This is a genomic window from Leifsonia sp. 563 (assembly GCF_040545055.1).
GTDB lineage: Bacteria > Actinomycetota > Actinomycetes > Actinomycetales > Microbacteriaceae > Leifsonia.
Genome location: NZ_JBEPLE010000005.1, coordinates 173,015 through 280,281 on the forward strand (window position 1 = coordinate 173,015; position 107,267 = coordinate 280,281).

At 70.0% G+C, this 107,267-nt stretch carries 111 protein-coding genes, 5 tRNA genes and 1 riboswitch (1 of these 117 cut by a window edge); of the genes, 41 read left to right on the forward strand and 75 right to left on the reverse strand.

What is annotated here, in order from left to right:
• The 3 genes in view from ABIC47_RS14890 to ABIC47_RS14900 are tightly spaced (at most 44 nt apart) and all read left to right on the forward strand, a layout consistent with a single transcriptional unit that may run on beyond the window.
• Window positions 1-285, forward strand: partial view of an epoxide hydrolase family protein gene (locus ABIC47_RS14890; protein ID WP_354481499.1) — the 3' portion only. Its footprint begins 933 nt before the window's first position; 285 of the gene's 1,218 nt are visible here — the last part of the coding sequence; the start codon falls outside the window, past its left edge; the stop codon is at window positions 283-285.
• 44 nt (window positions 286-329) lie between these two features.
• On the forward strand, window positions 330-1,301 hold the full coding sequence (locus ABIC47_RS14895; RefSeq protein ID WP_354481502.1) for an alpha/beta fold hydrolase: 972 nt from the start codon (window positions 330-332) through the stop codon (window positions 1,299-1,301).
• Entirely contained in the window at window positions 1,291-2,334 is a 1,044-nt protein-coding gene (locus ABIC47_RS14900) for a redoxin domain-containing protein (protein WP_354481505.1), read from the forward strand. The genes ABIC47_RS14895 and ABIC47_RS14900 overlap by 11 nt, the downstream gene beginning before the upstream one ends.
• A gap of 22 nt (window positions 2,335-2,356) precedes the next feature.
• On the opposite strand, the gene ABIC47_RS14905 is transcribed toward ABIC47_RS14900, so the two are convergent.
• The 3 genes from ABIC47_RS14905 to ABIC47_RS14915 form a co-directional block, all read right to left on the reverse strand.
• Window positions 2,357-3,379, reverse strand: a complete 1,023-nt coding sequence (locus tag ABIC47_RS14905) for a helix-turn-helix transcriptional regulator (protein WP_354481508.1) — start codon at window positions 3,377-3,379, stop codon at window positions 2,357-2,359.
• Window positions 3,372-3,998: an MEDS domain-containing protein gene (locus ABIC47_RS14910; RefSeq protein WP_354481510.1), complete on the reverse strand. Its 627-nt coding sequence runs from the start codon at window positions 3,996-3,998 to the stop codon at window positions 3,372-3,374. Before ABIC47_RS14910 ends, ABIC47_RS14905 begins: the two co-directional genes overlap by 8 nt.
• Before the next feature lie 209 nt (window positions 3,999-4,207).
• Window positions 4,208-4,831 carry a GNAT family N-acetyltransferase gene (locus ABIC47_RS14915; RefSeq protein ID WP_354481513.1) on the reverse strand — a complete coding sequence of 208 codons (624 nt, stop codon included), beginning with the start codon at window positions 4,829-4,831 and terminating at the stop codon, window positions 4,208-4,210.
• A 34-nt stretch (window positions 4,832-4,865) separates the two neighbouring features.
• Here ABIC47_RS14915 and ABIC47_RS14920 point away from each other — a divergent pair, with 34 nt between their 5' ends.
• Entirely contained in the window at window positions 4,866-5,012 is a 147-nt protein-coding gene (locus ABIC47_RS14920) for a hypothetical protein (protein WP_020074891.1), read from the forward strand.
• A 118-nt stretch (window positions 5,013-5,130) separates the two neighbouring features.
• Window positions 5,131-6,306, forward strand: coding sequence for an RtcB family protein (locus tag ABIC47_RS14925; protein WP_354481516.1), 1,176 nt, complete (start codon window positions 5,131-5,133; stop codon window positions 6,304-6,306).
• Between the two features lie 74 nt (window positions 6,307-6,380).
• Here ABIC47_RS14925 and ABIC47_RS14930 read toward each other — a convergent pair.
• From ABIC47_RS14930 to rplU, 11 genes are all read right to left on the reverse strand, one after another.
• Window positions 6,381-6,453 (reverse strand) — tRNA-Ala (locus ABIC47_RS14930).
• A 94-nt stretch (window positions 6,454-6,547) separates the two neighbouring features.
• The gene (locus ABIC47_RS14935) at window positions 6,548-6,883 is read right to left on the reverse strand and encodes a TFIIB-type zinc ribbon-containing protein (protein ID WP_354481518.1); all 336 of its coding nucleotides are present in this window, start codon (window positions 6,881-6,883) and stop codon (window positions 6,548-6,550) included.
• Between the two features lie 78 nt (window positions 6,884-6,961).
• On the reverse strand, window positions 6,962-7,339 hold the full coding sequence (gene rsfS, locus ABIC47_RS14940) for a ribosome silencing factor (protein WP_018190821.1): 378 nt from the start codon (window positions 7,337-7,339) through the stop codon (window positions 6,962-6,964).
• Window positions 7,340-7,400: 61 nt separating this feature from the next.
• Window positions 7,401-8,843 (reverse strand): hypothetical protein, encoded by a 1,443-nt coding sequence (locus ABIC47_RS14945; protein WP_354481521.1) that lies wholly within the window; start codon window positions 8,841-8,843, stop codon window positions 7,401-7,403.
• A complete protein-coding gene (nadD, locus tag ABIC47_RS14950; RefSeq protein ID WP_354481523.1) occupies window positions 8,840-9,442 on the reverse strand; it encodes a nicotinate-nucleotide adenylyltransferase in 603 nt (200 codons plus the stop codon). Before nadD ends, ABIC47_RS14945 begins: the two co-directional genes overlap by 4 nt.
• 12 nt (window positions 9,443-9,454) lie before the next feature.
• Entirely contained in the window at window positions 9,455-9,691 is a 237-nt protein-coding gene (locus ABIC47_RS14955; protein ID WP_018190819.1) for a hypothetical protein, read from the reverse strand.
• Window positions 9,692-9,744: 53 nt separating this feature from the next.
• A complete protein-coding gene (locus ABIC47_RS14960; protein ID WP_089875556.1) occupies window positions 9,745-11,025 on the reverse strand; it encodes a glutamate-5-semialdehyde dehydrogenase in 1,281 nt (426 codons plus the stop codon).
• A 9-nt stretch (window positions 11,026-11,034) separates the two neighbouring features.
• The gene (proB, locus tag ABIC47_RS14965; protein ID WP_354481527.1) at window positions 11,035-11,904 is read right to left on the reverse strand and encodes a glutamate 5-kinase; all 870 of its coding nucleotides are present in this window, start codon (window positions 11,902-11,904) and stop codon (window positions 11,035-11,037) included.
• Window positions 11,901-13,472: a GTPase ObgE gene (obgE, locus tag ABIC47_RS14970; RefSeq protein ID WP_354481530.1), complete on the reverse strand. Its 1,572-nt coding sequence runs from the start codon at window positions 13,470-13,472 to the stop codon at window positions 11,901-11,903. The genes proB and obgE overlap by 4 nt, the downstream gene beginning before the upstream one ends.
• An 88-nt stretch (window positions 13,473-13,560) precedes the next feature.
• Window positions 13,561-13,818, reverse strand: a complete 258-nt coding sequence (gene rpmA / locus ABIC47_RS14975) for a 50S ribosomal protein L27 (RefSeq protein ID WP_018190815.1) — start codon at window positions 13,816-13,818, stop codon at window positions 13,561-13,563.
• A 26-nt stretch (window positions 13,819-13,844) separates the two neighbouring features.
• On the reverse strand, window positions 13,845-14,153 hold the full coding sequence (rplU, locus tag ABIC47_RS14980; RefSeq protein ID WP_029042780.1) for a 50S ribosomal protein L21: 309 nt from the start codon (window positions 14,151-14,153) through the stop codon (window positions 13,845-13,847).
• A 288-nt stretch (window positions 14,154-14,441) separates the two neighbouring features.
• Between rplU and ABIC47_RS14985 the strand changes: the two genes are divergently transcribed.
• Window positions 14,442-14,720, forward strand: coding sequence for a DUF4031 domain-containing protein (locus ABIC47_RS14985; RefSeq protein ID WP_018190813.1), 279 nt, complete (start codon window positions 14,442-14,444; stop codon window positions 14,718-14,720).
• Window positions 14,721-14,754: 34 nt separating this feature from the next.
• Here ABIC47_RS14985 and ABIC47_RS14990 read toward each other — a convergent pair whose 3' ends face one another.
• Window positions 14,755-17,358, reverse strand: a complete 2,604-nt coding sequence (locus tag ABIC47_RS14990; protein ID WP_354481533.1) for an Rne/Rng family ribonuclease — start codon at window positions 17,356-17,358, stop codon at window positions 14,755-14,757.
• 309 nt (window positions 17,359-17,667) lie between these two features.
• Here ABIC47_RS14990 and ABIC47_RS14995 point away from each other — a divergent pair, with 309 nt between their 5' ends.
• Complete coding sequence (locus tag ABIC47_RS14995; protein ID WP_089875552.1) at window positions 17,668-18,285, forward strand: vitamin K epoxide reductase family protein; 618 nt, start codon at window positions 17,668-17,670, stop codon at window positions 18,283-18,285.
• A gap of 317 nt (window positions 18,286-18,602) precedes the next feature.
• Here the strand turns inward: ABIC47_RS14995 and ndk are convergent, their stop codons facing one another.
• The 5 genes from ndk to ABIC47_RS15020 all read right to left on the reverse strand — a co-directional run bounded on the left by ndk (window position 18,603) and on the right by ABIC47_RS15020 (window position 25,132).
• Entirely contained in the window at window positions 18,603-19,025 is a 423-nt protein-coding gene (gene ndk / locus ABIC47_RS15000) for a nucleoside-diphosphate kinase (protein ID WP_018190810.1), read from the reverse strand.
• Complete coding sequence (locus tag ABIC47_RS15005; RefSeq protein WP_354481537.1) at window positions 19,022-19,456, reverse strand: DUF4233 domain-containing protein; 435 nt, start codon at window positions 19,454-19,456, stop codon at window positions 19,022-19,024. The genes ndk and ABIC47_RS15005 overlap by 4 nt, the downstream gene beginning before the upstream one ends.
• A complete protein-coding gene (locus ABIC47_RS15010) occupies window positions 19,453-20,820 on the reverse strand; it encodes a bifunctional folylpolyglutamate synthase/dihydrofolate synthase (protein ID WP_354481540.1) in 1,368 nt (455 codons plus the stop codon). The genes ABIC47_RS15005 and ABIC47_RS15010 overlap by 4 nt, the downstream gene beginning before the upstream one ends.
• Entirely contained in the window at window positions 20,817-24,164 is a 3,348-nt protein-coding gene (ileS, locus tag ABIC47_RS15015) for an isoleucine--tRNA ligase (RefSeq protein ID WP_354481543.1), read from the reverse strand. Before ileS ends, ABIC47_RS15010 begins: the two co-directional genes overlap by 4 nt.
• 350 nt (window positions 24,165-24,514) lie before the next feature.
• Window positions 24,515-25,132, reverse strand: coding sequence for a TetR/AcrR family transcriptional regulator (locus tag ABIC47_RS15020; RefSeq protein ID WP_354481546.1), 618 nt, complete (start codon window positions 25,130-25,132; stop codon window positions 24,515-24,517).
• A 66-nt stretch (window positions 25,133-25,198) separates the two neighbouring features.
• Here ABIC47_RS15020 and ABIC47_RS15025 point away from each other — a divergent pair, with 66 nt between their 5' ends.
• The 5 genes from ABIC47_RS15025 (at window position 25,199) to ABIC47_RS15045 (ending at window position 30,534) form a co-directional block, all read left to right on the forward strand.
• Entirely contained in the window at window positions 25,199-26,521 is a 1,323-nt protein-coding gene (locus tag ABIC47_RS15025; protein WP_018190805.1) for an MFS transporter, read from the forward strand.
• 141 nt (window positions 26,522-26,662) lie between these two features.
• Window positions 26,663-29,281 (forward strand): valine--tRNA ligase, encoded by a 2,619-nt coding sequence (valS, locus tag ABIC47_RS15030; protein WP_354481550.1) that lies wholly within the window; start codon window positions 26,663-26,665, stop codon window positions 29,279-29,281.
• Complete coding sequence (locus tag ABIC47_RS15035; RefSeq protein ID WP_354481553.1) at window positions 29,278-29,724, forward strand: GNAT family N-acetyltransferase; 447 nt, start codon at window positions 29,278-29,280, stop codon at window positions 29,722-29,724. Before valS ends, ABIC47_RS15035 begins: the two co-directional genes overlap by 4 nt.
• A gap of 13 nt (window positions 29,725-29,737) precedes the next feature.
• Window positions 29,738-30,268: a GNAT family N-acetyltransferase gene (locus tag ABIC47_RS15040; protein WP_354481556.1), complete on the forward strand. Its 531-nt coding sequence runs from the start codon at window positions 29,738-29,740 to the stop codon at window positions 30,266-30,268.
• Window positions 30,268-30,534, forward strand: a complete 267-nt coding sequence (locus ABIC47_RS15045) for a hypothetical protein (RefSeq protein WP_018190801.1) — start codon at window positions 30,268-30,270, stop codon at window positions 30,532-30,534. The genes ABIC47_RS15040 and ABIC47_RS15045 overlap by 1 nt, the downstream gene beginning before the upstream one ends.
• Before the next feature lie 21 nt (window positions 30,535-30,555).
• On the opposite strand, the gene ABIC47_RS15050 is transcribed toward ABIC47_RS15045, so the two are convergent.
• Genes ABIC47_RS15050 through ABIC47_RS15060 form a run of 3 tightly spaced genes read right to left on the reverse strand, consistent with a single transcriptional unit; the run spans window position 30,556 to window position 32,674 of the window.
• A complete protein-coding gene (locus tag ABIC47_RS15050) occupies window positions 30,556-30,741 on the reverse strand; it encodes a hypothetical protein (protein WP_354481558.1) in 186 nt (61 codons plus the stop codon).
• The gene (locus ABIC47_RS15055) at window positions 30,738-32,009 is read right to left on the reverse strand and encodes an MFS transporter (RefSeq protein WP_354481561.1); all 1,272 of its coding nucleotides are present in this window, start codon (window positions 32,007-32,009) and stop codon (window positions 30,738-30,740) included. The genes ABIC47_RS15050 and ABIC47_RS15055 overlap by 4 nt, the downstream gene beginning before the upstream one ends.
• Window positions 32,009-32,674 (reverse strand): helix-turn-helix domain-containing protein, encoded by a 666-nt coding sequence (locus ABIC47_RS15060; protein ID WP_354481564.1) that lies wholly within the window; start codon window positions 32,672-32,674, stop codon window positions 32,009-32,011. The genes ABIC47_RS15055 and ABIC47_RS15060 overlap by 1 nt, the downstream gene beginning before the upstream one ends.
• A gap of 105 nt (window positions 32,675-32,779) precedes the next feature.
• Here ABIC47_RS15060 and ABIC47_RS15065 point away from each other — a divergent pair, with 105 nt between their 5' ends.
• Together ABIC47_RS15065 and ABIC47_RS15070 are read left to right on the forward strand one after the other, a co-directional pair.
• The gene (locus tag ABIC47_RS15065; protein WP_354481567.1) at window positions 32,780-34,819 is read left to right on the forward strand and encodes a M3 family metallopeptidase; all 2,040 of its coding nucleotides are present in this window, start codon (window positions 32,780-32,782) and stop codon (window positions 34,817-34,819) included.
• A 74-nt stretch (window positions 34,820-34,893) separates the two neighbouring features.
• A complete protein-coding gene (locus ABIC47_RS15070) occupies window positions 34,894-36,195 on the forward strand; it encodes an ion channel protein (protein WP_354481569.1) in 1,302 nt (433 codons plus the stop codon).
• Here ABIC47_RS15070 and clpX read toward each other — a convergent pair.
• From clpX to ABIC47_RS15100, 6 genes are all read right to left on the reverse strand, one after another.
• Window positions 36,152-37,426, reverse strand: a complete 1,275-nt coding sequence (clpX, locus tag ABIC47_RS15075; RefSeq protein ID WP_018190795.1) for an ATP-dependent Clp protease ATP-binding subunit ClpX — start codon at window positions 37,424-37,426, stop codon at window positions 36,152-36,154. The two genes, ABIC47_RS15070 and clpX, sit on opposite strands and share 44 nt — an antisense overlap.
• 178 nt (window positions 37,427-37,604) lie before the next feature.
• Entirely contained in the window at window positions 37,605-38,273 is a 669-nt protein-coding gene (locus ABIC47_RS15080; RefSeq protein ID WP_018190794.1) for an ATP-dependent Clp protease proteolytic subunit, read from the reverse strand.
• Window positions 38,274-38,303: 30 nt separating this feature from the next.
• On the reverse strand, window positions 38,304-38,897 hold the full coding sequence (locus ABIC47_RS15085) for an ATP-dependent Clp protease proteolytic subunit (protein ID WP_026307152.1): 594 nt from the start codon (window positions 38,895-38,897) through the stop codon (window positions 38,304-38,306).
• 113 nt (window positions 38,898-39,010) lie between these two features.
• Window positions 39,011-39,496, reverse strand: coding sequence for a tetratricopeptide repeat protein (locus ABIC47_RS15090; protein WP_018190792.1), 486 nt, complete (start codon window positions 39,494-39,496; stop codon window positions 39,011-39,013).
• Window positions 39,497-39,634: 138 nt separating this feature from the next.
• The gene (tig, locus tag ABIC47_RS15095) at window positions 39,635-41,050 is read right to left on the reverse strand and encodes a trigger factor (protein WP_354481574.1); all 1,416 of its coding nucleotides are present in this window, start codon (window positions 41,048-41,050) and stop codon (window positions 39,635-39,637) included.
• 60 nt (window positions 41,051-41,110) lie between these two features.
• A tRNA-Pro gene (locus tag ABIC47_RS15100) sits at window positions 41,111-41,185 on the reverse strand.
• Window positions 41,186-41,307: 122 nt separating this feature from the next.
• Here ABIC47_RS15100 and ABIC47_RS15105 point away from each other — a divergent pair.
• Both ABIC47_RS15105 and ABIC47_RS19465 read left to right on the forward strand, forming a co-directional pair.
• A tRNA-Gly gene (locus ABIC47_RS15105) sits at window positions 41,308-41,378 on the forward strand.
• 114 nt (window positions 41,379-41,492) lie between these two features.
• The gene (locus ABIC47_RS19465) at window positions 41,493-41,756 is read left to right on the forward strand and encodes a hypothetical protein (protein ID WP_502910257.1); all 264 of its coding nucleotides are present in this window, start codon (window positions 41,493-41,495) and stop codon (window positions 41,754-41,756) included.
• A gap of 113 nt (window positions 41,757-41,869) precedes the next feature.
• Here ABIC47_RS19465 and ABIC47_RS15110 read toward each other — a convergent pair whose 3' ends face one another.
• On the reverse strand, window positions 41,870-43,495 hold the full coding sequence (locus ABIC47_RS15110; protein WP_354481576.1) for an ATP-dependent nuclease: 1,626 nt from the start codon (window positions 43,493-43,495) through the stop codon (window positions 41,870-41,872).
• 265 nt (window positions 43,496-43,760) lie between these two features.
• On the reverse strand, window positions 43,761-43,895 hold the full coding sequence (locus tag ABIC47_RS19470; protein WP_502910259.1) for a hypothetical protein: 135 nt from the start codon (window positions 43,893-43,895) through the stop codon (window positions 43,761-43,763).
• On the opposite strand from ABIC47_RS19470, the gene ABIC47_RS15115 reads away from it, so the two are divergent.
• Window positions 43,877-44,548, forward strand: a complete 672-nt coding sequence (locus ABIC47_RS15115; RefSeq protein ID WP_354481579.1) for a hypothetical protein — start codon at window positions 43,877-43,879, stop codon at window positions 44,546-44,548. The genes ABIC47_RS19470 and ABIC47_RS15115 overlap by 19 nt on opposite strands.
• 65 nt (window positions 44,549-44,613) lie before the next feature.
• Here the strand turns inward: ABIC47_RS15115 and ABIC47_RS15120 are convergent, their stop codons facing one another.
• The 5 genes from ABIC47_RS15120 to ABIC47_RS15140 all read right to left on the reverse strand — a co-directional run bounded on the left by ABIC47_RS15120 (window position 44,614) and on the right by ABIC47_RS15140 (window position 48,974).
• Window positions 44,614-44,979, reverse strand: a complete 366-nt coding sequence (locus ABIC47_RS15120; RefSeq protein ID WP_354481582.1) for a cupin domain-containing protein — start codon at window positions 44,977-44,979, stop codon at window positions 44,614-44,616.
• A gap of 35 nt (window positions 44,980-45,014) precedes the next feature.
• Entirely contained in the window at window positions 45,015-45,227 is a 213-nt protein-coding gene (locus ABIC47_RS15125; RefSeq protein WP_354481585.1) for an Rv0909 family putative TA system antitoxin, read from the reverse strand.
• Window positions 45,228-45,243: 16 nt separating this feature from the next.
• Window positions 45,244-45,903 (reverse strand): response regulator transcription factor, encoded by a 660-nt coding sequence (locus tag ABIC47_RS15130; protein ID WP_354481587.1) that lies wholly within the window; start codon window positions 45,901-45,903, stop codon window positions 45,244-45,246.
• 112 nt (window positions 45,904-46,015) lie between these two features.
• Entirely contained in the window at window positions 46,016-47,416 is a 1,401-nt protein-coding gene (locus tag ABIC47_RS15135) for a sensor histidine kinase (RefSeq protein ID WP_354481590.1), read from the reverse strand.
• Window positions 47,406-48,974, reverse strand: a complete 1,569-nt coding sequence (locus ABIC47_RS15140; RefSeq protein WP_354481592.1) for a multicopper oxidase family protein — start codon at window positions 48,972-48,974, stop codon at window positions 47,406-47,408. The genes ABIC47_RS15135 and ABIC47_RS15140 overlap by 11 nt, the downstream gene beginning before the upstream one ends.
• 177 nt (window positions 48,975-49,151) lie before the next feature.
• Between ABIC47_RS15140 and ABIC47_RS15145 the strand changes: the two genes are divergently transcribed.
• Window positions 49,152-49,634 (forward strand): Dps family protein, encoded by a 483-nt coding sequence (locus ABIC47_RS15145; RefSeq protein WP_020074922.1) that lies wholly within the window; start codon window positions 49,152-49,154, stop codon window positions 49,632-49,634.
• A gap of 194 nt (window positions 49,635-49,828) precedes the next feature.
• Here the strand turns inward: ABIC47_RS15145 and ABIC47_RS15150 are convergent, their stop codons facing one another.
• From ABIC47_RS15150 to ABIC47_RS15165, 4 genes are read right to left on the reverse strand one after another with little or no spacing between them, the layout of a single operon-like run.
• Window positions 49,829-51,310, reverse strand: coding sequence for an amidohydrolase (locus ABIC47_RS15150; RefSeq protein ID WP_354481595.1), 1,482 nt, complete (start codon window positions 51,308-51,310; stop codon window positions 49,829-49,831).
• Entirely contained in the window at window positions 51,307-51,945 is a 639-nt protein-coding gene (locus tag ABIC47_RS15155; protein ID WP_354481598.1) for an FMN-binding negative transcriptional regulator, read from the reverse strand. The genes ABIC47_RS15150 and ABIC47_RS15155 overlap by 4 nt, the downstream gene beginning before the upstream one ends.
• Before the next feature lie 9 nt (window positions 51,946-51,954).
• On the reverse strand, window positions 51,955-52,941 hold the full coding sequence (locus ABIC47_RS15160; protein ID WP_354481601.1) for an Fpg/Nei family DNA glycosylase: 987 nt from the start codon (window positions 52,939-52,941) through the stop codon (window positions 51,955-51,957).
• Window positions 52,941-53,429 carry a ribose-5-phosphate isomerase gene (locus ABIC47_RS15165; RefSeq protein ID WP_018190781.1) on the reverse strand — a complete coding sequence of 163 codons (489 nt, stop codon included), beginning with the start codon at window positions 53,427-53,429 and terminating at the stop codon, window positions 52,941-52,943. Before ABIC47_RS15165 ends, ABIC47_RS15160 begins: the two co-directional genes overlap by 1 nt.
• Window positions 53,430-53,529: 100 nt before the next feature.
• On the opposite strand from ABIC47_RS15165, the gene pepN reads away from it, so the two are divergent.
• The 8 genes from pepN to ABIC47_RS15205 all read left to right on the forward strand — a co-directional run bounded on the left by pepN (window position 53,530) and on the right by ABIC47_RS15205 (window position 63,442).
• Window positions 53,530-56,073 carry an aminopeptidase N gene (gene pepN / locus ABIC47_RS15170; protein WP_354481603.1) on the forward strand — a complete coding sequence of 848 codons (2,544 nt, stop codon included), beginning with the start codon at window positions 53,530-53,532 and terminating at the stop codon, window positions 56,071-56,073.
• A 146-nt stretch (window positions 56,074-56,219) separates the two neighbouring features.
• Complete coding sequence (locus tag ABIC47_RS15175; RefSeq protein WP_018190779.1) at window positions 56,220-57,131, forward strand: ATP-binding cassette domain-containing protein; 912 nt, start codon at window positions 56,220-56,222, stop codon at window positions 57,129-57,131.
• A complete protein-coding gene (locus ABIC47_RS15180; protein ID WP_354481607.1) occupies window positions 57,128-57,994 on the forward strand; it encodes an ABC-2 transporter permease in 867 nt (288 codons plus the stop codon). The genes ABIC47_RS15175 and ABIC47_RS15180 overlap by 4 nt, the downstream gene beginning before the upstream one ends.
• Before the next feature lie 8 nt (window positions 57,995-58,002).
• Window positions 58,003-59,379: a sensor histidine kinase gene (locus ABIC47_RS15185; RefSeq protein ID WP_354481610.1), complete on the forward strand. Its 1,377-nt coding sequence runs from the start codon at window positions 58,003-58,005 to the stop codon at window positions 59,377-59,379.
• Window positions 59,376-60,050, forward strand: coding sequence for a response regulator (locus ABIC47_RS15190; protein ID WP_018190776.1), 675 nt, complete (start codon window positions 59,376-59,378; stop codon window positions 60,048-60,050). Before ABIC47_RS15185 ends, ABIC47_RS15190 begins: the two co-directional genes overlap by 4 nt.
• A 59-nt stretch (window positions 60,051-60,109) precedes the next feature.
• Window positions 60,110-61,363 carry a mechanosensitive ion channel family protein gene (locus tag ABIC47_RS15195; RefSeq protein ID WP_354481612.1) on the forward strand — a complete coding sequence of 418 codons (1,254 nt, stop codon included), beginning with the start codon at window positions 60,110-60,112 and terminating at the stop codon, window positions 61,361-61,363.
• Entirely contained in the window at window positions 61,360-61,758 is a 399-nt protein-coding gene (locus ABIC47_RS15200; RefSeq protein ID WP_020074931.1) for a globin, read from the forward strand. The genes ABIC47_RS15195 and ABIC47_RS15200 overlap by 4 nt, the downstream gene beginning before the upstream one ends.
• Window positions 61,759-61,795: 37 nt before the next feature.
• Complete coding sequence (locus tag ABIC47_RS15205) at window positions 61,796-63,442, forward strand: FAD-binding dehydrogenase (protein WP_354481616.1); 1,647 nt, start codon at window positions 61,796-61,798, stop codon at window positions 63,440-63,442.
• Between the two features lie 125 nt (window positions 63,443-63,567).
• Here ABIC47_RS15205 and ABIC47_RS15210 read toward each other — a convergent pair whose 3' ends face one another.
• Window positions 63,568-64,275, reverse strand: coding sequence for a DUF8185 domain-containing protein (locus tag ABIC47_RS15210; RefSeq protein WP_354481618.1), 708 nt, complete (start codon window positions 64,273-64,275; stop codon window positions 63,568-63,570).
• Window positions 64,276-64,317: 42 nt separating this feature from the next.
• Here ABIC47_RS15210 and ABIC47_RS15215 point away from each other — a divergent pair, with 42 nt between their 5' ends.
• Window positions 64,318-65,193 carry an acyl-CoA thioesterase gene (locus ABIC47_RS15215; protein WP_020074934.1) on the forward strand — a complete coding sequence of 292 codons (876 nt, stop codon included), beginning with the start codon at window positions 64,318-64,320 and terminating at the stop codon, window positions 65,191-65,193.
• Here the strand turns inward: ABIC47_RS15215 and ABIC47_RS15220 are convergent.
• Window positions 65,190-65,909 (reverse strand): anti-sigma factor family protein, encoded by a 720-nt coding sequence (locus ABIC47_RS15220; protein WP_354481622.1) that lies wholly within the window; start codon window positions 65,907-65,909, stop codon window positions 65,190-65,192. The genes ABIC47_RS15215 and ABIC47_RS15220 overlap by 4 nt on opposite strands.
• Window positions 65,906-66,463 (reverse strand): sigma-70 family RNA polymerase sigma factor, encoded by a 558-nt coding sequence (locus ABIC47_RS15225; protein WP_020074936.1) that lies wholly within the window; start codon window positions 66,461-66,463, stop codon window positions 65,906-65,908. The genes ABIC47_RS15220 and ABIC47_RS15225 overlap by 4 nt, the downstream gene beginning before the upstream one ends.
• Window positions 66,464-66,540: 77 nt before the next feature.
• Between ABIC47_RS15225 and ABIC47_RS15230 the strand changes: the two genes are divergently transcribed.
• Both ABIC47_RS15230 and ABIC47_RS15235 read left to right on the forward strand, forming a co-directional pair.
• Window positions 66,541-66,993 (forward strand): QcrA and Rieske domain-containing protein, encoded by a 453-nt coding sequence (locus tag ABIC47_RS15230; protein WP_354481625.1) that lies wholly within the window; start codon window positions 66,541-66,543, stop codon window positions 66,991-66,993.
• Window positions 66,994-67,001: 8 nt separating this feature from the next.
• Window positions 67,002-67,523: a hypothetical protein gene (locus ABIC47_RS15235; protein ID WP_354481628.1), complete on the forward strand. Its 522-nt coding sequence runs from the start codon at window positions 67,002-67,004 to the stop codon at window positions 67,521-67,523.
• A gap of 19 nt (window positions 67,524-67,542) precedes the next feature.
• On the opposite strand, the gene ABIC47_RS15240 is transcribed toward ABIC47_RS15235, so the two are convergent.
• From ABIC47_RS15240 to msrA, 5 genes are all read right to left on the reverse strand, one after another.
• Complete coding sequence (locus ABIC47_RS15240) at window positions 67,543-68,052, reverse strand: acyl-CoA thioesterase (protein WP_354481630.1); 510 nt, start codon at window positions 68,050-68,052, stop codon at window positions 67,543-67,545.
• A gap of 11 nt (window positions 68,053-68,063) precedes the next feature.
• The gene (ettA, locus tag ABIC47_RS15245; RefSeq protein WP_026307150.1) at window positions 68,064-69,746 is read right to left on the reverse strand and encodes an energy-dependent translational throttle protein EttA; all 1,683 of its coding nucleotides are present in this window, start codon (window positions 69,744-69,746) and stop codon (window positions 68,064-68,066) included.
• A gap of 83 nt (window positions 69,747-69,829) precedes the next feature.
• The gene (locus ABIC47_RS15250) at window positions 69,830-70,336 is read right to left on the reverse strand and encodes a DUF6993 domain-containing protein (protein WP_331272602.1); all 507 of its coding nucleotides are present in this window, start codon (window positions 70,334-70,336) and stop codon (window positions 69,830-69,832) included.
• Window positions 70,337-70,346: 10 nt separating this feature from the next.
• On the reverse strand, window positions 70,347-70,763 hold the full coding sequence (locus ABIC47_RS15255) for a single-stranded DNA-binding protein (RefSeq protein ID WP_354481634.1): 417 nt from the start codon (window positions 70,761-70,763) through the stop codon (window positions 70,347-70,349).
• 124 nt (window positions 70,764-70,887) lie between these two features.
• Entirely contained in the window at window positions 70,888-71,412 is a 525-nt protein-coding gene (msrA, locus tag ABIC47_RS15260) for a peptide-methionine (S)-S-oxide reductase MsrA (RefSeq protein WP_354481636.1), read from the reverse strand.
• Between the two features lie 133 nt (window positions 71,413-71,545).
• Between msrA and ABIC47_RS15265 the strand changes: the two genes are divergently transcribed.
• Complete coding sequence (locus ABIC47_RS15265) at window positions 71,546-72,256, forward strand: hypothetical protein (RefSeq protein ID WP_354481639.1); 711 nt, start codon at window positions 71,546-71,548, stop codon at window positions 72,254-72,256.
• An 86-nt stretch (window positions 72,257-72,342) separates the two neighbouring features.
• On the opposite strand, the gene nadE is transcribed toward ABIC47_RS15265, so the two are convergent.
• The gene (gene nadE, locus ABIC47_RS15270) at window positions 72,343-73,182 is read right to left on the reverse strand and encodes an NAD(+) synthase (RefSeq protein WP_020074941.1); all 840 of its coding nucleotides are present in this window, start codon (window positions 73,180-73,182) and stop codon (window positions 72,343-72,345) included.
• A gap of 99 nt (window positions 73,183-73,281) precedes the next feature.
• Here nadE and ABIC47_RS15275 point away from each other — a divergent pair, with 99 nt between their 5' ends.
• A complete protein-coding gene (locus ABIC47_RS15275) occupies window positions 73,282-74,499 on the forward strand; it encodes a cation:proton antiporter (RefSeq protein WP_354481642.1) in 1,218 nt (405 codons plus the stop codon).
• Between the two features lie 6 nt (window positions 74,500-74,505).
• Here the strand turns inward: ABIC47_RS15275 and ABIC47_RS15280 are convergent, their stop codons facing one another.
• Window positions 74,506-75,360 carry a LysR substrate-binding domain-containing protein gene (locus ABIC47_RS15280; RefSeq protein ID WP_354481645.1) on the reverse strand — a complete coding sequence of 285 codons (855 nt, stop codon included), beginning with the start codon at window positions 75,358-75,360 and terminating at the stop codon, window positions 74,506-74,508.
• A gap of 162 nt (window positions 75,361-75,522) precedes the next feature.
• Between ABIC47_RS15280 and ABIC47_RS15285 the strand changes: the two genes are divergently transcribed.
• Together ABIC47_RS15285 and ABIC47_RS15290 are read left to right on the forward strand one after the other, a co-directional pair.
• On the forward strand, window positions 75,523-76,827 hold the full coding sequence (locus ABIC47_RS15285; protein WP_354481712.1) for an MFS transporter: 1,305 nt from the start codon (window positions 75,523-75,525) through the stop codon (window positions 76,825-76,827).
• A gap of 39 nt (window positions 76,828-76,866) precedes the next feature.
• Window positions 76,867-76,939: transfer RNA gene (locus ABIC47_RS15290), tRNA-Arg, on the forward strand.
• A gap of 196 nt (window positions 76,940-77,135) precedes the next feature.
• Here the strand turns inward: ABIC47_RS15290 and ABIC47_RS15295 are convergent.
• The 3 genes from ABIC47_RS15295 to ABIC47_RS15305 form a co-directional block, all read right to left on the reverse strand.
• A tRNA-His gene (locus ABIC47_RS15295) sits at window positions 77,136-77,211 on the reverse strand.
• A gap of 48 nt (window positions 77,212-77,259) precedes the next feature.
• Entirely contained in the window at window positions 77,260-77,883 is a 624-nt protein-coding gene (gene orn / locus ABIC47_RS15300; RefSeq protein ID WP_029042786.1) for an oligoribonuclease, read from the reverse strand.
• A 9-nt stretch (window positions 77,884-77,892) separates the two neighbouring features.
• Entirely contained in the window at window positions 77,893-78,738 is an 846-nt protein-coding gene (locus ABIC47_RS15305; RefSeq protein ID WP_354481648.1) for an SGNH/GDSL hydrolase family protein, read from the reverse strand.
• A 95-nt stretch (window positions 78,739-78,833) separates the two neighbouring features.
• On the opposite strand from ABIC47_RS15305, the gene ABIC47_RS15310 reads away from it, so the two are divergent.
• Window positions 78,834-79,136: a thioredoxin family protein gene (locus tag ABIC47_RS15310; protein WP_020074947.1), complete on the forward strand. Its 303-nt coding sequence runs from the start codon at window positions 78,834-78,836 to the stop codon at window positions 79,134-79,136.
• Here ABIC47_RS15310 and ABIC47_RS15315 read toward each other — a convergent pair.
• Window positions 79,133-79,720 (reverse strand): ArsR/SmtB family transcription factor, encoded by a 588-nt coding sequence (locus ABIC47_RS15315; RefSeq protein WP_354481651.1) that lies wholly within the window; start codon window positions 79,718-79,720, stop codon window positions 79,133-79,135. The two genes, ABIC47_RS15310 and ABIC47_RS15315, sit on opposite strands and share 4 nt — an antisense overlap.
• Window positions 79,721-79,793: 73 nt before the next feature.
• Here ABIC47_RS15315 and ABIC47_RS15320 point away from each other — a divergent pair, with 73 nt between their 5' ends.
• The 4 genes from ABIC47_RS15320 (at window position 79,794) to ABIC47_RS15335 (ending at window position 83,662) form a co-directional block, all read left to right on the forward strand.
• The gene (locus tag ABIC47_RS15320) at window positions 79,794-81,062 is read left to right on the forward strand and encodes an MFS transporter (protein WP_354481654.1); all 1,269 of its coding nucleotides are present in this window, start codon (window positions 79,794-79,796) and stop codon (window positions 81,060-81,062) included.
• A 353-nt stretch (window positions 81,063-81,415) separates the two neighbouring features.
• A complete protein-coding gene (locus ABIC47_RS15325; RefSeq protein WP_018190751.1) occupies window positions 81,416-82,195 on the forward strand; it encodes an aggregation-promoting factor C-terminal-like domain-containing protein in 780 nt (259 codons plus the stop codon).
• A 47-nt stretch (window positions 82,196-82,242) separates the two neighbouring features.
• On the forward strand, window positions 82,243-83,301 hold the full coding sequence (locus tag ABIC47_RS15330) for a hypothetical protein (protein ID WP_354481657.1): 1,059 nt from the start codon (window positions 82,243-82,245) through the stop codon (window positions 83,299-83,301).
• A gap of 43 nt (window positions 83,302-83,344) precedes the next feature.
• Window positions 83,345-83,662 (forward strand): metallopeptidase family protein, encoded by a 318-nt coding sequence (locus ABIC47_RS15335; protein WP_354481715.1) that lies wholly within the window; start codon window positions 83,345-83,347, stop codon window positions 83,660-83,662.
• A 39-nt stretch (window positions 83,663-83,701) separates the two neighbouring features.
• Here ABIC47_RS15335 and ABIC47_RS15340 read toward each other — a convergent pair whose 3' ends face one another.
• The 7 genes from ABIC47_RS15340 to ABIC47_RS15370 form a co-directional block, all read right to left on the reverse strand.
• Window positions 83,702-83,980 (reverse strand): hypothetical protein, encoded by a 279-nt coding sequence (locus ABIC47_RS15340; RefSeq protein WP_018190748.1) that lies wholly within the window; start codon window positions 83,978-83,980, stop codon window positions 83,702-83,704.
• Entirely contained in the window at window positions 83,977-84,609 is a 633-nt protein-coding gene (locus ABIC47_RS15345; protein ID WP_354481660.1) for a nucleoside/nucleotide kinase family protein, read from the reverse strand. The genes ABIC47_RS15340 and ABIC47_RS15345 overlap by 4 nt, the downstream gene beginning before the upstream one ends.
• Window positions 84,593-85,372, reverse strand: a complete 780-nt coding sequence (locus tag ABIC47_RS15350; protein WP_089875508.1) for an energy-coupling factor transporter transmembrane component T family protein — start codon at window positions 85,370-85,372, stop codon at window positions 84,593-84,595. Before ABIC47_RS15350 ends, ABIC47_RS15345 begins: the two co-directional genes overlap by 17 nt.
• A complete protein-coding gene (locus tag ABIC47_RS15355) occupies window positions 85,369-86,871 on the reverse strand; it encodes an ABC transporter ATP-binding protein (protein WP_354481663.1) in 1,503 nt (500 codons plus the stop codon). The genes ABIC47_RS15350 and ABIC47_RS15355 overlap by 4 nt, the downstream gene beginning before the upstream one ends.
• A 5-nt stretch (window positions 86,872-86,876) precedes the next feature.
• Window positions 86,877-87,506 (reverse strand): ECF transporter S component, encoded by a 630-nt coding sequence (locus ABIC47_RS15360; RefSeq protein WP_354481666.1) that lies wholly within the window; start codon window positions 87,504-87,506, stop codon window positions 86,877-86,879.
• A gap of 33 nt (window positions 87,507-87,539) precedes the next feature.
• Window positions 87,540-87,650, reverse strand: a riboswitch (TPP riboswitch).
• A 26-nt stretch (window positions 87,651-87,676) separates the two neighbouring features.
• Window positions 87,677-88,009, reverse strand: a complete 333-nt coding sequence (locus ABIC47_RS15365) for a spore germination protein GerW family protein (protein WP_018190743.1) — start codon at window positions 88,007-88,009, stop codon at window positions 87,677-87,679.
• Between the two features lie 43 nt (window positions 88,010-88,052).
• A complete protein-coding gene (locus ABIC47_RS15370; protein ID WP_231371043.1) occupies window positions 88,053-89,327 on the reverse strand; it encodes a DNA polymerase IV in 1,275 nt (424 codons plus the stop codon).
• 129 nt (window positions 89,328-89,456) lie between these two features.
• On the opposite strand from ABIC47_RS15370, the gene ABIC47_RS15375 reads away from it, so the two are divergent.
• Complete coding sequence (locus ABIC47_RS15375) at window positions 89,457-90,461, forward strand: aldo/keto reductase family protein (RefSeq protein WP_354481669.1); 1,005 nt, start codon at window positions 89,457-89,459, stop codon at window positions 90,459-90,461.
• 15 nt (window positions 90,462-90,476) lie between these two features.
• Here ABIC47_RS15375 and ABIC47_RS15380 read toward each other — a convergent pair whose 3' ends face one another.
• From ABIC47_RS15380 to ABIC47_RS15395, 4 genes are all read right to left on the reverse strand, one after another.
• Window positions 90,477-91,205 (reverse strand): hypothetical protein, encoded by a 729-nt coding sequence (locus ABIC47_RS15380; RefSeq protein WP_354481672.1) that lies wholly within the window; start codon window positions 91,203-91,205, stop codon window positions 90,477-90,479.
• 78 nt (window positions 91,206-91,283) lie between these two features.
• On the reverse strand, window positions 91,284-91,514 hold the full coding sequence (locus ABIC47_RS15385; RefSeq protein WP_231374395.1) for a hypothetical protein: 231 nt from the start codon (window positions 91,512-91,514) through the stop codon (window positions 91,284-91,286).
• Window positions 91,515-91,662: 148 nt separating this feature from the next.
• Window positions 91,663-92,436, reverse strand: coding sequence for a YidC/Oxa1 family membrane protein insertase (locus ABIC47_RS15390; protein WP_354481675.1), 774 nt, complete (start codon window positions 92,434-92,436; stop codon window positions 91,663-91,665).
• A gap of 90 nt (window positions 92,437-92,526) precedes the next feature.
• On the reverse strand, window positions 92,527-92,829 hold the full coding sequence (locus ABIC47_RS15395) for a DUF6412 domain-containing protein (RefSeq protein WP_354481678.1): 303 nt from the start codon (window positions 92,827-92,829) through the stop codon (window positions 92,527-92,529).
• Between the two features lie 98 nt (window positions 92,830-92,927).
• Between ABIC47_RS15395 and ABIC47_RS15400 the strand changes: the two genes are divergently transcribed.
• Complete coding sequence (locus ABIC47_RS15400; RefSeq protein WP_354481680.1) at window positions 92,928-93,590, forward strand: SDR family oxidoreductase; 663 nt, start codon at window positions 92,928-92,930, stop codon at window positions 93,588-93,590.
• A gap of 10 nt (window positions 93,591-93,600) precedes the next feature.
• Complete coding sequence (locus tag ABIC47_RS15405) at window positions 93,601-95,346, forward strand: long-chain-fatty-acid--CoA ligase (RefSeq protein ID WP_354481683.1); 1,746 nt, start codon at window positions 93,601-93,603, stop codon at window positions 95,344-95,346.
• Window positions 95,347-95,361: 15 nt separating this feature from the next.
• Here the strand turns inward: ABIC47_RS15405 and ABIC47_RS15410 are convergent, their stop codons facing one another.
• From ABIC47_RS15410 to ligA, 10 genes are all read right to left on the reverse strand, one after another.
• Window positions 95,362-95,904: a PaaI family thioesterase gene (locus ABIC47_RS15410; RefSeq protein ID WP_354481686.1), complete on the reverse strand. Its 543-nt coding sequence runs from the start codon at window positions 95,902-95,904 to the stop codon at window positions 95,362-95,364.
• A 60-nt stretch (window positions 95,905-95,964) separates the two neighbouring features.
• Window positions 95,965-96,885 carry an oxygenase MpaB family protein gene (locus tag ABIC47_RS15415; RefSeq protein ID WP_354481688.1) on the reverse strand — a complete coding sequence of 307 codons (921 nt, stop codon included), beginning with the start codon at window positions 96,883-96,885 and terminating at the stop codon, window positions 95,965-95,967.
• 10 nt (window positions 96,886-96,895) lie between these two features.
• Complete coding sequence (locus ABIC47_RS15420) at window positions 96,896-97,450, reverse strand: YbaK/EbsC family protein (RefSeq protein WP_089875498.1); 555 nt, start codon at window positions 97,448-97,450, stop codon at window positions 96,896-96,898.
• A 4-nt stretch (window positions 97,451-97,454) separates the two neighbouring features.
• A complete protein-coding gene (locus tag ABIC47_RS15425) occupies window positions 97,455-98,027 on the reverse strand; it encodes a GNAT family N-acetyltransferase (protein WP_354481690.1) in 573 nt (190 codons plus the stop codon).
• An 8-nt stretch (window positions 98,028-98,035) separates the two neighbouring features.
• Entirely contained in the window at window positions 98,036-99,556 is a 1,521-nt protein-coding gene (gene gatB / locus ABIC47_RS15430) for an Asp-tRNA(Asn)/Glu-tRNA(Gln) amidotransferase subunit GatB (protein WP_018190730.1), read from the reverse strand.
• The gene (gatA, locus tag ABIC47_RS15435; protein WP_018190729.1) at window positions 99,556-101,103 is read right to left on the reverse strand and encodes an Asp-tRNA(Asn)/Glu-tRNA(Gln) amidotransferase subunit GatA; all 1,548 of its coding nucleotides are present in this window, start codon (window positions 101,101-101,103) and stop codon (window positions 99,556-99,558) included. Before gatA ends, gatB begins: the two co-directional genes overlap by 1 nt.
• Before the next feature lie 6 nt (window positions 101,104-101,109).
• Window positions 101,110-101,421, reverse strand: a complete 312-nt coding sequence (gene gatC, locus ABIC47_RS15440) for an Asp-tRNA(Asn)/Glu-tRNA(Gln) amidotransferase subunit GatC (RefSeq protein ID WP_018190728.1) — start codon at window positions 101,419-101,421, stop codon at window positions 101,110-101,112.
• Window positions 101,422-101,486: 65 nt separating this feature from the next.
• Complete coding sequence (locus ABIC47_RS15445; protein ID WP_354481693.1) at window positions 101,487-103,244, reverse strand: alkaline phosphatase family protein; 1,758 nt, start codon at window positions 103,242-103,244, stop codon at window positions 101,487-101,489.
• Between the two features lie 53 nt (window positions 103,245-103,297).
• On the reverse strand, window positions 103,298-104,599 hold the full coding sequence (locus ABIC47_RS15450) for an alpha/beta hydrolase (RefSeq protein ID WP_354481696.1): 1,302 nt from the start codon (window positions 104,597-104,599) through the stop codon (window positions 103,298-103,300).
• Window positions 104,600-104,834: 235 nt separating this feature from the next.
• Complete coding sequence (gene ligA, locus ABIC47_RS15455) at window positions 104,835-107,093, reverse strand: NAD-dependent DNA ligase LigA (protein ID WP_354481699.1); 2,259 nt, start codon at window positions 107,091-107,093, stop codon at window positions 104,835-104,837.
• Window positions 107,094-107,267: the final 174 nt, after the last annotated feature.

Sequence of the window (107,267 nt, forward strand, 5' to 3'; positions counted from 1 at the left end):
CTCGACAACGTCACGCTGTACTGGCTGACGAACACCGCGGTGTCCTCAGCCCGGCTCTACTGGGAGAGCAAGCTCGCGTTCTTCGCGCCGAAGGGGGTCACCCTCCCGGTCGGCGTGAGCGTGTTCCCGGATGAGATCTACGCCGCACCACGGAGCTGGGCGACCGCCGCCTACCCGAACCTCATCCACTTCAACCGCCTCGACCGCGGCGGGCACTTCGCCGCATGGGAGCAGCCGGAGCTGTTCTCGCAGGAGCTGCGCGCCACATTCCGGTCTCTCCGCTGAGCACCGTCGGGGGCAGGATCGGATCAGCCGACGGGAGCGCGACGATGGCGGGAATCGACGGGACATCCGAAACCGACGGGATGGACGCGGTGCGGCAGGTGGACGCCGGCGAGCTGAACATCGGGTACACCGACAGCGGGCCGGCCGACGGACCACCGGTGCTGCTGCTGCACGGCTGGCCGTACGACATCCACAGCTTCGAGGGGGTCGTGCCCGCACTCGCGGGCGCCGGCTTCCGCGTCGTCGTGCCGTTCCTCCGCGGCTACGGCACGACGGCCTTCCGCGACCCCGGCGCCCTGCGGAGCGGTCAGCCGGCCGCGCTCGCCGCCGACGCGATCGCCCTGCTGGATGCGCTGGGCATCGAACAGGCGCTGGTCGGCGGCTGCGACTGGGGCGCCCGGACGACGAACATCCTCGCCGCCCTGTGGCCGGAGCGTGTGCGCGGGCAGGTGACCGCGAGCGGGTATCTCGTCGCAGGACAGGCCGCCAACGCGAACCCGCTGCACCCGGTGGACGAGCTGACGTGGTGGTACCAGTTCTACTTCGCCACCGAGCGCGGCCGGGCCGGCTACGACCGGTACCGCGACGAGTTCGCGCGCCTGATCTGGCGCACGGCGTCCCCGCGCTGGGACTTCGACGACGCCACCTTCGAGCGCAGCAGGCCGGCGTTCGACAATCCCGATCACGTCGACATCGTCATCCACAACTACCGGTGGAGGCTGGGGCTGGCCGACGGCGACCCCCGCCTCGACGAGGTGGAGGCCCGCATCGCGGCGCGTCCGGCGATCCCGGTCCCAGCGATCACTCTGGAGGGCGACGCGAACGGCGCCTTCCACCTCGATCCAGCCGCCTATCGCGACCGCTTCACCGGACCGTACGAGCATCGGCTCATCACCGGCGGTGTCGGGCACAACCTGGCGCAGGAGGCGCCGCGCGCGTTCGCCGACGCCGTCCTGGACGTCGCGCGGATGGCCGACGAGGCCGCCACCCGAGCGGAGAACGACCGTGTCGGCTGACGACGACCGCGAGCGCGGCCTGTTCCGCACCATCGCGCACCGGCTCGCGGGCGACGAGGAGCCGCTCCCCGACGAGGGCCGGCTCCCACCGTTCGCCCGCGCCACCGGCTGGCTCAACTCCGAGCCGCTGACGCCCGAAGGCCTGCGCGGCCGCGTCGTCCTCGTCGGCTTCTGGACCTACACCTGTGTCAACTGGCTCCGCACGCTCCCGTACCTGCGCGCCTGGCACGAGAAGTACGCCGCCGACGGGCTCACCGTCATCGGAGTCCACACGCCCGAGTTCGGGTTCGAGCACGACCGCGCCAACGTGATCGAACGCACCCGTGCCCTCGGCGTCGAGTATCCGGTCGCGGTGGACGACGACTACGGCGTCTGGGACGACTTCGCCAACCACTACTGGCCGGCCGTCTACCTGGCCGACGCCGACGGGCGGCTGCGGTTCCACCACTTCGGCGAGGGCGAGTACCAGCGCACCGAGATGATGATCCAGCGGCTTCTGACGGCGGCCGGCGCCCGCGACCTGGATCTGAACCTCGTGATGGTCGAGCCGCACGGACTGGAGGTGGCGGCGGACTGGCGCGACCTCCGCTCGCCCGAGACCTACCTCGGCTACGGCCAGAGCAGTGGCTTCGTCTCCGAGTCGGCCGACCGCTACGACCGGAGCGAGTCCTACGACGGCACCCGCGCTCTGCCCCTGAACGGCTGGGACCTGACGGGCCGGTGGACGCATGCACGGCACGCGGCCGTGCTCGACGAGCCCGGCGGCAGCGTCGCGTTCGCCTTCCACGCACGTGACGCGAATCTCGTGATGGGACCGACCCCGGCCGGCACCCACATCCCGTTCCGTGTGCTTCTCGACGGCCGGCCGCCCGGCGACGCGCACGGCACGGATGTCGACGCCGACGGTCGCGGCGTGGTCGACCGCCAGGACACCTTCCAGCTGATCCGGCAGCAGGGCCGCGTACAGGATGCGGTGCTCCAGCTGGAGTTCGACCGCCCGGGGCTCGAAGCGTACTGCTTCACCTTCGGGTGATCCGCGCTCGGCTGACTCCCGGTCAGACGACCCCGTGCCGGAGCGCGAACGCCGTCGCCTCGCTGCGCCGACCGACCCCGATCTTGCGGTACAGACTCGTGATGTGGCGCTCGACCGTCCGGTCGCTCAGCCACATCACACCGGCGATCTCCTTGTTGCTCAACCCCTGCGCGAGAAGGCCGAGCACCTCGAGTTCGCGGCGGGTCAGCGTCTCGTCGAGCGGTGCCGTGTCGTCGGCCGCCGAGCCGCGCACAGGAGCCGGATCCAGAGGTGAGCCGCGCAACGCTACGACCGCCCGCTCCCCCGCATCCGGTGCCGAGAGAGGATGCGTCCCAGCGGCACCGAGCGACACGTTCGGGTCGTCCGCCTCCTTCGCCGCCTGACGGACCCGGCGCGTCGCCTCCGTCAGTGCCGGGCCCAGGTCGTCGAGGAGCGCGTGCAGGGCCTGCGTCTGACGATCGCGCTCCCGCTCGGCCGCCCGGCGGGCATCCTGCTCAGCCGCCAGGCGCCGTGCCGTGTGGAGGGCGATCGCCGCCTGCCCGACCGCGACCCGCAGCAGGTGCGTCTCCCGCTCGGTCGGGAAGTCGGCCCGGGATGCCGCCACCAGCACGCGCGCCGACTCCCACGGCAGCGCCAGGCTGAGCCCGGCGACCCGGGTGATCCGTCCGGTCGTCGCCCCACCCACTTCGGCCGTCCGCACGGCGGCTGTCGCGAAACCGGTCGGACCCGGCTCCGTGCCGCCGGAGTCCGGGAACGCGCGACCGGACCGCAGCGCCTCCACCAGGGAGTCCGGCGCAGGCGCCCCGGACGGACGCCAGGCCTCGAGCCGCTCCTCACCGCCGGGGATCTCGAACCGGGCGAAACCCGCCTCCAGCCGCAGGACCCCGGCCAGGACGCTCAGCAGGCCGTCCGCGATCTCGGCGGGACTGTGATCCACCCACAGCGACGGCAGCGCGAGCATCGCCCCGAGATCACGCATCCACCCCCGATCGTCGGGTTCGAGGGCGGGTGCGAGAGCGGGCTCGGGGGCGGGGCCGTCAGCCACGGGCGCTCCGTTCCTGCAAGAACTCCTCCGGCGGTACGAAGAACGGATTCTCCTGCAGCAACCCGCCGATGAGGACCATCGGATGCGTGCGCAGGATGTCGATGATGAAGGCGCCGTCGAAGCGGGACGTGTCGTAGGCGCAGATGACCACGTGCTGGTGGCGGGAGTGCAGGAAGTTCGCCCGCGCCTCGAACTCGATCAGGTCGTCCGCGACCCCGTCCCGGTCGACCGCCCACCCCATGTCGGCGAGCAGCCGGATGCGCGGGCGGGGCGACCTGCCGAGCATCGCATCCAACTGGTCCAGCATGTCTGCCTGGTCGAAGTCCCCGCTGCGCAGGTAGGTCTCGGCCCAGGTCCGCACCTCGCAACGCCTCTCCTCGAGGAGCGCGCCCGTGTCGAACCCCAGGCGACGGAGACGGCGGAGCGGAGCACCGGGCGTCGCGGTGTCCACCAGGTACAGGAGGCGGTCGCCCGCATCCACGCCGTCCTGGAGGAACGGATCGAGCACGGCGTCGGCCTCCGCCTGCCCGTTCACGAAGGCGCAGACATGGCGGTAGCGGTCGAGCACCCCGCCGGCGAAGGTGACAGGGCCCGTTGCGCCTGGGATCTCGGCTGCCATCCACGACTCCCGTTCCGTGCGGGAGGATAGCCCAGCGATGACGCGACGCACAACGGGCACCGACCGTTCCGCGCACCCCGCCTTGCGGCTACGCTCGCCTCATGACGAACAAGACCCCGCGCGAAGAAGAGATCCAGAAGGAGCAGGAGGCGAAGGACGCCGAGAAGGAGCGTCTGGAGCAGGAGGAGGAGCGCCGCCTGCACTGAGGCTCAGCCTCCTTCTGCAGGGTTGCGCGCATCCCGCCACATCGTGGTGACGGCGGCCCCGTCGATGACGGACGTGAAGCCGCCGACCGTCCGGAAGCCCGCGCGCTCATACCGGTGGTCGTTGGCCGGATTCGTCGATTCGAGGTACGCCGGCAGCCCGTCCGCATCGAATCGGGCGAGATCCTCGGCGAGAAGCCGCTGACCGATCCCGCGCCCGCGATGAGCGGGATGCGTGGCCAGCAGGCTCAGGTACATGTGCGGTTCGCCGTGCGGGTGCGTCTCGTCGAACCGCTGCCACAGCCGCCGGTACGCCTCGAAGCGCTCGGGCGTGAGCGTGCGCGCCATCAGGGCGTCCACCTCCGCCTCCTGCTGCTCGGTGAGTTCGTCGACCCCGGGCGGTAGCCAGACGGCGACGGTCGCTGCCTCGCCCGAGGGGCCCTGCTGCATGGACACCGTTCGATGGCCGATGGCGCCCTCGACGAAGTACCGCCAGAACCGCTCCAGGTGCGCGGTTCCGCCGTCCGGCGCCGCAAGAGCTGGCCCCCACACCGGGTCGTCACGGAAAGCCAGGGCGATCGTCGTCGTGATGGCGTCCGCGTCGGCCGGGCCGGCGATCCGAGTGTCCATGGATGCGACTGTACTTCCCAGAATCACTGTTGGCATGTATAGTCGTGAATCCTGCGCCGACCGGCGCAGGCAGCCCACGCTGAAGAACGCCGAACGGAAGGACACCGGGATGCTCAGCCTGCAGTACCCGAAGCGCGAACAGCGCACCTTCCGCGCGCTCGAGCGCCCGCGGGGTCTGTAGCACCGCACCTTCCGGTGTGTCGCAGCCCCGCCGTTCGAGGTCCGGGGCTGACCTCCTCCTTCGCATCTCATCGGGGAACGGCCGTCCCGGCCGCACCCCGATGAGAAACGAAAGGATCATGGAAAGAATCTCGAACCGCCTGCTGAGCTGGGCCTCCCTGCTGGAGGACTCCACGCGCGAGCAGGCGGTCACCACCTCGCGGATGCCGTTCATCCACCCGCACCTCGCCCTCATGCCGGACGCCCACCTGGGCCTCGGCGCCACGGTCGGGTCGGTCATCCCGACCCTCGGCGCCGTCATGCCCGCGGCCGTCGGCGTGGACATCGGATGCGGGATGATCGCCGTGCGGACGCAGTTCACCCGCGACGACGTGGCGGCCTCCTCTGCTCCGCTCTCGGAGCTGCGCACCCAGATCGAGCGCGCCATCCCGCTGTCCGCCGGCGCCCGCAACCGGAAGATCGTCGCGACCGCGGAGCCGCGCATCCAGGAGCTGACAGAGCTGGCCGAGCAGGCCGGCTTCGATCCGTCGACGCACCTGCGCGACTGGGAGCGCCAGCTGGGGTCGCTCGGCTCCGGCAACCACTTCATCGAGGTCAGCCTCGACGAAGAGGACGTGGTGTGGCTGTTCCTGCACTCCGGCTCCCGTGGCGTCGGCAACCGGATCGCCGGTCACCACATCAAGGTCGCGCAGGCGCTGATGGAGAAGTGGTGGATCGAACTGCCCGACAAGGACCTCGCCTACCTGGTCGAGGGCACGCCGGAGTTCGACGAGTACATCGCGCAGCTGCGGTGGGCCCAGCACTTCGCGCTGCTGAACCGTGAGGAGATGATGGACCGTGTGGTGCGTCAGACGTCGGAGTGGTTCGGCGTGGACGTGATCGAGTCGGAGCGCATCAACTGCCACCACAACTTCACACAGAAGGAGAACCACTTCGGCAAGGACGTCTGGGTGTCGCGGAAGGGCGCCATCTCGGCGCGCGTCGGCCAGGCGGGCCTGATCCCCGGTTCGATGGGGACGGCGTCGTACGTGGTCTCCGGGCTCGGCAACCCGCTCGCGCTGCACTCCTCGCCGCACGGCGCCGGACGCCAGTTCTCACGGACGGCCGCGCGCAAGCGGTTCACCATCGAGGAGCTGCGTGAGGCGATGACCGGGATCGAGTTCCGTGACACGGAGGCGTTCCTGGACGAGATCCCGCAGGCGTACAAGCCGATCGACCAGGTGATGGCCGACGCGGCCGACCTCGTCGAGATCCGCCACACGCTTCACCAGCTCGTCAACGTGAAGGGCGACTGACCGCCAGCGGCCAGACGCCGACCATAACAGCGCAGAAGGCCGGCCCTTTCGGGCCGGCCTTCTGTCATCTTCGGTGGATCTGAGGGGACTCGAACCCCTGACCCCCTGCATGCCATGCAGGTGCGCTACCAGCTGCGCCACAGACCCAGAGTGTGCGCCGTTCGGGCCTTTCGGACCTCCCGGAACAACTCATTCAGACTACTACATCGCGCCCGCCAGAAAAAACTGAGCGCCGCTCGTGTCAGTCGAACAGCTCGCTGAGCCAGTTCTCCTTCTTCTTCTTGTAGGGGCGCTGGCCCTGCTGGTCGTAGCGCGGGTCGCTGTAGCGCTGGTCGCCGTACCGGGGCTCGCGGTACTGCGGCTCCGCGTACGGCTGCGGCGCGGCGTACTGCGGCGGCACTGGCCGCGGGGCGGCCTGGGGGCCGGGCGCGGCCGGAGCCGAGGTCCCGGCGCGGTCGATGATCTTGTCGAGCTCTCCACGATCGAGCCAGACTCCCCGGCACTCCGGGCAGTAGTCGATCTCGATGCCGTGGCGTTCGCTCATGACCAGGGTCGCGTTGTCGTTGGGACACTTCATGTGCCCATCCAAGCGGCCCTTCATGAGAGGCCTCTCAGGTGAACCCGACAGAACGCTGGGAGCCGGGTGCGCGGCGCTCTACTCGGCGTTCTCGTGGACGGGCAGCTCGATCGGGATCGTCGGGCAGTCCTTCCAGAGGCGCTCGAGCGCGTAGTACATGCGGTCCTCTTCGTGGAAGACGTGCACGACGAGGTCGCCGAAGTCGAGGAGCACCCAGCGGCCCTCCCCCTTGCCCTCACGGCGCAGCGTCTTCACTCCGGCCTCGTTGAGGCGGTCCTCCACCTCGGAGGCGATGGCGACGACGTTGCGCTCGACGCGTCCGCTGACCAGCAGGAACGCATCCGTCAGCGGCAGCGGGCCCGACACGTCGAGGGCCACGAGGTCCTGTCCGCCCTTCGAGTCGGCGGCGGCGGCAGCTACCTGCAGAATCTCCCGGGCGTGCTGGGATGCGGTCACGGAAGGTCCTCCGGTCGTGGGGTCGCGGTCGGTGCGAGAAGAGTGGCGCAGGTGCGGATGATCAGAACACCTTCAGCACGTAGGCGGCCACGAGCAGCGCGGTGACGCTCACCGCCAAGACGCCGGCCGTGACCATGAGGATCACCGGCAGCGTGTTGCCGCGCTTCTTCGGCGGGGCGATGACGCCCCGGGTGGAGGTGTGGGTGCTGATGGCGCGCGACGCGCGGACCGGCTGCACCTCCGAGGTGTTGAACTCGTTCTCCTCGCCGTCGAGCAGACGGTCGAGGTCCGAGGAGTCGATGCGGTCGGGGTGGGCGCCGGTGGCTCCCATCCCGCGCGGCAGGTCGATCGAGCCGGTGACCAGGATCTCCCCCGTGCTCGTCAGCGGCGCGCGGGTATCCGGCTGCGGGATGACGGGCAGGATGAGCGCATTGGTCGTCGTCGCGGCGGTCGACTGGGCGACGTTGCGCGAGATGATCGGCTGGTTCTGGTCGTCCAGTTCGGCGGCCGTCGACCAGTGCCCGGTCGGCGGGGTGAACGGCCGGCGCTCCTGTGCGGCGGTCTCGCCGGGCTCCTCATTCTTCGCCGGGGCGGGCGCGGACGGGGCCTCGACAGCCGGGGCGTCGACCTTCGGCTCCGCAGTGCCGAAGGCGGCGAAGGGAGAGGTGGAGCTCTGGGTGACCGTGGTCTCGGACTGGCCGGAACGGGATGCGGTCGGCGCTGACGATGGAGTCAGCGGGGCGAACGGCCAGGCCGACTTCTCGCTGGTCGGGGCGGGCGTCGCGGGATCGGCTGCGAGCGGATCGGCGGCGGGAGCAGCAGCAGCGGCCTGCGGAGCCGACGAGCCGGACTCCGCTGCCCCTTCCTTGGCGCCGGACTCTTCGGGACCGGACGTGAAGGACACGGGGAAGACCTGCTCCCCCGCGGCCGGCGCGTGATTGGCCTGGGCGTTGGCCTCCTGCGCCTGCAGCATCGCGCGGAGCTCGCGGCGCGTCAGAGTGCGCTCCGACCCGGCGTTCGCTGAAGCCGGCGGGGTGGACGCGGGCGCCGCGGACGCCGTGGTCGGCTGAAGGATGGCCATCGGCTGCGTGACGGGCTCGGGCTGCGAGGTGTCCGGACCCTGACGGAACAGGTCGAAGGCGTCACGCGAGGGCGACGAGACGCCGGGCTCGGCGAACGCGCTGGCCGGAATGGCCGGACGCTCCGGCTGGGCCGGCGCCTGCTCGGCCTTCGCGGCGGCGGGCTCGGCCTGCTTCGACTCGGCCTGCGGCTTCTCGGCGGCCTGCGCCTCAGCCTGCGGCTTCTCGCCCTGCTGCGCCGTGTCGGCCGCGGCAGCATCCTCTTCGGGCGCGCGCGGGGGCACGGTGGTGGTCATCTCGGGGATCTGTCCGCCGGGGGTCGGCTCAGCGGTTCCGGCACGTCGGGAGGCGGAGCGCTCGAACTCCCTCGCCTGTCGCCGCGTCTGCGGCTGGCCCGTCGGCGGCTGTTCAGGCCACGATGTCATGCCACGCTCCGATACAGATGGTGTTTGGAGATGTATTGAACAACCCCGTCCGGTACCAGGTACCACACCGGGAATCCCCTGCTCACCCGGCTCCGGCAATCGGTCGACGAGATCGCCAGGGCCGGAACTTCCAACAAGCTTACGTCTTGCTCCGGCAATCCAGAAATACTCAAGTCATGTCCCGGGCGACTCACAGCCACGAAGTGCGCGAGCTCCCAGAGCTCCGCGACGTCGCGCCAGCTGAGGATCTGCGCGATGGCGTCGGCGCCCGTGATGAAGAACAGCTCGGCGTCCGGCCGCTCCTCGTGGAGGTCACGCAGGGTGTCGATGGTGTAGGTCGGACCGACCCGGTCGATGTCGACCCGGCTCACGGTGAACCGCGGATTGGATGCGGTCGCGATGACCGTCATCAGGTAACGGTGCTCCGGCGGGGTGACGGCGCCCTTCTGCCAGGGCTGACCGGTCGGGACGAAGATGACCTCGTCGAGGTCGAACGACTGGGCCACTTCGCTGGCGGCCACCAGGTGGCCGTGGTGGATGGGGTCGAAAGTGCCGCCCATCACACCGATCCGCGGCCGGCCCGTCTCCTTCAGCTCCATGCCCGGATCGGCTCAGTGCCCCTGGGTCGGGTGGCCGGTGCCGTGGTGCGTGGCACCCGGAGCGCCCGCGTGGGCGGCGGCGTCGGGGGCGGAGCGGTGGCTGTGCCGGTTGGCGACATCCTTGAAGCTCCAGGCGACGAAGGCGAGGGCGATGAAGAGGACGATGGCGATAGCGCCGAACGCCCAGGTGGGCATCGGCAGTTCGACGTGGGTCTCCGCCTCGGCGAGGACGGTCGTCAGGAATGACATCGTGCGTGATCCTTTCTCGGGGCCTTCGGCCCGCCGTCAAGTCTAGCGGTCGGTCACGCCCGGACCTGGCCGGACCCGCGGACGATCCACTTGGTGCTGGTGAGCTCCGGGAGTCCCATCGGCCCGCGCGCGTGCAGCTTCTGCGTCGAGATGCCGACCTCGGCGCCGAACCCGAACTCTCCGCCGTCGGTGAAGCGCGTCGAAGCGTTCACCATCACGACCGCGGAGTCGACCTCGGCCAGGAAGCGCTCGGCGTTCTGCAGGTCGTTCGTGATGATCGACTCCGTGTGCTGGGTGGAGTACCGGCGGATGTGCTCGATCGCCTCGTCGAGGTCGTCGACCACCTTCACGGAGATGTCGAGGCTCATGTGCTCGGTGGCGTAGTCCTCGTCCGTCACCGGCACCGCATCCGGCGCGAAGGGCAGAGCGCGGTCATCGGCGTGAATGGTGACGCCCTCGGCGCGCAGCGCCGAGAGCACGGGGGGCAGCAGCCGCTCGGCGGCGGCGCGGTGCACGAGCAGCGTCTCGACGGCGTTGCACACGCTCGGCCGCTGGACCTTGGCGTTCCGGACGATGTCGACGGCCCAGTCCTCACGGGCCGACTCGTCGAGCACCACGTGAACGACACCCGCGCCGGTCTCGATCACCGGCACCGTCGACTGGGTCACCACGGCCTGGATCAGGTCGGCGCTCCCCCGCGGGATGAGCACGTCCACGAAGCCGCGCGCCGTCATCAGCTCGGCGGCGCCCTCGCGGCCGAAGTCGTCGATCGTCTGCACGGCATCCGACGGAAGGCCGGCGCTCGCCAGCGCCTGCTGGATGACGTGCACGAGCACGCGGTTGGTCTCGATGGCCGCGCTGCCGCCGCGCAGCACCGCGGCGTTGCCGCTCTTGATCGCGAGCGCGGCGATGTCGATCGTGACGTTGGGGCGGGCCTCGTAGATCGCGCCGACGACGCCGAAGGGGACGCGCACCTGCGTGATCTTCACACCGTTCGGCAGCGAGCTGCCGCGCACGGCCTGCCCGACCGGGTCGGTCAGGCCGACGATCTCGAGGACGGCGTCGGCGAGACCCTGCAGGCGCGCCGGGCTCAGCGTCAGGCGGTCGAGCAGGCCGGTGGAGAGGCCGTTCTCACGGCCGTTGGCCAGGTCGAGCTCGTTGGCGGAGAGGATGTCGGCCGACGCGGCGAGCACACCGTCGGCGATGGCGCGCAGCGCGCGGTTCTTACGATCCGTATCGGCGATCGCGAGGTCGCGCGACGCGGTCTTGGCGGCGGCGAGCCGTTCGTGCAGGGAGAGCGCGGCCGTGGGCAGCGCACCGGTCAACGAGGACATGCGTCGATTCTAGGACGCCGCGGCATCGGAGGTGACGGCTGCGGTCGAACCGGTGGAGAGCCCGGACCTGGGGACGGAAGCGTCGGCTGCGTGCGTGTCGGGCGCGGGCGCGAACCACGTGCCGACCTGCTCGCCGCGCAACGCCTGCGATACCAGCGACGTGGCGGTGAGCACCACGGCGGTGCCGCGCTCGGCGGCCTGGCGGGCGGCCGAGACCTTCGTGACCGCTCCCCCGCTGCCCACACCGGAGAGACCGGTCGACCCGATCTCGACGCCCTCCAGCTCGTCGTCCCAGCCGACGACCTCGATGCGCTCCGCACCGGGCTCGTGCGGCGGACGCGTGTAGAGCGCATCCACGTCGGACAGCAACACCAGGAGGTCGGCGTCGACGAGCAGCGCGACCAGCGCAGCCAGACGGTCGTTGTCGCCGAACCGGATCTCGTGCGTCGCGACGGTGTCGTTCTCGTTCACGATGGGCAGGATGCGGAGGTCGAGCAGCCGCTCCATCGCACGCTTGGCGTTGCTGCGGTGGGTCGGGTTCTCCATATCGCCCGCGGTCAGGAGCACCTGCCCCGCGACGATGTCGTAGCGATCGAAGCTGTCCTGGTAGCGGTAGATGAGCACGGTCTGACCGACCGCAGCCGCCGCCTGCTGCGTCGCGAGGTCGGTGGGGCGCTCCGAGAGCGACAGGAAAGGCGCGCCGGTCGCGATGGCGCCGGACGAGACGAGGATGACCTGCGTTCCGCGGCCGTGGGCCTCGGCGAGGGCGTCGACCAGCGGCACGATCTGCCCCGCGTTCTCGCCGCTGATGGACGACGAGCCCACCTTGACGACGATGCGTCGGGCGGAGGGGATCTGGCTGCGGTCGTCGATGGTCATTCCTCTGCGGTCTCCTCGTCTCCACGGCTGCCCTCAGCCGCGCTGCGCACCACGTTGTCGTCGTAGCTGTCGTCCTGCCACAGCCCGGCTTCGCGCTCACGCAGGAGTTCTTCGCGGGCCTCGGCCTTCGCATCCATCCGCTCGAAGTAGTCGTCGCGGCGCTGAGCGCGGGTCGGACGCGCGTTGGTGTCCAGACGCACATCGCTTCCGCGGGGCGAGGTGATGAGCTCCGCGGTGGAGGTGAGCGTGGGCTCCCAGTCGAACACCACGCCGTTGTCGCGGCCGATGACGACGGTGGAGCCGGCGATGGCGCCCGCGCGGACCAGCTGGTCCTCGACGCCGAGCTTCGCGAGGCGGTCGGCCAGGAAGCCGACGGCCTCGTCGTTGGCGAAGTCGGTTTGGGCGACCCAGCGCTCCGGCTTCGCGCCCAGGATGCGGTACACCGGGCCGTCCGTGCCGCCCTCGACCTTGACGACGAATCCGGAGTCGTCGACGGCCTTCGGGCGGATGACGATGCGGGGTCGTGCCTGCTCGAGTGCGGCCTGCTCGGCGCGCGCCTGCTCCACGATCTCGGCCAGGGCGAACGACAGCGGGCGGAGGCCTTCATGGCTGACCGTCGAGATCTCGAAGACGCGGTAGCCGCGCTGCTCGAGCTCCGGGCGGACGAAGTCGGCCAGTTCGCGGGCGTCCGGGACGTCGATCTTGTTCAGAGCGATCAGCTGCGGCCGCTCCAGGAGCGGCGTCTGCCCCTCGGGGACCGGGTAGGCGGCCAGCTCGCCGAGGATGACGTCCAGGTCGCTCAGCGGGTCGCGACCGGGCTCCAGCGTCGCGCAGTCGAGCACGTGCAGGAGCGCCGAGCAGCGCTCGACGTGACGGAGGAACTCCAGGCCCAGCCCGCGTCCCTCGCTCGCGCCCTCGATGAGACCGGGGACGTCGGCGACGGTGTAGCGGACGTCGCCCGCCTGCACGACGCCGAGGTTCGGGTGGAGCGTGGTGAAGGGGTAATCGGCGATCTTCGGCTTCGCGGCCGACATTGCGGCGATGAGGCTCGACTTGCCCGCCGAGGGGTATCCGACCAGGGCGATGTCGGCGACCGTCTTCAGCTCGAGCTGGACGTCGCCCTCCCACCCGGGGGTGCCCAGCAGCGCGAAGCCCGGCGCCTTGCGCTTCGGGTTCGCCAGCGCGGCATTGCCGAGGCCGCCGACGCCGCCGGGAGCGACGACGTAGCGCATCCCGGGCTCCGACAGATCGACGAGCTCGTCGCCGTCGGCGCTCTTGACGACCGTGCCGACCGGGACGGGCAGTTCGAGGGTCTCGCCGGTGTGGCCGCTACGGTGGTCGCCCATGCCGAAGCCGCCGTTGTCGCTCGAACGGTGCGGGTGGCGGTGGTAGCCGAGCAGCGTGGTGACCTGCGGGTCGGCGACGAGGACGATGTCGCCGCCGTTGCCGCCGTTCCCTCCGTCGGGACCGGCCAGCGGCTTGAACTTCTCGCGCCGGACCGAGACGCACCCGTTGCCGCCGTTGCCGGCGCGCAAGTGCAACGTCACGCGATCAACGAACGTCGCCATGGTGCTCTCCTACTGCTTGTGGTGCTGAAACGGCGGATGGGCGGGCCGAAGCCCGCCCATCCGGAAGAGTGGTGCTCGTGGTCGAGGCTCAGGCCTCGGCCGCCACGATGTTGACGACCTTGCGGCCGCCCTTGGTGCCGAACTCGACCGCGCCGGCGGCGAGGGCGAACAGCGTGTCGTCACCGCCACGACCGACGTTCACGCCGGGGTGGAAGTGGGTGCCGCGCTGGCGGACCAGGATCTCGCCCGCGTTGACGGTCTGGCCGCCGAAGCGCTTCACGCCGAGGCGCTGCGCGTTGGAGTCGCGGCCGTTGCGAGTGGAGCTCGCTCCCTTTTTGTGTGCCATGGTGTCTTCTCCTCGAGAGCCGTCGGCTACTTGATGCCGGTGATCTTGACGCGCGTGAGCTCCTGACGGTGGCCCTGGCGCTTCTTGTAGCCGGTCTTGTTCTTGAACTTCTGGATGACGATCTTCGGGCCGCGGAGGTCGCCGAGGACCTCGGCGGTCACGGTGACCTTCGCGAGGGACTTGGCGTCGGAGGTGATCTTGTCACCGTCGACCAGCAGCACCGGCGCGAGCTCGATCTTGCCGTCCTTGTCGGCCTTGACGCGGTCCATCGTCACGATGGTGCCGACCTCGACCTTCTCCTGCCGGCCACCGGCGCGCACAACTGCGTAAACCACTTTCACGTACCTTTTCGTCGGGGAACAGTTCCCGGCGCTGCCGCGGACCTGGTCCTGCTTCTTCAACTGTTTGGAAGTCACTGGCGAGTCCCGCCGGTAGCGACATGCTCCCGGCTGCTCTCAGAAAACCATGATGGCTGCGCGGGTCACACCCGGCACACACCAACGGTCAACTTTACCCGACGCCCGACAGGCCGTCAATTCAGCGGCCGTCGTCACGGTGGCGACACCGTTCCGGCTTCGGGACCGTCCGGCTCAGACTTCGGAACCGGTTCCTAGAATCATTCTATGACGGTCCTGATCGATCCCCCGGCATGGCCGGCCCACGGCATGTTGTGGTCGCATCTGGTCAGCGACGCGTCGCTCGATGAGCTGCACGCCTTCGCCGAGGCGAACGACATCCAGCGCCGCGCCTTCGACATCGACCATTACGACGTGCCCGACCGGCGCTACGACGAGCTCGTGGCGGCCGGAGCGCATCCCGTCTCCGGCAAGGAGCTCGTGTCGCGGCTCATCGCCAGCGGGTTGCGGGTGCGGGCGCGCGACCGGGTCCGCCGCCGACACTGACGGCGTCCCGGTCGCTCCAGCCCGGTGGTGGAGGCTACTCGCCCTTCGGCGCCAGCTCACCGCCGGCGATGACCGCCGTGCTCGCACGTCGGCTCCGGTTGCGGCCCTGACCCGGCTCCTTCGGCGCGGGCAGCGCCTCGAGGACGGAGTCGAGCAGGAGCTCGGCCTCCTCCGGCGACGGGCGCGTCGCGGGCGGGCGCACCTCCGCCGGCTCCGGAAGATCGAGGAGGGGGAGGATCGGCTCGGCCGACGGCTCCGAAGCCCCAGCCTCGGGCGCAGCCTCCGCCGAGACCTCGGTCGGCTGCTCCGACGCGGGCTCGCTGACCGTGTCCTCGGACGGCGTGGTCTCGGCCTGCTGCCGGTCGGCACCGCCCTTGCCCTTGCGGCGGCGCTTCTTCGTGGCGGTGACCTCGGTCAGCGTCACCTCGGTCACGCTGATCTGCTCGACGTCGGCCGACGCGGCGCTCTCCTGCGCCTTCGCCTCCTCGTCGTGGTGGATGGTCGACGCGGCGATCTTGGCCAGCGCGTTCTTGGCGTCGTCGGTGATGGCGTGCGTGCCGTTGTGGCCGCCTGCGCCGTTTCCGCCGTTTCCGTTGCCGTTCCCGTTCGAGCCGCCGTTGCTGCCGCCGCCGGTGCTCCCACCGCGGCCGCGGCGACGCTCGTTCTGCGGCTGCTGCGGCTGGCGGTGCTTGACGACCGGGTCGTGATGGACGATGACACCGCGGCCGGCGCAGACCTCGCACGCCTCGCTGAAGGTCTCCAGCAGGCCGAGGCCGAGCTTCTTGCGGGTCATCTGCACGAGACCGAGCGAGGTGACCTCGGCGACCTGGTGCTTCGTCCGGTCGCGGCTCAGGCACTCCACCAGACGGCGGAGCACCAGGTCGCGGTTCGACTCCAGCACCATGTCGATGAAGTCGACGACGATGATGCCGCCGATGTCGCGCAGCCGGAGCTGACGGACGATCTCCTCGGCCGCCTCCAGGTTGTTCTTGGTGACGGTCTCTTCGAGGTTGCCGCCCGAGCCGACGAACTTGCCGGTGTTCACGTCGACGACCGTCATGGCCTCGGTGCGGTCGATGACGAGCGAACCGCCCGACGGCAGCCACACCTTGCGCTCCAGCGCCTTCTCGATCTGCTCCGTGATGCGGAACTCGTCGAACGCGTCGCGCTCTCCCGTGTACGGCTCGACGCGGTCGAGCAGGTCGGGGGCGACCTGGCGGAGGTAGTTCTCGATCGTCTGGCGCGCGTCGTCGCCGGCGATGACGAGCTTCTGGAAGTCCTCGTTGAAGACGTCGCGGATGATCTTGATCAGGAGGTCCGGCTCGCTGTGCAGCAGAGCAGGAGCCTGCTGGGTCTCGACACGCGTGCTGATGTCGGCCCACTGCGAGGTCAGGCGGGTGACGTCGAGCGTCAGCTGCTCCTCGGTCGCACCCTCGGCGGCGGTGCGCACGATCACGCCCGCGTTCTCGGGCAGCACCTCCTTGAGGATCTTCTTGAGGCGCGAGCGCTCGGTGTCCGGGAGCTTGCGGCTGATGCCGTTCATGGATCCGCCGGGCACGTACACGAGGTAGCGGCCCGGGAGCGAGATCTGGCTGGTGAGGCGGGCGCCCTTGTGGCCGACCGGGTCCTTGGTGACCTGGACGAGCACACGGTCGCCGGGCTTCAGCGCCAGCTCGATGCGGCGCGGCTGGTTGCCGGTCTCGACCGCATCCCAGTCCACCTCGCCCGAGTACAGGACGGCGTTGCGGCCACGGCCGATGTCGACGAACGCGGCCTCCATGCTGGGGAGCACGTTCTGCACGCGGCCGAGGTAGACGTTGCCGATGAGCGACGCCTCCTGCGAGCGGGCGACGTAGTGCTCGACGAGCACCTTGTCCTCAAGAACGCCGATCTGGATGCGGCCACCCTTCGAGCGGACGACCATCTGCCGGTCGACCGACTCGCGGCGGGCCAGGAACTCGGCCTCGGTGATGACCGGGCGGCGACGGCCGGCGTCGCGACCGTCGCGGCGGCGCTGCTTCTTCGCCTCGAGACGCGTGGAGCCCTTGACCTTCTGCGGCTCGGTGATGAGCTCGGGCTCGCGCGGCGTGCGCACCTTGACGACGGTGTTGGCCGGGTCGTTGGCGTTGTCGCGCGACTCGCCCGCGCGGCGGCGGGACCGACGGCGGACACCGCCGGCCGGCTCCTCGTCGCCCTCGGGGAGGGGCGGGAGCGGCAGGACGTCCGGCGCCTGGAAGAGCAGGGTCGTCGGGGGCAGGCCGGGCGCGGCGGCGCCGACGACCGGCGCCTCCGCCTCGCCGTGCTTGTCCGGGAGCGCCGGGGGCTCGAGGCCGGCAGCGGGCTGCACGCCGTCGGCGGCGAGGGCGGGCTGTGCCGCGGCCTCACCGGCGGCGGGCGCCGTCTCCTCGACGGTGGCAGCCTGTGGCGCTTCGGGCTCGGCGACCGTCTGATCGCCGGTGGGCTCGCCGTCGGCCTGCTCGGCCGCTATCTGTCCGGAGGAAGGCGGGAACGCGTCGGCCTGTGCGGCCTGGAAGGGCTTCTTCACGACGCGTCGTGCGCCGAAGAGCCCTTTGCGCTTCCGTCCTCCCGTCTCCGTCTCGTTGTTGTCCGTGTTGTCGATATTTTCGTTATCCACCATCGCTGGTGCACTCCTCGACCGGTGGCGGTTGCCCGCTCACCGGGTCTCTCCGTCGGGAGGCGGCGCGAGCGGCGCCTCCCTCAATCCTGTTCGGATACCGCCGGGCTCGTGGCGCGGCCTGCATCCGGCTCATGTTCTCCACCGGCCATCACGGCCGGCATTTTTCACGGACGCTCTGGGCGCCCTCAAGCCTTCTGTCGGTGCTCCCGGCCTCGGCCGGGACGACTGCTGCAACGATTATCGCACGGGCGCGGGCCCACCCGAGTCTCCTCCCAGGACGACACGCAGACGTCATGCCATAATCCGAGGGTGCCAGACAGCCCCGCCGAGGTTTCCTACCGCCGCCCGACCGCTCTCGCCGTCTTCCTGATCATCGCCGGACTCATCGGAGTCTGGGCGGCGTTCATGCTCACCGTGGACAAGTTCCACCTCCTGGAAGATCCGAACGCGCAGCTCTCCTGCAACTTCTCCGTTCTCGTCGGGTGCGCCAAGAACCTCAACTCCTGGCAGGGATCGCTGCTCGGCTTCCCGAACCCGATCCTCGGTCTCGGCGGCTGGACGGCCACGATCGCCGTCGGCGCCGGCCTGCTGGCGAATCGTGCACGATTCGCCCGCTGGTACTGGATCGCGTTCAACGTGGGCGTGCTGCTCGCGCTGGTGCTCGTGATCTTCCTGATCACCCAGTCCATCACCGTGCTCAACGTGCTGTGCCCGTGGTGCATGGTGACCTGGCTCGTGACCATCCCCACCTTCTGGGCGGTGACCCTCTACAACCTCAAGGAGGGCAACATCCCCGTGCCGGAGCGCGCCCGCCGCGTATTCCGCACCCTGTACGGCTGGGTGCCGCTGATCACCATCGTCTGCTACGCGATCGTCGCGATCCTGGCTCAGATCCAGCTCGACTGGATCCACCGCGCCTTCGTCTGATCGGGTCGCCTGATCGGTCCGCTTGGCCGGACCGCCGGACCGCCTACTCTCCGACCGGAGGCGGCGCGTTACATTCCTCTTCTGCGCCGTGGGAAGCAGCGCGAGAAACGGAGGCATTCCGGGCACTCCTTCTCGGAAGATCCCTCCGTTCGCAGCGCTTCCCCGGCGTGTCTGACCGATGTGCCTCCCTTTGCGCGCGCAAGACAAGGCGGCGGGAAACGGAGGAGCATCCGACCCGACACACCGCTGGATGTGCGAAAGGGAGGCGCCCGGGGCCGTAGCGGCCGGGGGCGCCTCCCTTTCGTGTAGCTGTCGGCTCAGCCGAACCAGAGACCGAGCTCGCGCTGTGCCGACTCGGGCGAGTCGGAGCCGTGCACGAGGTTCTGCTGCACCTTGAGGCCCCAGTCGCGGGCGAGGTCGCCGCGGATGGTGCCCGGGAGCGCGGTCGTCGGGTCGGTGGCGCCGGCGAGGGAACGGAAGCCCTCGATCACGCGGTTGCCCGCCAGGCGGATGGCCACGATCGGGCCCGACTCCATGAACTCCACCAGCGGCTCGTAGAACGGCTTGCCCTCGTGCTCGGCGTAGTGCTGCGCGAGCAGGTCGCGGTCGGCCTGCAGCATCCGCAGGTCGACGAGCGAGTAGCCCTTCGCCTCGATCCGGCGCAGGATCTCACCGGTCAGCCCGCGGGCCACTCCATCCGGCTTGATGAGGACGAGGGTCTCTTCGACGGCACTGGTCATGGGTTCTCCGTTCCATTGTCGGCCGCGGCAGCCGCGGCCCGGTTGTTTCGGTCGATGCGTGCGGCGGCGATCATGCAGTACGCCCACATGGCGGTGAAGATCGCGCCGACGATGAAGAAGGCGGGGACGAGGAGGCCGGCCGCCACGATGACGACCTGGACGATCCAGCCGAGGACGACGCCGACGGTGTTCCGTAGCAGCCCGATCGCGACGATCATCAGCACGATGAGCGCCGCTCCCCCGCCCAGTGCGACGCCGGCGGGCAGCGAGCCCAGGCCGAACAGCACGAGCGCGCCGAGGAAGACGACGAGCAGCTCGAAACCGAGGACGATCGAGCCGAGGAGCTCACGGAGCGAGCGCTGACGGCGCGGGCGGCCGGCGCGCTGGTCTCCCGCAGACTGCTCTGGCGCGTCGGATCCGGCGTCGGTCACGTCGCCGCCTTCTTCCACTCCTGCTCCTCGGCGTACGCCATGGCCTGGCCGACCAGCACGATGCTGCCGGCCACGACGACCGCGCGGCGGCCCTCCTCGCCCGCCCAGTCGCGGGCGGACTCGAGCGCGTCGATGGGGTCCGAGTAGACGATGGTCGCCTCGTCGCCCACTTCCTCGCGCACCAGCTCGCCGAGGTCCTCCGCCTCCCGCGCCCGGTCCGAGTCGGGACGCGTGACGAAGAACTGCGTGGCGACCGGCGCGAGCGCTCGGATGACGCCGCGCGCATCCTTGTCGCCCAGGATGCCGACGACGAAGGTGATCTCGTCGAAGTCGAAGTAGCTGCGAAGCGCCTCGGCCAGCACCGCGGCGCCGGCGGGATTGTGCGCGGCGTCGACGAGGATGCTCGGCTCGATGCCGATCAGCTGCAGGCGGCCGGGCGACGTGGCCGTGGCGAACCCCTCCTCGACGAGGGCGGGATTGAGCGGCTGCGTCCCGCGCCCGAGGAACGTCTCCACCGCTGCCACGGCGACGGCTGCGTTCTGCGCCTGGTGGTCGCCGTACAGCGGGAGGAAGACGTCCTCGTAGGTCGCCGCGCGTCCACGCACCGTCACCAGCTGTCCGCCGACGGCGACCCGGGTCGATGCGACATCGAAGTCGCCCGGCTGCTCGGCGAAGGTCGACTCGGTGAGCAGCGCGGCATCCCGCAGCACCCGGTCGGCCTCGGGAGTCTGCGCCGACGACACGACGTCGGCCGACGGCTTCACGATGCCGGACTTGGTGCGCGCGATCTCCTCGACGGTGTCGCCGAGCGCCTTGGTGTGGTCGAGGGCGATCGGGGTGAATACGGCCACCTGGCCGTCCCCGACGTTGGTGGAGTCCCACTCGCCGCCCATGCCGACCTCGATCACCGCGACGTCGACAGGCGCGTCGGCGAACGCGGCGAAGGCCAGGGCCGTCAACGCCTCGAAAAACGTCAGCGGTGCCTTGCCCGCCTCCGTCAGCTCCGCATCCACGATCTCCAGGTACGGGCTGATGTCCTCCCAGTTGCGCACGAGCGCCTCGTCCTCGATCGGCTCGCCGTCGATCACGATGCGCTCGTTGAAGCGCACCAGGTGGGGGCTCGTGAGCAGTCCGGTGCGGAGCCCGTAGGCGCGCAGCAGGCTCTCGGCGATGCGGCTGGTGGACGTCTTCCCGTTGGTGCCGGTGACGTGGATGATCGGGTACGCGCGCTGCGGGTCGCCCAGCAGCTCCACCGCACGGCGGGTGGCGTCGAGCCGCCGTTCTGGCGCTCCCTCGCCGACCCGGGCGAGCAGCGCCTGGTAGACGGCCTCTGCGCGGTCGCGGTAGTCGTCCTCGTCGGTCACGACTCCTCCTCGTTCAGCTTGGTGACGCCGACGGTGAACGCCCCGGCGTTGGCGAACTGCCCGGCGCCGAACTGCTGCTCGTACGCGGGCTGCTCCGGTGTCGATGCTCCCGCGGCAGACACCTGCACCGCCAGAGCCAGCGTCTCGGTCGCGATGTCGACGTCTCCCGCGAGGTCGAGCGCACGCGCGTCGTCCTCGTGCTCGAACGTCAGGGCGAGCCGGATGCGGTCGCTGACGTCGAGTCCGGCCGCCTTCCGGGTGTCCTGCACGGCACGGATGATGTCGCGCGCCAGCCCCTCCGCCTCGAGCTCCGGGGTCGTCGCGGTGTCGAGCAGGACGAACCCGCCGCCGGCGAGCAGCGCCAGGGCCGAGGTCCCGTCGCCGTCCGACGCGGTCTCGAGCACCAGGTCGTACTCCCCCTCGACCAGTTCGACGCCACCGACGGTGACGACACCGTCGGTCTCCGACCAGTCGCCGGCCCGGGCGGCCTGGATGACCTGCTGCACCTGCTTGCCGAGTCGCGGACCGGCCGCGCGGGCGTTCACGGTCAGCTTGCTCGTGATGCCGTAGTGCGCGGCGCTGTCGTCCTGCAGCTCGACCAGCTCGACCGCTTTCACGTTGAGCTCGTCGCGCAGGATGCCCTCGAACCGGGCCAGCGCGGCGGCGTCATGCGCCACGACGGTGAGCGAGGCGAGCGGCAGCCGGACGCGCTTGCCGGCCTGCTTTCGCAGCGACAGCGCCGTGGAGCTGATGGCACGGATGCGGTCCATCGCATCCACCAGGGCGTCGTCCGCCGGGAACTCGGCGGCCTCCGGCCAGTCGGCGAGGTGGACGCTGCGGCCGCCGGTGAGGTCCTTCCAGATGCGCTCGCTGACGAGCGGCAGGAGGGGCGCGGCGACGCGGGTCACGGTCTCGAGCACGGTGTAAAGCGTGTCGAAAGCCTCGGTACCGCTCCCGTCCTCGCTGACGCCCTCCCAGAACCGGTCGCGTGAGCGGCGCACGTACCAGTTGGTGAGCACGTCGGCGAAGTCGCGCAGCTTGGCGGCGGCGAGGGTCGAGTCCAGGGCCTCCAGGTCGGCGGTCACGGCCTCCACCAGGTCGCGCGTCTTGGCGAGCAGGTAGCGGTCGAGCACGTCGGTGGACGTGGTGGAGCGCTTCGCCTCGTACCCGGTCGCGTTGGCGTACAGCGAGAAGAAGTACCAGGTGTTCCACAGCGGCAGCAGCACCTGGCGGACGCCCTCGCGGATGCCCTCCTCGGTGACCACCAGGTTGCCTCCGCGCAGCACGGGGCTCGACATCAGGAACCAGCGCATCGCGTCGGAGCCGTCGCGGTCGAAGACCTCGTTGACGTCCGGGTAGTTGCGGAGCGACTTCGACATCTTCTGTCCGTCGCTGCCGAGCACAATGCCGTGGCTGATGACGTTCTTGAAGGCCGGGCGGTCGAACAGTGCCGTCGCGAGCGTGTGCAGCAGGTAGAACCAGCCGCGCGTCTGCCCGATGTACTCGACGATGAAGTCGGCCGGGTTGTGGCTGTCGAACCAGTCGCGGTTCTCGAACGGGTAGTGCACCTGCGCGAACGGCATCGACCCGGAGTCGAACCACACGTCCAGCACGTCCGGGATGCGGCGCATCGTGGATCGGCCGGTCGGGTCGTCCGGGTTCGGGCGCGTGAGCTCGTCGATGAACGGGCGGTGCAGATCCGGCTCGCCCGCAGCGTTCAGGGGAAGGCGGCCGAAGTCGCGCTCCAGCTCCTCGAGCGACCCGTAGACGTCGACCCGGGGGTAGGCGGGGTCGTCGCTCTTCCAGACCGGGATGGGCGATCCGAAGTAGCGGTTGCGCGACACCGACCAGTCGCGGGCGCCGGCGAGCCACTTGCCGAACTGGCCGTCCTTGACGTTCTCGGGCACCCAGGTGATCTGCTGGTTGAGCTCGCCCATCCGGTCGCGGAAGTCGGTGACGCGGACGAACCAGCTCGACACCGCCTTGTAGATGAGCGGGTTGCGGCAGCGCCAGCAGTGCGGGTACGAGTGCTCGTAGCTCGCCTGGCGCAGCAGCCGGCCCCGCTCCTTGAGCAGGCGGGTCAGTGGCTTGTTCGCGTCGAACACCTGCAGACCGACGACGTCGGGCACGTCCGGGAGGAAGCGTCCACCGTCGTCCACCGAGATGATGACCGGGATGCCGGCCTTCTCGGTCACACGCTGGTCGTCCTCGCCGTAGGCGGGCGCCTGGTGCACGATGCCGGTGCCGTCCTCGACCGTGACATAGTCGTCGACGAGGATGCGCCACGCGTTCTGCGTGCCCCACTTCTCGGTGTCGGCGTAGTAGTCCCAGAGCCGGTCGTACTCGACGTCGGCGAGCTCGGAACCGCGCAGCGTCCCGGTGATCGCCGCCACCGCGTCGGCAGGCGACTCGTAGCCGAGGTCCTTGGCGTAGTTGCCGACGAGGTCCTTCGCCAGCAGGTAGCGGCCGCTCAGGACTTCCTGGTCCGGTCCGCCGTTGGAGTCGGCGGCGCCGTTCGGGCCGGAGGGCAGCACGGCGTACTCGATGTCGGGGCCGACCGCGAGCGCGAAGTTGGTGGGCAGCGTCCACGGGGTCGTCGTCCAGGCGAGGGCGCGCACGCCGGTGAGTCCGAGCACCTCGGCCTTCTCGCCGACCAGCGGGAAAGTGACCGTCACGGTCTGGTCCTGACGCATCTTGTAGACGTCGTCGTCCATCCGCAGCTCATGGTTCGACAGCGGGGTCTGGTCGCGCCAGCAATACGGCAGCACGCGGTAGCCCTCGTAGGCGAGGCCCTTCTCGTGGAGCTGCTTGAACGCCCAGATCACCGACTCCATGTACGTGGTGTCGAGTGTCTTGTAGTCGTTGTCGAAGTCGACCCAGCGCGCTTGGCGGGTGACGTACTCGCGCCATTCGCGGGTGTACCGCAGCACCGAGTCCTTCGCCGCCTGATTGAACGCGGCGAGACCCATCTCCTCGATCTGGCTCTTGTCGGTGATGCCCAGCTGCCGCTCGGCCTCCAGCTCCGCGGGCAGACCGTGGGTGTCCCAGCCGAACCGGCGCTCCACCTTCTTGCCGCGCATCGTCTGGAAGCGCGGGAAGACGTCCTTCGCGTACCCGGTGAGCAGGTGGCCGTAGTGCGGGAGGCCGTTGGCGAACGGCGGGCCGTCGTAGAAGACCCACTCCTCGGCGTCGGCGCGGTTGTCGATGGAGGCGCGGAAGGTCCCGTCCTTGTCCCAGAACTTCAGGACGTCGGTCTCGATCTCCGGGAAGACGGGACTCGGCGTGACGTCGGGGCGCTGCTCGCCGTCGTGCGGCGAGTCCGGCGCGGACTTGGGGTACGGCATCTCACTCCTGGCAGGTTCTCGTGCTGGACGAGGACGCCGGACGCTCGCACGCCCGTCGCGGTACCACCCCGCTTGCCCCACCCGCCGCCGGTGGCGGAAAGGGCCTCTCATTCTTCGGCTGTGACGGGCCGGCCCCGTTCGGTTCTACTGAGCGCCGCTCGCGCGTCCGCCGTTCTTCCGAAGACTCCCCGGCGATACCCGGATCCATGCCTGTGCCCTCCATCTTATCCGCTCCACGCCCCTCCGCGTCCGGCTTTCCGTGAAGTGCACCTTGTTGCGGTCGACACGCCGTCCGAGACCGCAACTACGTGCACTTCGCGACGACGTGCGTCGCGCGGGGCCGAGCAACCTCAGAGGGCGGAAGCGTAGCCGCGGCAGACCGGCGCGACGGCCGTCCGGACGAGCGGGGTGAGGGCGCCGCGGCGGACGCCTGCGCGCGCCCACGCGGTCGCGGCCGAGACGGCGGCTCCGACGACCGCGGTGGCGGCGGCACGCGGGAGCAGAGCGTCGCCGCCGAGCGCCGCGCGCGAAGCGATGAACGCCTGGAGGCTGCGGACGAGCGCGAGGAACCGCGGGAGCGCGGAGGCCTGCAGTTCCGCATCGGTTCCCATCAGTTCCACTTGGGTCACCGCGAGCGGCAGCCGCCCGGGGCCGAAACTGTCGGCGAGGCGCGTGACCGCGTCGAGCACCGCATCCATCGGCGCCAGCTCGGACGGGACGGACGCGAGCGTCGTGTCGAATGCGGCGAGCGCCTCATCCACCTCCAGCCACAACAGGTCGCTCTTGGAGCCGAAGTAGTTGAAGAAGGTGGCCCGGCTGACGCCGGCGCGGCGCGCGATGTCGTCGACCGTGGTACCGGCGTACGTCTGCTCGAGGAAGAGCTCGGCGGCCGCCTCGGCCAGCATTTCGCGGGACGAGGAGCGCGGCCGACCGGAGCCGGACGAGCGCGGGGAATGCGGCAGCGCCATCGTGCGTTCCCCTCTCGTGCCATTATTGGACCCGGTCCACATATTAATCCGTTCTGAAGGACACCCGTGACAACCACCACCAGCCCCGTCCGCAGCGAGACCGACCGCCCGGGCATCACCCCCGGCACCGCACGCCGCGTCACCATCGCCTCGTTCGTCGGCACGGCGCTCGAGTCGTACGACTTCTACCTCTACGCGTACTTCGCGGCCTTCTTCGTCGGCCCCCTCTTCTTCGCGCCGCTCGGTGCCTTCGGTGGAGCGCTGGCCGGGTTCCTCGCCATCGCCGCCGGCTTCGTCATCCGCCCGATCGGCGCTGTCGTGTTCGGCAACCTGGGCGACCGGATCGGTCGCCGCCCGACCCTGCTCATCACCATCCTCATCATGGGATTGAGCACCGGCCTCGTCGGACTGCTCCCGACCTACGCGGCGGCCGGATGGTTCGGGGCGATCGCGATCGTGCTGCTGCGTCTGCTGCAGGGCTTCTCGGTCGGCGGCGAGTGGGGCGGCTCCATCCTGCTGGCCACCGAGTACGCCAACCCGAAGCGGCGCGGCTTCTACGCGGCACTCCCCCAGCTGGGCTCGCCGGTCGGCTCCATCCTGAGCGCGGTGGTGTTCATCGTCCTCACCCTCACCATGTCGACCGCGGACATCGCGGCCTGGGGATGGCGCATCCCCTTCCTGACGGCGTTCCCGCTGCTGCTCGTCTCGCTCTACCTGCGGTGGTCGATCGACGAGACGCCGGTGTTCCGCAAGCTGCTCGAGACGGGAACGCGCGACCGCTTCCCGGTGATCGACGTGTTCCGCAAGGCGCCTTCGGGCTTCTTCATCGGGATCGGCGCCGCCGTCCTCGGTATCGGCTCCTACTCGCTGATGAACACCTACATGGTCGACTACGGCACGTCGGTGCTGGGCTTCAAGTACCAGGATCTGCTGGTCGCCACGACCATCGGCGGTCTGCTGCAGCTGGTCACCATCCCGCTGTTCGGCCTCTGGGCGACGCGGATCGGTTCGGCGAAGGTCGTCGCCATCGGTGCGGTCGGAACCCTGATCGTCGCCTTCCCGATGTACTTCCTGCTGCAGTCCGCGTCGTTCGCGATCCTCGTGGGCAGCATGATCATCGGCGGCATCCTGCCCACCCTGTCGTGGGCGGGGCTCGGCGGGCTGATGTCGGACCTCTTCCCGAGCGAGGTGCGCTACAGCGGGCTCTCGGTCGCTTACAGCCTCGCGGCGCTGCTCACGTCGTTCGTCCCGGCGCTCACGCTCATCTTCGGCAAGGCCACCGGCAACGCCTGGTGGCACCCGGGCATCGTGCTCGCGGTCATGTCGGCGATCACCCTGGTCGCGGCCCTGCTCGCCGCGCGCCGGAAGCCGATCATCGACGAGGTCTGACGCGAGGTCTTGCACCCGGCCGGACACCCGGCCGGGTGCCGTGCTGACGCGTTCGTACCCGAGGTTCGGTACTCTGGAGGGGATCCCACACTCAGGCACCCCGTGGACACGGTGCCGCACATATCGACTCGGAGGACCCCTATGAGCGAGAACACGCCCGCCGCTCGCGTACCGGACAAGCCCGCACTGGAGGGTCTCGAGTCGAAGTGGGGTGACCGCTGGCAGCAGGATGGCACCTTCCTGTTCGACCGTGACGCCGCCCTCGCCGCCGGCCGCGAAAGCGTGTACTCGATCGACACCCCGCCGCCGACGGCCTCCGGGTCGCTGCACATCGGCCACGTCTTCAGCTACACGCACACCGACGTGATCGCACGCTTCCACCGCATGCGCGGCAAGAAGGTGTTCTACCCGATGGGATGGGACGACAACGGCCTGCCCACCGAGCGCCGGGTGCAGAACTACTACGGCGTGCGCTGCGACCCGTCGCTCCCCTACGAGCCGGACTTCCAGCCGCCGTTCGAGGGCGGCGACAACAAGAGCACGAAGGCCGCCGACCAGAAGCCGATCTCGCGCCGCAACTTCATCGAGCTGTGCGAGCGCCTGACCGAGGAGGACGAGAAGCAGTTCGAGGCGCTCTGGCGCGCCCTCGGCCTCTCCGTCGACTGGTCGCAGACCTACCGCACCATCGGGCGCGACTCGATCCGCACCTCCCAGCTGGCCTTCCTCCGCAACATCGCGCGCGGTGAGGCGTATCAGGCGCAGGCGCCGACCCTGTGGGACATCACCTTCCGCACCGCCGTCGCCCAGGCCGAGCTGGAGGACCGCGAGCAGCCGAGCGCCTACCACCGCGTCGCGTTCCACGGCGCCGACGGCCCGGTCCACATCGAGACCACCCGCCCGGAACTCCTGCCCGCCTGTGTTGCGCTGGTGGCGCATCCCGACGACGAGCGATACAAGCCGCTGTTCGGCACGACCGTCCGCACCCCGCTGTTCGACGTCGAGGTGCCGGTCGTCCCCCACCACCTGGCCCAGCCGGACAAGGGATCGGGCATCGCCATGATCTGCACCTTCGGCGATGTCACCGACGTCACCTGGTGGCGCGAGCTCGACCTCCCGAACCGGGCGATCATCGGCTTCGACGGCCGCATCCTCCCCGAGCCGCCCGCGGCGATCATGTCGGAGGCCGGCAAGGAGGCCTACGCCCAGCTGGCCGGCAAGACCGTGTTCTCGGCGAAGCAGGCGGTCGTGGAGCTGTTGCGCGCCTCCGGCGACCTCGAGGGCGAGCCCAAGCCCATCCAGCACCCGGTGAAGTTCTTCGAGAAGGGCGACAAGCCGCTCGAGATCGTCTCCACCCGCCAGTGGTACGTGAAGAACGGCGCCCGCGACGAGCAGCTGCGCGCCCGCCTCATCGAGCTGGGTCGCGAGATCGACTGGCACCCCGACTTCATGCGCATCCGCTACGAGAACTGGGTCAACGGCCTCACCGGCGACTGGCTGATCTCGCGCCAGCGCTTCTTCGGTGTGCCGATCCCGGTCTGGTACCCGCTCGACGCGGTCGGCAACCCGCTGTTCGACGAGCCGATCCTCCCGACGGAGGAGATGCTGCCGGTGGACCCGTCCTCGGACACCGCGCCCGGCTTCGATGAGACGCAGCGCGGCCAGGCCGGCGGCTTCGTCGGCGAGCACGACGTGATGGACACGTGGATGACGTCCTCCCTCACCCCTCAGCTGGCGGGCGGCTGGATGGGCGACCCGGAGCTGTTCGACGCCGTCTTCCCGTATGACCTGCGGCCCCAGGGGCAGGACATCATCCGCACCTGGCTGTTCTCGACCCTGCTGCGGGCGAAGCTGGAGGCGGACGTGGCTCCGTGGCGCAACGCCGCCCTCTCCGGCTTCATCGTCGACCCCGACCGCAAGAAGATGTCGAAGTCGAAGGGCAACGTGGTGACGCCCGCCGACATCCTCGAGCGGCACGGCTCCGACGCGGTGCGGTACTGGGCCGCCTCCAGCAAGCTCGGCACCGACGCGGCGTTCGATCCGCAGAACCCGACGCAGATCAAGATCGGCCGTCGCCTGGCGATCAAGCTGCTCAACGCGGCGAAGTTCATTCTCGGCTTCGACGCGCCCGAGTCGCTCGACCTCGACCGGGTGACCAGCCCGCTCGACCGCAGCATGCTGCAGAACCTCGCCGGGGTCGTGGCGGATGCGACGGCCGCGCTCGACAACTACGAGCACTCCCGGGCGCTGGAGATCGTCGAGCCGTTCTTCTGGACGTTCTGCGACGACTACCTGGAGCTCGTGAAGGAGCGCGCGTACGGCGAGGCCGGCGCAGAGCAGGCCTCCGCCGTCGTCGCCCTGCGCGTCGCGCTCTCCACGTTCCTCCGGCTGTTCGCCCCCGTGCTGCCGTTCGCGGCCGAGGAGGCGTGGAGCTGGTCCGAGGAGGGCTCGGTGCACGTGGCGCCGTGGCCCGAGGCCCGGGAGGTTGCGCTCGACTGGAGCGCGGACCGCGAGGTCCTCGCCATCGTCGGACGCGCCCTGACGGGCATCCGCGGCGCCAAGACGGCCGCCAAGGCGTCTCAGCGCACGCCGGTCGACTCGGCCGTCATCGCCGGCCCGGCCGACGAGATCGCGGCCGTCGAGTCCGCCGCGGGCGACCTCCGCTCTGTGGGCAGAATCGCCGACCTGCGGTTCGCCTCCGCCGACGAGCTGCAGGTGACCGATATCCTGCTCGCCGCAGCCCCGAGCGAGGAGGAACGATGACGGCGACGGTCCGGCGCGTACGAGACAACGAGTTCTTCACCTGGCTCGACCTGTACGCAGGCTACGGCGACTTCTACGAGCGACCGGTCACCGACGAGAAGGCTCTGCTCGTGTGGAGCTGGATCTCGGACCCGGACAACGTGCTGGAGGCGTACTTCGCCGTCGACGAGGAGGACACGCCGATCGGCCTGGCGCACGTGCGCGAGTTCGTCCGCCCCCTCGACGGCAGCAAGGGTCTGTACCTCGACGACCTGTTCGTGAGCCCCGACGCGCGCGGTGCCGGAGCCGGCTCCGCCCTGCTGGAGGCCCTGCGCGAGAGCGCCAAGGAGCGCGGCCTGTCGGTCGTCCGCTGGATCACGGCGAAGGACAACGAGACCGCTCGGCGCCTCTACGACAGGTTCGCTGAGAAGACCAAGTGGGTCACCTACGATCTCGTCCCCTGAACGTGACCGTTATATGGTCGGAGGACGCACCGGTCTCGCGACCGGGCGCGAAACGCGAACGGAGGAATCCATGTCGATCGAGGTTCGACCGGTCAAGGACGGCGATTTCTTCGCCTGGCTCGATGTGTACGCCAAGTACGCCGAGTTCTACGACAACCAGCTGACGGACCAGAAGGCCCTGGTCCTGTGGTCGTGGCTCACCGCCGACGACCACGAGGAGGACGGCTACGTCGCCGTCGACGGCGACCGCATCGTCGGGCTCGCCCACATGCGCGAGTTCGCCCGCCCGCTCGAAGGGGACCGCGGCCTGTTCCTGGACGACCTGTTCGTCGTCGAGGAGGAGCGCGGCAAGGGGGTCGGCGGCGCACTCATCCAGAAGGCCCGTTCCCTCGCCGAGGAGCGCGGGCTCGGTGTCGTGCAGTGGATCACCGCGCAGGACAACTCGACCGCACAGAAGCTCTACGACCAGGTCGCGAGCCGGACGTCCTGGGTGACGTACGAGATCGACCTGGCGTCCGCCCGCGTCGAGGCGGGACGCGCCTGATGCAGCTCGGGACGCGCTGGGCGGTCGGCGAGCAGCCTCCCGCCTCCCTGCCGGAGGTCGTGGCGTACGCCGTTCAGACCGTCGAGGAGGAGCTCGTCGCCACCGATGTAGAGACGACCGGGTGGAGCTGGACGCTCACCTGGCTGGAGGGCAAGCCGGTCGTCACGCTCGACGACGGTACCGAGATCCGTTACAACGCCCAGGAGGACTCGGCCACGATCACGCAGACGATCGAGGCCGACGCGTCCGACTACGACGAGGCCTGACCCGCCGTCAGTATGTGCCGCTCAGCGCGGCAGCTGCGGCAGGGTGTGTGCGGCCGCGTCGCGCGTGCGCTCGATGAGCTCCACGCGGTCGGCGTGCCGGACGCCGCGCGGCAGTGGACGGGCGCCCCACACGGTGAGGGCGGTGCCGACCCGCAGGGCGACGCGGTGGGTGAACGGGCGGTACGGCGTGACCAGGACGGCGGTCATGAGGGTTGTCCTTCCGGGACGGGTTCGTGGGCCGGCGTCTGCACGGACGCCGACAGGATCAGGCGCGACGCGACGAGCGTCAGGACGACCACCAGCCCGCCGCCGATGACGAACGGCAGCCGGAGGTCGATGCGGGCGACGAAGCCACCCAGGACGGTAGCGATGGGCGTGAGGCCCCAGCCGAGCGTGCGGACGATGCCGAGTGCGCGCCCGAGCATGGCGTTCGGGATGATCGCCTGGCGGAGCGCGCCCCACGGCACGTTCCAGACGGCGACGCCGAACGCGCCGATGGCGTAGGCGGCGATCGCGATGACGACGTTGGCGGTGACGCCGACGCCGAGGATGCCCACGCCGCTGATGAGGATCGCCCAGAACATCACGCGGCCGCGGCCGAAGCGCTCGACGAAGCGGCTGGAGACGAGAGCGCCGACGAGCGCGCCCACCCCGACGGCGGCAGTCACAACGCCGACCAGGGCGGCCGGCACGGAGAACGTCTGCAGCAGCAGGAGCACGACGCTCCCCTGCGCGAAGGCCAGAGCGGACGCCGTGGTCGACGTGAGCAGGATCATCCACCGCAGGAACCGCTGCTGCCAGAGGAAGCCGACGACCGCGGAGAGCGTCGGCCGCGGCTCGGCCGCTCCCGCCTCCCCGTGGTGCGCCGCATGGGCCGCGGCTGCCGGGATGGTCAGCGCCAGCATCCCCGCGACGAGGAAGCCCGCGCCCGTCAGCCAGACCGGCAGCACGATGGCCACGGCGAACAGGAAGCCCGCGACCGGGGTGGCGATGAAGTTCTGGATGGTGATCTCGGCCGACTGCATCCGCCCGTTCGCCCGATCCAGCTGATCGCGCGATACGAGCGCGGGGACCACGGTCGAGGTCGCGTTGTCGAAGACGGTCTCCCCCAGCCCTAACGCCAGTACGCAGGCGTACAGCAGCCAGATCGTCAGAGCGTCGCTGGTGATCAGGATGGCGAGCACAGCGGCGACCGCAAACCGCAGCGAGTTGGCCACGGCCATGGCGACGCGGCGGTCGACACGGTCGAGCAGCATGCCCGCCGGGATGCCGAACAGCAGCCACGGCAGGAAGGTCACGGCGCTTACGCCCGCGATCAGCGCCGGGTCGCGGGTCAGGGTCGTGGCGATCAACGGGACGGCCGTGCGACCGAGACCGTCGGCCAGGTTGCTGGCGATCGCGGCGGTCCACAGGCGACCGAAGCCGGCGCCGAGCGGCGTGCGCGCAGCGGCAACGGTGGAGGTGGACGCGGACATCAGCGGTCCTCCTGCTCCACCAGCGGGAACGCGTTGAACTGGATCTGGACCCGCTTGCGGTCGGCGACCTCGCCTCCGGCCTTCTCGACCTCGGCGTTCTCGGCCTTCCACTTCTCGCGGAGGCGCTCCTGCAGCACGTAGTACTCGCGGCCGAACTCGGCCAGCTGCTCGCGCGTGAGCTCCTGGTGCGACGTCGACAGGGTGCTCGACTGCATCCAATCGAACCCGAACGTGTCGAGACCGCGACGCAGGAAGGAGGCGAGGCGGCGCTCGTTGTTCTGCTGCCAGCCGAGCGAGATCAGCTCGCTGGCCTCCCGGCCGGCCGGCGTCGACAGTGTCTCTGCGGAGCCGATGGTCACGCCGCCGGGCGCCATGCGCCACCAGCGCTCGCGGCCGGAACCGCGCTCGGTGTCCTCGACGATGATGTCGTGCTTCGCGAGTTGACGGAGGTGGTAGCTGGTCGCCCCGCTCGACTCCCCCAGGCGCTCGGCGAGCATACTCGCGGTGGCCGGCCCGAAGTCGGACAGCTCGTTCATGAGCTCGACGCGGAGTGGATGGGCGAGCGCGCGCAGCGCCGCCATCCCCAGAGCGTCTTCGTAACGCGAACTGCCGCCCGCGACGCCGGCGGCGGGTGCGGTCTGCTCGGGCTGTTCCTCGTTCGTCATGTGACCAGAGTACGACTGCAAAGACTTCTTTGCAACCTCTTCTTTGCAATACTGTCTTTGCAATCGTTCCTTTGCTCAGCGCCACGGGTTGTCTAGGCTGGAGCAATGGCCGAGACCGCGAATCCCTTCTTCACCCCCAGCACCCTCCCCTACCAGCTGCCGCCTTTCGCCGAGATCCGGGATGAGCACTACCGGCCCGCGTTCGAGCGCGGTTTCGAGGAGCAGCTGGCCGAGATCGACGCGATCGTCGCCACCGACGAGGCCGCGACCTTCGAGAACACGATGCTTCCGCTGGAGCGCTCCGGTCAGACGCTCCTGCGCGTCGCCGAGGTCTTCTTCAACAAGAGCTCCAGCGACAGCACCGACTTCACGAACGCCCTCGAGGAGGAGATGGCACCGCGCCTGGCCGCCCACCAGGACGCCATCCGGCTGAACCCCGCCCTCTACGCGCGCATCGCCTCCCTGCACGAGCAGCTCGACGAGCTCGGCCTCGACCCGGAGTCGCAGTACCTCGTCGAGCGTTACTACACCGAGTTCACCCTGGCGGGCGCCGGCCTCGACGACGCCGACAAGGAGCGCCTGCGGGAGTACAACCAGCGGCTCTCGACCTTGACCACGCGCTTCGAGAAGAACCTGCTCGCCGACACCAACGACCTCGCGGTCGTCTTCGACAGCGCCGAGGAGCTCGACGGCCTCGGCGAAGGCGAGCTGTCCGCCGCAGCGCAGGCCGCCGCCGAACGCGGGCTCGACGGCAAGTACGTCGTCACCCTCGTCCTGCCCACCGGCCACCCGTGGCTGGCCGACCTCACCCGGCGCGAGAGCCGGGAGCGGATCATGGCCGCATCCCGCGCCCGCGGCATCCGCGGCGGCGACAACGACAACCGCGATCTGGTGCTGGAGATCACCCGACTGCGTGCCGAACGCGCACGCCTGCTCGGCTTCGACACGCACGCCGCCTACGTCACCGCCGACCAGACCGCCCGCACGCCCGAGGCCGTCGCCGACATGCTCGGCCGCCTGGCACCGCCCGCGGCGCGCAACGCCCGCACCGAGCAGGCGGACCTGCAGCGCCAGCTCGGCGACGACGAGACCGTGGAGGCCTGGGACTGGGCCTACCTCACCGGAAAGGTGCGCGCCGAGAAGTTCGACGTCGACTTCGCCGCGATGCGCCCGTACTTCGAGGCGGAGCGCGTGCTGCGCGATGGCGTCTTCTACGCGGCGAACCGGCTCTACGGCATCAGCTTCACCGAGCGTCCCGACCTCGTCGCCTACCACCCCGACGCCCGCGTGTTCGAGGCCCGCAACGAGGACGGCTCCGAGCTCGGCCTGTACATCCTCGACCTCTACACGCGTGACTCGAAGCGCGGCGGCGCGTGGATGAATCCCCTCATCTCGCAGTCCGCCCTGCTCGACACGCCCACGGTCGTCGTGAACAACCTCAACGTGCCGAAGCCGGCCGCCGGGGAGCCGACGCTGCTCACCTACGACGAGACGAACACCCTCTTCCACGAGTTCGGGCACGCGCTGCACGGCCTCTTCGCCCGGGTGACGTATCCACGCTTCGCCGGCACGAACGTGTTCCGCGACTTCGTCGAGTTCCCGAGCCAGGTCAACGAGATGTGGATGCTGTGGCCGGAGGTGCTCGAGAACTACGCCGTGCACTTCCAGACGGGCGAGCGGATGCCGCAGGAGCTCGTGGACAAGCTGCACGCGGCCGAGGGCTTCAACGAGGGCTTCGCGACCAGCGAGTACCTGGGGGCCGCGCTGCTCGACCAGGCCTGGCACCGGATCACCGCCGACGACACGGTCGATGACGTCGCGGCGTTCGAGGCTCGTGCGCTCGCGGATGTCGGGCTCGACAACCCGGCCGTCCCGCCGCGCTACGCGAGCACCTACTTCGCCCACACGTTCTCGGGCGGCTACGACGCCGGGTACTACTCCTACATCTGGAGCGAGGTGCTCGACGCCGACACGGTGGAGTGGTTCCGCGAGAACGGCGGCCTCACGCGTGAGAACGGCGACCGGTTCCGGTCGCGGCTGCTGGGCGTCGGCGGGTCGAAGGACCCCCTGGAGGCATACCGCGACTTCCGGGGCCGCGACGCCGAAATCGAGCCGCTGCTGAAGCGTCGCGGGCTGGACAACTGAGCCTAGCCCGCCTCACCGGCCACCCTCTACGCTGAGCCCATTCGAGCGCTCAGCGCAGCCGAGAGGGGGTGGCCATGACCGCCACGCAGCCGGAACTCGCAGCGCCGTCCGTTCGCCAACTCGTCCTCCTCAGCATCCCCGCCGTCGTCGTCGGCGTGGTCAGTGCCCTCGCCCTCTGGGCGATCGAGTCGCTGGCCGGCCTGATCGAGGACGGCGTGTGGACGAACCTCCCGAAAGCCCTCGGCATCGACCCGTCGTCGGGGTGGTGGATCTTCGCCGTCCTCACCGTGACCGGTGCCGCGGTGGGGCTCACGGTGTGGCTGGTACCGGGCCACGCGGGCCCCGACTCCGCGACGACCGAGCTCGTCGCCCCGCCCCTGCGCCCCGCGGTGGTGCCGTCGTTGGCGCTGGCCGCGGTCCTGGGTCTTGCCGGCGGTGTCAGCCTGGGCCCGGAGAACCCGATCATCGCCATCAACATCAGCCTGATGGTCGCGCTGGTCGGTCGGATGTGGAAGGCCGTGCCGGTGCAGCTGGTGCTGACGATGGCCGCATCCGGCACCATCGGCGCCCTGTTCGGGACGCCCGTCGCCGCGGCCCTGGTGTTCACCGGGATGGTCGCAGCAGTGAAGGGCGGTGGTGCGCTCTGGGACAAGCTGTTCCTGCCGCTGGTCTCGGCGGCGGCCGGCTCGCTGACGATGACGTTCCTGGCGCATCCGCATTTCGCCATCCCGATGCCCGCGTATACGACGATCACCGGGTGGGATGTGCTGGCGGCTCTGATCATCGCGGTGCTCGCGACCGCGGTGGGGCTCGTCGGGGTGTACCTGTTTCCGCTGGTCCACCGCGGGTTCCACGCCCTCCGCCACCCCCTGCTGATGACGCTGATCGGCGGCGCGGTGCTGGGAGGCCTGGGGGCACTCGGCGGGCCCATCACGCTGTTCAAGGGGCTGACGCAGATGAATCAGCTGGTCACCTCGCGGGGCGACTACACCGCGGGTCAGTTGGCGCTCATCCTCGTGGTCAAGCTGGCTGCACTGCTGGTGGCCGCGGGAGCCGGGTTCCGCGGCGGTCGCATCTTCCCTGCCGTGTTCATCGGCGCGGCTGTCGGGACGCTCGCGAATGCGCTCGTGCCGGCCGTGCCGGTTCAGATCGCCGTCGCTGCCGGCGTGCTCGGGCTGACCCTGGCCATTGCGCGCGATGGATGGATCGCCATCTTCATCGGCGTCGCGGTCACGCAGAACCTGCTCATCCTGCCGATCCTGTGCCTCGCCGTGCTGCCCGCGTGGCTGCTGGTGACGAAGGCGCCGGAGATGCTGATCAAGCAGCCGGTGCTTACGCCGACTTCTCCTCGCGCCGCGGGCGGTGCGGGACGATAGTCGGCGCCGCGTTCTCGAGCACCGCCTCCTTCGTCACGACCACACGAGCCACTTCGGAGCTGGACGGCACCTCGAACATGATCGGGCCGAGCACCTCCTCCATGATCGCGCGGAGGCCGCGGGCGCCCGTCTTACGGAGCACCGCGAGATCGGCGATCGACTCGAGCGCCGCGTGGTCGAACTCCAGCTGAACGCCGTCGAGCTCGAACATCCGCTGGTACTGGCGGACCAGGGCGTTCTTCGGCTCGGTCAGGATCTGCATGAGCGCTTCCTGGTCGAGCTGCGTCACCGTCGTCACGACCGGGAGACGGCCGATGAACTCGGGGATCAGGCCGAACTTGTGCAGGTCTTCCGGCAGCACCTCGCTGAAGAGGTTGATGTCGTCGCCCTTGGAGTGCAGCGGGGCGCCGAAGCCGATGCCCTTCTTGCCGGCACGCGAGGAGATGATCTCCTCCAGCCCGGCGAAGGCGCCGGCCACGATGAACAGCACGTTCGTCGTGTCGATCTGGATGAACTCCTGGTGGGGGTGCTTGCGGCCACCCTGCGGCGGGACCGAAGCGACCGTGCCCTCGAGGATCTTCAGCAGCGCCTGCTGCACGCCCTCGCCGGAGACGTCGCGCGTGATCGACGGGTTCTCGGCCTTGCGGGCGATCTTGTCGACCTCGTCGATGTAGATGATGCCCGTCTCGGCCCGCTTGACGTCGTAGTCGGCGGCCTGGATGAGCTTGAGGAGGATGTTCTCGACGTCTTCTCCGACGTAGCCGGCCTCGGTGAGTGCGGTCGCGTCGGCGACGGCGAACGGCACGTTGAGGCGCCGGGCCAGCGTCTGAGCGAGGTACGTCTTGCCACAGCCAGTGGGGCCGATCAGCAGGATGTTCGACTTCGCGATCTCGACGTCGTCCATCGTGTCGGCGGCCGTGAGGCTCTGCCGGGCGCGGACGCGCTTGTAGTGGTTGTACACCGCGACGGCCAGAGCGCGCTTGGCCTGCTCCTGGCCGATGACGTACTCCTCCAGGAACCCGAAGATCTCCTTGGGCTTCGGAAGGTCGAACTCACTCGACGCCTCCTCACCCGCCTCGGCGAGCCGCTCCTCGATGATCTCGTTGCAGAGCTCGACGCACTCGTCGCAGATGTACACGCCAGGACCGGCGATGAGCTGCTGAACCTGCTTCTGGCTCTTGCCACAGAAGGAACACTTGAGCAGATCGGCGCTTTCCCCGATGCGTGCCATCCCTCTCCCCTCCTTCTTCGGGTCTGTTCTGACGAGCCTAACCCGTGCGGACGACAATGGTGCGCAGCCCGGCCGTTTTCGTTCACGCGGCGGTTCTGCTCACAGCAGATGGCCTCCCCGGACACACGAACGGGGTGGCCGTCCGTGCGGACGACCACCCCGTTGCGGGTGCGGCTGGTTACTTGACCAGCGCCGGAAGCGACTTGCGGCTGGTGAGCACCTGGTCGATCAGGCCGTACTCGAGGGCCTCGGCCGCCGACAGGATCTTGTCGCGGTCGATGTCCTTGTTGACCTGCTCCACCGAGCGGTTGGAGTGCTTCGAAAGCGTCTCCTCCAGCCAGGTGCGCATGCGCATGATCTCGTTGGCCTGGATCTCGATGTCGGACGCCTGCCCCTGACCGGCCTCGCCGACGGCGGGCTGGTGGATGAGGATGCGGGCGTTCGGCAGCGCCAGACGCTTGCCGGGGGTGCCGGCGGCCGTCAGCACGGCGGCGGCCGAGGCGGCCTGGCCGAGCACGACGGTCTGGATCTGCGGGCGGATGTACTGCATCGTGTCGTAGATCGCCGTCATCGCGGTGAACGAGCCACCGGGCGAGTTGATGTACATGACGATGTCACGGTCCGGGTCCTGGCTCTCGAGCACGAGGAGCTGGGCCATGATGTCGTCGGCGGACGCGTCGTCCACCTGCACACCGAGGAAGATGATGCGGTCCTCGAAGAGCTTCGCGTACGGGTCCTGGCGCTTGTAGCCGTACGCCGTGCGCTCCTCGAAGCTGGGGAGGATGTAGCGGGCGCCGGGCGCCTGAACGCCGCTGAAGGCCTGACCGCCGAGCATGGGGGTGTTCATTCTGTTGTCCTTATCCTTTTCAGCGGCCTGCTACTTGGACTCCGGCTCGGTCCCGCCGCCGCCCGAGACGTCGAGGGCCGACTCCCGGATGTGGTCGACGAAGCCGTACTCCAGCGCCTCCTGGGCGGTGAACCAGCGGTCGCGGTCGCCGTCGGCGTTGATCTGCTCGACCGACTTGCCCGTGGCCTCCGCGGTGATCTGCGCGAGGCGGTTCTTCATGTCGATGATGAGCTGAGCCTGAGTCTGGATATCGCTCGCCGTTCCGCCGAAGCCGCCGTGCGGCTGGTGCAGCAGAACGCGGGCGTTCGGGGTGATGTAGCGCTTGCCCTTGGTGCCTGCGGTGAGGAGCAGCTGCCCCATCGACGCGGCCATTCCGATTCCGACGGTGACGATGTCGTTCGGGACGAACTGCATCGTGTCGTAGATGGCCATGCCCGCGGTGATCGAGCCACCCGGGGAGTTGATGTAGAGGTAGATGTCCCGCTTGGGGTCCTCCGCGGCCAGGAGCAGCAGCTTCGCGGCGATCTCGTTCGCGTTCTCGTCCCGGACCTCCGAACCGAGCCAGATGATCCGGTCCTTGAGAAGTCTGTCGAAAACACTGGGCTGGATACCCATATCGGCCATGTTCGCTCCGTTTCCTTTGTCGCTTGGTGTCGAATCTATCGGAGCGCCGAGCGCATTTCGGCGCTGTTCGCCCTCGGCAGAGAGAGCAGCGCGCTGCGGAGTGGATGCGGGGGTCAGTCGTCGTCGAGGGCGGCCGCGTAGGCGGTCACCGCGCGGCCGTACCGCGGCAGGTGCGGGGCGAGTGCACCGAGTGCCTCGCGGAGCGCGTCGGCGCGCATCCCGTCGTCGAAGAGGCACAGCGCGGCGAACGCGCGGGCCGCGTCGGCGAGGGGATGCTCGGGCTCTGCGCCGAGGAAGTCGCGCAGCAGGCTGAGTGCTTCGGCCGGGCGGTCGAGGTTGCGGAGGGTGCTCGCCAGCTGCACGATCGCCTGCCCGCGGTACGGCTCGGCCAGACCGTGCGCGAGCGCCGCGCGGTAGAAGGGCTCGGCGTCGGCTTCGCGGCCGGCGAAGTCACGGCCGCTGGCCGCTTCGAACAGCGCCTCCGGGTCGTTCGCGGGGCGTTCGGCGACGAGAGCGTCGATCGCGTCGAGGGTGGCCTGCTCGCGCGTGTCGTCCGCGTCGGCCCAGACCGCATCCACTCGCTGTCGCCAGTCGTCCATCCCGTTCTCCTTCGTCCCGTTCGGTCTGTGGGGCGCAACACGCCGTTCTCATGGTGCCAGAACGGCGCGTTGCGCCCCACAGATGCACGAAAGCCGGGTCGCGCGGATGGCGCGGCCCGGCTTCGTGACGGCGGGACGTTACTTGTCGTCGGCCTTCTTCTTGGTCGAGCGCTTCTTCGGCTTCTCCTCGGCGGCGGGGGCCTCCTCGGCAGCGGCCTCCTCTGTGGCGGACTCGTCGGCGACGGGAGCCTCGTCCGCGGCGTCGGTGTCGTCGCCGTCCGCGATGGCGGTGAACTCGGCCAGGTCGACCGGCTTGCCGTCGGTGTCGACGACCTTCACCTTGCCGAGGACGATCGCGAGCGCCTTGTTGCGGGCGACCTCGCCGACCATCGACGGGATCTGGCCGTTCTCGCTGAGGATCTTCACGAACTCGTTCGGGTCCATGCCGTACTGCGCGGCACCCTGCACGAGGTACTGGGTGAGCTCGTCCTGGCTGACCTTGACGTCGTTCTCCTGCGCGACCTCGTCGAGGAGGATCTGCGTCTTGAAGGTCTTCTCGCTGGACTCCTTCACCTCGGCGCGGTGCACGTCGTCCTCGAGGCGGTTCTCCTGCTCCAGGTGACGGTGGACCTCGTCCTCGACCAGCTGCTCCGGGACCGGGATCTCGACCAGCTCGAGGAGCTTGTCGACCAGCTGGTCTCGGGCGGCCGTGCCCTGGCCGAACACCTTGGCGCGCTCGACCTGCGTGCGCAGGCTCTGGCGCAGCTCGCCGATGGTGTCGAACTCGCTGGCGATCTGGGCGAAGTCGTCGTCGGCCTCGGGGAGCTCGCGCTCCTTGACGGCGTTCAGCGTCACGGTGATCTGGGCGTTCTCACCCTCGTGGTCGCCGCCCATGAGCGGCGCCTCGAACGTGGTGGTCTCGCCGGCGGTCAGCGTGTCGAGGGCCTCGTCGATGCCGTCGATGAGCTCGCCGGAGCCGATCTCGTACGAGATGTTGGCAGCGGTGTCGACCTCCTCGCCGCCGATCACGGCGACCAGGTCGATCTGGGCGAAGTCACCGGTCTTGGCGGGACGGTCGACCGTGACGAGGGTGCCGAAGCGGCTGCGGAGCCGGTCCAGCTCCTCCTCCACGTCATCCACGCCCACCTCGGCCGCGTCGACCGTGATGGTGATGTCGTCGAAGTCGGGCAGCTTCACCTCGGGGCGGACATCCACCTCGATGGTGAGCAGCAGGTCGCCCGAGAAGTCGGACTCGTTCGGCCACTCGGTGATGTCGGCCTCCGGGCGGCCGAGGGGACGCACGTCGTTCTCTTCGATCGCCTGACGGTAGAACCCGTCGAGACCCTCGTTGACCGCGTGCTCCAGGACGGCGGCCTTGCCGACCCGCTGGTCGATGATGGGCGGCGGCACCTTGCCCTTGCGGAAACCGGGGATGGTCACCTGCTCGGCGATGTGCTCGTACGCGTGCTTGATGGAAGGCTGCAGCTCCTCCGGCGTCACCGAGATGGTGAGCTTGGTCCGGGTGGGGCTGAGCTTCTCGACCGTGGTCTTCACGATGTCTGGGTTCTCCTGAATGATCGAACGATGGTCTTCTCGCAAGGAACGAGGTCCTCGTCGGGGCGACAGGATTCGAACCTGCGACCTCCCGCTCCCAAAGCGGGCGCTCTAGCCAAGCTGAGCTACGCCCCGGCTTGAAGCGGTGCGAAAGACCGTGGGCAAGTCTACTGCACGCGTGCTCCCCCGCGCGTGTACTACGATGGTCGTCGGCCGCCGCACAGATCGGGCGGCCACCGTGCCGCACCTGCGGCGCCGGGGATGTAGCTCAATGGTAGAGCCTCAGTCTTCCAAACTGATTACGCGGGTTCGATTCCCGTCATCCCCTCCGTTGAAATGAGCTTCTGACCAGCGTTTGCTCCCATCGTGTCGGACGACATCACTCCGGTCGTGCCCCTTCGATGCCGCTCCGACCGGCGTATAGACACACATGGGACGATCGATGACCAAGGCACCACGAAGCGAAGGCGGCAAGATTCGACAGCTCACCAGTGGGCTATACGAGGCCCGATACCTGCGACCCGAAGGCAAAGAGCACTCCGGACCGCAGATGTTTGACCGCTCAGGTACCAACATCGGCTTCAGTAGCGGGACCGGGCAGGAGCTCAGGCTAAATCCTTCAGGCGGGCGCAGTGCGATCCGGACACATCGGGACAGGAACCGACTAAAGTCGCCAGCGGCCGGTCCATCCAGCCCGTCCGCCTGAAGGGCAAATCCGAGTGTCCAGCCGTTTTGGCCGTTGGACTCCGGGATTGTGGCACCATCCTACTGATCGCGAGGGGGAAGTGCTCACCTCAAGCGACGGCACGACGCGCCGGCTCAGCGAGTCTGGAGCGCTGCCACCACTGGCGAGAGCAGCTGCTCGGCTTCGGGTGCTGACGTGTGCAGGCCCTTCTCAAGAGCGCCCGTGACCCACTGCGATGCATGGCCACCGATCTCGTTGTCAAACGACTCCAGTTCCCCAACGGGCACGATGAGAATCCGATGCCTCGCGAGAAGGTCAATCATCTCCTTTGCCATTGTGGGACAGTTCCCCGCTGGCAGGCCCCTTAGTCCCAGTTGTTTCGCCCGCTTTCGCATGGGTTCATCGTTCAACTGTGATCTGATAGCTCGAGACAATTGAATTAGTCGCTCTGGTTCGATGCCTCGGGCGTCTGCGAGCTTTTCCATGTAGTCGACGTCGTAAAGACAATCGAAGTCGAGAATCCCGTACGCCTGCAGTTCGAGTGAGTCGAGCGCGAGCAGCGAACCTGGCAGCTGTCCCTTGCCTCCGGCCGGTACGAAGAGCGCTTCTTCCGGGGCGAAGCCGCGGCTAGCAGACATGTGGTCAAGCACGGCCGCATACCACCGGCAGTCAGGGTCGCCTTCACAAACGACAACGGCACGATGGAACAACCCTTGAATCAGGTTGGAGTATCGAAGGGCTGGCTTGTCCCAGATAGACCGGACTACTTCCGGGGAGAGCGCGGCGAAAGTGTTCGAGTTGCCCGTGCGATTAATTCTCAGGATTGTGACGGGGCATTCGGTTTCCAGGAGGCCCAGGACGAAATCCCTGTCGTGCGTGGCCGTCAACAGCTGCCGAGACTTGTCGAGTGCCTGCTCGCCCAGGTGCCTACCCAGCGCACGAGCTTGTGCCGGGTGCAGGAATGCTTCTGGCTCATCGATGACTGTAACCCCTTCGTTAGCGGTCATCAGGTGTAGAACCATGCCGAGATAGTTCTTAACGCCATCGCCCTGCTCATGAAGAGACGGTAGCGCCTCAACTGCGTCTCCGTACTCGCGCGTGGGGTTCTGCAATGAGGGAGATTCCACTCCAGGTTTTCCCACCCTGAGATGCACGTTCCCGGTCACACGATCCAAAGTCAGTGGAAATCCGAACGTCCTAAGGCAAATGTCGGAAAACTCTTGCTCCCTGCCGCCGTCTCGCCAGAGCGCATAAAGGGGGCCGCCCAGCGTTTGGTTGAGTCCGACCATGCCCAATGCCCCGGTGGCCAAGGATGCCCGACGGGCTGAATCGAGAGTGCCTATAAACCAGTCAGGAATGGGATCTAGATACGGGGGTTCCTGATTCACCCAGCTGCGGATCGCAGCGAGCGTATGCGAGGCTCCGTTATCTAGGCCACTAGGCCGATAGACGTGACCTTGTGTGGGGTCCACGGTCATAACGCCGTTTTCCTCAAGCCACTCGGCAACGTCTCCGTTTCGGAACTCGAGGTCGTACTGCACCGATTCGACTAGCAATCCTGCGGGGTAGCTCGGCGAAGTGATCCTTCGTACCACCTCGCGAAGGAAGCTCGACTTGCCAACGTTGTTTCCGCCAACTACGCATACAACCGCAGCGTCAGGAACAACCATCGACAGGCCTGAGTTCACGGTTATGCGGCGAATCCTTAGCCCTGCATTTGACAGGCCTGTCTCGGCATCGAGATGTTCGTCGGTTGACATGTGACAACTATGCCCAGAATCCGCCCCGGCCGCATGCACCCGCGCTCAAGCGAACCGTTCTCGGATCGATCAATCAGTAAGCCGAGCGGAACCACGACTTCCGATGCCGCAGCGGCGACCCCCTCGTGACCGCGGTACCGCAACGCGGGCCGCTTCGATACGAGACGCGCCGTTTCCGCTCCCGCGTGTGCACTAGGTGTGTCCGGCTCAAAAGAAGATCTGACTGGTCAGGCCCGATGTCACTGCCCGGCGGAATGGATCAGTTTCAGTCTTCCAAACTGATTACGCGGGTTCGATTCTCGTCATCCCCTCCATATCGCGCGAAATGCGCCTCCACATCCGCTGGTGCCGCACCCGCCCATCCCGCGCCACAATTCCCCCATGACGGCACCACCGCCACCGGACGACGGGCTCACGGACGCGCAGCGCACCTTACGCGCACAGCTGCTCGCGACAGAGCACTGGAGCCTGCTGGCGTCGCGGAGCACGACGCAGAGCGAGGTGCTGACCCGGATCGCTATATTTCTGACGCTGGTGTCCGCCGGGCTCGTGACGCTCGGGTTCATCGGGCAGGCGAGCGGGTTCCGCGGGTGGTTCGGGGTGGCGGCGCTCGGGGTGTTGTTCGCGCTCGCGCTGCTCGGGCTGGTCACAGAGGTGCGGGCGTTCAATACGGCCAGCGAAGACCTCATGTACGTCGTCGCCATGAATCGGCTGCGGGCGGCGTACGTGGAGCTCGACCCCGGACTGGAGCAGTACCTGATGGCGTCCGCACATGACGACGAGATCGGGGCGCGGATCACGTACCACTTCTTCTATCCGCGCGGGCCGAGTCCCGTGCTCGGCAGCTCCATGATGATCATCACCATCGTGGAGGCGATCGTCGTCGGTCTGCTCGTCGGCGGGGCATCGTGGGCGCTGGGCGCGCATCCCGTCGTCGCGGCCGTTCTCGGGTGCCTGGTCGGGGTGGCGGTCGTCGTGCTGTCGCTGCTGTGGGGCATGCGCACGTACAAGAAGGCGTTCCGCGCCCATCGGCCGCTCCGGCCGACCGAGTGACTGCTATTCGTCACCGACGTCCGACGTTTGCGCGGAGTCGGGCGCGTACTCGAACGCCGGGTCGTTCAGGACGAGGGTTCCGTCGTCCCCTCCGCAGGGCCCATCGTGAGGTCGGGGCGCTCTTCGCCCGGCAAGGGGAACCATCCCAAGAATGTCACGCCCTCGTTCGTCGCGTCGAAGCGGGTGATGGTCGTGCGGGCAGGCTCGAAGAAGGTATCCCCCGGCCCGAGCACCCGGCCGGCGTCCTCGCCGACCTGAACATGCACGGAACCCTGCTCGATCACACCGAAGACCGGTCCGTTATGCCAGTGCGCACCCGGCTGCACGCCGGGAGCGATCGTGATCCGGCGCACCTCGATGTGGTCGACGCGGATCGTCGCGCCCAGGTCGTGATCGGCGAGGGTGATGCGGGTGACAGGTTCCTGTGCCATCCGCCCATTCTCGCGGGCGGGGTATTCCGTGACCGCTATTCGTTGCCGACGTGCTTGTCGGCTTCGTTGCGCGCGCCCTCGATCTTGTCGTCGAACTTGCCGCCCGTGACCTTCTTCGCGGCGCCGGCGGCGCCGTCGAGGAGCTTGTCGCTGACGCCTTCCGCCTGCTCGGAGTTGAGCGCGTCCTTGACCTTCGGGTCGTTCAGGAACTCCTGCGCCTTCTTGGTGATGTCGTCGAAACCAGCCATGCGGCCATCCAACACCTCAGCGCTGCAGGAAGGCCAGTACCGCCAGCACGCGGCGGTGGTCGTCGCCGGAGTCCTCCAGCCCGAGCTTCTGGAAGATGGAGGTGACGTTCTTCTCCACCGCACCGACGCCGACGACCATGCGCCCGGCGATCGCCGCGTTCGTGCGCCCCTCGGCCATCAGCTCCAGCACCTCCCGCTCGCGCGGGGTGAGGCGCTCCAGCGGGTCGGTCCGCCGGGTCAGCAGTTCGCGGACCACCTGCGGGTCGAGCACCGTGCCGCCCGCGGCGACCCGGGTCACCGCATCCCGCAACTCATCGAGGGAGGCGATGCGGTCCTTCAGCAGGTAGCCGGTGCCGCCCTCGCCGCCGGCGAGCAGCTCCTGCGCGTACGTGCCCTCGACGTACTGGGACAGCAGCAGGACCGCGATCGACCGATGCTCGCGGCGGATGCGCAGCGCAGCCCGCACGCCCTCGTCGCGGAAGGTCGGCGGCATGCGCACGTCGAGCACCGCGACGTCCGGCATCAGGTCGGGCACCGCCTCCAGCAGCGTGTCCGCGTCGCCGAACGCGCCGACAGTGTCGAAGCCCGCCTCGTCGAACAGCCGGATGAGGCCCTCGCGCAGCAGGACGGAGTCGTCCGCGACGACGACACGCAGGGGGACGGATTCGCTCGGCACCCACCCAGCCTAGAGTCCGGGCCCGACCCACCGGGTTGACGCGACACGCCGTCGCGCCGGGGAGGCGGACGGCGTGTCGCGTCAAGTGGATGTGCCGGGCACGGCCCGCGGCTCAGGCGAGCGGGATGCGCGCACCGATGCGGGTGGGGCCGCCCTCGGGGCTGTCCACCACGAGCTCGCCGCGCAGACCGCGCACGCGCTCCTCCAGTCCGCGCAGGCCGTGACCCTCGACGAGGGAGGCACCCCCGCGGCCGTTGTCGGTCAGCCAGACGCTCAGCCAGGCGGCGCCCGACGCATCCACCGACCTCTCCAGGAAGAGCCGGCCGGCCTGCGCGCCGGAGTGCTTGGCCAGGTTTGCGGCGAGTTCCGCGAGCACGTAGTAGGCGTTCCGCTCGATCTCGGGGCTGAAGCGCTCCCCCGGCTGCAGCGACGACTCCACCGTGACCGGGATGGGGCTGCGCGCGGCGAGCGACTCGGCGGCGGTGACCAGGCCGCGGTCCTGCAGGATCGGTGGAGCGAAACCGCGCGACAGGGCCCGCAGCTCCTCCAGGGTGTCGCCCGCCTGCTGCCGCGCCTCGGCGAGCAATGTCGCGGCTGCGTCCGGGTCGTCGGCGAGTTTGCGCTCGGCGGCGGCGATGTCCATCTGCAGCCGGATGAGACGCTGCTGCGGACCGTCGTGCAGGTCGCGCTCCAGCCGGCGCAACGCCTGATCCTCCGCCGCGACGGCCGCACCGCGCGAGGCGGACAGGTCGGCCACCTCCTGCTGCAGCTCCTCCGACGGCCACCGCCCGAGCAGGCCGCGCGCCACCGCCTCGTGCAGCAGCGTCAGGCCGCGCGTGACGAACGGCAGGGTCGCGGCGAACAGCACGCCGGCGATCAGGTACAGGATGCGGTCGCCCACGGTCGGGTCGAACGTCGGCGTGGTGCGGAAGACGGCATCCACCACCGTCTGGGAGAGGAAGAAGTCGCGGTCGCCCTGCGGGATGAACGGCTCCCAGATCCACCCGGTCAGGCCGCCCAGCGCGACCGACGCCCACACGATGGTCAGCGTCCACGAGACGATGCTGACGATCGGGTTGATGAGCATCCCGTGCAGCAGGTACAGCCAGTAGTGGCCATTCGCGAATGGCCCGAACACGGAGCGGAGGAAGGTGCGCGGGGTGCCCGGCTTCTCCCATACCGGGCGAGGGATGGACGGCCGGCCCGCCCAATCCAGTCGCGTCAGTTCGACCAAGCCGAACCCGCGAGCGGTGTAGAAGGCCGCGACGATGACGAAGAAGCCGACGTAGATCACGATCGTGCCGACGCCGGTCCAGAACAGCGACATCAGCACCGACAAGCCGACGATCGCGATCGGCATCGTCAAGAGCAGGAAGCCGAGCTCGCGCGGCACACCGCGCCACAGCGCGCCGTAGTTCGCGCGGGCGGGGTGGGGCTGGGATGGCGTCACAGCATCCAGCGTGGCAGAAGGTCGGGCGGCGCCGGGCTGCCCGGTGTCCGTTTCAGTGGTCATGACTGGTGTCCTTTCGTGGGCCGCTTCCGCCATGCGGAGCGGTGGTGTCTTCCGGAACGACGCCCGCGTGCTCGCCCGGGCGGACCACGACGAACTGGCCCATCATTCCGGCGTCCTCGTGGGCGAGGAGGTGGCAGTGGTACATGTACGGAGCGTCGGGGTCGGTGTAGTCGGCGAACTGCAGCAGCAACCGGAACTCGGTCTGCGGAGGCAGGTAGACGGTGTCCTTCCAGCCGGCGAGCTCGGGCGGCGGCGGTGCGCCGCCGATCGACGCGATGCGGAACTGGACGTCGTGGACGTGGAAGCTGTGCGGCAGATCCATCGTGTTGGTGACGACCCACTCCTCCGCCGTGTCGACGGTGACGGTCTCGTCGATGCGACCGGACTCCATCTTCTGGCCGTTTATCTCGTGGCCGTCGAGACGGAAGGTGCGTGTGACCTGCGGTTTCTGTAGCGGCTCGGCAGGCGCCAGGGCGGCCGGCACGTCGGGGCGGTGCTCGAGGGTCCCGGCGGCGCGGAGCTGCAGCACGTCGAGGGTGTCGGTGCCCGCATTCATGCCCGGCAGCGGACCGTCGAGCCCCAGGTCCGGTGGGAACGATCGGAGCACGGCGCGCTCCCCCGGCTGCACGGCGACGACGATCTCGGCCCGCTCGCCCGGAGAGAGCCGGATGTGGTCGAGAGCAACCGGGGCCGGGAGGAGCCCGCCGTCGGTCGCGATGAGCTGCACGGTCCGCCGGTCGGAGAAGCCGAAGTCGTAGGTGCGCGCGGCGGAGGCGTTGAGCAGACGCAGGCGGACGCGGTCGGTCGTCACCTCGGCGTACGGCCCGATGGCCCCGTTCACGACCAGGGTGTCGCCGATCGGGCCGATGAACCCCGAGCTGGAGTCGGTGATCTGCCCGTCGGAGCCGAAACGCTTGTCCTGCACGATCACCGGCAGGTCGTCGACCCCGTACGTCCGCGGGAGGGCGAGCGCCGCCTCCTGCGGGTCGCGGAGGAGGAACATCCCCGCCATCCCGAGCTGGACGTGCTGCTCGGTCCGGCCGTGCAGGTGCGGGTGGTACCAGAGGGTCGCGGCGGGCTGGTCGATACGCCAGTGCGGCTCCCACACTTCGCCCGGTGACACCATCTGGTGCGGGCCGCCGTCCATCCGGGCCGGGAGGTGCATCCCATGCCAGTGGACGCTGGTCTCCTCGGTGAGGTGGTTGGTGATGCGTGCGCGCACCTCGTCGCCGCGGTCGGCGACCAGGGTGGGGCCGAGGTAGGAGCCGTCGAAGCCCCACGTGGTCGTCTTCTTTCCGGGAAGGAACTCGGTCGTACCGGCGCGGGCGTCGAGCTCGAAGGTCTTGGTGCCGTCGGCCTCGACGGTCGGGACGGCGAGGGCAGGGACCGGCAGTCGGGTGTCGAAGTCGACCTTTCCGGCCGTGTCGATGGTTCCCGCGCCGAGCCCGCTGCAGGCGACAAGCGTCGCGGCCGAGGTCACCGCCAGGGCGACCGTCAGGCCGAGCGCGATGAGGGATGCGCGTGGGCGGCGGAGCCTCGGCGGCGGTGTGGATGTCATGGTTCGAGCCTCGTCGCACGCGGCTCAGCACCCCATCCCGGGCGCCGCCGAACCCGTACGGGGGTTAACCCGAGACGTGTGGATGAGAGGGCAGGCTAACTAAGCGCAGCCTTCGCTTCGTTGCGGAATTCGCGGGCCTGAGTAGCGTTATCGCAGGCAGAAGAAAGGACGCCAATCATGACGGACATCGCCGCAACCCAGAGTGTCTCGAACCCGGACGTCGCCGCCGGGGTCGCCCAGTTCCTCACCCCGGTCGTCATCGACCTGACCGCCATCGTGGTCAACGGCAAGCAGGCGCACTGGCACGTGCGCGGGGCCAACTTCATCGGCGTGCACGAGCTGCTCGACACGATCGTCGACCACGCCCAGGAGTGGGCCGACCTCGCCGCGGAGCGCATCGTCGCCCTCGGCCTCCCGGTCGACGCGCGCCTCGGCACCGTCGCCGCCAAGACCACCACCGGCGAGCTCACCGCCGGCTTCCGCCCCTCCAACGAGACCATCGCCGAGGTCATCGCGCAGCTCGACGCCGCCCTCGCCGGGGTGAACACCGCGGTGCGCGAGCTCGCGGAGCTCGACCAGACCAGCCAGGATGTCGCGATCGAGATCGCCCGCGGGCTCGACAAGGACCGCTGGTTCCTGTTCGCGCACATCAGCGAGTAGCGGCTGCCGATTCCGGTGCGAGGGGCCGTCCGCGGATGCGGGCGGCCCCTCCGTCGTTCAGCGCGTGGCTGGCGGTCTGCGTCGGCTCGCGCGCCGCGAGATTTGCGCCAAATCGTCGTAATGGCGGCGCCAAAACCGAGATTTGGCGCAAATCGTGCCCCTTCCGAGCTGCGAGAGGCGCGAGGGCGGGGCGGTTAGCGGAGGGTGTCGTGGGTGGTGCGACCGGCGACGAACGTGGCGGCGACCGGCATGGTGCGGAGGGCGTCTGGCGTCGCCGTGAGCGGGTCGCGATCGAGCACCGCGAGGTCGGCCGGCTGACCCGGCGCAAGCGTCGAACGGGTGGATGCGCGCAGCGCGACCTCTGCCGGGATTGACTGCCCGGGATGCCACGGGTCGCGGCCGTCGCGCGAGCGGGCGACGGCCGAGGCGATCGCCGCCCAGGGGTCGAGGGGCGCGACCGGCGCGTCGGAGCCGAAGGCGAGGCGCGCGCCGGCGGCGTGCAGGTCGGCGAGCGGGAACGCACGGTCGGTGCGCCCGGGCCAGAGGCGGTCGGCGACGTCCCGGTCGTCCATGGCGTGCTCGGGTTGGACGCTCGCGGTCACGCCGAGGCGCGCGAAGCGCGGGATATCGGCGGCGTCGATCAGCTGGGCGTGCTCGATCCTGCCGCCCGAGCCGACGGTCTCGAAGGCGTCCAGCGCGCGACGGTTCGCCTCGTCGCCGATGGCGTGGACGGCGGGCACCAGGCCGTGTCCGACCGCGAACCGCATCCGCTCGACCAGTTCGTCCGGACTCAGGTTCGCCACGCCGTGGCCGCCGTCGGGATAGGCGCGCGAGCACAAGGCCGTGCGGGTGTTCAGGGAGCCGTCGGAGATCACCTTGAACGGGCCGACCGTCAGCAGCCCGACCGTGTCATCCACCACGTCGCCGGTGCGCAGGCCCAGCTCGGCGGCGCGCTCCAGGTGCTCCCCATAGACACCGAACTCGACACGAAGATCGGCGGAGCCGGATGCGCCGCCCGCGATGCGCCGCCGCCAGACGTCGAGGTTCCAGCCGTACTCCAGGTCGACGATGCCGACCACGCCCCGGGCCGCGGCGACCCGTGCCGCGTCGGCCGCCCAGCGGTCGAGCGTCGCGTCATCGGCGGCGGTGAGGAGGCTGGTCACGGCGAAACTCGCGTCCTCCCGGAGCACAGCATCCGATGTGCCGGGCGCGAACCGCGCGGCCGCGGCCGAGTTCAGCCAGGAGCAGTGCAGGTCGCCGGCGATCAGCACGACCGGACGGTCGCCCGCGGCGGCATCGAGCAGCTCGCGCGTCGGTACGTCCGGCCAGAGCGCGTCGTGGAAGCCGAAGCCGACGAGCACGTCGTCCGCCGAATCCGCCGCCGACGCTCCGCCCGCGCCCGACGCGCGCTCCCGGACCAGCGCGGCGGCCTCGGCGGCCGACCCCGCCCGGGACACATCCAAGCGGCGGGCGGTCTGCGCCCACTGCGTGAAGTGCACGTGCTGATCCCACAGCCCCGGCACGAGCCAGCGGCCGTCGAGGGGGATGCGCTCCCCCGCCGCACCGCCGCCCGCCGAGCCGGTCGGCTCGACCGACGCGATCCGCTCGCCGTCGAGCACCACATCCACCAGTCCGTCGCGCCCGGGAAGCCGTGCGCCGGCGAGCAGCAGCGTCATCGTGCGGCGCGGCGCCGGTCGTGCACGAGACGCATCTCGCGCAGCAGGCCGGCGCTGGCGTACGGGCCGTCGCCGCCGAGCTCGTCCATGATCGCGTCGACGATGTGGTCCGGGCGGTTCTGGCTCATCTTCTGCTTTGCGACCACGCGCGAGGGCGTCAGCCGCAGGCCGACCGTGCCCGAGACGATGCGCTCGGCGTAGGCCGCATCCTCCAGCGTGCCGCGCATCCGGCGCGGCTCGGGCAGCTCGTCCTCGAAGTGGTCTACCAGCCGGGCCAGCACGTCGAGGTTCTCCTCGTCGCCGAGAAGCTCGGGAACACCGGAGAAGTGAGCGGCGATGAAGTTCCAGGTCGGCACCGCGGGCTTCTCGTCGTACCAGCCGGACGAGATGTAACCGTGCGGACCCTGCACGATCACGAGCAACTCGTGCTCCCCCAGTTCGTGCAGCTGCTCATCCGGACGGCCGACATGGCTGAGCAGCGTGAGCTCTTCCCGCGACTCGTCGAGAATCACCGGATAGTGGGAGGCGACCAGTCCGGCGGACGTGTTGCTCACGAACGTGGCCCACGGGTTCTCGCGCACGAGCCGCTTCAGCTCGGCCGGGTCGGTCAGGGTGAAGCTCGGATTCTGTCGCACGGGGCCCTCCTACGCCTGGTCCACCGGGCACCAGTACAGCTTGCGGCCGCCCAGCTCCTCCATGACGATGTTCGTGCCGCAGACCCGGCACGGCAGTCCCTCGCGCTTGTAGACCCAGTGGCGGTCGTCGCGGTTCGCCATCGCCTTGCGGTAGGACTGCTCGTCGAGGTCGTCCATCGTCATCATCTGGCCGGTCTCGACGCCGATCCGCAGCAGATGCACCCAGTCGCGCCACAGCGCCCGCACCGTCTCCTCCGGCACCTGCTTGCCCGGCGTGTGCGGGTTCTGCCTGACGCGGAACAGCAGTTCGGCGCGGTAGACGTTGCCGATGCCGCTGACGACGCTCTGGTCCATCAGCAACAGCGCGATCGCGGTCGGCTTCCGGCGAACGATCGAGACGAAGCGGTCCTCCGCCTCCTGGCTGTCGTCGACCTGGGGATCGGGTCCGAGCTTCGCGATCACCGCATCCACCTGCGCCGGATCGAGCACCTCGCAGGCCGTCGGCCCGCGCAGGTCGGCGACCGCGGTGTCGGTCAGCAGCCGCACACGCACCTGGCCGATCGGCTCGGGCGGGAAGGACGTGATCTCGGCCTCCACCTTCTCGGACTCGGCCATGCGCAGCCGCGTGCGCCGAGGCGCGCCGATCGAGTGGAGGGAGTTCTCGCCCGCGCTGTCGAGCACGGGCTCGAGGTCGGTACCGCGCTGGTTCGTCTGACCCATCCGGCCGTTCGCGCTCGCGATCGTCGGGTCGATGCTGATGTCGCCCGCGAAGTCCCACGCGCCGTACAGGCCGAGGTGGACGCGCAGCCAGAGGCCGTTGTCGAACTCGAGGAACATCTGCTTGCCGACCGCCTTGGCGTCGGTCATCACGTGGCCGTCGATGCGTGTCGCGTCCGCGGCGAACCGCCCCTGCGGCGACGAGACGGAGACCCGGTGGCCGACGAAGTTGACCGCGAACTGCCGGGCGATGCGATGGACGGAGTGACCCTCGGGCATCAGCGGTCCACGTGCTTGCCCGCGATGTCGCCGGTGGCCTCGTACTCCGCCAGCTGGGCGATGCGGCGGACGTGGCGCTCCTCGAACGAGAAGGGCTCGGCGATGAAGGCGTCGATGAAGCCGGTGGCCTCTTCGACGGTGTGCTGGCGGGCGCCGATCGCGATGACATTGGCGTCGTTGTGCTGGCGGGCGAGCAGCGCGGTGGACTCGCTCCAGACCAGGGCGGCCCGGGCGCCGCGGACCTTGTTGGCGGCGATCTGCTCTCCGTTGCCGGAGCCGCCGAAGACGACGCCGAGCGCCTCGACACCGGCCTGCTGGTCGCGCACCACGGCGGCGGCGGCGTTGATGCAGAACGCCGGGTAGTCGTCGATGGGGTCGTACTCGACCGGTCCGTGGTCGATCACCTCGTGACCGGCAGCGGTCAGATGCTCCTGCAGGTGCCTGCTGAAGTCGAGTCCGGCGTGATCGGTGGCGATGTGGATGCGCATATCCACAGTCTAGGGACGGCCACCGACGGCGTCGGAACCGGTGGCTAAGGTGGACGGGTGGACACGATCCACCCGTCCGATCCCCTCGAAGGAGTCAGCGTTGCCCGGAGAAAACCTCACCCGCATCGAAGCACAGGAGCGCGCGTCGCTCGTCCGCACCCACAGCTACGACGTCAGCCTCGACCTGACGACCGGCCCGGAGACCTTCCTCAGCACCACCACGGTGCGGTTCTCGGCCACCGCGGGTGCGTCGACCTTCATCGACGCGATCACGCGGACGGTCCACAGCGTGACGCTGAACGGTGCGGAGCTCGACCCGGCGACCGTGAGCGACGGGGTGCGCATCCAGCTCGACGGCCTCCAGGAGGAGAACGAGCTGACCGTGGTCGCCGACGCGATCTACACCAACACCGGTGAGGGCCTGCACCGCTTTGTCGACCCGGTCGACGGCGAGGTCTACCTCTACAGCCAGTTCGAGGTGCCGGACTCGCGGCGCATGTTCGCGGTGTTCGAGCAGCCGGATCTGAAGGCGCAGTTCACCTTCACGGTGACCGCCCCGGCGCACTGGGCGGTCGTGAGCAACTCCCCCACGCCCGAGCCGCAGGATGCGGGCGACGGCACGAAGGTCTGGTCGTTCGCTCCCACCCCGGTCATCTCCTCCTACATCACCGCGCTGGTCGCCGGCCCGTACGAGTCGGTGCACAGCGAGCTGACCAGCCGCGACGGCCGCACCATCCCTCTCGGCGTCTACACGCGCAAGAGCCTCGCCGAGTACCTCGACGCCGACTACATCTTCGACAAGACCCGCGAGGGCTTCGCCTTCTACGAGGAGCGCTTCGACTACGCGTACCCCTTCGAGAAGTACGACCAGCTCTTCGTGCCCGAGTTCAACGCGGGCGCGATGGAGAACGCCGGAGCCGTCACCTTCACCGAGACGTACGTCTTCCGCTCGAAGGTCACCGACGCCATCAAGGAGCGCCGGGTCGTCACCATCCTCCACGAGCTGGCGCACATGTGGTTCGGCGACCTGGTGACCATGAAGTGGTGGAACGACCTCTGGCTGAACGAGTCGTTCGCCGAGTACGCCTCCACCCTCGCGACCGCCGAGGCCACCGAGTGGACCGAGGCGTGGACGACCTTCGCCGCCATGGAGAAGAGCTGGGCGTACCGCCAGGACCAGCTGCCCTCGACGCACCCGATCGTCGCGACGATCAACGACTTGGAGGACGTGCAGGTCAACTTCGACGGCATCACCTACGCGAAGGGCGCCTCCGTCCTGAAGCAGCTGGTGGCGTGGGTCGGCCAGGACGACTTCCTCGCCGGTGTCGCGCAGTACTTCAAGAAGCACGCGCACGGCAACACGGAACTCAAGGACCTCCTGGTCGAGCTGGAGGCCACGAGCGGCCGCGACCTCACCGACTGGTCCAAGAAGTGGCTCGAGACCGCCGGCGTCAACACCCTCCGCCCTGAGCTGACGGTGGATGCGGACGGCACCATCACCTCCTTCGCCGTTCTGCAGTCGGCGGCCGCCGACTACCCGACGATCCGTCCGCATCGCCTGGCGATCGGCCTGTACAACCTCCGCGACGGCAAGTTGATCCGCGACGAGCGCTTCGAGCTGGACGTCGACGGAGAGCGCACCGAGGTCGCCGACCTCGTCGGCACCCGCCGCCCCGACCTCGTGCTCATCAACGACGACGACCTCGCCTACGCGAAGATCCGCCTCGACGAGGAGTCGCTCAAGGTCGCCATCGAGCACCTCTCCGACATCGAGAGCCCGCTCGCCCGCTCGCTCGTCTGGGGTGCGGTGTGGGATGCGACCCGCGACGCCGAGACGAGCGCGAGCGACTACGTGCGCCTGGTGCTCGGCAACATCGCGTCCGAGACCGAGTCGACGACCATCCGCACCACGCTCAACCAGCTGGTGCTCGCGGCGTCCGCGTACGTCGCGCCCGAGCGCCAGAAGCAGACGGCTCAGGATGCGGCGTCCGCGCTGTGGGAGCTGGCGAAGGGCGCAGAGGCCGGCAGTGACGCGCAGTTCCAGTTCGTGAAGTTCTTCGCGGCGCTCGCCTCGACCGACGAGCAGCTGGAGACGGTCGCGGCGCTGCGCAACGGCTCCGTCACGCTCGAGGGCCTGACGATCGACACCGACCTCTCGTGGGAGCTGCTCATCGCCCTCGTGGCGGGCGGCGCGGCCGGCAACGCCGAGATCGACGCGGCCCTCGCCGCCGACAACACCGCGAACGGCGGCCAGTTCGCGGCGCAGGCCCGGGCCAGCATCCCGACGCTGGAGGGCAAGCAGGCGGCGTGGGACTCGGTGTTCGGCTCCGACAGCCTGCCCAACACGATCGTCCGGTACACCGGCATCGGCTTCCAGCGCGCGAAGGACAAGAGCGTGCTCGCCCAGTTCGTCGAGCCGTACTTCGCCGCGCTGCAGCAGATCTGGACCTCGCGCACCTACAAGATCGCGGAGTACCTGGTCGAGGGCATGTACCCGGCACCGCTGGCGAACGAGGCCCTGCGCGACGCCACCCGCGCCTGGCTCGACGCCAACCCCGAGCCGGCGGCACTCCGCCGCATGGTGGTGGAGAACCTCGCAGGTGTCGAGCGTGCACTCGCCGCTCAGAAGCGGGACGCGCAGTAACGGGCGCGCACTGACCATCCCGCCGCAACGAACGACGGAACGAGGGGCCTCACCGCGGTGGGGCCCCTCGTGCCGTGCCCGGGGCCGACCCGCCGTCGTACCGCGGGACGATGACGAGCCGACTCGTCAGCCCTAGTCTCGGAGTCATGATCCAGCTCGATCACCTCACCAAACGCTTCGGCGCGAAGACCGCCGTCGACGACATCACCGTGACCATCCAGCCCGGCAAAGTGACGGGCTTCCTCGGCCCGAACGGCGCCGGCAAGTCGACCACCATGCGCATGATCATGGGGCTCGACCGCCCGACCCGGGGCCAGGCGCTCATCAATGGCAAGCGGTACGCCGAGTTCCGCTCGCCGCTCACCGAAGTGGGCGCCCTGCTCGACGCCAAGGCCATCCACACCGGCCGCACCGCCTACGCGCACCTGCTGTCGCTGGCGGCGACCCACGGCATCCCGAAGTCCCGCGTCCACGAGGTGATCGGCATGACCGGTCTCGAGTCGGTCGCGAGCAAGCGCGTCGGCGGATTCTCGCTCGGGATGGGACAGCGGCTCGGTATCGCCGCGGCCATGCTCGGCGATCCGGCGACGCTCATCCTCGACGAGCCCGTGAACGGACTCGACCCCGAGGGCGTGCTCTGGGTTCGCCAGTTCGCCCGGCATCTCGCCTCGCAGGGCCGGACGATCTTCCTCTCGTCGCACCTGATGAGCGAGATGGCGCAGACCGCCGACCACATCGTGGTGCTGGGCCGCGGACGCGTGCTCGCGGACGCCCCGGTGGACAGCATCCTCGCCGCCGCCACCCGCCACGCCGTCCGCGTGCGGACCCCGCAGCCGGAGCAGCTCGCACGGGCCGTCGCCGGCGCGGACGTCGCCGTCACCGGTGTCGAGGCGCAGCTGCTCGAGATCACCGGCCTCACCGCCGCCCAGATCGGCGAGACCGCCGCGCGCGACGGGATCGTGCTCCACGAGCTGACCCCGATCAGCGCATCACTCGAGGAGGCTTACCTCGAGCTCACCCAGGACGACGTCGAGTACCGCACGGAGGTCAGCCGATGAGCACCGCCACATCCCCCGCCACCCCGGTCGGGCACCCGCACACCTCGCTCGGCCGGCTCAGCTTCCCGCGGGTGATCCGGTCGGAGTGGATCAAGCTCCGCACCCTCCGGTCGACCTTCTGGACGCTGATCAGCGCCGTCGTGCTCGTGGTCGGAATCGCCGCCCTCGTCGCCGTGGCCATCCCCGAGAAATCGTTGCTCGTCGACCGGGTGCCTGAGGGTCAGCGCGCCGCCATCGAGGCGCAGAGCGCGGCGTTCGCAACGACCGCCGCGACCGCCGGGCTGACCTTCGCGTCCCTCGTGATCGCGGTACTGGGTGTGCTGGTGATCAGCGGCGAGTTCTCGACGGGCCAGATCCGCTCGTCGTTCACCGCCGTCCCGCGCCGCTTCCCGGTGTTCGCGGCGAAGACGCTCGTGCTGTTCGTCGTGGCGTTCCTCGTCGGCCTCGTGTCGTCCGCCGCATCGTGGGCGGTCGCCGTCCCGATCCTCAACGGAAAGGGATACGAGGGCGACCTGCTGTCCTCCGACACGCTGTGGGCGATCCTCGGCGCCGGTGCGTACCTCGGTCTCGTCGCCGTCTTCGCGCTGGGAGTCGGCGCCATCCTCAAGTCGACCGCCGGCGGCATCGCCGGTGCTCTCGGCGTGCTGCTCGTGCTGCCGATCATCGCGAACCTCGTCAGCGGCCTCACCCGCACCCAGTGGGTGGCCGACGCGGGGCATTACCTCATCAGCAACGCCGGACAGGGCCTCGCCGGAGTCGGCAACGGCGACCTCGAGCCCTGGGCGAACGTGGTGACCGTGCTCGTCTGGGCGGCCGTCGCCTTCATCGCCGGATCGGTGCTGCTGCAGCGCAGGGACGCCTGACCCTCGTCGTGACCTCGGAGGCGACCACCACGCAGACCCCGGGCGGACTCGAACTGCCGAGACCGCCCGGGGTCGTGCGTCGTTTCTTCGGGGCGCATCCCCTCGCCGTCGACATCTTCGTCGCGGCGTTCTACCTCATCCCCTCGGTCGTCGGGGCGCTCGTCGTCTCGGCCGTCCACCCGACGCCGCAGGAGCTCATCCACCTCGTCCTGTCGGCCGTGGCCGGCGCTGCCCTGCTGGCGCGGCGGCAACAGCCCGCGGTCGTCTTCGCGATCGCGACCGTGCTGCTCGGCACCAGCGTCTTCCTCGGCCGCGACATGGATGTGGTGCCCACCCTGTTCGCGTTGTACGCGCTCGCGGTCTACCGCTCCATCCGCTCGGCGTGGGTGGCCTTCGCGGTGACCTCCGCCGTCACGGTCTCAACGCTCATCGTTCAGGTGCTGCTCACGCAGGCGAAGGTGTTCACGCCGCTCGAGACGGCGGCGATCCCGTCGGGCATCCTGGTGCTGTCGTTCAGCGTCGTCTCCGTGCTGATCGGCAGCAACGTCGGAAACCGCCGGCGCTACCTCAACGCCCTCATCGACCGCGCCCGTCAGCTCGCTCGCGAGCGGGACCAGCAGGCGGAGATCGCCGCCGCGGCGGAGCGGAGCCGTATCGCACGCGAAATGCACGACATCGTCTCGCACAGCCTCACGGTGATGATCACGCTGGCGGACGGCTCCGCGCGGATGGCGGATACGGCATCCGATCGTCCGGAGTCCGAGCGGATGGAACAGGCCGAGCGGTCGGCGCAGGCCATGCGTCTCGTCGCCGAGACGGGGCGTGGCGCTCTGGCCGACATGCGCCGCCTGCTTGGCGTGCTGCGCGACGGCGAGGACGGAGCCGCGGCCCGGGAACCGCAACCGGGCGTCGGCGAGCTGGCGGAACTGGTCGAGACGTTCCGTGCCGCGGGCCTGCCGGTGCGGATCACCGTCACCGGTCTGCCCCCGGAGGACATCGGGCAGCAGCTCACCATCTTCCGCGTGGTGCAGGAGGGCCTCACCAACGCCCTCCGTTACGCCCCGACTGCGACGGCCGTGCGCGTCGTCATCGTCTTCCAGCCGGGGACCGTGATCGTGACCATCGACGACGACGCTGCGCTGCATCCCTCAGCCGGGCAGGGCTCCGGACGAGGGCTGATCGGCCTGCGCGAACGCGTCGGACTGTACGGCGGGACGCTGGAGGCGGGGCCACGACCCGGTGGAGGCTGGCGGGTGCGGGCGGTGTTCGACGCTGTTCGTGCGGCTGCGCCCACCTCCGCAGCGCCACCTCCTCCTCCGCCTCCGCCTCCGCCTCCAGACACGACGACGCCCGCCCCCGCGACGACCCCGAAGGAGAACCCGTGACCGACGCCCCCATCCGCATCCTGCTCGTCGACGACCAGCAGCTGGTCCGCATGGGCTTCCGGATGGTGCTGGAGGCCGAACCGGACCTCGCCGTCGTCGGCGAAGCGGCCGACGGTGCCGAGGCCGTCCGGCTCACCGCACAGGTGCGTCCGGATGTGGTGCTGATGGATGTGCGGATGCCGGTGCTCGACGGCATCGAGGCGACCCGGCGCATCGTCGAGACCGACCCGGGCGCGCGGATCATCATCCTCACCACCTTCGACCTCGACGAGTACGCGTTCGGCGGGCTCCGCGCGGGCGCGAGCGGGTTCCTCCTCAAGGATGCGCGTCCCGACGAGCTGATCGGCGCCGTTCGCGCGGTGGCCGCGGGCGATGCGGCGGTCTCCGGCCGGGTGACGAGGGCGATGCTGGAGATGTTCGCCGACCGGCTCCCATCGGGATCGTCGCCGAACCAGACCGGGCACGACCCGGCGGCCGCCCTCACCCCGCGCGAGCGCGAGATCCTGCTCGCCATCGGCGAAGGCCTGAGCAACGGCGAGATCGGCGCGCGGTTCTACCTCACCGAGTCGACGGTGAAGACGCACGTCGGGCGCGTGCTCTCGAAGCTGCAGCTGCGCGACCGCGTGCACGCCGTGATCTTCGCGTACGAGCACGGGCTGCTGGAGCGATGAACCGCCGCGCCCTCGATTCCAGCGACCGCCAACGCGCGGCTCGCTAGGCTCGACGGGGTATGGAAATCCTCAAAGCGAACTTCTGGACCGATCTCGGATCCTGGGCGGTCGACGCCGGCTGGAACATCGTCAACGCCGTCTGCATCGTCGCCGGTGCCTTCCTCCTCAGCTGGATCCTGCGCGTCGTCATCCGCAAGGTGGTCGGCCGGATCGTCAGCGGCGTCAAGAAGGGCCAGAATGTCAGCGACACGCAGGCGCTCGTCGCGTCGCCGCTCGCGGCCGTCCGCGTCGTGCAGCGCACCCGGACGCTCGGCTCGGTGCTGACCAACATCGTCAACGTGACGATCGGCATCATCGCGATCATCCTCATCCTCAATGTCTTCGTTCCCGATGTGCTCGGTTCGTTCGCCCTGCTCACGGCCGCGATCGGCGCCGGTCTCGGTTTCGGCGCGCAGAACATCGTGAAGGACGTGCTCAACGGCCTGTTCATGGTCATGGAAGACCAGCTGGGCGTCGGCGACGTCGTCGACCTCGGCTCTGCGACGGGCGTGGTTGAGGCGGTCGGCATCCGCGTCACCCAGGTGCGCGACGTGAACGGCACACTGTGGTTCGTCCGCAACGGCGAGATCCTCCGCGTCGGCAACATGTCGCAGGGCTGGGCGCGCGTCATCATCGACCTGGCCGTGCCCTACGAGGCCGACGTCGAGGCGGTCGAAGCGAAGATGCTGGAGACCGCGACGGCGCTCGCGACGAGCACCAAATGGCGCTCGCGCATCCTCGAGAAGCCGGAGCTGTGGGGAATCGAGTCGATCTCGGCCGACGCGATCGTCATCCGCATCGTGCTGAAGACCCGCACGACCGCGAAGGACGACGTCTCGCGCGAACTGCGCCTCCGCCTCAAGCAGGCGCTGGACGAGATGGGTGTGAAGCTCCCGTCGCTCTCGGCCGTCGTGCTGAGCGGATTCGACAGCGCGGGGAGCGTCACGGGCGCGAAGCCGCCGCGGACCCGGCCGAGCCAGGCGGTGACGCCGGAGCCGCCGCTGAAGGGACGCAAGGCGCGCGCGGCGGCGAAGCGGCAGCAGGCGGCGGGCGGACGCGTGGCGGATCCCGGCGCGATCCGGATCACGCCGGCGGTCGAAGGCGGTGCGTCGGTGCGGACGGCGGCGGAGAAGTCGGGCGCGGAGAAGCCGGTCGAGAAGCCGGCGGGCGACAAGCCGGCGGACAAGCCCGCGCCCCGCAAGCCCGCGACGCCGAAGCCGGACGCCGACGCCGCGCCCGACGCCCGCCCCGACACGGACGGACCCGCGCGATGAGCATCCCCGTCGGCCCACAGCCGAGCTTCTACGACCAGATCGGCGGACACGAGACGTTCGTCCGGCTGGTGGACGCGTTCTACCGCGACGTCGCCGACGACCCGGTACTGCGACCGATGTACCCGGAGGAGGACCTGGGCCCGGCGAAGGAGCGGCTGACGCTGTTCCTGGAGCAGTACTGGGGTGGTCCGACGACGTACAGCGAGCAGCGCGGACACCCGCGGCTGCGGATGCGTCACAACCCGTTCAAGGTGAACCCGGACGCCCGTGACCGCTGGCTGACCCACATGCGGACCGCGGTCGGCGAGCTCGAGCTCCCGCCGCTGCAGGAGGAGACGCTCTGGAATTACCTGGAGCGGGCCGCGTTCGCTATGGTCAACACATTCGAGGAGTAGCGCTCCTCCCGCCATCCCGGTGCCGAAGGAGACACGGATGACCTACGAACCCGACGCGATCGTCGTCGGCGCGGGCCTTGCGGGCCTGGTCGCCGCATCCGAACTGCTGGACGCGGGGCGCCGGGTCACGATCGTGGAGCAGGAACCGTCGGCCTCGTTCGGCGGGCAGGCGTGGTGGTCGTTCGGCGGACTCTTCCTCATCGACTCCCCCGAGCAGCGCAGGATGGGCGTACACGACTCCCTCGCGCTCGCGCGCGACGACTGGTTCGGCACCGCCGGCTTCGACCGCGACGAGGACTACTGGCCGCGGCAGTGGGCGGAGGCGTACCTGCAGTTCGCGGCCGGCGAGAAGCGCGCGTGGCTGCACGAAAAGGGCGTCCGCTTCTTCCCCGTCGTGGGATGGGCGGAGCGCGGCGACGGCAGGGCAGGCGGTCACGGCAACTCGGTCCCCCGCTTCCACATCACCTGGGGAACGGGACCCGGCGTCGTCGAGCCGTTCGCCCGCCGGGTGCAGTCGGCGGCGGCGAACGGACGCGCGGCGATCCGCAACCGGCACCGGGTGGACGAGCTGATCGTCGAGGACGGCCGGGTCGTCGGCGTGCGCGGTGCGGTGCTCGCACCCGACGTCGCCGGCCGTGGTGCGCCCAGCAACCGGGACGTCGTCGGCGACTTCGAGCTCCGCGCGCCGGTCGTCATCGTCGCCTCCGGCGGGATCGGCGGAAACCACGACCTCGTCCGCGCCGCCTGGCCTTTGCGGTTGGGCGAGCCGCCCGCATCCATGCTCTCCGGTGTGCCGGCCCACGTCGACGGCCGCATGCTGGGGATCGCGGAGACCGCGGGCGCGCACCTGATCAACGGCGACCGGATGTGGCACTACACCGAGGGCATCCAGAACTGGGACCCGGTGTGGGAGCGGCACGGCATCCGCATCCTGCCCGGCCCGTCATCCCTGTGGTTGGATGCGCACGGCGACAGGCTGCCGTCGCCGCTGTATCCGGGATTCGACACGCTTGGGACGCTGGAGCACCTGCGACGGACGGGCTCGGACTACAGCTGGTTCGTGCTGACTCAGAAGATCATCGAGAAGGAGTTCGCGCTCTCCGGGAGCGAGCAGAACCCCGACCTGACCGGCAAGGACGTGCGGCTGCTCGCCAAGCGGGTCGCTCCCGGCGCGCCAGGGCCGGTGGAGGCGTTCAAGGAGAAGGGCGCCGACTTCGTGGTCGCCGACACGCTCGACGAACTGCTGGCCGGGATGCAGCGCATCGCGGACGTCCCGCTCGACACCGAGCTGGTGGCGCGACACGTGCACGAGCGCGACCGCCAGCTGGACAACGAGTTCGGCAAGGACCTGCAGTTCGCCGCGATCCGGGCGGCACGGCGGTACCGGGGCGACAAGCTGATCCGCGTCGCAACGCCGCACAAGCTCCTCGACCCGGCGGCGGGACCCTTGATCGCGGTCAAGCTGCACATCCTGACTCGGAAGAGCCTCGGCGGGATCGAGACGGACCTCGACGGACGGGTGCTGTCGGCCGACGGTTCGGTCGTCCCAGGCCTCTATGCGGTCGGCGAAGCGAGCGGCTTCGGCGGCGGCGGGATGCACGGCTACCGCGCCCTGGAGGGCACGTTCCTCGGCGGCTGCCTCTTCTCGGGCCGCCAGGCCGGCCGAGCCGCCGCTCGCGCCTGACGCCCCGCTCCCGTCTCGTTCCCTCCCGCCTCGCGCATCTCCGCCCGCCGTCCAGTCCGCAAACTTTGCACGCTGAAGCCCCGCCGAGCGTGCAAAGATTGCGGACTCGACGGTGGGGGTGTGGGTCAGCGGCGGAGGGTCCAGGCCTGGCGGCGGACGAGGGTGTGGCCACGGCGCGTAGTGAGGCGCGTCCAGGGGCCCGTCTCGTAGATTGTGACGGTGTCGTCGTCCCCGACGAAACCGAGGCTGTCCGCGGCGAATGCGGCGCCCGCCGGGATGTACTCGAGGTCGTCGATCGGACGGCCCCACACCTCGGCGCGGACACGCTGCACCAGCTGCTCGCCTGTGCCGGTCGGAATGGCCTCGGCGACCTCGGCCACTCCCGCCTTGGCGGTCGACTGCAGCAGCGCCGACGATGTCTCGCCGACCTTCTGCCAGCCGCCCCGCGGCGGCGAGATGCCCGCCCACGTCACGGTCGAGACCTCGAGCGGCAGGCGGATCTCGATCGGCTCGGCGGCCCCCTCGGATCCCGCGCCCTCAGACTCGGCGGCCTCTGCGCTCTCGCGCACCCGCGCGACCCGGTCGAGCAGCGAGCGGATGGGCACGACGACGTCGAACTCCACATCCGCGCCCGTCGCGAAGGTCCGCAGGCCCAGCACGGTCGGCGTCTCATCCATCAGCCCGCGCGGATACAGGATCGCCGTGTAGACGGCCAGCACCCCCGATCCGGCGATCAGGCGCACGGAACCCTCCTCGACGCGGGCGGCCCGCGACAGATAGGTCTGCAGATCGGCGACGGCGAGGAGATCGACTAGAGAAAACGACTGGCTCATCGGATGTCTAAACTACCAACACACCACCGACTTGGAGGCACCGTGACCGAGCCCCTGGCTTCCCTACTGACCGCGCTCGATCTGACCGACACCGGCGCCCGTACCAGTGAGGACATCTTCACGGGCCCGTCGCAGTGGATGCCGCTGGGCCGCGTGTTCGGCGGCCAGGTGCTCGCCCAGTCGATCATTGCGGCCACTCGGACGGTCGAGGACGACCGCAGCATCCACTCGATGCACGGCTACTTCCTGCGTCCGGGCGACGTGAACTTCCCGATCACGTTCTCGGTCGACCGCATCCACGACGGCCGTTCGTTCTCGACACGCCGCACCCAGGCGTACCAGAACGGGCTGCCCATCCTGTCGATGATCGCGTCGTACCAGACGGAGGACGAGGGCATCGAGCACCAGGATGCGATGCCCGAGGGACTCCCGGAGCCGGAGAGCCTGCCGTCGACCGCCACCTCGCTCGAGGATGTGCGCCATCCCGTCGCGCAGTACTGGGCCAGCCAGCGCCCGTTCGACATGCGGCACGTCACCTCGCCGATCTACCTCTCGGTGGAGGGCGATCGGGTCGCCCACCAGGCGGTCTGGTTCCGCACGATCGGCGACATGCCCGACGACCCGGGGCTGCACCGGGCCGCGCTGGCGTACGCGAGCGACTACACGATCATGGAGTCGGTCATGCGTCGGCACGGGATCGCCTGGGCGACGCCGGGGCTCAAGGCCGCGAGCCTCGACCACGCGATGTGGTGGCACCGGCCTGCCCGGGTGGACGAGTGGCTGCTCTACGTGCAGGAGTCCCCCACGGCCGGTGGCGGGCGCGGGCTCTCGCAGGGCCGCATCTTCACCCGGGACGGAGTCCTGGTGGCGAGCGTCGCTCAGGAGGCGACGATCCGCCTTCCGCGCGCCGACGACTAGTCGAACGTGCTCCGCAGCAGCACCGTGCCTCCTGCTGCGCGGATGTCGACCGAAGCGATGTCGGCGATCGGGATGCTCGTGGTCGCGACCGGGGTGGCGACGGTCCCCGCCTCGGCCGTCCACGTGGAGATCTCGTGCTGCTTGCCCGAGCGGTCGGTGACGACCATCGCGTAGGTCCACGCGCGGTCGCCGTCGTCGCCCCCGAGGTGGGCGTAGCGGCAGTCGGAGTCGATGCGTGTGCCCCAGGGCTCGGCGGTCAGCCGGAGGTCGGCGGTGAGCGGGCTCGGTTCGACCTGCTTCATGACCACGGCTGCGGTCGGCGTGGATGCGGGCTGCAGGATCGCGGGCAGGGCGAAGGCGGCGAACCCCACCACGATCGCGGCAGCGGCCGCCGACAGCCCGGCGACCAGCCAGCGGGAGCGGATGCGGCGCCGGCGTGCCTGGTGCAGCAGCGACGGGAGCACGTCGGGCCCCGGTCCCCCGGGCTCGGGCCGGTCGGTCGCGCCCGGCGCGGGCAGGGGCTCCTCCAGGAGCGCTGCGGCCTGCTCGCGCGGGACGCGGCTGAGGATGCCGGGCATGCCCGCCAGCTCGGCGACCGCCTCGGAGCACCGGTCGCATTCGCGCAGGTGCGCCTCGAAGGCGCGGCGTTCTGTCGGTGAGAGCGCGCCGAGCACGTACGCGGCGTCCCAGGTGGCGAACTCGTCGTGTGTAGTCATCGTTCCGTCACCCCTCTCTCCTGAAGTGCGAGCCGCAGGGCTCGCAGGCCGTAGTGGAGGCGCGACTTGACCGTGCCTTCCGGGATGTCGAGCTCGCGCGCGATCTCGGCGATCGAGCGTCCGCCGTAGTAGGCGTGCACGATGACCGCGCGATGCTCGACGGACAGCTCCGCCAGCGCGTCCGACACCAGCCAGGCGTCGAGGACGGCGTCCGCCTCGCTGTCCGGTGCTGGATGTTCCGGCAGCGTGTCCGTGCCGAACTCGTGCCGGTGGGCGGCGCTGCGGCGGCCGTCGATGACAAGGTTGCGGGCCACGGTGAAGAGCCAGGTGCGCGCGGACTGCTGCGACTGGTCGAGCACGGAGGGCTTCCGCCAGGCGCGCAGGAGTGTCTCCTGCACCACGTCGTCGGCCATCGCACGGTCGCCGGTGAGGTGCACGACGTACCGCCATACGGCTTGCGCGTGCTGGTCGTGCAGCTCGCGCAGCAGGCGGGCGTCCTCCTCCGGCATGTTCACCTCCACCTCGTACACGATGCAGCCGACGGAAAGGTTCATGCGGAACGGTTGAACCGACCGCGCGACCGTCTCGTGATAACCGTAGAAGACGTATCCGCCGAACGGGAGGAATCCGCATGAACGACCACGCACCGCTCACCCGCCGCACCCTCGTCACGATCGGCGGGGCTTCCGCCGGCGCGGTCCTGCTCGCCGCCTGCACACCCGGCGGCGGGCAGGACGCGAACGGATCCGGATCCGGCTCCGGGGACGGCGGTTCGTCCTCCGGTGGCGGCGGTACGGCCGAGGTCTCGCTCGCGTCCATCCCCGTCGGCGGCGCCGTGTCGGCCACGCTCGCGGGAAAGCCCATCGTGGTGTCGCAGCCGTCCGCCGGTCAGGTGGTGGCGTTCAGCGCCGTCTGCACGCATCAGGGATGCACGGTCGCGCCGCAGGGCAAGGAGTTCGATTGCCCCTGCCACGGCTCGAAGTTCGACGCGACGACGGGTGATGTCCTCAACGGCCCTGCGCGCGATCCGCTGCCGAAGCTGAAGGCGACCGTGTCGGGCGACTCCGTCACCGTCACCGCGTAGGGCGCGCCGTGGAGGTCAATGGACTGCCGCTGCACGTCCTCCTGGTCCACTTCGTCGTCGTTCTGGTACCGCTGACGGCGATCGCCGCCCTGCTTGTGCCGATCTGGCCGGCCGCGCGCCGTCGGCTCGGGATCGTGGTGCCGCTGCTCGCGCTGGCGGACCTGATCCTGGTCCCCGTGGTCATGGAGGCCGGCGAGTGGCTGCAGGCCCGCCTGCCGGCCACCCCGCTGATCCAGCAGCACGCGGCCCTCGGACGGATGCTGCTGCCGTGGGTGATCGCACTGTTCGCGTTCACCGTCGTGCAGTGGGCGTGGTTCTTCTTCTTCGACCGGCCGGACTCGCCGCGTCGGCCGAGCGTGACGGTGCGCCGGATCGCGATCATCGTGCTGACGGTGATCGCGGCCGTGCTGGCCGTCGGAACGGTCGTCGAGGTGATCGTGATCGGCGAGGCGGGATCTCGGGCGGTGTGGGAGAACTCCTTCAGCCCGAACCCGGTGCAGAGCAGCCCGACACCGACACCGGCCCCGTGAGCGAAGAGCGGGCCGTCGTCTAGGACCGCTTGGCGAACGACACCGGCTCGTCGAGGTACGGCGTCCACGCGTCCCGCTCGCGCTCGTTGATCCGGCGCGGCCGCTGCGTGGTCGCGTCGACGAGCACGATCGTGGTGGCCGCGCGCGAGAACAGCGTCTTCGGCTCCGTGCCCTCCGGCGACCAGACCTCGTAGCAGACCTCGAGGCTCGCGCCGCCGAGGCGGCCCAACCAGAGCTGCACGTCGAGCGGCTGACGGAGGTACGGGATGGGCGCCAGGTACTCGATCTCCTGCCGCGCGATCAGCGTGAGCGTGTCCGCACCCGGACGGCCGTCGAGGACCGCGGTCGACCCGCCGACGGCCTCGCCGCTCCCCGCCGCCGCGCCGTTGGCGTCGCTCTCGGAATCGTCCGTCGCCCAGAACGCCTCGATGCGCGCCTCCTCCAGGAGGCGCAGCATCTCGGCGTTGTTGACGTGGCCGTACGCGTCGAGGTCGCTCCAGCGGAGCTTGATCGGGACGTGCAGTCGCATGGCCGGCCGACTCAGTCGCGCGTGAGCTTGCGGTACGCGGAGCGGTGGGGCTTCGCGGCGTCGGGACCCAGACGGTCGACCTTGTTCTCCTCGTACGCCTCGAAGTTGCCCTCGAACCAGTACCAGTCGGCCGGGTTCTCCTCGGTGCCTTCGTAGGCGAGGATGTGGGTCGCGATCCGGTCGAGGAACCACCGGTCGTGGGTGATGACCACCGCGCAGCCGGGGAACTCGAGCAGGGCGTTCTCCAGGCTGGAGAGCGTCTCGACGTCGAGGTCGTTGGTCGGCTCGTCGAGGAGCAGCAGGTTGCCGCCCTGCTTCAGGGTGAGGGCGAGGTTCAGACGGTTGCGCTCACCACCGGAGAGCACGCCCGCCTTCTTCTGCTGGTCCGGTCCCTTGAAGCCGAAGGTGGAGACGTAGGCCCGCGACGGCACCTCGGTCTTGCCGACCTGGATGTAGTCGAGCCCGTCGGACACGACCTCCCAGACGTTCTTGTTGGGATCGATGCCGCCACGCGTCTGGTCGACGTAGGAGATCTGCACGGTCTCGCCGACCTTCAGGTCTCCGCCGTCGAGCGGCTCGAGGCCGACGATCGTCTTGAACAGCGTCGTCTTTCCGACACCGTTCGGGCCGATGACGCCGACGATGCCGTTGCGGGGAAGCGTGAACGTGAGGCCGTCGATGAGCTTGCGGTCGCCGAAGCCCTTCTCGAGGTTCTTCGCGTCGATCACGATCTGACCGAGGCGCGGCCCCGGCGGGATCTGGATCTCCTCGAAGTCGAGCTTCCTCGTGCGCTCCGCCTCGGCCGCCATCTCCTCGTAGCGGGCCAGACGGGCCTTCGACTTGGCCTGGCGCCCCTTGGCGTTGCTGCGCACCCAGTCGAGCTCCTCGGAGAGGCGCTTGGCGAGCTTCGCGTCCTTCTTGCCCTGGACCTCGAGGCGCTCGCGCTTCTTCTCGAGGTAGGTCGAGTAGTTGCCCTCGTACGGATACAGGTGACCGCGGTCGACCTCGGCGATCCACTCGGCCACGTGGTCGAGGAAGTACCGGTCGTGGGTCACGGCGAGAACGGCGCCGTGGTACTTGGCCAGGTGCTGCTCGAGCCAGAGCACGCTCTCGGCGTCGAGGTGGTTGGTGGGCTCGTCGAGGAGCAGAAGGTCCGGCTTCTGCAGCAACAGCTTGCAGAGCGCGACGCGGCGCTTCTCACCACCGGAGAGCGTGTGGACCGGCCAGTCCCCCGGCGGGCAGCGGAGCGCATCCATCGCCTGGTCGAGCTGGGAGTCGAGGTCCCAGGCGTCGGCGGCGTCGATCTGCTCCTGCAGCGTGCCCATCTCGGCGAGGAGCGTGTCGAAGTCGGCGTCCGGGTCGGCGAGCAGGCCGGAGATCTCGTTGAAGCGGTCGACCTTCTGCTTGATCTCTCCGACGCCCTCCTGGACGTTCTCGAGCACGGTCTTGTCCTCGTCGAGCTCGGGCTCCTGCATGAGGATGCCGACCGTGTAGCCGGGGCTGAGCTTGGCGTCGCCGTTGGAGGGCGTGTCCAGACCGGCCATGATCTTCAGGATGGTGGACTTACCGGCGCCGTTGGGACCCACGACGCCGATCTTCGCTCCCGGCAGGAACGCCATCGTGACATCGTCGAGGATCACCTTGTCGCCGACCGCCTTGCGGGCGCGCACCATCGAGTAAATGTATTCGGCCACTCTTCTTCTTCAACTCCCTGTCGTCGGCTTACTGCCGTATTCGAGGATACCGGCCCTGCGCCGCCTCCCGGGCGGCTCCGGCCCTACCAGTCGATCGGACGGGTCTGCCCGATGAGGCAGTTCCCGGTGGACAGCACGGGCGTCACCATGCTGGAGTATCCGCCCGCGTCGGCGCCGTTCTGGCCGATCAGGCAGCTGTCGCCCATCCGCACCGAGAACTGGATCGAGTTCGCCTTGAGCCCGATGGTCGTCGTGTCGACGGTCACCTGCATGTCGGCCTTGGTGAAGCCGGCCTTGACGAGCGCGTCGATGAAGTCACGACCCTGGGCGTTCGGGTTGGCGGCGAGCGTCGCGTGGTTCACCGTGTCGAAGTACGCGAGGTTCTCCTGCGCCGTCCCGCCCGGCACCAGACCTGCGGTCGCGGTGGGCGTGGCCGTGCTGGTCGCCACCGGCGTCGCGGTGGGCGTCGCGGACGCCTTCGGCGTGGAGCCCGTGCACCCGGCGAGGGCGAGCGCGACGGTCAGTCCGGCCACCAGGGTGAGAGCTGACGCGGCGGGCGAACCAGCCCGGCGGACAACGGAAGACGGCATATCCGGCATCTTAGGGTGCCGCCGCTGGGATTCCCTCGGGAGGTGGCGATACAGGATCACCGTCGGTATCCGCTCCGGTCGCCCGCGTGAACCGCGATCGCCCCCAGGTGAGGTCGTGCCCGATCGACTCCGCCTCGATCTCGACCGTCATGCCCTGCTTCTCGCCCGTCCACTCGCGCAGGCACAGCCGCCCGGCGACCAGCACGGGATCGCCCTTCGTGATGGACTCCGCGGTGCCCAGAGCGAGACGCCGGAAAGCGCTCACGGTGTACCAGTTGCTGCCGCCGTCCTCCCACGAGGACGCCTGGCGGTTGTAGCGGCGGTGCGTGGTGACGAGCCGGAAGCTCGTGATCGGTACGCCGCCCTCGGTGACGAGGTGACGGGGCTCGGTGGCGACGAAGCCGCGGACGGCCACGGTGTCGGACATGTTCTCCTCTTCTCTGCCCGCTCCTGCGGCGGGCACGACCCCAGCCTCGCCGGTCGCGTGCGTCGGCGGCCGGGGATCAGCGGATCTGTGGAGAACGGGCGGAACCCGGAAGCGGTGGACGGATTCAGGCCGCCACGTAGTCCGCGTAGGAGGCGCGGATCTTGTTCACCTTCGGCAGGGCGACGGCGAGGCAGTACCCCTGGCCCGGGTTCTTCGCGAAGAAGTCCTGGTGGTACTCCTCGGCGCGGTAGAACGGCCCGAGCAGGTCGATCGTTGTCACGATCCCGCCGTCCCAGTACTCGGCGGCGCGGTCGCGCGCACCCTCGAAGAGCTCGCGCTGGTGCTCGCTGTCGTAGAACATCGCCGAACGGTACTGCGTGCCGATGTCGTTGCCCTGCCGGTTCAGCTGGCGCGGATCATGGAGCGTGAAGAACACGTCGAGGATGACGCTCGGCGGGATCACCTCGGGGTCGAACGTGACCGCCACCGCCTCCGCGTGACCGGTGCGGCCGGTGCACACCTCCTCGTACGTCGGATCGACGGTCGTCCCGCCGGTGTAGCCGGACACGACATCCTGCACGCCCCGGAGCACGCGGTACACGGCATCCAGGCACCAGAAGCATCCGCCTGCCAGCACGAAGGTCTGCATGGGGTCCCCTTTCGATCGTCGCCTCCATTCTGCCGCGCGGCGCGGACGTCGTGCGCGGCGGACGCCGTGCCCGTTTGACGACACGACGGGGAGGGTCCGCGGCGAGGTGGACAACCGCGGCTACCATCACGGCATGCAGTGGTGGAATGACTTCGTCGATTGGCTCACGTCGCCGGCCGCGCGCCCGGCGATCTTCTACGCGGCGGTCCTCGCGGTCGCCGTGATCGTCTCCGGCCTGATCTCCGCATGGATCGCCCGAGGCGCCCTCAAGGGACTCCTCTCCCGCACCGACCGCCAGCAGAAGGCGTCCGCGATCGCCGCGCTCGTCGACGCCGCGACCGAGGCCTCCGTCTGGAACTCCCTCACCCCGGCCGAGCAGGTGCTCTCCGACCGCGCCGTCGGCCAGGCCGACATCATGGTCCGGCTGCTCCCGATCAAGACGGCAGGCCTTGCGGCCACCTGGGCGGGCCACCAGCTCGCCGAGATGAAGCGCGCGTCGGCCACCTTCGGCTACCAGCTCGATCCCGCGATCGCGGAGTTCCGCGACCGCCTGCTCGAGTGGCAGAACAACCCGCGCCGCGCCCGCCGCATCTTCCAGAGCGACCTCGAGCGGTGGCGGTTCGAGAACACCGACACCGAGCGCTCGCTGATCGCCCAGCAGGATGCCTGGGTCGCCCAGCAGCACCACGAGCAGTACGCCGCACCGGCGACCGCGGCGGCTCCCGCAGCGACTGCGCCCGCGCGGGACGACACCGCCGAGACGAACCCGTTCGTCCAGACCGCGGCGGCCGGCGCTCAGCAGCAGGACACGTCGCCCACCAGCCGCCTGGGCCAGCCCGTCTGACGACCTCCGCTTCGGCGGCAACGCACTCCACCCGACACGAAGGGCGCCGGCATCACGCCGGCGCCCTTCGTCGTTCCTCGGACAGCTCAGCGGCTGTACGCGGTCTCGCCCCACCACGAGTCGAACATGCTCGCCGGAGGCTGCCGCTTGTGCTCGGTCGCCCGGTACCGCGCCTCCAGCGCCTCCGCGACCTCGTCCGACACATCCTTCCCCTCCAGGAAGTCGTCGATGTCGACGTACGTGAGCCCCAGGTTGTCCTCGTCGGTCTGGCCCGGGTTGAGGTCGAGCAGGTCGGCCGTCGGCGCCTTCTCGTACAGCCGGGCGGGCGCACCCAGGTGCGCGAGCAGCTGCTTGCCCTGCCGCTTGGTGAGGCCGCTCAGCGGGAGGATGTCCGTCCCGCCGTCGCCGTACTTGGTGAAGAACCCGGTGACCGCCTCGGCCGCGTGGTCCGTGCCGATCACGAGCAGAGTGCGCTGGCCGGCGATCGCGTACTGCGCGACCATGCGGATGCGCGCCTTAACATTGCCTTTCACGAAGTCGGTCATCGGCTCCCCGAGCGCATCCGCGTACTCGTCCTCGACGCCGTCGGTGCCGCGCTGGATGTTGAACACGACCGAGCTCTTCGGCTGGATGAAGGACAGCGCCAGCTGCGCGTCCTCCTCATCCCGCTGCACGGCGTAGGGCAGACGGACCGCGATGAAGTCGGCGTCCGTCCCCTCCGCGGCGAGACGCTCCACCGCCAGCTGGGCGAGCCGCCCGGCGAGGCTCGAGTCCTGGCCACCGCTGATGCCGAGGACGAAACCGGCCGCACCCGTCGACCGGAGGTAGTCGACCAGGAAGCCGACGCGTCGCTCGATCTCGGCGGCCGGGTCGATCTCCGGACGGACGTGCAGCTCTTCGATGATCTGTGCCTGAAGTTCGCGCATGACGCCAGATTATCCCCGTCCGGTTTCGCCCATGTGAACGCGCCCTTTCTCTCACGAACGGTCTGCCGCGAGAGCCGTGCCGGTCGCTAGCATGCGCCCATGGAACCCGCCGTATCGAGCGTCGTGCTCGTCCCCCTCCTCGGCGTCCTGGCCGCGCTCCTCACCACGGCGGTCGGGCGGTTCGTGAAGATCCCGCTCGTGGTGTTCGAGATCGTGCTCGGCCTGATCATCGGTCCCAGCGTCCTCGGCTGGGTGCCGGAGACGGCCGGCCTGGATGCGATCGCCAACTTCGGCCTGGCCTTCCTGTTCTTCATGGCGGGCAACGAGATCGATTTTCCGGCCATCGCCGGCCGGCCGCTGAGACGCGCTTCACTCGGTTGGCTGTTCTCGCTGGTGTTCGCGATCGTGCTCGCCACCCTCATCGCCGGATCGATCGTCCCCGGCGTGTACGTCGGTATCGCCCTGACCTCGACAGCACTCGGCACGCTGATGCCCGTGCTGCGCGACGCCGGGGAGATGCACACCCCGTTCGGAAGGGTCGTCACCGCGGTCGGCGCCGTCGGCGAGTTCGGCCCGCTGCTCGCGATCTCGCTGTTCCTCAGCGGCCGGAAACCGTTCGCCGCCGCCCTGGTGCTGATCGGGTTCGCCGTGATCGCCGGCGCAGCGATCTGGTTCGCCTCCCGCGGCGGCCACGAGCGCTTCCACCGGCTCGTCCGGGCGACGCTGCACACCAGCGGCCAGTTCGCCGTGCGGTTCGTGGTGTGCGTCATCGCGGCCCTCGTCGGGCTGAGCATCGCCCTCGGACTCGACATGCTCCTCGGTGCGTTCGCCGCGGGGGTGCTCTGCCGCATCCTGCTCTCCGGGGCGAAGCCGGAGGACGCGCATCACATCGAGAGCAAGCTGGAGGCCGTCGCCTTCGGCGTGCTGGTGCCGGTGTTCTTCATCAACACGGGTATCGGCTTCGACCTGAAGGCGCTGCTCGGAGACCCGCGGGCGCTGATCCTGCTGCCGATCTTCCTCGTCCTGCTGCTCCTCCTGCGCGGTGTCCCCGCGTCGTTCCTCGTGCCGCCGGGCTCGACGTTCCGCGACCGGGCGGCCCTGACCCTGTTCAGCGCGACCGGGCTGCCGATCATCGTCGCGGTGACCGCGATCGGCGTGCGGGAGCACGACCTGCAGGTCGGCACCGCGACGGCCCTGGTCGGAGCGGGGATGCTGTCGGTGCTGCTCTTCCCGCTGATCGCGCTGACCCTCCGCCGGAAGTCGGCGGACGGCGGCGTGCGGCCGTCCGATCCGGACGCGGTGCCGATCGAAGGCTGAGCCGGCTCAGGCCACGCGGCTGACGGCGCGGGCCAGGATCGCGGTGGTCAGCGCATCCACCGGCTCCCGAGCGGCCGACGGGTTGGACAGCAACGTGAAGTCGACGTGGCCGAGCTCCGGCAGCCCGAAGCGGTTCGTCACCTTGATCAGATCGGTGGGGATGAGCGACCGTGGGAAGACCGCGACGCCGATTCCCGCCCGGACCGCGGCGAGCACGCCGTTCACCTCGCGGGTGTTGCAGGTGATCCGCCAGGTGCGGCCTGCCGCCTCGAGCGCGTCGATCGCGACCTGACGGCTGAGGCTCGGGCCCTGGTACGAGATGAGCGGTACGGGCCCGTCCGGATCGAGCACGGTCTTCTCCTGCCCCATCCACACCAGCTCGTCGGTCGCCACGACCGCACCCTCCGTCGTGCCCGGCGTCTGCTTGATGAAGATGAGGTCGAGCTGGCCTGCCTTCAGCTTGCGGTGCAGCGGGCCGGACTGGTCGACGGTCAGCTCGAGGTTGATCTGCGGGTTCTGCTGGCGGAAGTGACGCAGGATGCGCGGGAGCGTCGTGATGGCGAGATCGTCGGCCGCGCCGAAGCGGAGGCGCCCGCGCATGGCCGACCCGCTGAAGTAGCTCTGCGCCTCGGCGTGTGCGGCCAGGATGGTGCGGGCGAAGCCGGCCATCGCATCCCCGTTGTCCGTCAGCCGCACCTCACGCGTGTCGCGGGCGATGAGCTGACGCTTCGCCGCCTGCTCGAGTTTGCGGATGTGCTGGCTCACGGTCGGCTGGCTGATGCCCAGCCGCCCGGCGGCCTTGGTGAAGCTCCGCGTGTCCGCGACGGCGAGGAAGGTCTGCAGCAATACCGGGTCGAACATTCCGCATCCATTCGAAAAGCCAATGGGACTTATAGCCGTGATCGGCTCCAAGAATAGTCCGGATTGCGTAGGGTCGAAGGGAGACTTCATACGGAACCAGCGACGACATCGAGGTAACACGCAGTGGCGCACTCCCCCGCAGCCGCCCCGCCCACCGGACCCATGCCGGTCCTCTCCACCCGGCCGCCGTGGCGCGAGACGTTCGCCTCGCTGCGGGTGCCGAACTACCGCCGGTTCGCGGCGAGCAACCTGGTCGCCAACACGGCGGTGTGGATGCAGCGCATCGCGATGGACTGGCTGGTGCTGCAGCTCTCCGGAAGCGTCGCCGCCGTCGGCGTCACCGTGTTCATGCAGTTCACGCCGATGCTGCTGTTCGGCCTCTGGGGCGGAGTGATCACCGACCGCTACTCCAAGCAGCGGCTGCTCGTCATCACGCAGTCGTGCGCGGCCGCGCTCGCGGCGCTGCTCGCCGTGCTCACGCTGACCGGCGCCATCGAGGTCTGGCACGTCTACGCGATCTCCTTCACGCTCGGTCTCGTCACGGTCGTGGACAACCCGGCACGTCAGGTGTTCGTCAACGAGCTCGTCGGTCCGCGCTACCTGCGCAATGCGATCAGCCTCAACTCGTCGATCTTCCAGCTCGGCGGGCTCATCGGGCCGGCCGTCGGCGGCATCCTCATCACCGCGGTCGGCGGCGGATGGTCGTTCGCCATCAACGCCGTCGCGTGCCTCGCCGTGGTATTCGCCGTGGCGACGCTCAAGCGGTCGGAGCTACACGCGTCGCCTGCGGCTCCCCGCGGCAAGGGGCAGCTGGCCGAGGGGATGCGGTACGTACGCCGCAAGCCGGTGATCTTCTGGACGATCGTCATGGTCGCCGTTGTCGCCGTGTTCGCCTTCAACATGCCCGTGTTCCTCGCCGCCTACGCGAACGACGTCTACAACGTCGGCGCGCAGGGCTACGGGATGTTCAACGCCCTCGTCGCCGCCGGCGCGCTCACCGGCGCACTCGCCTCGACGCGCCGCACCAGCGTCCGGCTGTCCATGGTCGTCGGAACCGCCGCAGCCCTCGGGATCGTGCAGGCACTCGCCGGATTCGCGCCCGGCGAGCTGGCCTTCGGGCTGCTGCTCGTCGCCATCGGCGTCGGCAACCTGCTCTTCATCACCGCGGCCAACTCCCTGGTGCAGATGTCGTCGAACGTGCAGATCCGCGGGCGCGTGATCTCGCTGTACATCCTCGTGCTGCTCGGCGGGCAGGCCCTCGGCGGCCCGCTGATGGGGTGGATCGTGGAGCAGCTCGGCCCGCACGTCGCCATGGCGATCTCCGGGCTCGTGCCCGCCGCGGCGGCCGCCGTGATCGCCGTGCTGGTCGCCCGGCAGGCGAGCCTCCGCCTCCGCTTCGGCCTCCGCGGGCGGCGCCCCGTGATCGCGATCGTCAACCGCGCGGGGAAGACCGGCCAGACGCTCTGACGCGGCGGCAGCGGAGCGCTCCGGTATCGTTGACTCGACGCCCCCGTAGCTCAGCGGATAGAGCAGGAGCCTTCTAATCTCTTGGTCGCAGGTTCGATTCCTGCCGGGGGCACCCTGGAGCAACTCTCGCGGTGCTTCTCATCTCTTGGTCGCAGGTTCGATTCCTGCCGGGGGCACCGTCCTGCGCAAGCAAACAGCTCCTGAGTTTTTCGCGTCCCGAAGCCCATTTCACCCCGAAAAACTCAGGAGCTGTTTGCTTGGGGCGTGGGATGCGAAAAAAGGGCCGGACTTGGGAGTCCGGCCCTGTGTGGGGTGAGTAACGGGGCTTGAACCCGCGACCTCCTGGACCACAACCAGGCGCTCTACCAACTGAGCTATACCCACCACGGCGCCTCGCCGATCACGCGGATCGACCGAAGCAACTCGTCGATTCTAGTACATGCGGGGAGCCCATTTTTCCACCACGCCCGCGGCCAGCGCCTGGGTGTCTTCCGTGGTGGGCCCGGGCGGAGCGACGAACGCGGCCGAGCGGTAGTAGTCGAGCTCGCGGATCGACTCGAGGATGTCGGCGAGCGCCCGGTGGCCGCCGTTCTTCTCCGGGGCGTTGAAGTAGATGCGCGGGAACCAGCGGCGAGCGAGCTCCTTGATCGAGGACACATCCACGTTGCGGTAGTGCAGGTGGTTGTCCAGCCGCGGCATGTACTTGGCGATGAACATGCGGTCGGTGCCGATCGTGTTGCCGGCGAGCGGGGCCGTCCGTGCGGTCGGCGCGAACTTCAGCACGTACTCGAGCACCTCGTACTCGGCCTCGGCGAGGCTCTTGCCGTTCGGGATCTCCTCGATCAGGCCCGAGGTGGTGTGCATCTGCCGAACGAAGTCGCCCATGTTCTCGAGCGCGGAGTCGTCGGGCTTGATGACGATGCTGAGACCGGGGTCGAGCACGTTCAGCTCGAAGTCGGTGATGACCACCGCGATCTCGACGAGCTCATCGACCTCGAGGTCGAGGCCGGTCATCTCGCAGTCGATCCAGACCAGTCGATCCGAGGAAGTAGCCATAACAGGAGTCTAATGCTGGCCCCCGACACCCCCGGACAGACCCGAACCCGCTGCCAGTGCCCCGAAGTCGACCCGCTGCGGCACCGGGAGCTTCGGCCCCATCCCGTCGCCGGTCGACACGTGCCGCACCCGCCGGGCGATCCACGGGATGGCGTACACCCGCAACCAGGTCCGGAACGGCACCGAGTCGGGCGGCATCGGCGCCGTCGCCTCCGGCGCGACCGTCGTCTCCGGCCCGCTCACCTCCGCGTACGGCACGCCCAACGCGTGGGCGGCCTGCGCCGCGAGCAGCCGGTGACCGCGCGTGCTCAGGTGCACGCGGTCGGACGCCCACATCGCCGGGTCGCGGAACTCGCGCACGCCCCACACGTCGAGCACGATCGCGCGCTGATCCCGCGCGATGCTCCAGATGTTCGCGTTGAAGACGGCCGCGCGCCCGCGGAACGGCTTGAGGAAGAAGGCGAACTGCGGATCGAAGATGTTGGCGAGCAGGACGGTCGTCCCCGCGGCCCGGAGGTCGCGGATGCCCGCTTCGAGCCGGGTGGCGAGCGCGTCCGGGTCGGCCGCAGGGCTCATCAGGTCGTTCCCGCCGATCATCACGGAGACGAGGTCGGGCCGCAGGTCGAGCGCGTGCGGGATCTGCGCATCCACCACGTCGGCGATGCGGCGGCCGCGCACGGCCAGGTTGGCGAACTCCAGCGAGGCACCGGCGAGCCGGGCGTCGCCGTCGAGGATGCCGGCCAGGCGGTCGGCCCAGCCGAGGAAGGCGTCCGCCTGCCCCGGGGCGCGGTCGCAGAGGCCCTCGGTGAGCGAGTCTCCGAGGGCGACGTAGCGCGTGAAGGTCGTTCGGCTCACGGGACGATTCTGTTGGTCCCGCCCGCACAGCGGTGGCGCCGACGGCCCGCACCGCGCGATCGTCGCCCCGATTTCCCCGGACGTACACTGACGGTGTGGATTCGACACCGGCCGTTGTCCCGGAGGTCACCGGGAAGGCGCAGCTCACTCTCTACACGTCCGCCTTCTGCGAGCCGTGCATGCAGACGCGTGCCGTGCTCGCCGAGGCGACGCGACTCGCGCCGCGGATCGTGGTGACCGAGCTGGATGTGGCACGCAACCTGGAGCGTGCCGAGCGCGACCGCATCCGCTCCACCCCGACGGTGATCGTCGAAGCGCCGGACGGCACCGAGGTCTTCCGCGCGGAGGGCGTTCCGACCCTCGCGCAGGTGCTCGCGGCCGCCGCGACGGCGCTCTAGGACGCCTTTCCCGCGTCCTCTCCCCCATCGTCGGCCGGGGAGGCCGTCCTGTGGAGCAGGAACAGCCCGCCGTGCGCGGGCAGGTGCCGCCGCTCGGCGTCGGTCTCCACGTACTCGTCGATGACGGCGACGATGCGCCGGTCGAGTTCGGCCACATCCTCGGGCGAGAGATGCAGCGAGAAGCGCGCGTACGTCGCGATGGATGCGGGACCGGCCTCGGCGAGCTCCTGCTGGAACGCATCCACCGGCGCGAAGCCGTCGCTCAGGTCGAGGTCCTCCAGGGGCACGGACAGCCACCAGGTCCGCCCGGTGGAGCGGTAGGGCTTCTCGAGAGCGCCCGTCTCCCCCGTCCGCACCTCCGCCGGCTCCAGGAACCCCGCGTCGACCAGCTGGCGCACGTGGTAGTACGCAGTGCCCGGGTCGACGCCCAACCGGTCGGCGAGCTGCTTGTTGGTGAGCTCGCGGTCGCCGCAGAGCCGCACGATGCGCACACGCAGTGGATGCGACAGGGCTTTGAGCTCCTGCGGCGTCGCCGGGCGGCGCTTCGCGTCCGGTCCTGCGTCGGTACTGGCTTCGTCGGTCACGCTCCGACTTTAGCGTGGATTGCAATTTCATCCATCGATTGAGTTTTCTCAATCACTGTGCAACCCTTGCCGTATGACCGCGAACGGACTCGGGGCACGCTACTGGAAGCTATGGACGTCGGCAGGCCTCTCGAACCTCGCCGACGGCGTGATGAAGGTCGCACTGCCGCTCGTCGCCATCCGCTACACCGACTCCCCCGCGATCATCGCCGGCCTCACGTTCGCCTTCACCCTCCCCTGGCTGCTGTTCGCGCTGACGGCCGGAGCGCTCGCCGACCGGCTGGATCGCCGGCGCCTGATGCTCGTCGCGAACGCGGCCCGCGCGCTCTTCCTCGCCTTCCTGACGGTGGCCACGCTGACCGGGATCGGGTCCATCTGGATGCTGTACGCGGCGGCGATCTGCATCGGCGTCGCGGAGACCGTGTACGACACGTCGTCGCAGTCGATCCTGCCGCAGCTCGTCCCGCGCGACCGCCTCTCCCGGGCGAACGGGCGCCTCTACGCGGCAGAGCTGACCGCGAACGAGTTCGTCGGCCCTCCGCTCGGAGGCTTCCTCGTGGCAACCGGTGTCGCACTCGCGTTCGGCGCGCCCGTCCTGCTGTGGCTCGCGGCGATCGGGATGCTGCTGCTCGTCCGCGGGCATTACCGGGCCGATCGCCCAGAGCGCACGACGATCCGCGCCGACATCGCCGAGGGCCTCCGCTTCCTCCGCCGCAGCACGCTGCTGCGCACGCTCGCAATCATGGTGGGCGTCTTCAACTTCGCCAGCTCCGCCGTTTTCACCGTGTTCGTGCTGTACGCCGTCGGCCCGCAGTCGGCCATGAAGCTGACCGACCCGGGATACGGGCTGCTGTTGACGGCGTCGGCCGTCGGAAGCGTGCTCGGCACCTTCCTCGCGGAGCCCGCAGAGCGCCTGCTCGGACGGGCGCGCGGCCTCGCATTGACCATCGTCGGCTCCCTCTTCACCGTCGCGACGCCGTTCTTCACCACGAACCCCTTCGTCATCGCGGCGGGCATGCTGATCGGGGGCGTCACCGTCTCGATCTGGAACGTGATCACCGTCTCGTTGCGGCAGCGCGTCACCCCCACCCGACTTCTCGGGCGCGTCAACAGCGCGTACCGCCTGCTCGCCTGGGGCACGATGCCGCTCGGCGCGCTCGCCGGCGGACTCATCGGTCAGGTCTTCGGCGTGCGCTGGGTCTTCCTCGTGATGGGCATCCTGGTCGTGCTGCAGCTCATCCCGATGCTCTGGGTCACCGACCGGCGCATGGATGCGGCAGAAGCCGTGGTGGAGGCCGAGGAGCGCGCGGAGGCTCCGACCGACTCGCCGACAGGTCGTTGACGCGTACACGACTTTGCCAGGATCCATGCCCGAACCGTCCAGAAACAGCGCCTAGGGTCTTCTACCGACGGCAGTGAAAGCCGTCCGTGCCGCGCAGGCGCGCATCCAGGCCCCGAACCCGTAAGGCCCCCAACCTGAGACGTCCCCCGGCGTCGCCCTGGACACGCAGCCCTTCCCACGCCCGGCACACCCGCGCCGCATGCCGCGCCTTCCGGACCACGGGTCCACGAGGCGCTTCCGCGCGTGCCGCGCGGCAGTCAGCCCGCAGGACCACCCGAAAACACACGGTCCGGTCGCATGGACGCCCACGGCGTCGCCATGCGACAGGCGGGGAAGCCCGATCCAGGAAAAGCATGCTGAGTTCTCTCCGTACCACCCTCAAGAGCAGTCCCATCCCCTTCGGCCGCATCGTCTCCGGTGCCGCCGCCGTGCTGGTCAGCGCCAGCCTCCTCGCCCCCGCGATGGCCCAGCAGCAGGAGAGCGAGCGGAAGACCCGCGAGCTCTCGGAGGCCACCGGGATGCGCCACGAGCAGCTCTCCGTCTACGACTCGATCGTGCGCGACCGTCTCGAGCGCCAGGCGAAGACGACGCTGACCGGAGCAGAGGCCACCGTCAACGCGAACCAGGCCAAGGCCGACGCGTCGGCGGCGAAGACCGCGATCGCCGGCCTGAGCGGCTACACCAAGCTCGACGAGGACACCCTCCGCGACAGCATCGTGGCGACCCAGGCCGCGTCCGACGCCCTGGCCGCCGCCGGCGCCGAGGCCGACCGCCGTGCCGCCGAGGCCGCCGCTGCTGCCGCAGCCGCTCTCGCCAACGCCAACACTCCGGCGGGGGCGAAGGCGACGGCCGCGAGCCTCGCCGCCAGCCAGTACGGCTGGGGCGCCGACCAGTTCCAGTGCCTCGAGCAGCTGTGGCAGCGCGAGTCGCAGTGGAACTACCAGGCGTCCAACCCCGGCAGCGGTGCGACCGGCATCCCGCAGGCCCTCCCGGGCAGCAAGATGGCGTCGTTCGGAACCGACTGGGCGACCAACGCCACCACCCAGATCAAGTGGGGACTCGACTACATCTCCCGCGGGTACGGAACTCCGTGCGCCGCGTGGGGCCACTCCGAGGCCGTCAACTGGTACTGACCTGAGAGCCGGGGAGGCGGCCGGCGGCCGCCGGTAGACTCGCGCGAGTGAGCACCGAGCACGCCCCCGCCTCCCCCGCCATCCGCGGAGCCCATCTCGTCGGCAGCGTCAACCTGCCGGACGCCGAGACGGTGTTCCGCACCGTGAACGCCCATCTCGGCGACCGGATGCGCCGCATCCCGGACGGCGAGGTGGGCGAACGCTTCTACTGGGTGCAGTTCCAGACGGGCCGCCTCGACACGATGAGCGGCCTTTCGCGCATCCCCGGTGATGCGCCGCTGCTGCGCGGCGTGTTCGACCCGCGCCCGTTCCATCTCGATGAGGGCGTGTCCGCCGACGACCTCGTCTTCCCCGACCTCGGCTATGCAGAGGCGGCTCTCGACTCGTACGGGGTGTTCCGCAGCCTCCGCGAGGATGGCGTCATCCCGGCGGGCGTGCGCTTCCAGGTGTCCCTGCCGACACCGGCCGGCGTGGTCGGGCCGTTCATCGTGCCGGAGGACCGCGCCGCTGTCGAACCCGCCTACGAGCGGGCACTCTTCGGCGAGCTGCAGCGCATCCTCGACGGCATCCCGCACGACGACCTCGCGATCCAGTGGGACACCGCCGTCGAGTTCGCGTTGCTCGAAGGGCGGATGCCGTCGTGGTTCGGCGGCGACGTGCTCGCCGGCGTCGTCGAGCGCGCCGTCCGGCAGGCCCCGGCGGTGCCCGCCGACGTGCAGCTCGGCTATCACCTCTGTTACGGCGATGTGGAGGAGCAGCACTTCGTTCAGCCCACCGATGCGGGGCGTCTCGCCGCGGTGCTCCACGGCATCCTCGACGCCGCTCCGCGCCCCGTCACGTGGGTGCACCTCCCGGTGCCGATCGAGCGGGACGACGCGGCGTACTTCGCCCCGCTCGCCGACGTCGTGGTGCCCGCGGAGACCGAGCTGTACCTCGGGCTTCTGCATCACGAGGACGGCGTGGAGGGCGCGCGTCGCCGGGCGCAGGCGGCCGCGACCGCGCAGCCCCGCTTCGGCGTCGCGACGGAGTGCGGGTTCGGCCGCGGCCCGAGCGAGCGCACGGCCGGGCTGCTCGACCTCCACGCCGCCGTCGCCGAGGCGTGGTGAGCCGCGCGTGACGCTCGACCTCGACCAGGACGCCTTCGAGGCGATGGTCACTGACGAGCTCGATCAACTGCCGGATGAGATGGTCGACGGCCTCGACAACGTCGTGTTCGTCGTGGAGGACCGCCCGGAGGACGGCTCCCTCGACCTGCTCGGTCTCTACGAGGGTGTCGCCCTCACCGAGCGCGACACGTACGGCTTCGGCGAGATGCCGGACCGCATCGTGCTCTACCGAGAGCCGCTCCTCGCGATCAGCTCCGATGAGGACGAACTGCGCGACGAGATCCACATCACGCTCGTGCACGAGATCGCCCACTACTACGGCATCGACGACGAGCGTCTGCACGAGCTGGGCTGGGCCTAGCCAGGACGGCCGGCGCAGCCCACGGGACTCAGCGGGAGGTCAGGCGCCGTTCCCGAAGATCGACTCGTCTTCCTTGTCGGCCTCCACCGGGTCGGAGTCCGGAGCGTCGAAGTGGTACGACACCAGCTTCTGGCCCTCGACCTCGCGCTCCTCGCCCGCGACGTACCAGAACGTCGACTCCAGGCCTTCGACGGCGGCGATCACGCCGATGCGCTCGTCCACCTTGCCGTCCACGAGGAAGCGGCGGTCGCTCTGGCCGACGAGCGGCCCGTCGGCGTACTCGACGATGTATTCGGGGTCCTGTCGTGCGTCGGTCATGACTCCACCGTAGTACCCGATCGGACGTCGGTGATCCCACCCGGCAGGTCGAGTCCCGTCACGTCCAGGACGAGGTTCGCGGCGGCACGCGGATGCTCGCGGGCGACGAAGCGCTCGAACTGCGCCTGCCAGCGGTCCCACTCCGCCGCGAACGTCTCACCGTCACGGGCGAGTGCGCGCTCTTTGCGGAGGGCGTCGTCCGCTTCCAGCCAGACGGTCAGGTCCGCGCAGGCGGCGTTCCGGCGCGAGAGCGTGCCGCATCCCTCGACCACGAGCGGCTCGCCGCCGGCCACCAGCTCGACCCCGGCCGGATGATGGCCCGCCCAGTCCCAGCGCCGCCAGCTGCCCGCGCCGATCGCCCGGAGCGGCTCGAGGAGGTCACGGCCGAGCGCCTCGCTTCCCGCATCGAGGCCGTCCCATCCCGGGTACAGGTCGTCCATGCGCACGAGCCGCGGGCGCCCCTCCGCCGGCCAGCGCGCGATGAGGAGGTCGGCGAGGGTGCTCTTGCCGGCGCCGCTCGGTCCGTCGATCAGCACGATCGGGGTCCGGCCGGCGCTCGTCGCGTCGGCGACGGCCCGTGCGACGGCTGAGCGGAGCACGCCGATCGGGTCGTCAGCTGAGCGGTGCATTCCAGCTCCCCGCTGCGACGGCCGCCGCGATCGCGAGCCCGGCGACCAGCGCCGCGACGACCAGGGCGGCCCAATCGCGCCCGCGGAAGACGGAGGGGCGCGCCCACGTGCGCGTGCCGGGCGCGCCGAAGCCGCGCGCCTCCATCGCCGTCGCCAGCTTCGTGCCGCGGCGCAGCGACAGCACGAACAGGGCGAACGACTGCCCGAGGAAGCGGCGGAAGGCGCCCGACTCCGCGACGCCGCGCGCGCGGCGCGCCAGGGTCAGGGCACGCCAGTCCTCCGCGAACAGTCCGACCAGACGGAGAGCAGCGAGCCCGCCGATCACGAAACGCGCGGGCAGGCGCACCAGCTGCGCCAATCCATCCGCCAGGTCGGTCGGGTCGATGGTGACGAACAGCAGCACCGCGGGCAGGCCGATGGCGAGCACGCGCAGGGCGGTCGCCACGCCGAGGGCGATCGAGCCGTCGCTGATCTCGATTGCCCACCACTGCACGTAGACGGTGCCGGACGTCTGCCCGTAGAGCACGGTCGTGAGCCCGGCGAGCGGGGCCGCGATCCACACCGGGGCGGTCCGCACGACGACGGAGCGGAGCGGGATGCGCGCGAGCGTCAGCAGGACGAGCTCCAGCCCCAGGGCGACGCCGGCCGAGACCGGGTCGATCGACAGGAGCAGGGCGACCGTGACGATGAGCGCCGCGCCCAGCTTCGCGACAGGATTGAGCGTCGCGAGCGGGCCGGTGCGGAGCGGCTGCAGCAGGGTCATGCGCGCACCTCCGCGACGTCGAGGCGGAGTGCCGCGGCACCGACGGCCTCGATGAACTCGGCGTCGTGCGTCGCCGCGACGATGGCGTGACCGTCCCGCCGCAGGTCGGCGATCATCCGCACGAGGCCGTCCCAGGTGCGCGCGTCCTGACCGAAGGTCGGCTCGTCCAGCACCAGGAGGCGTGGCCGGGTCGCAAGCGCGGTGCCGACCGACAGCCGGCGCTTCTGACCGCCGGACAGCGTGAACGGATTCGCGTCGGCGACGTCGGTCAGCGCGAGCCCGTCGAGCAGCTCGTCAACTCGGCGCTCGACGTCGTCGGCCGCCAGCCGCAGGGCACGGGGCCCCGCGGCGAGCTCGTCCCGCACCGTGGAGGCGATGAACTGGTGCTCGGGGTTCTGGAAGACGCTCCCGATGCGGGTGAGCAGCTCGCGCGAGCGCCAGGTCGCCGGATCGGTGGATGCTCCGGCCGCCAGCTCCGGCTCGGCGACGAGCGCACCGCCGAGTGGCGGCAGCAGACCACCGAGGGTCAGCGCGAGGGTCGATTTGCCCGCTCCGTTCGCTCCGGTCAGCGCCAGCGCCGTGCCCTCGCGGACGTCCACATCGACCGGACGCCCGACGGGGACACCGACCGGCGGACGCCCGCGCTTCCGGCCCCGCGTCACGGCCGGCCCGCGACCGAACACCAGCGACCGCGCGGTCAGCAGCGGGGCGCCCTCGGCGACGGACGACGAGCGTGGCACCGGCGTACCGGGCAGCCACACGCCGGCGCGCCGCAGCTCTCCGGCCGTATCGGCGAGGACCTTGCCGGGTTCGCCGTCGGCCAGCACACCGCCGTCGGCCCCGAGCACCACGACGCGCGTCACCAGGTCGCGCCACACCGCCACGCGGTGCTCGACGACGACCAGGGTGGCGCCTGTGGCGTCGAGGGCCGAGCGAACCGCATCCCGAACCTCCAGCACCCCGTCGGGGTCGAGGTTCGCGGTCGGCTCGTCGAGCAGCAGCAGGCCGGGCCGCATGGCGAGCAGCCCGGCCAGCGCCAGACGTTGCTTCTGACCTCCTGAAAGCTGGCTCGTCGACCGGTCGAGCGGCACGTCGAGGCCGACATCGCCCAGCGCCCGCCGGACGCGTGCCCACAACTCGTCGCGCGGCACCCCGAGGTTCTCGCACGCGAAGGCGACATCGTCGCCGACCCGGGCGAGGATGACCTGGGCGTCCGGATCCTGCAGCAGCAGTCCCGCCGTCCCTCGCGCCGACGCAGGCGGTCGGCCGCCGACGGTCAGCGACCCTTCGGCCTCGCCGTCGTCATCCCCGCCGAGCACACCGGCCAGGCCCGCGAGGAGCGTGCTCTTGCCCGCGCCGGACGCGCCGAGCAGCAGCACGCGCTCCCCCGGCTCGATCCGCAGATCGACCCCGCGGGCCGCCCAGGCGTCCCGTCCGGCGTAACGCCAGCCCCACCCGTCGACCCGGACCCCGGCTGGGGCGGTCAGTCCCGACTCCACGGCCGTCAGGCCCGCGACGCCGTCCGCGACTCGCGGCCCGCGGCGAAGCGGCTGAGCGCCCCCGTCTTCGCGAGTGCACGGACGAGCAGCCACGAGCCGAGGCCCGCGACCACGATGCCCGAGATCGTCGTGGTGATCGCATACGTGATCGCGAACTCCGGCTTGGACCCCGGGTACCAGTACAGGAGGTCGAGGATCGACTCGGCGATCCCGGCGCCGGCGCCGGCCAGGAGGGCGGGTACGAGGCGCCAGTTCGCGTAGAGGAACAGCGCGAAGACGATCTCGGCGCCGAGTCCCTGCACGACGCCGGAGAGCAGGGTCGCGAATCCCCACTGCGTGCCGATCAGCGCTGAGACGGTGGCCGCGACGACCTCGCCGAACAGCGCGGCGCCGGGCTTCCGCACGATGAGTGCCACGAGTACCCCGGCGAACAGCCACGGGCCGTTCAGGATGCCCTGGAAGCCCGGGAGGACGGCCCCGACCGGGCCCGAGATCGGGTTCTGGACGATGCCCCAGACCCAGAAGACGACGCCGGACGCGACGGCGACGACGCTGGCGACGACGATGTCGACGACGCGCCAGCGGAAGACGCGCGAACGCGCGCCGGTGGACGAGGAGGTGATGGTTGCATGCACTGGACGTGCCCTTTCATTCAGCGAAACAGGGCACGGGATGTGAGATGGCCTCCCTGCGCTGGCATGACCCAGATCAGGTTCGACGGTCGAGACTTGGAGAAGTCTCCTCTCAGCCCGGCTCACCGGACTCCCGTGTTCGCCCCCAATACTAGTCCGCTGAGGGCACGGTGCTACTTCTTGAGCGCGCGGATCACGCGCGACCAGGCGTGACCGGCCACCCAGACGAACGGGATGCCGATCGCCAGCAGCGTGATCAGGTTCGGACGGAACCGGACCCCGGTCTCGTCGGAGACGTACGCGCCGAAGGGCACGGCCCATCCGCCGCCGCCACCGCCGCCGGGGGCGTCCTCGCCGCCCTCGCCCACGACTCCCGCGCCGAAACCGAACTGGACGGCCGCCACCGGCACGATGGTGGTCCCGTCGACGACGACGGGCTCGCCGTAGACCGACTTGATGCCGGAGGCGCTGAGCGTCTCCGCGAGCTTGAGCGAGATGTTCGTCATACGCCTGAGCGTAGCCCCCGGCTTCCCGTGCGACCAGGCCCGTTCAGTCGCTCACGTACTTCGGGTTGCGGCCGTCGCGCTCCTCCTCGTCGGCGTCGCGCGCACGGCGCACCAGCGAGGCCGGTCCGATCATCCCGCGGCCGAACCGCGCGCTCACCGCGTCGAGGGTGCGCTCGGTCTCGCGCCACTCCTCGTCCGGATCCCAGAGCGCGACCGCGTCGCCGCCCGCATCGAGCAGCTGCTCCGCGCGGACGCCGATGAGCCGCAGCGGCGTCTGCCGCACGTCGAGGTTGAGGGCGCCGAACACATCCCACGCCTCCTCGAACAGGCGCCTGCCGACGTTGGTCGGCTCCGCCAACGTGCGCGACCGCGTGATCGTCCGGAAGTCGGAGAACCGCACCTTGATCGACACGGTGCGGGCGATCATCGCGTGCTTGCGGAGCCGCTCGCCGACCCGGCCCGACAAGCGCAGGAACTCGCGGCGGAGGACGTCGAGGTCGCCGACATCCGTGCCGAAGGTGTTCTCGTGGCCGATGCTCTTCTCGCGCGACTCGGTCACGATACCGCGGTCGTCCCGGCCGTTCGCGAGCTCGTGGAGCTTGCGGCCGCTCGCGTCTCCGACGGCTTTCTGGAGCACGTGCAGCGGGGCGTCCGCGAGGTCGCCGACCGTAAGCAGCCCCATCCGCTCCAGCGACGCCTGCGTGCTCGCACCGACGCCCCACAGCGCGCCCACCGGGAGCGGGCGGAGGAAGGCGAGCGTCTCGGAGCGCGGGATGACCAGCAGGCCGTCCGGCTTGGCGCGGCCCGAGGCGAGCTTCGCCATGAACTTCGTCGCCGCGACCCCGACCGAGCAGGTCAGGCCGGTCTCCTCCTGCACCCGCGACCGGATCAGCTCGGCGATGCGGCGCGGCGACCCGAGCAGGCGGCGGGCGCCCGAGACATCGAGGAACGCCTCGTCGATGCTGAGCGGCTCCACCAGCGGCGTGACCTCCCGGAAGATGTCCATCACCTTCGCCGAGTACTCGGTGTACCGGTCGTAGTGGGGCGGGAGAATGATCGCGTTCGGACACAGCCGGAGCGCCTGCGACATGGGCATCGCGCTGCGCACGCCGTACCGCCGCGCCTCGTACGTCGCGCTCGTGACGACGCCGCGGCCGCCCGCATGCCCGACGATCGCCGGCTTGCCGCGGGCGTCCGGGCGCTCCAGCAGCTCGACGGACGCGAAGAACGCATCCATGTCGACATGCAGGATGGCGGACTCGGAGTCGTCGACGTCGGCCGCGCTCACCTGCCGCTGGCTGCCATCCGCTCGTCCCACGACTCCAGCTTCTCACCCGCCGCCGACACGCGGGACCCTCCTCCGCCGAAGTGCACGTCGTGGCGCCTAAAACCGGCGAATAGCGACCACGACGTGCACTTCGCGGACTCTGCGACGTACGTTGGGGGCATGGAATTCAGGTACCTCGGCAACAGCGGTCTCAAGATCTCGGAGATCATCTACGGCAACTGGCTCACCCACGGCTCGCAGGTCGAGAACGACACGGCGACCGAGTGCGTGCACGCCGCCCTCGACGTGGGGATCACGACCTTCGACACCGCGGACGCGTACGCCAACACGGTCGCGGAGCAGGTGCTCGGCGACGCCCTGAAGAGCCAGCGCCGCGCCTCCCTCGAGATCTTCACCAAGGTCTACTGGCCGACGGGCCCCAAGGGCCACAACGACGTCGGGCTCTCGCGCAAGCACATCCTCGAGTCGATCGACGGATCGCTGCAGCGCCTCGGCACCGACTACGTCGACCTGTACCAGGCGCACCGGTATGACCACGAGACGCCGCTCGAGGAGACGATGCAGGCGTTCGCCGACGTCGTCCGCGCCGGCAAGGCCCTCTACATCGGCGTCAGCGAGTGGACGGCCGACCAGCTGCGCGCGGGACACGCGCTCGCCAAGGAGCTCAACATCCAGCTCATCTCGAACCAGCCGCAGTACTCGATGCTGTGGCGGGTCATCGAGAAGCAGGTCGTCCCCACCTCGGGCGAGCTCGGGATCTCGCAGATCGTCTGGTCGCCGGTCGCCCAGGGCGTGCTCACCGGCAAGTACAAGCCGGGACAGCAGGCGCCGGAGGGCAGCCGCGCGGCCGACGAGAAGGGCGGCGCCGACGCCATCCGCGGATTCATGCGCGACGAGGTGCTGACCGCGGTGCAGGGGCTCCAGCCGATCGCGGACGAGCTCGGCATCACCATGGCGCAGCTCGCCGTGGCGTGGGTGCTGCAGAACCAGAACGTGTCCGGCGCGATCGTCGGCGCGTCGCGCCCGGAGCAGGTGCGGTCGAACGCCGCGGCCGCCGGTGTGCGTCTGTCCGGCGACGTCATGGCGCGCATCGACGAGACCGTCGGGGATGTCGCCCAGACCGACCCCGCGCTCACCGTCTCCCCCGCCAAGCGCCCGGCCTGATCCGCCGCTCGGGCGTCAGACGAGGGCGGCGACCAACGGGCGCAGCCAGTCGCGGAAGGCGACGGAGTCGTTCCGCAGCGACGCGCTGACCACGACGGTGTGCGGGCCGACGATCCAGGTGCCCTTCTCGGCGAGCGGCAGCACGTCGATGTCGAGCCGGAAGTACCCGGCCTGACGGCGGAGCTCGTGCTCGCGCTCGCGCACCACGTCCACGATGTCGGCCGCGCGGCGGGCGTGGTGCTCGGCGCTGTCCACCAGGTACTCGGCGTGCCGCGCCGTCGCCCACCCGGCGGCCGCGTCGTAGTGAGCGATCACCGCATCCTGCAGCTCGATCACCCGGTCGAACGCCTCGAAATGCGGAGGCCGCAGCAGTGGCGCCGTGAGGCGACGGTGCCGGTCGGCCGCCACCTCGAACCACGCCTCCCACTGCCGGTCGAGGGCGGCAGCGCCCTCCTCCCGCGCAGCATCCGGGTCGGCGGCGGGCGCAGCCGGTCGTCCGGCGGGACGAGCGGGATGGATGAACGGAGCCGGCCGCGTGCGCGGCACCGGTGCGGATGCACTACGCCCGTCCACGGCCTCCGCCCGCCCGGAGTGCAGCACCGGGAGCACCGTCGGCTCGAGTCGCGGGAGCGCGGGCTCCACCCGGCCGTGGAGACCGGCGAGCTCGCGCACGGCGAGGGCGACGAGCAGGTCCCACGGGCAGTCCTCCGTGACCTGCCATCGAAGGGTGCCCTCGACGAACATGCCGACATTGTAGGTTCGCTGCGCGCCGCGAGGTAGTGGGTGCCGAACCGGTTCAGCGGAGCGGCAGGATGCGGGACCTCAGCGGTCGTACGGTTCCTCGGCCACGAGGAGCGACGCCGGGATGATCGCCGTCTCGTACGGTCCGCGTCCGTCGCGTCGGTGCTGGGGCTCGAAGAACGACACCGTCCACGTCGTCAGGCCGTCCTGCGGCCCGTAGACGTTGCGCAGCCCGCGGTCGCCCGGCGCGATGATCACGCCCGTCGGCTCGCCGATCCAGTCGTCCGACGACGCCGGGTCGTGCTCACGCACGTAGACCTGCACTCCGACACCGAGCCCGGGACTGCGGCGGCCCGTTGTCTCCGGACTCCCGCCCGTCGCCGATCGATCTCCGGATGCGCGTCTCCACATGCCGTCCATCGTGCCACCCCCGGGCTGTGCGACCGCTCAGTGCTTGCGGTCAGTGCGACGTCGTCGGCCGCGTCGAACCCCCGGCACGGCGCGCCGGATCGAGAAGCCGGCGCAGCGTCCACCGCTCGGCGACCGTCCACGTCGTCGACGTGAGGATGTAGACAGCGGCCGCCAGCGGGACGAACGCCGCGAAGACCACGGTCACATAGGGCAGGAACGACAGCGCGCGCAGCATCCCGACCGGTGCCGTCGAACCTTCCGGCTGCGGCAGCGTCAGCACCCGTCGGGACACCGTGGTCACGATCGCGATCAACGCGAGGACGCCGAAGTAGACGAGGATCCCCGGCCAGACCCCGGCCCCCGCGCCGGTGAGCCCGACGAAGCTGGTTCCGAGGGGCGCCCCGAAGGCGTGCTCCCCGAGCAGCGTGTTGGCGTGCCCGGCGATGGTGGGATGCGTGAACACGGCGTACAGCAGCGTCACGACGGGGATCTGCGCGAGCAGCGGCAGCATCCCGGCGAACGGCGACACCTGTTCCTCGCGGTACACCTCCATCGTCTTCTGGGCGAGCGTCTCGCGGTCGCCCTTGTGCCGGCGCTGCAGCTCGGCGAGGCGGGGAGCGATCCGCCGGCGGCTGTACTCGGCGCGCACCTGGCTGACGCCGACGGGGATGAGGACGACGCGGACGAGCAGCGTCAGGACGACGACGGCGACGAGGCCGGCGGCGGTTCCGGCGATCGGTTCGACGGCGGTGGAGAGAGCGGTGACGAGGCTGTATGCCCCGTCGAGGAGGGCCGCGATGGGCGGCCAGGAGAAGAAGTCCATGAGTGTGTGATCCCTGCGATTCGGACGGATGCGGACGCGTCTGGTCGCGAAGGCGCCGCCGTCCGCCCGGTGGCGGGATACGGGGTGCGGTTACGCGACCGGCAGGGAGACGCCGGGCGCTCTGGGGCGCGGCCGGCCGTCGGCGTCCGGAGCCGACTGGCTCTCGGCGAGCCATCCCGCGACAGGGAGGATCGGCCGGGACCACGCGGAGCGCACCCGCAGGGAGGCGGCGAGAGCCGCCACCGACCGGAGTGCCGCGGCAGCCACAACCGCAACGAGGCCGAGGGCGCCGGCCACACCGGCCAGCGCGACGACGCCGGCGGGGCTGCCGCCGCCGAGCATGCCGAGCGCGGACGCGAAAGCGCGTCCGAGGAGCTCGAGCAGGGCGGTCATGCAGACGACGGTAACAGAGCCCGGCCCGAACGCCGAGAGCGTTCGCGCGAGGCGGACGCGTGTCGCCTCCCGCCGATGCTCGGTGGAAGGATGGGGTCATGACTCGAGTCGCGATCATCGGAGCCCACGGAAAAGTCGCCCAGCAGCTCATGCGGGTGCTCTACGACCGCGGTGACGACTTCGTCGGTGTCGTCCGCAACGACGAGCACGCCGAGGACGTCTACCGCCTCGGCGGTCTCGGGGCGCTGGTCGACATCGAGAAGGCGGATGCCGACACCCTCGCCGAGGCGATCCGCGGTTGCGACGCGGTCGTGTTCACCGCCGGAGCCGGAGCAGGCTCGGACATCGAAAGGAAACGGACCGTCGACTACGGCGGCTCCGTGAAGTCGCAGGAGGCGGCCGCGAAGGCGGGCATCCGGCGGTTCGTGCAGGTCTCGGCCTGGGGCGTCGACGCTCCTGTCGACGACGCCGACTCGGTCTGGAAGGCGTACGTCGAGGCCAAGCGCGACGCCGACACGGCGCTCCACGCCTCCGGGCTCGACTGGACCATCCTCCGCCCGGGCGGCCTCACCACCGACGAGGGCACCGGGAGGATCACGCTCGGCGACAGCGTTCCGCGCGGGAGCATCGCCCGCGAGGACGTCGCCACCCTCATCGCCGTCGTGCTCGACGAGCCGGCGGCGATCGGCCGGCAGTGGGAGGTCATCGGCGGCGACACCCCGATCGAGGACGCCGTGCGGGCGCAGGTCGCCTCCGCGTAGGCTTGCCGCCGTGACCACCGACAGCGCGACGAGCGACGGAGCCGCGACCGCGGGCGCCGAGCACCTCCCGTACAGTACGAAGCCCTGGATCGCCGGCTATGCGCCCGGCGTCCCGGCCGACGTGGAGGTGCCCGCCGGGTCCCTCTCGCACCTCATCGACGAGTCGGTGAAGACATACGCCAAGCACGTCGCCCTGGAGTTCTTCGGCGCGACCACGACGTACGCCGAGCTGGGCGACCAGATCGCGCGCGCCGCCGAGGGCCTGCGGAGACTCGGCGTCTCGAAGGGCGACCGGGTCGCGCTCGTGCTGCCGAACTGTCCTCAGCACGTCGCGGCGTTCTACGCCGTCCTGCGCCTCGGCGCCGTGGTCGTCGAGCACAACCCGCTGTACACACCGCGCGAGCTCCGCCACCAGTTCGAGGACCACGGCGCGACCGTCGCCATCGTCTGGGACAAGGTCGCCGCCACCGTGCAGGACCTCCCCGCCGACCTCGGCGTCACCACGATCATCTCCGTCGACCTCACCCGCGCGATGCCCGCCTCCAAGCGGTTCGCGCTGCGGCTCCCCGTCCCGGCGGCGCGCAAGGCCCGCGAGCAGCTGACCGCGAAAGTGTCCGGAACCATCTCCTGGGATTCGCTGGTCGCCTCCCGCCGGATCGCGAAGTCCTCCCCGCGGCCGGAGCGTGACGACCTGGCCCTCATCCAGTACACCTCCGGCACCACCGGTGTGCCGAAGGGCGCCATGCTCAGTCACGGCAACCTGAACGTGAACGCGGCGCAGTCCCGCGCCTGGGTGCCGACCATCGAGCGCGGCACGTCGGTCGTCTACGCGGTCCTCCCCCTGTTCCACGCGTACGGGCTCACCCTCTGCCTCACCTTCGCGATGAGCATGGGGGCGCGGCTGGTGCTGTTCCCGAAGTTCGACCCCGACCTGGTGCTGGATGTGGTGAAGAAGCACCCGGCGACCTTCCTGCCCGCTGTCCCTCCGATCTACGAGCGGCTGGTGCAGGCGGCTGAGAAGCGGAAGGTGTCCCTGTCGGGCATCCAGATCGCGATCTCGGGCGCCATGAGCCTGCCGCAGGGCATCGTCGACCTCTGGGAGCACGAGACCGGCGGCTACCTCGTCGAGGGCTACGGCCTCTCCGAGTGCTCGCCGGTGCTGATGGCGAACCCGGTCGGTGCCACCCGCCGCGAGGGCACGGTCGGGCTCCCGCTGCCGAGCACGGAGCTGCGCGTGGCCGACCCGGACGACCCGTCGGTGGACCGCCCGTTCGGCGAGGAGGGCGAGCTGCTCGCGCGCGGTCCGCAGGTGTTCTCGGGCTACTGGCGGAAGCCCGACGAGACCGCCAAGGTGTTCTCCGACGACGGCTGGTTCCGCACCGGCGACATCGTCACGATGGACGAGGACGGCTTCGTCCGCATCGTCGACCGCATCAAGGAGCTCATCGTCACCGGTGGCTTCAACGTGTCGCCGACCGAGGTGGAGGACGCCCTGCGCTCCTTCCCGGGCGTCGCCGACATCGCCGTGGTCGGGCTCCCCCACCGCCGGGGCGGGGAGGACGTGGTCGCCGCCGTCGTGATGGAGCCCGGCGCATCCTTCGACGAGGAGGCCATCCGCGCATTCGGCCGCGACTGCCTCACCCCGTACAAGGTCCCGAAGCACGTCGTGCAGGTGGACGAGCTGCCGCGCTCGATCGTCGGCAAGGTCGTCCGCCGCAAGGTGCGCGACCAGCTGCTCGCCGCACAGGCGAAGTAGCCGCGCGGTCGGGCGTCAGCCGCCGATCGGGAACACCAGCAGCGATCCGGTCGCCGTAGCGACCGTCTTGCCCGCAGCATCCGTGATGACTCCGTCGGCGAAGGCGACGCGGTTGCCGGGCTTCGTCACGGTCGCGGTGCAGGTCAGTGGACCGGTCCCCGCGTGCACCGGGCGCAGGTAGTTGACGGTGATCTGGATGGACGTGTACCCCTGACCTTGCGGCAGCGTCGTCTGCACGGCGCAGCCGAGCGCGGAATCGAGCACGGTGCACACGAACCCGCCGTGCACGGTCCCGATCGGGTTGTAGTGCGACTCGTCCGGCTCGCACACGAACGTGGCCGTGCCCGGGTCGGCGGCCACCAGCGTCATCCGCATCAGCTCGGTGATGGGAGGCGGCGGCAGCTCGCCGCGCAGCATCGACCGGAGGTACTCCAGCCCGGTCATGCTGGGCATCCGGGCGACGCCCGGAGCCGGGTCCTGCCAGTGGACGGTGCGAGTGCGGGTCTGCGTCTCGGTCTGGGTCTGGGTCTGGGTCTGCTCGGCGCCGGCGTCGCTCATGCCGTCATCCTCGCACGCGCGGCGCCCGCAGGTCAGGCTGCGCGGGTCAGGCTGCGCGGGTCAGGCCGCGCCGAGCCGGGCAAGCCGTCGCCGTGCCGCCAGCTCCGCCTGCGGCTGCGGACCGAGCAGAGTGCGGGCCCCGGCGAGCACCGCAGAGGTCGCACCGTGGAGCGGAAGCACGCGCTCGGCCGCCGTGGTCGGCAGCCCGAGGAGGTCGCGGTGCCGCGGTCCGAGCGTGGACACGGCGGCACGGAACACGATGCGGTACGACGGTCGCAGCGTGCGGCGGAGCGGAGCCCGGCGGATGAACCGCACGATCTCCTCGACCTCCGGACCACCGCGCAGCTCCCCCGCGTCGCTGACCGCGTCGATCTCGGCCCGCAACGCCGCTGCGGATCGCGGAGCATCCGGCACCCCCATGAGCTCCGCCGCCGTGGCCCACTCGGCCACGTAACCGTCCGCTCCGCCCGGGATGGGACCGCCCCAGTGCTCGTGCGCCGTCAGGAACGCGTCGGTGAAGGCGAGGTGCACCCAGCGGGCGAGGTCGGGGTCGTTGGCCGAGTACGGCCGCTCGACGCCGTGCCCGTCGACGTAGGTGCCGGTGACCCGGCGGTGCAGAGACCGTACCATCTCACTCCCCGCGACGGCCTGTCCCCGGCTGCCGAACGTGACGGTGTGGATCCATTGGATGGTCCCCGCAAGCCGGCCGAGCGGGTCCTCCCGGTAGCGGGAGAAGTCGCGCACTCCGGCTAGGGCTCCCGGGTGCAGGGCCTGAAGCAGCAGGGCGCGCACCCCGGCGACGAGCGTCGGCATGCCGCCGTGCACCGCCCAGGCAGCGCTGTCGGGACCGAAGAAGCCCTCGTCCTCGCCGTCCTCCAGCCGTAGGATCCAGGCGGGCACCTCATCCGATCGCCCGGCCAGGGTCTCGATCAGACGTGAGCGGACGGGTGCGAGGACCCGTTCGACGGCGGCTCCGGTCATGCGGCCACGCTCATCCCGGGATCTCGAGGCCGAGACCGTCGATGACCTGCGCGTCGGGCAGCTCCCCGAGCAGGCGGCCGGGGAGAAGGATCTTGGAGCGGCGGACGCCGGACCCGATGATCACCACGCCGTCGTCGATCACGCGCGCGTCGACGAGCACCGGCCAGCCGGCGGGAAGGCCGATCGGGGTGATCCCGCCGTACTCCATGCCGGTCAGCTCCACGGCGCGGTCCATCGGCAGGAAGGACGCCTTGCGCACGTCCAGGAAGCGCTTGACGGTGTTGTTGACGTCCGCCCGGGTGGTCGACAGGACGACGCACGCGGCGATCCGCTCCACGCCCTCGCGCTTGCCCGCGACCACCACGCAGTTGGCGAGGTCGGCGGCATCCAGACCGAACTGATCGCGCGTCGCGGACGTGTCGGACACGTCGGGGTCGATCTCGACGATGCCCACCTCATCCAGCCAGCCGAGCGCCTCGAGCGCTTCGAGGGTGGCCGGAGCGAGGAGGTCGGTGCGGGAGGAGGCCGGTGCGGAGGTCAGACCGCCGAGAGTGAAGACGCCCATGCGCCTACTCTGCACGCGCCGCCTGGGAGTCCGCAAACAGCTCCGGAGCCGGGGCCGCCGGGCCCAGACGCTTGTACATGATCGTCGTGCCGCCGAGCAGTCCGGACGGGCTGACGGCGAAGTCCGGGATGCTGCCGACCGCGCTCCAGCCCCACCGGCGGTACAGCGTCTCCGCCAGGCTGCCGGTCTCCGTGTCGAGCACGAGGAGGGTCAGCCCGGTCTGCTCCGCGTGCCGTTCGAGCGCCGCCATCAACGCGGGTGCGACACCGCGGCCGCGGGCGGCGGGATGCACCATGAGCTTGACGACCTCCCCGCGGTGAGGACCGTTCGGCTTGGGGGAACGCAGCAGCGTGATCGTGCCGACGGTGCGCCCGTCCGGCTCGCGGGCGACCCACGTCGTGGCTCCCGCATCCGCGAACAACGCGCGCCACCAGGCGGTCGCCTCCTCGGGCGACGGCGGCACGATCCAGCCGACGCTCGCGCCGCCCTCCACCGTCTCGGCGAGCACGGCGGACAGTGCGGAGGCGTCGGCTTCCGCACTCTCCGCCGTCACCCGTTCGACGAGGATGCCGCCCACGGGCCTGGCTACTCCGTTGCGCTCGCGCGCTCGAGCACCAGCTCGCGCACGCGTGCCGCATCCGCCTGGCCGCGCATCGCCTTCATGACGGCGCCGATGACGGCTCCGGCGGCCTGCACCTTGCCGTCGCGGATCTTCGCGAGCACATCCGGCTGCGACGCCAGCGCCTCGTCGATGGCCGCGATCAGCGCGCCGTCGTCGGAAACCACCGCGAGGCCGCGGGCATCGACGACCTCCTGGGGCCGTCCCTCCCCCGCGATGACGCCCTCGAGCACCTGGCGAGCCAGGCGGTCGGTGAGCGTCCCCGCCTCGATCAGTGCGGCAAGTTCGGCGACGTTCTGCGGGCTGACCAGCGTTCCCGCCGGAACGTTCTGCGCGTTCGCGAGACGGGCGATCTCGCCGGTCCACCATTTTCGGGCGGCGGCAGGGTCGGCGCCGGCGGCGATCGTGGCCTCGACCTCGTCCAGAAGGTCGGCGTTGGCGACGTCCTGGAACTCGAGAGCCGTGAAGCCCCACTCGGCGGTCAGGCGCTTGCGGCGCAGCGACGGCTGCTCAGGGAGCGTGCCGCGGAGCTCTTCGATCCATTCGCGGGCCGGGGCGACCGGCACGAGGTCGGGCTCCGGGAAGTAGCGGTAGTCGTCGGCGTCCGACTTGGGGCGGCCGGCGCTCGTCGTGCCGGAGTCCTCGTGCCAGTGGCGCGTCTCCTGCACGATGGTGCCGCCCGCCTCGAGGATCGCGGCCTGGCGCTGGATCTCGTAGCGGACCGCCCGCTCGATGGAGCGCAGCGAGTTCACGTTCTTCGTCTCAGTGCGCGTGCCGAGCTCCGTCGACCCACGGCGGCGCAGGGAGACGTTGGCGTCGCAGCGCACGTTCCCCTCCTCCATGCGGGCGTTCGAGACGCCGAGCGCCTTCACGATGTCGCGGATGGCGCGCACATACGTGCGGCCGACCTCCGGCGCGTCCGCCTCGGCGCCCTCGATGATCTTGGTGACGATCTCGACGAGCGGCACACCGCCGCGGTTGAAGTCGACCAGGGAGTAGTCGGCGCCCTGGATGCGGCCGGTGGCGCCGCCGACGTGGGTCAGCTTGCCCGCGTCCTCCTCCATGTGCGCGCGCTCGATCTCGATCGTCAGCTCGCGGCCGTTCTCCAGCTCGATGGTGATCGATCCGTCGTGCGCGATCGGCTCGTCGTACTGCGAGGTCTGGAAGTTCTTGGCCAGGTCCGGGTAGAAGTAGTTCTTCCGCGCGAACCGGCTCGACTCGGCGATGTCGCAGCCGAGGGCGAGCCCGAGCCGGATGCTCGACTCGATGGCCTTCTCGTTCACCTGCGGCATGCCGCCCGGGAGCCCGAGGCAGGTCGGGCAGGTGTTCGTGTTGGCGCCCGAGCCGAACTCGTTGGCGCAGCCGCAGAACATCTTGGTCTTGGTGTTCAGCTCGACGTGGACCTCGAAGCCGAGAACGGGCTCGAACAGTTCGAGCGCCTTCTCGTAGTCCATCAGCTCCGCTGTGTGGGCAGTGGCGTTCGCCATCAGACGGCTCCCTCTTCGCTCGCGAACATCTCGGTGGCGCTCAGATCCGGCGCCTGGCTGAGCAGCGTGCCACCCCACTTCTGCTCGAGCAGCTGCTCGAGCGCCGCCCCGAACGTGTAGAGGCGGGCATCTGCACGGGCGGGCGCCATCAGCTGCATGCCGACCGGCAGCCCGTCCTCCGGTGCGAGGCCGATCGGCAGGCCCATGCCCGGAACGCCGGCCAGGTTCGCCGGGATGGTGGTGATGTCGTTCAGGTACATCGCCATCGGGTCGTCGATCTTCTCGCCCAGCTTGAAGGCGGTGGTCGGCGCGCTCGGGCTGACCAGCACATCCACCTTCTCGAACGCGGCGGAGAAGTCGCGCTGGATGAGCGTGCGCACCTTCTGCGCGCTGCCGTAGTAGGCGTCGTAGTAGCCGGCGCTCAGGGCGTAGGTGCCCAGGATGATGCGCCGCTTGACCTCCGGGCCGAAGCCGGCGTCGCGGGTCGCCGCCATCACGCGCTCGACGGTCACCGGCGGGTCGGCCGGGTTGACGCGCAGACCGAAGCGCACCGAGTCGAAGCGCGCCAGGTTGCTCGAGGCCTCCGCCGGGAGGATCAGGTAGTACGCCGAGACCGCGTACTCGAAGCTCGGAGCGCTGACCTCGACGATCTCGGCCCCCGCGGACTCGAGCAGAGCGAGCGCCTCGTCGAAGCGCTGCTTGACGCCCGACTGGAAGCCGTCGCCGGCGATCTCGCGGATGACGCCGACACGGACGCCCTTCAGCGCCCCGTCCCGGTGTCCGGCGCGGGCGGCATCGGCCATCGACGGCCAGGTGTCGGCCAGCGAGGTGGAGTCGAGCGGGTCGTGACCGGCGATCACGTCGTGCAGCAGGCCGGCGTCGAGCACGCTGCGGGACACGGGGCCCACCTGATCGAGCGAGCTCGCCAGGGCGATCGCGCCGTACCGGCTGACGCCGCCGTACGTCGGCTTCACGCCGACCGAGCCGGTCACCGCGGCGGGCTGGCGGATCGAGCCGCCGGTGTCGGAACCGAGCGCGAGCGGGGCCTCGAAGGCGGAGACGGCCGCGGCCGAGCCTCCACCCGATCCACCGGGGATGCGCTCCAGGTCCCACGGGTTGCGGGTCGGCCCGTACGCCGAGTGCTCCGTCGAGGAGCCCATGGCGAACTCGTCCATGTTCGTCTTGCCGAGCGGCACGAGGTCGGCCTCGCGCAGCCGCCGGACGACGGTGGCGTCGTAGGGCGGGATCCAGCCCTCGAGGATCTTCGAGCCGGAGGTCGACGGCATGTCCTCCGTTGCCAGGACGTCCTTGATCGCGATCGGCACACCGGCGAGCGGGCCGAGCGGGTCGCCCGCCGCACGGCGGCCGTCGATCTCGGCGGCGGTACGGATCGCCTTCTCGCCGGCGACGTGCAGGAACGCGTGCACGTCCGCGTCGACGGACTCGATGCGGTCGAGGTGGGCGCGGACGGCCTCGACAGAGGAGACCTCGCCCGCGGCGAGCTTCTCGGCGAGGGCGGAGGCGGAAAGCCTGATCAGGTCGGTCATGTCGTCCTACTCCTCGTCCAGGATGGTGGGCACCTTGAAGCGGTCGCCCTCGCGCTCGGGAGCACCGGACAGCGCCTGTTCAACGGTCAGCGACGGCCGGACCTCGTCCTTCCGGAACACATTGGTGAGCGGGAGCGGGTGACTGGTCGCCGGGACGTCGGGCCCGGCCACCTCCTGGACCTTCGCGACGGACTCGACGATCTGGCCGAGCTCCTTCGTGAGGCTCTCGAGCTCTTCCGGGCTGAGGTCGATCCTGGCGAGGTTCGCCAGGTGCGCGACCTGCTCTGCGCTGATCTCGCTTGCGCTGGTTTCAGACAAGGTGCGTCTCCGTGGATTCGGTGTTGGGGTGACGGGAGCTCGCGTCGCGGCCCGCCCTATCGATTCTAGGGCGCGCCGAACAGCCCGCGCCCCAGCCCGTTGACCGCTTGGTACGCCTCCTTGTAGGTCCGCGGCACCGCCGCGCCCGGCGCGCCGTAGCGTGCCATCAGCAGACCGACGAGGCCGATGCCCGGCGGGCTGAGCGGACGGTCCTCGTCCTCCGGCGCCGGCGCGTCGGACTCCGGGTTCGCCGGGAGGTACTGGGGATGCGTGTCCGGCCAGGTGCCCGGCTGCCGCGGTGTCGTGCGGTTGATCGCGTTGTCGATCGTCCTGCCGCCGCGATCGCGCTCGGTGAGGTGCCTCATCCCGAACTTCTTGCACAGTGTCGCGACGACCGCCGAGTGGTGCATCTCCTCGTGGATGATCGTGTTGCGCGCCGTGTACGCCGAGATCGCGATGGCGGGCACACGCACGCCGAGACGGTCGAAGCCGAAGCCGTTCTCGCCCGGGCCGCTGTCGTCCGGCGGCGTAGCCGGACCCGGCGGGACGTGGTCGTAGGTGCCGCCATGCTCGTCGAACGTCACCAGCAGCAGGGTGTTGAGCGCGTTGGAACCCTTCGCGCTGCGCGCGGAGCGGATGGCCGAATAGACCTTGTGCAGCAGGAGGTCGCCCGCACGGACGTCCGAGATCGCGCCTCCGACGACGACCTCGCCGGCCACGTCCTCCCCCGTCATCGGGCCGCCCGGGGGATGCATGTCGTTGTGGTCGTAGAGCAGCCGCGGCTCGACGAAGGCGTAGTCCGGCAGTGTTCCTTCGGCCACATCCGCGTAGAACTGCGACATCGTCCGGAAATGCGTCTTCCAGTAGGGCTCCAGCGCGGGGGCGTGGATGAATCCGGTCAGGGAGATCAGCTGGCGGTCGTCGAAGTAGACCCGCCAGCTGCGACCCGCCTCCTCCAACCGGTTGAAGATGGTCGGCGCGTCGTTCTTCGGGTCGAACCACTTGCGCAGCCCCTCGGCGCCGCCGTTGTCGACGTATCCGTGCGAGGTGGAGGCGTTGAAGAACGACCGGTTGCAGAACGTCTGCGAGGGAACGGCGCAGTGCCAGTCGTCGTAGACCGCGAACTGGCGCGCCAGGGTCGAGAAGACCGGGAGCATGTCGGGCGAGAATCCGCCCATCACGCGACGGTAGTCGTCCACCGCCGGTTCGCGACCGGTGTCCTTGCGGAGCACGCCCATGTAATCGCGCACGAAGCCGCGCATGCCCGGCCGCGCTCCCGGAGGCGGTGCGTTGTAGGGCGGCTGCATCTCGCGCACCCGCGCATCGGCGTTCGACGGCGGGTCGACGACGTCGTACAGCTGCGTGTTGACGTGCGGGTAGACCTCGCCGGGGTCGGGCGACGGCTGGCGCATCACGAAGTCGGTGGTGCCCTGGTAGATGTGCGCGGGGATGTCAGGCCCGCCCGCCGGGTCCGGGTTGCTGTAGTCGCCGAACGCCAGCCCCTCGAACCGCTCGCCCTTCGGCAGGGTCCCCTCGTCGTAGAGATGGCCGAGCAGGTTGTCGAAGGAGCGGTTCTCGTACATCAGCACGACCAGGTGGTCGAACCCCGGCCCGTCGCCGCGCGGAGGAAGCGGCGGGTACTCCTCGCCGGACTCGTCCGCGGTCGGAGAGGTGCGGCCCGCTGCGGCGCCGAGACTCGCGCCCGCCGCACCGCCGGCCGCGCCGCCCGCGACCGCACCGGCGGCCACCAGGCCGGCGCCCTTCAGGAAGGCGCGGCGGCTCGATCCCCGCTGCGTGGGGGAAGGGTCGTCGTCCGGTCGCATCCCATCCATTATGTGCTCCGCCGCCGACAACAGGGCGGAGGCTCAGGATGCGCTCAGCGCGAGGACGCCGCGACGGCCTTCGGGTCAGAGACGCCCGACGTCGTCCCGCTGATCACCAGGTCGCCGCGGTCGATGCCGATCATGGACAGGTTGCGCATGCACTCGGTCCCCGCGGTGAAGTACTCGTTGTGACCGGTCGAACCGGCCAGCGACGCATGCGTCAGCGGGTCGACGGCGCCGCCCACCCCCATCGGCTTCGCGCCGTACCCCGGCGAGCCGGGGTCGCTGCCGAAGAAGGCGCTGTTGACAATCGGATCCATCGGGGCCTCGCCGACGAACACGTTCCCGTTGCTCACCGCGAGTCCGGCGACCGACTGCGCGGCACTCCCCGGCGATCCCATCAGCGCCAGCGCATCCACCGTGACGGTGTGCCGTTCGAGCGCCATCAGGGCGGCCGTGGAGCCGTAGGAGTGGGCGAAGACGCTCAGGTACGGCTGGTCGGCTCCGCGGAGCGCCCGGATGCCCTCGAGCGTGCGCTCCAGGCTGTCGGCCCCCTGCTCCGCCAAGGCGGTCCCGCCGATGTTGGTGAGCACGGGCGTCTGGTAGCCGATCCACGCGACGACGGCGACGCCCGGCGATCCCCCGTTGCCGCGCGGACCGAGGACGCGGCGCAGGAACCCGGTCTGCAGGTCGTACTGCTCCTGGGCGACCTTCGCCCACGACTCGATCTGCTCGCCGACGGACATGTACATCCCGGGCACCAGCACGCTCACGTACTTCGCCGTGCGGATGTCGCCGACGACGATCGCGGCCTTCGCGTCGGCCGACGGATCGAGGGTCACCAACGTCCGCTTGACCCCGTCGTGCTTCGAGAGCGCGGTCGAGACGTTGTGCAGGGTGTCGAGCTGGCGCTGCAGGGCCACACGCTCCGCGCGCCCGTGCTCCGTCTTGAGTGTCTTGGTGATGCTCGCCATCGTCTGCTTGAGGTCGACGGTGTTCGCGCGACCCCGGACGTCGTACGGGACGCCCTCCAGGTTGCCGATGACGTGCGGTGCGGCCTCGATCAGCGCCTTCTGCTTGTCGGGGTCGATCAGGTTCCAGAGGCGGCTCACATCCACCGCCGCCGGCGCGTCGAGGAGGAGCGCGTCGAGCTTCGCGCGGTTGGCGTCGAGGAAGGACGGCAGAGCCGAGGCGTCCACGCTGGCGATGGCGCCGAGGAATGCGGTCGACGCCGAGCGGGCCGCAGGGCCGGCGGGGACGTCCGAGACGGGGCCGGAAGCGGAGGTGTTCAGGGCCGGGACGGACGCGTACGAGACCGCCGAGATGGGTGCCGCCGGGGTGTCTGCGGGCAGCACGGAAACCCCAGTCAGTCCGGAGACCGCCGAGGTAACAGTGAGAACAGCTGCAAAGCCGACCAGCACTCCGTCCGGGTCCCTCCGAGAGCGAGCGAGCTAAGCCCTTTTGCGTGTGCGTCCGGGGGGAGCGCACATATTGACTCTACCCATGAACGGGTGGCCGACGGCGAGCCGTTCTACCCCCGATTCAGGGGGAGAATTTCTCTCCTGTCCGCGAGATGGAGGACCGAAAACGTCACAAATCGAGTGCTGCGGGCCCTTCTTCGACCAGCGTCTTGAATTGGGCGGCGTCGATGATGCGCACGCCGAGCTCCTCCGCCTTGGCGAGTTTCGACCCCGCGCCCGGCCCCGCGGCGACGAAATCCGTCTTCTTCGAGACACTGGATGCCGCCTTGCCTCCCGCAGCGATGATCGCCTCCTGGGCACCCTCCCGGGTGAAGCCCTCGAGCGACCCGGTCGCCACGATCGTTAGGCCCGCGAGCACGCCGCCCGCGTCATCCGCTCGGCCAGGACCGGGGTGCCCCGGCGTGGTGAACTGCACGCCGTCCGCGGCCCATTTCTCCACGATCTCGCGGTGCCAGTCGACCTCGAACCAGGCGAGGACGGCGTCCGCGATGATGCCGCCGACGCCATCCACCGCGGCCAGCTCATCGCGCGAGGCGGACCGGATCGCGTCGAGCGATCCGAAGTGGTTCGCGAGCGCGCGGGCCGCCACCGGGCCGACGTGGCGGATGTTCAGGGCGACCAGGATGCGCCAGAGCGGCTTCTCGCGGGCCGCAGCGAGGTTGGCGAGCAGCTCGACCGCGTTCTTGGACGGGACGTACAGTTCGTCGCCGAAGAACTCCTCCGCAGCCGGGTCGAACTCGCCGTCCTTCTTCTGGCGGCGACGGCGGAACGGAGTGTCTACCTTCTCCTCCCCCGCGTCGGTCAATTTCGGCAGCCCGGTCTCCGAATCCCGCACCACGACCTCGATCGGGAACAGGTCGGCGAGGGTCAGCCCGAACAGGCCGGCCTCGGTCGGGAGCGGCGGCTCCGCGGGGAAGCGCGGCTGGGTCAGTGCTGCAGCCGCGACCTCGCCGAGCGCCTCGATGTCGAGGGCGCCGCGCGAGCCGATGTGCTCGACCCGGCCGCGCACCTGCGCCGGGCAGAACTCGGCGTTGGGGCAGCGCAGGTCGATGTCGCCCTCCTTGGCGGGCGCGAGACGCGTGCCGCACTCGGGGCAGTTCTCGGGCATGACGAACTCGCGCTCCGTGCCGTCGCGCAGCTCGACCACCGGGCCCAAGACCTCGGGGATCACATCCCCCGCCTTGCGCAGCACGACGGTGTCGCCGATGAGCACGCCCTTCGCCTTGACGACCTCCTGGTTGTGCAGGGTGGCCTGGCGCACCTCGGACCCGGCGACGCGCACCTTCTCCATGACGGCGAACGGCGTCGCCCGGCCGGTGCGACCGACGCTGACGACGATGTCGAGCAGCTTGGTGTTCACCTGCTCCGGCGGGTACTTGTACGCGATGGCCCAGCGAGGCGCACGGCTCGTGGCGCCCAGCTCGTCGTGCAGCGCCAGCTCGTCCACCTTGATGACGATGCCGTCGATCTCGTGCTCGACCGCGCCGCGGTGCTGGCCGTAGTACTCGATGAACTCGTCGACCTTCTTCACCTCGTCGACGACCCGGTAGTGCGTTGAGGTCGGGAGGCCCCATCCCTTCAGCAGGTCGTAGACCTTCGACTGCGCATCGACGGGCGGGTTGTTCCAGGCGCCGATGCCGTGGACGAGCATGTGGAGGCGGCGCAGGCGGTTGCGCATGAGTTCCAGCTGCGCGGGGTTCTTGCCCTCGGCCTTCTGCCGGAGCGAACCGCTCGCCGCGTTGCGGGCGTTGGCGAACACGCGCTCGCCCGCTTCCTGCTGGTGCGCGTTGAGCTCCTCGAACTCGGCCACCGGGAAGAAGACCTCGCCACGCACCTCCACGAGCGCCGGGGGGTCGTCGGTGGCGAGTCGAGCCGGGATCGCCGGGATCCAACGGATGTTCTCGGTCACGTCCTCGCCGACCACGCCGTCGCCGCGGGTGGCCGCCGTGACGAGCACGCCGTTCTCGTAACGCAGGTTGATCGCCAGGCCGTCGATCTTGAGCTCGCACAGGTAGTCGACGCGCCGGCCGGCGTCACGCTCGACCTTCGCAGCCCACGCCTCGAACTCCTCCAGCGAGAAGACGTTGTCGAGGCTGAGCATCCGCTCGGCATGCTGCACCGGCGCGAACAGGGTCGTCTGGGCGCGGCCGCCGACCGTCTGCGTCGGGCTGTCCTGCGACTGGAGCTCCGGATGCAGCCGCTCCAGCTCTTCGAGCCGCCGCATCATGCGGTCGTACTCCTCGTCGCTGACGAGCACCGTGTCGCGCTCGTAGTACGCGTCCCGGAGCTCCAGGATGCGTGTCGTCAGCTGCTGCGCCTCGGCTCGCGCTTCCGCGAGCTGGTCGTCGGTCGTCGTCTCGATCGCCACCCCCCAAGCTTATTCGCGACCTCCGACGCCGCGGCCTCCGCCCTCCGTCTCCCCTCGCGGCTTCCGCCCACCGTCGAGTCCGCGAACTTTGCACGCGAAACGCCGTCGCCCCGGGCCCAGGTGGCGGGCGGGCCGGCGGGGGGGGGGGGGCGGCGGGGGCGGGGGGGGCGGGGC

Coding starts and splice junctions, on each gene's coding strand:
- ABIC47_RS15365 (WP_018190743.1), bottom strand. CDS start 88,009: ATGACGAACATCTCGCTCAAGCTCGCGGAGACGCTCAGCGCCTCCGGC.
- nadE (WP_020074941.1), bottom strand. CDS start 73,182: ATGCGCGAACTTCAGGCACAGATCATCGAAGAGCTGCACGTCCGTCCG.
- msrA (WP_354481636.1), bottom strand. CDS start 71,412: ATGCAGACCTTCGTGCTGGCAGGCGGATGCTTCTGGTGCCTGGATGCC.
- ABIC47_RS15210 (WP_354481618.1), bottom strand. CDS start 64,275: ATGAGCCAGTCGTTTTCTCTAGTCGATCTCCTCGCCGTCGCCGATCTG.
- ABIC47_RS15350 (WP_089875508.1), bottom strand. CDS start 85,372: ATGACCCTGCTGCAGCCGCTCCGCACCGGCCCGCTCGCGACGCTCAAT.
- ABIC47_RS15390 (WP_354481675.1), bottom strand. CDS start 92,436: ATGGACTTCTTCTCCTGGCCGCCCATCGCGGCCCTCCTCGACGGGGCA.
- ABIC47_RS15070 (WP_354481569.1), top strand. CDS start 34,894: ATGACCGCCACGCAGCCGGAACTCGCAGCGCCGTCCGTTCGCCAACTC.
- ABIC47_RS15065 (WP_354481567.1), top strand. CDS start 32,780: ATGGCCGAGACCGCGAATCCCTTCTTCACCCCCAGCACCCTCCCCTAC.
- ABIC47_RS15035 (WP_354481553.1), top strand. CDS start 29,278: ATGACGGCGACGGTCCGGCGCGTACGAGACAACGAGTTCTTCACCTGG.
- ABIC47_RS14895 (WP_354481502.1), top strand. CDS start 330: ATGGCGGGAATCGACGGGACATCCGAAACCGACGGGATGGACGCGGTG.
- ABIC47_RS14925 (WP_354481516.1), top strand. CDS start 5,131: ATGGAAAGAATCTCGAACCGCCTGCTGAGCTGGGCCTCCCTGCTGGAG.
- ABIC47_RS15335 (WP_354481715.1), top strand. CDS start 83,345: ATGGTCACTGACGAGCTCGATCAACTGCCGGATGAGATGGTCGACGGC.
- ABIC47_RS15225 (WP_020074936.1), bottom strand. CDS start 66,463: ATGAACCTTTCCGTCGGCTGCATCGTGTACGAGGTGGAGGTGAACATG.
- ABIC47_RS14945 (WP_354481521.1), bottom strand. CDS start 8,843: ATGACATCGTGGCCTGAACAGCCGCCGACGGGCCAGCCGCAGACGCGG.
- ABIC47_RS15060 (WP_354481564.1), bottom strand. CDS start 32,674: ATGACGAACGAGGAACAGCCCGAGCAGACCGCACCCGCCGCCGGCGTC.
- ABIC47_RS15085 (WP_026307152.1), bottom strand. CDS start 38,897: ATGGCCGATATGGGTATCCAGCCCAGTGTTTTCGACAGACTTCTCAAG.
- ABIC47_RS15445 (WP_354481693.1), bottom strand. CDS start 103,244: ATGCGACCGGACGACGACCCTTCCCCCACGCAGCGGGGATCGAGCCGC.
- ABIC47_RS15220 (WP_354481622.1), bottom strand. CDS start 65,909: ATGACTACACACGACGAGTTCGCCACCTGGGACGCCGCGTACGTGCTC.
- ABIC47_RS15040 (WP_354481556.1), top strand. CDS start 29,738: ATGGTCGGAGGACGCACCGGTCTCGCGACCGGGCGCGAAACGCGAACG.
- ABIC47_RS15200 (WP_020074931.1), top strand. CDS start 61,360: ATGAGCATCCCCGTCGGCCCACAGCCGAGCTTCTACGACCAGATCGGC.
- ABIC47_RS15150 (WP_354481595.1), bottom strand. CDS start 51,310: ATGACGCTGCTGCTCGCCGGCGCACGGCTTCCCGGGCGCGACGGACTG.
- ABIC47_RS15160 (WP_354481601.1), bottom strand. CDS start 52,941: ATGCCCGAGGGTCACTCCGTCCATCGCATCGCCCGGCAGTTCGCGGTC.
- orn (WP_029042786.1), bottom strand. CDS start 77,883: ATGGCTACTTCCTCGGATCGACTGGTCTGGATCGACTGCGAGATGACC.
- ABIC47_RS15205 (WP_354481616.1), top strand. CDS start 61,796: ATGACCTACGAACCCGACGCGATCGTCGTCGGCGCGGGCCTTGCGGGC.
- ABIC47_RS15125 (WP_354481585.1), bottom strand. CDS start 45,227: ATGGCTGGTTTCGACGACATCACCAAGAAGGCGCAGGAGTTCCTGAAC.
- rpmA (WP_018190815.1), bottom strand. CDS start 13,818: ATGGCACACAAAAAGGGAGCGAGCTCCACTCGCAACGGCCGCGACTCC.
- ABIC47_RS15240 (WP_354481630.1), bottom strand. CDS start 68,052: ATGCGACTGCACGTCCCGATCAAGCTCCGCTGGAGCGACCTCGACGCG.
- nadD (WP_354481523.1), bottom strand. CDS start 9,442: ATGGAGCTGAAGGAGACGGGCCGGCCGCGGATCGGTGTGATGGGCGGC.
- ABIC47_RS15050 (WP_354481558.1), bottom strand. CDS start 30,741: ATGACCGCCGTCCTGGTCACGCCGTACCGCCCGTTCACCCACCGCGTC.
- proB (WP_354481527.1), bottom strand. CDS start 11,904: ATGACCATCGACGACCGCAGCCAGATCCCCTCCGCCCGACGCATCGTC.
- gatB (WP_018190730.1), bottom strand. CDS start 99,556: ATGGCGAACGCCACTGCCCACACAGCGGAGCTGATGGACTACGAGAAG.
- valS (WP_354481550.1), top strand. CDS start 26,663: ATGAGCGAGAACACGCCCGCCGCTCGCGTACCGGACAAGCCCGCACTG.
- ndk (WP_018190810.1), bottom strand. CDS start 19,025: ATGACCAGTGCCGTCGAAGAGACCCTCGTCCTCATCAAGCCGGATGGA.
- ABIC47_RS14920 (WP_020074891.1), top strand. CDS start 4,866: ATGTATAGTCGTGAATCCTGCGCCGACCGGCGCAGGCAGCCCACGCTG.
- ABIC47_RS15320 (WP_354481654.1), top strand. CDS start 79,794: ATGACCGCGAACGGACTCGGGGCACGCTACTGGAAGCTATGGACGTCG.
- ABIC47_RS15145 (WP_020074922.1), top strand. CDS start 49,152: ATGACGGACATCGCCGCAACCCAGAGTGTCTCGAACCCGGACGTCGCC.
- ABIC47_RS15280 (WP_354481645.1), bottom strand. CDS start 75,360: ATGTTCGACCCGGTATTGCTGCAGACCTTCCTCGCCGTCGCGGACACG.
- ABIC47_RS15420 (WP_089875498.1), bottom strand. CDS start 97,450: ATGGGCGTCTTCACTCTCGGCGGTCTGACCTCCGCACCGGCCTCCTCC.
- ABIC47_RS15285 (WP_354481712.1), top strand. CDS start 75,523: ATGCCGGTCCTCTCCACCCGGCCGCCGTGGCGCGAGACGTTCGCCTCG.
- ABIC47_RS15135 (WP_354481590.1), bottom strand. CDS start 47,416: ATGACCACTGAAACGGACACCGGGCAGCCCGGCGCCGCCCGACCTTCT.
- ABIC47_RS15230 (WP_354481625.1), top strand. CDS start 66,541: ATGAACGACCACGCACCGCTCACCCGCCGCACCCTCGTCACGATCGGC.
- ABIC47_RS15045 (WP_018190801.1), top strand. CDS start 30,268: ATGCAGCTCGGGACGCGCTGGGCGGTCGGCGAGCAGCCTCCCGCCTCC.
- ABIC47_RS19465 (WP_502910257.1), top strand. CDS start 41,493: ATGACCAAGGCACCACGAAGCGAAGGCGGCAAGATTCGACAGCTCACC.
- ABIC47_RS15175 (WP_018190779.1), top strand. CDS start 56,220: ATGATCCAGCTCGATCACCTCACCAAACGCTTCGGCGCGAAGACCGCC.
- ABIC47_RS15110 (WP_354481576.1), bottom strand. CDS start 43,495: ATGTCAACCGACGAACATCTCGATGCCGAGACAGGCCTGTCAAATGCA.
- obgE (WP_354481530.1), bottom strand. CDS start 13,472: ATGGCGACGTTCGTTGATCGCGTGACGTTGCACTTGCGCGCCGGCAAC.
- ABIC47_RS15080 (WP_018190794.1), bottom strand. CDS start 38,273: ATGAACACCCCCATGCTCGGCGGTCAGGCCTTCAGCGGCGTTCAGGCG.
- ABIC47_RS15020 (WP_354481546.1), bottom strand. CDS start 25,132: ATGGCGCTGCCGCATTCCCCGCGCTCGTCCGGCTCCGGTCGGCCGCGC.
- ABIC47_RS15325 (WP_018190751.1), top strand. CDS start 81,416: ATGCTGAGTTCTCTCCGTACCACCCTCAAGAGCAGTCCCATCCCCTTC.
- gatA (WP_018190729.1), bottom strand. CDS start 101,103: ATGACCGACCTGATCAGGCTTTCCGCCTCCGCCCTCGCCGAGAAGCTC.
- ABIC47_RS14960 (WP_089875556.1), bottom strand. CDS start 11,025: ATGTCCTCGTTGACCGGTGCGCTGCCCACGGCCGCGCTCTCCCTGCAC.
- ABIC47_RS14985 (WP_018190813.1), top strand. CDS start 14,442: ATGACGGTCCTGATCGATCCCCCGGCATGGCCGGCCCACGGCATGTTG.
- ABIC47_RS15165 (WP_018190781.1), bottom strand. CDS start 53,429: ATGCGCATCCACATCGCCACCGATCACGCCGGACTCGACTTCAGCAGG.
- ABIC47_RS15395 (WP_354481678.1), bottom strand. CDS start 92,829: ATGACCGCCCTGCTCGAGCTCCTCGGACGCGCTTTCGCGTCCGCGCTC.
- ABIC47_RS15265 (WP_354481639.1), top strand. CDS start 71,546: ATGCAGTGGTGGAATGACTTCGTCGATTGGCTCACGTCGCCGGCCGCG.
- ABIC47_RS15345 (WP_354481660.1), bottom strand. CDS start 84,609: ATGCACCGCTCAGCTGACGACCCGATCGGCGTGCTCCGCTCAGCCGTC.
- ABIC47_RS15090 (WP_018190792.1), bottom strand. CDS start 39,496: ATGGACGACTGGCGACAGCGAGTGGATGCGGTCTGGGCCGACGCGGAC.
- ABIC47_RS15340 (WP_018190748.1), bottom strand. CDS start 83,980: ATGACCGACGCACGACAGGACCCCGAATACATCGTCGAGTACGCCGAC.
- ABIC47_RS15255 (WP_354481634.1), bottom strand. CDS start 70,763: ATGTCCGACACCGTGGCCGTCCGCGGCTTCGTCGCCACCGAGCCCCGT.
- ABIC47_RS15400 (WP_354481680.1), top strand. CDS start 92,928: ATGACTCGAGTCGCGATCATCGGAGCCCACGGAAAAGTCGCCCAGCAG.
- ileS (WP_354481543.1), bottom strand. CDS start 24,164: ATGCCGTACCCCAAGTCCGCGCCGGACTCGCCGCACGACGGCGAGCAG.
- clpX (WP_018190795.1), bottom strand. CDS start 37,426: ATGGCACGCATCGGGGAAAGCGCCGATCTGCTCAAGTGTTCCTTCTGT.
- ABIC47_RS15055 (WP_354481561.1), bottom strand. CDS start 32,009: ATGTCCGCGTCCACCTCCACCGTTGCCGCTGCGCGCACGCCGCTCGGC.
- ABIC47_RS15275 (WP_354481642.1), top strand. CDS start 73,282: ATGGAACCCGCCGTATCGAGCGTCGTGCTCGTCCCCCTCCTCGGCGTC.
- ABIC47_RS15140 (WP_354481592.1), bottom strand. CDS start 48,974: ATGACATCCACACCGCCGCCGAGGCTCCGCCGCCCACGCGCATCCCTC.
- ABIC47_RS14910 (WP_354481510.1), bottom strand. CDS start 3,998: ATGGCAGCCGAGATCCCAGGCGCAACGGGCCCTGTCACCTTCGCCGGC.
- ABIC47_RS14990 (WP_354481533.1), bottom strand. CDS start 17,358: ATGGTGGATAACGAAAATATCGACAACACGGACAACAACGAGACGGAG.
- ABIC47_RS15410 (WP_354481686.1), bottom strand. CDS start 95,904: ATGAGCGACGCCGGCGCCGAGCAGACCCAGACCCAGACCCAGACCGAG.
- ABIC47_RS15120 (WP_354481582.1), bottom strand. CDS start 44,979: ATGGCACAGGAACCTGTCACCCGCATCACCCTCGCCGATCACGACCTG.
- ABIC47_RS14935 (WP_354481518.1), bottom strand. CDS start 6,883: ATGAAGTGTCCCAACGACAACGCGACCCTGGTCATGAGCGAACGCCAC.
- ABIC47_RS15250 (WP_331272602.1), bottom strand. CDS start 70,336: ATGCCGTCTTCCGTTGTCCGCCGGGCTGGTTCGCCCGCCGCGTCAGCT.
- ABIC47_RS15380 (WP_354481672.1), bottom strand. CDS start 91,205: ATGTTCGTCGAGGGCACCCTTCGATGGCAGGTCACGGAGGACTGCCCG.
- ABIC47_RS15415 (WP_354481688.1), bottom strand. CDS start 96,885: ATGACCGGAGCCGCCGTCGAACGGGTCCTCGCACCCGTCCGCTCACGT.
- ABIC47_RS15195 (WP_354481612.1), top strand. CDS start 60,110: ATGGAAATCCTCAAAGCGAACTTCTGGACCGATCTCGGATCCTGGGCG.
- ABIC47_RS15375 (WP_354481669.1), top strand. CDS start 89,457: ATGGAATTCAGGTACCTCGGCAACAGCGGTCTCAAGATCTCGGAGATC.
- ABIC47_RS14915 (WP_354481513.1), bottom strand. CDS start 4,831: ATGGACACTCGGATCGCCGGCCCGGCCGACGCGGACGCCATCACGACG.
- ABIC47_RS14955 (WP_018190819.1), bottom strand. CDS start 9,691: ATGTCATTCCTGACGACCGTCCTCGCCGAGGCGGAGACCCACGTCGAA.
- ABIC47_RS15115 (WP_354481579.1), top strand. CDS start 43,877: ATGACGGCACCACCGCCACCGGACGACGGGCTCACGGACGCGCAGCGC.
- ABIC47_RS15180 (WP_354481607.1), top strand. CDS start 57,128: ATGAGCACCGCCACATCCCCCGCCACCCCGGTCGGGCACCCGCACACC.